The sequence below is a fragment of the Nocardia arizonensis genome (assembly GCF_001310275.1).
In the GTDB taxonomy this organism is placed as follows: Bacteria; Actinomycetota; Actinomycetes; order Mycobacteriales; family Mycobacteriaceae; genus Nocardia; species Nocardia arizonensis.
Window position 1 is genome coordinate 1 of sequence record NZ_LGYZ01000083.1, and the last position, 113,919, is coordinate 113,919.

A 113,919-nucleotide genomic window follows, 5' to 3' on the forward strand; every position below is an offset into this window, starting at 1 on the left:
ACACCGGTTCGGTGGGGGCGGTGGCGTGTGCCGAGATCGGCGGTCGCCCGATCGCGTTCGGCGGCACCGGTGGCGACGTGCGGGTGTGGGATTTGACCACGAGCACTCAACTCGGCGAACTCACCGGCCACACCCGTTCGGTGGGGGCGGTGGCGTGTGCCGAGATCGACGGCCGTCCGGTCGCGGTCACCGGCAGCGACGACGACACCGTGCGGGTGTGGGATTTGACCACGAGCACTCAACTCGACGTCCTCACCGGCGACCCTGATTGGGGGCGGGTGATGGCGTGCGTCGAGATCGACGGCCGTCCGATCGCGGTCACCGGCGACATCGCCAGCACCGCCGGCACCGTGCGGGTCTGGGATATGGCCACGAGGACTCGACTTGCCGAATTCACCGGCCACCAACCCCTTTCGGTGCGGGCGGTGGCGTGCGTCGAGATCGACGGCCGTCCGGTCGCGGTCATCGGCGGCACCGGTGGCGACGTGCGGGTGTGGGATTTGACCACGAGCACTCAACTCGCCATCCTCACCGGCCACACCGGTTTGGTGGACGCGGTGGCGTGTGCCGAGATCGACGGCCGTCCGGTCGCGGTTACCGGCAGCATCGACCACACCGTGCGGGTCTGGGACCTTGATGTACCAGAAGGCCCAACGCTCGCCACTCGTCGTGACATGCGATCCGGCTCCTCGTCGACCAACGCTACGTCGCCCCGGAACGACGTCACACCGGGTCGGGCGGAGGATGATCGCACGACAACGATCCAGGCGGTGGCGTGTGCCGAACTCGGCGGCCGTCCGGTCGCGGTCACCGGCGGCGACGACTGCACCGTGCGGGTGTGGGACTTGACCACGAGCACTCAACTCGACGTCCTCACCGGCCACACCGACCGGGTGTGGGCGGTGGCGTGTGCCGAGATCGACGGCCGTCCGATCGCAGTCACCGGCGGCGACGACGACACCGTGCGGGTGTGGGACTTGACCACGAGCACTCAACTCGCCGTCCTCACCGGCGACCTCCCGCCCGACTTCCGTTCGGTGTGGGGGGTGGCGTGTGCTGAGCTCGACGGCCGTCCGGTCGCGGTCACCGGCGGCACCGACCACACCGTGCGGGTATGGGACTTGACCACCAGCACTCAACTCGACGTCCTCACCGGCCACACTCGTCCGGTGGGGGCGGTGGCGTGTGCCGAGCTTGACGGCCGTCCGGTCGCGGTCACCGGCAGCCTCGACGACACCGTGCGGGTGTGGGATTTGACCACGAGCACTCAACTCGCCGTCCTCACCGGCGACCCCTACTGGATGAGGGTGGTGGCGTGTGCCGAGATCGGTGGCCGTCCGGTCGTGGTCACCGGCGGCACCGGCGGCGACGTGCGGGTGTGGGATTTGACCACGAGCACTCAACTCGGCGAACTCGCCGGTCACACCGGTTCGGTGCGCGCGGTGGCGTGTGCCGAGCTTGACGGCCGTCCGGTCGCGGTTACCGGCAGCACCGACCACACCGTGCGGGTATGGGACCTTGAGACGCTGTCGGCCGTCTCGGTACTTGATTGCCCCCTGGAAGCCACGTTAGTGGCCATCGCTCCGACCGGCGACGAAATCGTCATCAGTCTCGATAGCGACATCGCCGTCCTTGTCCGTCGGTCCGCCGGAGACGAACCGCTGACCCGGCGAATACGCAAATAAGCCTCCATATTCCCCTGGCGACCTGCCACGATCACGGCTGCATCCCGCATGTGAGTCCCACGCGCTGCGGGCCTGGCCCTGGCCAGGCCACCGGCCCCTCACAGGGTTCCCGTAGTATCGGCGGAAAATACAACGTATATGCTGGTCAAGTCATATTTCTGGTGTGCGATACTATCCTCCGGGGTGCCACTGCCGAGTGAGGCGCGACCACGGTCGACGCTGGTCGGTTCACGCGGGATCTTCAAATGCGCCCGAAATTCGGCGAGTTCTACCGGTACCCCAGGTCCTGGTCGAAGGTCTCGGCTGACCGCCGAAATGGCCCGCTTATCGGAGCCCAGAGCACCCCGAGCTTCTGCTGTCGACCGGGCGAACAGGTTTCCGAACACCCGCTCCTGGGAGACCTCCGGCCGTGTGACTCGCAGCAGTATGTGGCGGTGATCTTGTGTTGTTTGTTGGCGTACAAGAGCGCGTGTCGCGGTCACTGTCGGTGTGGTATTGATCTGGCGTCTGATGTCGGCTCCACGTCGTCTTTGGCGGCTTGGACTGCGGCGGGCACTCGTTGCAAGTAGAGCCGGAATCCTTCGGCTTCCGGCTCGAACCCCAGGGATGTGTAGAGACGGTGCGCGCCGTCGGTGGCGTGGCGCTTATGGGAGAGGAGCTGGATCTTGTTGCATCCGGCTGTGTGCGCGTCCTCAAGCAGCCGTCGCATCATCGCGGTGGCGATTCCCCTGCGGCGATATCTGTGGTCGACGACGACGGCCTCGATGAACGCGGTCGGCGCGCAGTCATAGGTCACATGGGGCATCAGCAGTTGGGTCGCCGTCCCTATCGGTATGTCGTCGACCTCGGCGAGATAGACCGTCAGATCGTCGGTCCGCATCATGCGCGCCCAGGTCCGCTGCTGAAGATCCGTAGCGGATCGGGCCCTGTCGCCGCGGGTCCCACGCTGATCATGGATTGTCAGAACGGTTGACAGATCTCCGGGGCCCGCTGTGCGGATGACGAGAGTCTTCATGCGGACAGTCTGACTCTGACATGCGCCGGGGCTCCGCATCGGATGTGCGCTCGGACCCGCCCGCCTGCATTCTGTCGACGAAGGTGTCTCGTGAACGATCGTTCACGAGACGCCCTCGGCCGCAGTAGGTTTCCGCAGGCCAGAACTGTAACGGTTACCGTGTACGCGCCAACGTCAACCTGTCGGGGGTTCGCAATACACTCCGCGCCATGCGAATCGGCTACGGACGCGTCTCCACCCGCGACCAACACCCCGAAGCCCAGCACGACGCACTCACCGCGGCCGGATGCGAACAGATCTTCATCGACAAGGCCTCCGGCAAACTGGCTTCCAGACCCGAACTGAGCAAAGCGCTGCTGGTAGCCAACCGGCCCAAAGACCAACTGGTGGTCACCAAGCTCGACCGGCTCGGCCGCTCCCTCGAGCACCTGATCGAACTGTCGAAAACGCTCCAGGACCGTGGTGTAGACGGCATGTGGGGTCCAGTCGAACGGAAACTGGCGTTAGCAGGGCTTGTTAGGTTGGCCCGAGTGGCTCATGCCACCGGGGCCGTTGGGCGCCAATCGATTAGGAGGCAGGGAGGGGATCCGATGACGTTGTCTGTCACGCCCGGTATGCCGTGCGGGCTGCTTCGACTTCGTCCATGTGTTGTTCGGCCCAGTCCTTGATGGCCCGCATGACTGGTAGTAGCGAGTGCCCGAGTGGTGTGAGTTCGTAGTCGACTCGCTGCGGTACGGTCGGCCACACGGTGCGGGTGACCAGACCGTCGCGTTCCAGGTTGCGCAGCGTCTGGGTGAGCATCTTCTGGCTGACGCTGGCCAGTCGCCGGCGGAGGTCGCTATAGCGCTGCGGCCCATCGGCCAGTGCGTTGACCGCCAGACTCACCCACTTGTCGGATAGTCGGTCCAGGAGTCTGCGGGCGGGGCATTCGGCCAGGTAGGCGTCGTATGCGGCGCCGTGTTCGGCGCGTAGTTGCGTCGCGGTCCGGGTGGACATAGAGGTTACCTCCGGGTGCGGTGGGCACTTTGAAGTGCCGACTTCCTATTGAAGAGTAGCTCTCTGATAGTTGTGTTTATGAGCAGGCGAGAGATGATGCGAGCGGTGGTGGCTCGCGGCTACGGCGGACCCGAGGTCTTGCAGATCGTCGACGTGGATATTCCGGAGCCGGGCGTGGGCCAAGTCCGGATCAAGGTGGAGGCCGCGACCGTCAACCCAGTCGATCTGGCGACCCGCTCGGGCGCGCTGGTCGAAGCGGGGTTGATGGTGCCGCGTGAGATCACCGGTGTCGGTTGGGATGTCGCAGGTGAGATCGAACAGCTCGGTCCAGACGTCGACGGGTTCATTGTGGGGCAGAAGGTGATCGGTCTGCGTGACCTGCTCGATGTGTCACTCGGTGCGTACGCAGACTATGTCGTGCTCGACGCGGCTGCTGTTGCTGCGGCCCCGACAGGGTTGTCAGCCGTCGAGGCGGCCACCTTGCCGCTCAACGGCCTCACCGCCGCCCAGTCGCTCGATCTGCTGGAACTATCCGAGGACGACACACTCCTGGTAACCGGTGCGACCGGCGCCGTCGGCGGCTTCGCCGTCCAGTTCGCAGCGCAGCAGGGTGCTCGGGTGATCGCCCAGGGGAGCGACGCGGACTTCCTGCGCTCTGTCGGTGCGCGTTGGACACTTCCGCGCGATGCCGACCTCGCGGTCGAAGTGCGCCGGCTCGTCCCCGGCGGTGCACACGCCGCGCTGGACACCTCCGGCGCTGGTATCCGCGCTCTCGCCGCGATCCGCAACCGTGGTCGGTTCGTCACTGTCGTCGGCGGCCCGGACCCGACCCCCCTGCGCGGCATCACCGTCCACCACGAATGGATCCACGCCGACGGGAACGCTCTGGCCGGTCTCGCCGGACAGAAGCTCACCGCCCGCGTCGCCGACACCCTCCCATTGCACGCAGCCGCCGAAGCTCACACCCGCCTCGCCACCGGCCGATTTTCCGGGCGCCTCGTTCTGACACCGTGAACAGCACCGCCAGGTGATGGTGCTTGGCATTGGTTTCTGTCGTCGACAACTTTTGCGAAATCTGGCGCTTACAGCGTCGGCCGCTCCACCATCCACCGCATCGTCAGCGGCACCGCCCCGCGCGTGTAGCCCTATCAATTCACAACCGGAAACCTGCCATCGCTGCTGGTCAAGCCATATGTGTTGTTTTTTGCGCCGAGACTACTGGAACCCGCGCACGCGTGAGATTCGGGGGCATACGAGCACGTCGAATATGGGATGGCACCGGTCGTAACTCTTATGCCGAACTGGGGAAACCCGCCTTCCCGGGGTGCGCCGACTCCGGAAACTATGTGCGGTAAGGCTTACCGCCGGATCTGACGGACTTGGACCCCACGGGCCGACACGAAAAGCGCTTTCTCCGTTGGCAACTGCCTCTCTCGCCTCCGCGAGGCCGCGCGATCCCGTCAGCGTCTCTGCGGGGCGTGGAGTCGGCACCCGAGCGCATCCTGTACCCATGAGCGACTACGTCTCCGTGAACGACGCCAACGCCGAAGCAGCGAAGACGGCGGGCTGGCCCGACCTCACCGGTACCCCCAAACAGATCGCGTGGGGCATCACCTGCCGCGCGAACAAAGTACGCGAGCTGGAAGCCGCGAACCTACCCGAGGCGGAGAAGGCCCGGTGGCGTGAGGCGATGCTGCGCGAGACCCGCGCCAGCGAATGGATCGACTACCGCAACCAGCCCTGGGCCGCGGTGGGCCTGGCCAACCTCACCGACACCGAACGCAACGCCCTCTTCGGTTTCTGACCTTCCAGATCGGAGTCGGTGCGGGCGGGATCGCGGGCTGGGGGATGTTACCGAGGCTGTCGCGCTGAAGTTCTAACGTTGTAATCCATGAGTAGCAAGGCAAAGCCGCTCCCCGCCGCTGTTCAGACCGAGGTGCTGAACGCGGTGTGGGCCGCTTTCTACTACCGCGACGACCTGAAGTCGCTCATGCTGGGCGCCGGTGTTCCGCCTGCGATCTACCAGCGCTACGACCACCCGGACACTGCCAAGGTGAGAATCGCTCGCCATGTTCTCGATGAGCTGCACCAGTTGGGTGCCCCCGGCTGGACCGTCCAGCGCAAGATCGCAGTCGAGCTCTGTGCGATGCAACGCCCAGCGAACGGCGTCGAGGACGTGAAAGCAGGACAGGCCGCGCTCGAACAGCTGCGCCGGGTGGCGGCCAGCGCCAATATCATCGTCGACACCGAGCAGGCCGCCATCGATGAGCGTCGGGCCAAGGCGGAAAGACGGCAGCGACAGATCGACGAGCGATTGCGCGTGATGAACGAGCTGTCCAGCCGATTCGCGACCCTCGCCGCAGACAGGACCCGCACTCCCGCCGAGATCCAAGCTCGCGGCTATGAACTCGAGAAGCTTCTCGTCGGCCTGTTCAAGGCACACGACATCGACTACACCGGGTCACGGCGCCAGCCTCACGAGCAGGTGGATGGCTCGTTCTTCTTCCGCGGGTTCACCTACCTCGTCGAGGCACGCTGGAAGAAGGACCAGCCCACCATCGGTGATCTCGCCGACTTCAAGTTCAAGGTGGACGGCAAGCTCGAAAGCACCCGGGGTCTGTTCGTCTCTATGGCCGGCTTCAACGACGAGATCCTCGGCCACGCACGCCCGAAAACCGTTGTTCCCGGCTAGGCCGCCACGTCGCTCAGCCGTCGATACCCCACGCCTACACACCCACATGCGGACCGGCTGTCGGTATCCGGGCGTAGCCTGCCCGCAGGAGAGTTCAGGCCGAGACACTGTCACAGGAGGAACCGATGGAGCAGCATTCGTTCAAACTAGAGTTGCCCTCCTCGACCTCCTTCGCCGCCGCGCAGGCCGCTGCCCTGGAACAGATCGTGATCCCCCACATGGTCCAGACCGGACGCAACAGTTACGCCGACCTCTCGATGCTCGGCAGCCGCCCCACCACGGGCGGAATGAGCGCCTTCACCGGCACCTACAAGCTCTAGCGGATACCGAAGGCGCAGCGGCCCCCGCGCTGCCGTTCGAGCCGCTGACTCGTAACGGAAAGGTCGGGTGTTCAATGTCAGAACCGGTCGCATCGCACGGCCTCCGAGTAGTGGACCGGCTGCTGTCCTTTCGAGATCTCGTCGGTGACACCCCGAAGGCCAATACGATTACAGGACAAACCGGCGACTTCATGAATCACCTGATGGAAGCGTCATAGGCTGCTCATAGCGGCTGTACAGCAGCCTCACCGCTGCCGTGTACAAGATCACATGTCGATTACATCGGAACTACACGAGCACGACACCATGCTAACGTGGCTGCATTGCCGCTCCATCGAGGTGGAGTTGGAAGTGAGCCGTAGGATTACTCGCCGGACGACGAGGCCTGCGGCTTGCGTCGTATCTGGGTTCAGATCTCATGGATCTCAACCATCGAGCGGAGCAGATCGAGGTAGGCCGGGTTCCCTACCCGGTGCTGCACCACAGCTCCACATACGACGTCGGGAACCGACAAGACCGGCTCGGTCCGACCAATCTGAAACCGCATCCGCAGGCGATCATCGATCACCTTGCGTGCACGGAACTTCTGCACAATATCGAGATCGCTGTTGTCCTTCGGTCCTCGCGATTCCATGGTGATCCCACTGCACTCCAGGTGCGAAAGGTGGGGAAGGATGTATTCCAGACACTTGCGGCGCCCGCGTCGGTCTTTCGCGCCCTGCGAGTGATGCACCACGGTGATGCTGCAGATCGGCAGCTCGGCGACGGCCTGGATCAACTCGAAGCGCCGCACCTCACTGCTGCCGTGCCAGTGGACCTTCTTCTCAGTCGGCAGCAGAAGACCACTCATCGTTTTCCGAACGAGTTCGACGTCGTCTTCTTCGATGAGCGCAGCGGCCACGATGTAGGTGTCCGGATCAGCGTCGGGCTGCGACCCGCTCTCATCCCCCCAGGCGGTCAGCATGTCGCGCCGACCTCCGAAACGGCGGCGTCCCCGGCCCCACGGCAGCCCCTGTGGACATCCGCGACCGAATCGTTCACCGACTGGTAGTTCTCCCACCAGCGGCAAAGAGTGACAGCAAGTAGGCAGGTCAGGGATACGAGAGCCAGTGTGAATATGCCACTGGCGGTGACGATCCCGAAGAGGTCTATTCCGAACACGGCGGGGCCTTACCTGATCTGGGGGTAGCCTCACCAAGCAGTACGAGCAGGGCGCACGACGCCGGTTCGGCCATCCCGTTGGTTGCGGATGTACAAACCAGGCGTGGTGGAGCAACCGCAACCCGGGGCAGAACAAGTTGAGCGTTTCCTTCTCGAAGTCTGCGTCCACGAGCCGAGAAGGCCCGACCCGGAAGGTAGCCGCTCCGGATCGCTGGTTGTGTCCGTTGAAATCGTTCGCGCTTCGGCCAACCAGGTTCTTTTTCGTGCGTCCGAACCTTTTGCTCCCCACCGACCTTCGTGATTACAGGCCCCGAAACCTCTGAAGGGACGGTCAAGTCAGAACGCGGTGTCGATCATACTCGACCCCCCGCATGAGCTTGTGCGGCACGCCGACGTCGACCTGCTAACGCTTCGGGTAGAGCACCCTGCGCGAGGTCCTGGGGTCTCAGTAGTAACCGCCGAAAAACAACGGATATCGCATAGTTACTGGTCAAGCGAGCTGGGCTGGTTCGCCTTGGGCTATGTCCGTGCCTCGATCAGTCGGCATGCTTCTCGCCAGTAGGCGGAGTTGTCCCAGTGCGTGCCGTCCGGTCCGCTGGTCCGCCAGTGCGTGATCTGGCCGCCGTGGTGGAATACCGGCTGCACTGCCGCGACGAGGGTTCCCTCCACCGGCTGCGAGGCGTAGATCCGCAGCAGTCCCTGCTCGGCGTCGGTCGACACCGCGAACGATCTCCCGTCCTGGCTGCTGAATCCTGCGCCTGCGATCGCGAGGCCGAAGTCGGTTGCGCCGGGCGCTCGGTCGGCGGGATCGACGAGCAGGAGCACTTCGGCGAGCAGGCGTGAGCGGTCGAGGGAGCGGTCGAGTCCGGGGCCGCCGTAGGGTGTGAGCCGTTCGCCGCCGGGGTCGTCGGGGTCGGTGGTGAAGTACCAGAGGTTCTCACCGAATGGTTTGTGGATCGTGTACACCCGACCTCGATAGGCACACCCGTAGCCGTCGGCCATCTTGTGCCACTTCAGAACTCGACCGAACCACGGTGTCTTTCTCACGACCATGGGCGAAGTATCCGACGGCGCACCGACAGGTGATCTCCGGCGGCGCGCTCGCATTGCGTTCGAATGGCAGCGCGAAGGCGGGTTCGGCCCGCAGTGTCGTCATCGTCGCGCTCCTCGTGCTCGGCGGGTGGGCGGCCGAAGGCCGCGCGGGCCATCGGCGTTCATCGGATCTCTCCGACGGCGAAGTCGCCCGCGGTGTACCGGGCGCTCGCGGGTCGCTGTTCGAGCAGCCGCAACAGGGCGGGCACCACCGATTCCGGCGGCGGACGATCGGAGATGTCCTCGGTCGGGAAGGCCGCCTGATGCATCTCGGTGCGCATGTCGCCCGGATCGAAGGCGTAGATCGAGAGTTCCGGGTTCTCGGCCGCGAGTGTCGCCGTGAGGTGATCCAGCGCCGCCTTGGCCGAGCCGTACCCACCCCACTCCGGGTACGGCTCGACCGCGGCGTCGGAACTGATGTTCACCACCGCGCCGCCTGCCCGCAGCGACGGCAGCACCGCTTGCAGAACCGCCAGCGGCGCGACGACATCGGTGCGCAGGACCCGCTCGTATTCCTCCAGCGGATAATCCAGCAGTCTCGGCAACGGACTCGGCCCCAACCGACTGGCGTTGTTGACGATCAGATCCAGCGGCCCCGCCGCGCGCACCCGCTCGACCAGCCGCGCCCGGTGCTCGGGATCGGTGACATCCCCGGGCACCGCGACGAATGCCGGACCCAATTCGGCCCCCGCGGCCGCGAGCCGATCCTCCCGGCGACCCGTTCCGATCACCCGGCCGCCGCGCCGCACCACCTCGCGGGCGAGCGCCAGACCGAATCCGGCCGATGCGCCGGTGACCAAAGCGGTGACTGCATACGACATGGCGAGCTCCTGACGTCGTCCCTCGACTGCGCGGCCGCCACACGGTGCGCGCCGCCTACCACTCGATCGTGTTACCTCGAGTGAGGTTGAGGTCAAGGAGAGTCGCGGCGACAATGTCGGATATGCGTTCGGACAACGACCAGCCCCCACCGATCGTGGTGATGATGTGCGGCGTCGCCGGTTCCGGCAAGACGACCCACGCCCGCGGCCTGGAGGCCGAGGGCTACATTCGGCTCTCGATCGACGAGGAGATCTGGCGTCGCTACGGCGCGGGCGACATCGACTGCGACGCGGCGGAATACGAACGCAGGCAGGCCGAGGCCGAGAACGCCCTCCTCGACCGGCTGCGGTCGCTTCTCGCACGACGGCGAAATGTCGTGCTCGACTACAGCTTCCACAGCCGCGCCCGGCGCGAGTATTACCGACGAATCATCGAGGAGGCGGGGGCGCGCCGCAGGCTGGTCTACCTCGAGGTGGACCCGGAGACGCTGTCCGAGCGCCTCCGCCGACGCGATGGCGAAAGCGGCCCGAATTCGGTGGTCGTCGCGCCGGGGCTACTGGCGCGATACCTACTAGATTTCGAGGTCCCCGTCGACGAAGGCCAGACCACCATCCGGTCCGGCGCTACTCCTCCGACGCCGGAGTGACCGCCCCCGGGCCGCCCTCGAGCAACCGCCGGAAGCCGTCCTCGTCGAGGATCGGCACGCCCAATTCCTCGGCCTTGGCGGCCTTGGAACCGGGTGCGTCGCCGACCACGACGAAGGCCGTCTTCTTCGACACCGAACCCGACGCCTTGCCGCCGCGGACCAGGATCGCCTCCTTGGCCCCGTCGCGGGTGAAATCCCGGAGCGAGCCGGTGACCACGATCGACAGGCCCGCGAGATTGCGTTCGATGGATTCGTCGCGTTCGTCCGCCATGCGCACGCCCGCGGCCCGCCACTTGTCCACGATGTCGCGATGCCAGTCGGCGGTGAACCATTCGGCCACCGCTGCGGCGATGGTGGGGCCGACACCGTCGGCGGCGCTCAATTCCTCGGCCGTCGCCGCGCGAATGCGATCCATACTGCCGAATTCGGCCGCCAATGCCCGGGCCGCCGTCGGCCCGACGTGCCGGATCGACAGTCCGACCAGCACCCGCCACAGCGGGCGGTCCTTGGCCGTGCGCAGATTCTCCAGCAGGCGCTTGCCATTGGCCGACAGCTCGCCGTTCTTGTTCGCATACAGCGAGGTGGTGAGCAGACGGGCCTCGTCAAGGTCGAATAGATCGCCCTCGTCGACGATCGCGCCGGATTTCAGCAGGTCGACCGCGCCCTCGTAGCCGAGCGCCTCGATATCGAAGGCCCCGCGACCGGCCACGTGGTACACCCGCTCACGCAACTGCGCGCGGCAGTACCGGTGGTTCGGACAGCGGATGTCGACATCGCCCTCCTTCTCGAAAGCCAGTTCGGTGCCGCATTCGGGACAGTGTGTCGGCATGACGAATGCGTGTTCGGCGCCGGTGCGCGCGTCGACCACCGGCCCGAGTACCTCCGGTATGACATCGCCCGCCTTGCGAATGGTGACCGTGTCACCGATGAGGACGCCCTTGCGCACGACCTCCGAGGCATTGTGCAGCGTGGCCATGGCGACCGTGGACCCGGCGATGGAGACCGGCTCCATCACCGCGAACGGGGTGACCCGGCCGGTGCGGCCCACATTGACCTCGATATCGAGCAGTTTCGTCGTCGCCTCTTCCGGCGGGTACTTGTAGGCGACGGCCCAGCGCGGGGCGCGCGAGGTGGAGCCCAGCCTGCGTTGCAGGGCGATCTCGTCGATCTTGATGACCTGACCGTCGATCTCGTGGTCGATATCGTGACGGTGTTCGCCCCAGTAGGCGACCCGCTCGATCACCGCGTCGACGCCTCGGACCAGCCGGGTGTACTCCGAGACCGGCAACCCCCACGTCGCCAGCGCCCGGTATGCCTCGTGTTGACTCGCGGGCGCGTACCCCTCGATGCGGCCGAAACCGTGGCAGATCATGCGTAGCTTGCGCCGCGCCGTGACCGCCGGATCCTTCTGGCGTAGCGATCCGGCCGCGGTGTTGCGCGGATTGGCGTACGGTGGTTTGCCCTCGGCGACGATGGCGGCATTGAGCGTCTCGAAATCCTCCAGCCGGAAATAGACCTCGCCGCGCACCTCGAGCAATGCCGGGATCGGGAATTCCGCGGTGCCGCTCAATTCGCCGGGAATATCGTCGATGGTGCGGGCATTGAGGGTGACATCCTCGCCGGTGCGTCCGTCGCCCCTGGTCGCGCCGCGCACCAGTCTGCCGTTCTCATAGACCAGGTTCAGCGCGACGCCGTCGATCTTGACCTCGCACAGATAGTGCAGATCCGATCCGGCCTCGCTCTCCACCCGGCTCGCCCAGGCGCGCAGCTCGCCGTCGTCGAAGACATTGTCGAGCGAGAGCATGCGCTCCAGATGGTCGACCGCGGTGAAATCGGTGGCGAATCCCCCGCCGACCAGCTGGGTCGGCGAATCCGGGGTGAGCAGATCCGGGAACCGCTGCTCCATCTCCTGCAATCGACGCACCAGCGCGTCGAATTCGCCGTCGGAGATGATCGGGGCATCTCGCACGTAGTAGCGGAACTGGTGCTCGCGAACCTCGTCCGCGAGCCGCTGCCACTGCAAGCGCTGCTCCGCCGTCGCCGGAACCGCCGCGCTCTCGTTCTCACTCACATCACGAACACTAGTCGAGGCCGCCGACACATCCGCGCACGTCGCGACCTGATTCCGCACCCGGAGGGCAGGCCCGCGGACATCGCTTCGCGACCGGGACCCGGGGCTCGCGGCGGCACTCCGACGACGTCCGCGGTGCGCGAGAAACTCGTTCCCGGCGTCGACCGACTCCCTTTCCGACGACTCGGCGCGGTGCCCGCTATCTCACAGCAATACGGTCCACCGCTGATGAGAGACGTTCAGTCGAAGTGCAGCGACTCGGGTTCGTCGGCATAGGCACGCGCGACCTCATCGACCAACGCCAACGCCCGGCGCGCCCACGACAGCGGTGCGCCCGCCAATCCGCAGGCGGGCGCGACGATCACCGAACGGCCGAGAGTGGCGCGCGCGAAACCCAGCCGATCCACCAGCCGCACACCGGGTTCGGCGATCTCACGCCAGGTGACCGGAATCGCGGGCTCGCTCGTCGGCACCAGACCGAGCACGAGATATTTTCCCGCGTCGACGATTTCACCGATGTGATCGAGATCCCGGGTGCCGACCGCCGCCATGTCGAAACCGATGGCTGCCGCGGATGTGCGGCGTAGGAATTCCAGTGCGGGCGGCGCGGCGCAACTGTGCACCACGACCGGCGCGGACTGGGCCTCGATCACCGCCTCCAAAACCGCCAGCGCCTCGGGAGCGGGGACCGCGGGCACGGTGTCCAGCACGCTGACCCCGCGCAGCGAACCCGCGAGCACATCGTTGACCGACGGCTCGTCCACCTGTACCACGACCCGCGCGCCGAGGCGTTTGCCGATCTCCTCCACGTGCCGGGCCAGACCTTCGGCCAGCGACTCCGAGATATCGCGCACCGCACCGTGATCGGTGAGCGCGCGATGTCCGCCGGGCAGTTCGACCCGGGCGGCCAGGGTCAGCGGACCGCACGCCTGCACCTTCAGCACCCGATCGGTACCGACCGAACCGGAGGTCTCCCACACCTCCTCGAGCACGTCGAGATCGGCGCGCAGCAGGTCGCGCGCGCGGCGCGAGAGCGCACCCGGGCGCGCGGCCAGCCGATAGCCGCGCGGTGTCGTCTCGAAGAGCAGGTCGACCAGCACCGCCGACATGCGCCCGACCATATCCGCGCCCGCGCCCCGATCGGGCAGTTCCACCAGATGGGTCAGATCGGTGAGTTCACCCACCACGGTCGTCGCGGCCTCGCGCGGATCGGTCCCCGGCCAGGAACCGACGCCCGTCGCGATGCCGCCGCGCAACAGCGCGGACGGTGTGGTGTCGACTTCCGTCGCGGATTCGCTCGCCACTTCCTCACCTCTGTCATCGCCTCGCCCGGTCCGGCGCTCCGGGCGTCCGGTGGGTAGCACGGAAACGGACCGCCGCCGCGGCGAAATACTACTCGGCCGCGTTCGCGGCCACGCTATCGCCGACCGGGCCCTCGGCCCCGGTGGCTCCGCTGATCGTGCCGCTGCCGATCACCTCGTCGCCCGCCTCGTCGGGCCGGTAGAGCACCACCGCCTGACCGCGCGCGACACCTGTCAGCGGCGCGCGCAGCCGCACCACGAGTCCGTCGCCCGCCGCCGTGGCGATCGCGGGCGCGGTGCCGCCGTGCGCGCGGACCTGCGCCACGCAGTCGATCGGGCCGTCCGGCGCCTCGCCGGAGGTCCACACCGCCCGATCGGCGGTCACGGTCCACACCCGCAGGTCCTCGGCGGAACCGACCCGCACGGTGCCCGACTCCGGGTCGATCGCGGTCACGTAGCGCGGCTTGCCGTCCGCGGCCGGACCCGGCAGACCGAGGCCCTTGCGCTGGCCGACGGTGAATCCGTGCACACCGTCGTGGCGCGCCAGCTCCCGGCCGTCGGAGTCGACCACCGCGCCCGGCCGGATGCCGATCTTCGCGCCGAGGAAGGCACGCGTGTCACCGGAGGGTATGAAGCAGATGTCGTGGCTGTCGGGCTTGTCCGCCACCGCCAGCCCGCGCTCGGCGGCCTCGGCGCGGATCCGCGGCTTGGGTGTGTCACCCACCGGGAACATCGCGCGCGAAAGCTGCTCGGCGGTCAGCACCGCGAGCACATAGGACTGATCCTTGTCGGCGTCGACCGCGCGGCGCAGCACACCGTCCTCGAGCCGGGCGTAGTGCCCGGTGGCCACGGCGTCGAAACCGAGCGCGACCGCCCGATCCGCCAGTGCCGAGAACTTGATCTTCTCGTTGCAGCGCAGGCACGGGTTGGGCGTCTCACCGGCGGCGTAGGAGGCGACGAAATCGTCGATCACGTCCTCCTTGAACCGGTCGGCGAAATCCCACACGTAGAAGGGGATGCCGAGGACGTCGGCCGCGCGGCGGGCGTCGCCCGCGTCCTCCTTGGAACAGCAGCCGCGCGATCCGGTGCGCAGCGTGCCCGGCGTCGCCGAGAGTGCCAGATGGACGCCGACCACGTCGTGCCCGGCGTCGACGGCGCGCGCCGCCGCGACGGCCGAATCCACACCACCGCTCATCGCCGCGAGAACCCGCATCACACACCGCCTTTCGCTCCGGCAAGACCAGCTGCCCTGGCTCGCTCCACCACCTGCGGGAGTACGTCGGTCAGGGCGTCGACGTCGGCGAGCGTCGAGGTGTGCCCCAGGGAGAAGCGCAGCGAACCCCGCGCCTGCCACGGCTGCACGCCCATGGCGATCAGTACGTGACTGGGCGAGGCCACACCCGCGTTGCAGGCCGAGCCCGTCGAACACTCGATACCGGCGGCATCGAGCAGCATGAGCAGCGAATCGCCCTCGCAGCCCGGGAACGTGAAGTGCGCGTTGCCCGGCAGCCGCCGTGCGCCACGCGGTCCGTTGAGCTGTGCGTCCGGCACAGTCGCCTCGATCCGGGCGATCATCTCGTCCCGCAGCGTACTCAATTCGGCACTGCGCGTGGACAGTTCGACGACCCCTTGGCGCAGCGCCACCGCGAGCCCGACCGCGCCCGCGATATCGGAGGTGCCCGACCGCAGATCCCGCTCGTGCCCGCCGCCGTGCAGCAGCGGCACGCACGGCACTTGCCGACCGAGCAGCAATACCCCGATACCGTGCGGACCGCCGAGCTTGTGCCCGGTCACACTGGCCGCCGACAGTCCGCTCGCACCGAAATCCACCGGCACCTGCGCGGCCGCCTGGATCGCGTCACTGTGCATCGGCACGCCGAATTCCGCCGCCACCGCGGCCAATTCGGCGATCGGCGCGATCGTCCCGACCTCGTTGTTGGCCCACATGACGGTGACGAGCGCCACCTCGTCGGCGCACTCACTCAGCACCGCGCGCAACGTCTGCGGCGACACCGTGCCCTCCGCGTCGACCGGCAGCCAGCTCACCTGCGCGCCCTCGTGCCGCTCGAGCCACTCCACGGCATCGATCACCGCGTGGTGTTCCACCGAACTCGCGACGATCCTGGTCCGGCGCGGCTCGGCGTCCCGGCGCGCCCAGAAGATCCCCTTGACCGCCAGATTGTCGCTCTCGGTCCCGCCCGAGGTGAAGATCACTTCCGAGGGCCGCGCCCCCAGATCCGCCGCGATCGACTCCCTGGCCTCCTCTAGCGCCCGCCGCGCCGCCCGCCCCGACCCGTGCAGCGAGGACGCGTTACCCGGCCGCGCGTACGCGGCCGTCATCGCCTCGACGGCGGCGCCCAGCACGGGTGTGGTGGCCGCATGATCGAGGTAGACCGTCTGGGGCGCACCACCGGTGACCGAGCCCGAAAAAGCCGACTTCATGACATATAAACCCTATCCCACCATGACCTGCGCATCCGTGGGGCATCCCCCGCTGTCCACGATTCGTCCACCACATGCAAGCCGATACGGTCCCGACGGTATTCCCGTCCACCGCGCGCACAGCTCATCCGCGGCCGCTGCCCGCTGTGCGGGCGGCCGAGCGATGTCCTCGTCCGCGGTGACCCGCTGGACGGAGGCCACGGCGCGGACCGTCCGAGCGCCAGGTCAGCGTTATGACGCAGCGGCGGCCGTGGTCTGCTACCGCCCTTCGCGGGCCATCTCCTGCAATGTGGCGAAACGTGATTCGAGGTATTCGTATTCGGCTTCATCGAGCACGGTCCGCCGGATACCCGCCTCGACCAGGAAAGCTCCCTGCCGATGGTCGTCGATCACCTCGATATCGATGGCGACCGCGACGTAATCCTCGGCGTCGGGCATCGGGTCGGCCAGCACGCGCGCGGAGCCGCGCGCCGACAGCGCCACATTGCCACCGCCGAGGATCACCAGCGCGACCTCGGCGCGTTGCCGCAGGCGCTCGAGCGAGCCGCGATTGTTGCGCAGGCTCAACAGGATTCGGCGGTCACCGGCCCGAACCGGCCACGACACGGGAATCGCGTGCGGCGCGGGATCGGAGGTCACAAGCACCGCGATGGTGTCACGCGGCCACTCCGGCAACACCCCCAACTCAGGATGTCCGCCGGCCGCCGTCGGCGCGACCGCGCAATCCTGCTGACGTTCCCGAGCTTCAGCCACCATGTCCCTACTACCTCACGCTCACCCCGACACGGACCAGCTCCCCCGAACATCAGTGTAGCCCCGACGAACCGCCACCCTCGTGGAAAACCCAACCGCGTCATCGGAATACCGGGACGCACCGAATGCGTTCCCCGCCTTCACCGAATACGCCACCGCGCCGCGCACGGTCACGATGGACCGTGCGCGGCGCGTGCGGGTGTGGACTAGGCGGTTTCGGGGATGGTGCGGGTGGCGTCGCGGCCACGGCCCCGGAAGAGGGCCACGGCCCGGCGGCGCATGCCGGGACTGCGGCGCGGGATGGCCGGGGCCGGGTCCTTGACCCGAGTGGCGCTTGCCTCGATCCACTCGGTTGAGCTGCGGCTGTGACCGGGCCGTTCGGCGCCGCGAACGGCCGCCTCACAGCGACGAGCCAGGTCACGGCGGTCCAGGCCGGGATATTCGAGCGGTTCGAGGCGGACCTCCGCGACCATGCCGCGCGAGCGCAGGATGCGCGCGGCGGAGGTGGCGAAGGTGTCCTCGCCGACGAATCCGCAGACCGAGCACCGGACGCCGCTTCGATCCAGGTAGCGCAGGCGCACCGGCTGGACGTAGGTCCCGGCGTCGACGGCGGCCTGGAACAGGGCCGGTCGCATGCGTCCGTACGCGCGGCCGCACCAGGTGGTGCCCTCGGGGAAGGCCGCGATCCGCTCGCCCGCCGACAAGCGCGCGGCGATGGTGTCGACCACGCCGGGCAGCGCACGCAGCTTCTCGCGCTCGATCGGGATGATCCGCATGAGCTTGGCCAGCCCGCCGAGCAGCGGCCAGTCGATCAGATCCGCGCGGGCCACGAATCCCAGCGGCTGCACCGCGGCCAATACGACCACGTCGCTCCAACCGATGTGTCCGGTGACCACGAGCACACCGGTGTCGTCGGGAGCGAAGCGCACGCGTTCGGAGTCCTCGGTGGCGCCGCGATCGTCACGGCGCAACGCGGCCCCGAGCTGGGTGACCAGATCGGGGCGGTCGGGTTCGCTGACCGCGGCCGCCGCGACGCGATTGTCGACGACCCGAAGTCGCATGCCGAGGCAGCCGAGCAGCGCGTGGGCGTACCCGCGCTGCACGGACTGACGGCGGGCCCGCGGGGTCGCCGCGTTCACCAGGGGGAAGCTGATCAACAGCCCCGCCACCTGAGCCAGGCGGGCGATCACCCGCGCGGTGCCGACCTGATCGACGGTGTCGATGCAGCCGGGCCCACAGGAGCTCGACGGCATCCACGCGTGGACGGCCTGTGCGGGCGGAGCGTCGAACACCACGGGCCTCACCGCCCCCCGTCGAAGGTCGCGGCCGCGTCCTGTAGCCGGTTGAGGTAGCGGGTGTTGATCGTGTCGAGCCCGAGCAGCACGACGAAATCGGCGACGGCGAAATCGGGATCGTGCGCGGGCTCACCGCAGATCTCGGCGCCCAAGCGCAGGTAGCCACGCAACAGCGGGGGCAGCTTCGGCCGCGAGGGCGGGGTCAGCTCATCGAGGGTCTTACCGTCGACGATGACCGGATTGTACGGGTGCACGCGCTTTTCCGGGTCGGACCCGTGCCTGCCGAGCACCAGGTCGCGCACGCCGCGCACGTTCACGCCGACCGGATCGTTCGGGGTGTTCTGCATGGGCACCGAGGCGCAGCCCATGACCCAGTCGTAACCGGTGAGCTGGATGTAGTGCAGGATGCCCGCCCACATGAGGGTGAGCACCGAGCCGTTGCGGTGATCGGGAACCACGCAGGCGCGGCCCATCTCGACGATCCGGTGGCCTGTCGGATCCAGCTGTTCCAGATCGAATTCGGTGGCCGTGTAGTAACCGCCCGCCGCGGCAACCCGGTCCGGGGGCAGCATGCGGTAGCAGCCGACGAATTTGTCGCTGACATCGTCACGGACCAGCATGTGGTCGCAGTGCAGGTCGAACCGGTCGGCGTCGAGGCCGGTGCCGGTGTCGGGCAGGTGGAAGCCGGGCTCGTTGGCGAAGACGCTGTAGCGCAGCCGCTGCGCGGCCTCACGATGTTCGGCGTCGGACGCGACGACCAGCGAGTACCGGGACCGTTCCACCCCTGAGTCCGTCGGCCTACCCGGGGCTGTCAACACGGACGAAATAGTCATATCCGTGATGAAGCCGGCCTCAGAATGCGATGGAGCAACCTCGAAGTGTCGCTTCGATGCAACTTCGGTGAACGCGACGACCGTCACACCGAGCGTTCACCGGCCCTTAGTGTCATGTTCGCGTCTTCGCGACACGAACGCCGCCTTCGCCCTGATAGGAGACCTTTCCGCGACGCGCGGCCGCAGCCGGGAACGCGCCGGCGCCGCCCCGGTGAGAGGCGGCGCGCATAGCCGCGCTCGGTCAGGCGGCCAATCTGTCGGTCGCGGACCGGACCTGCTCGCGGGTGCGATCCACCTCGTCGAAACCGGGTCGGCCGCTGCCGATGAAGGCGATCAGCCACGAGGCCACCGCGGCGAACCGATTGCGGAAGCCGACCAGATAGAACAGGTGCACCGCCAACCACATGCCCCAGGCGACCACACCGCGGAAGCTGATGTGCTCGTTGAGTTTCGCCACCGCGCTGAAGCGGCTGATAACGGCCATGCTGCCCTTGTCCCAGTAGACGAACGGGGTGCCGGGACGCTTCTTACGGCGGATGATGTCGGCGGCGTGCCTGCCTTCCTGCATCGCCACCGGCGACTGGCCGGGGTAGCGGTTGAGCGAGGTCATGTCGCCGATGGCGTATATATCGGCGTGACCGCCCACCGTGAGGTCGGGATTGACGAGAAGCCTTCCGGCGCGGTCGGTTTCGCATCCCGTGGCCTCGGCGAGGATTTTCGCGAATCCGCCCGCCTGCACACCGGCCGACCACACCACCGTCTCGGCGGCGATGCGCCGCTCCACGCCCGCCTTGTCCTTGACGGTCACCTTGCCGGGTTCGATATCGGTGACGAACGTGTCGACGAGCACTTCGACGCCGCCCTTGGTGAGCGAGTCCTTCGCGTACTCCGACAGTCCGCCGCCGAAGGGCGGCAGCACCTCGGCCGCACCCTCCACCAAGGTCACCGAAACCTCTTGGCGGTAGTAGCGTTTCGACAGTTCCTTCAACTGGCCCGCGACCTCGACGCCGGTCGCGCCCGCACCGACGACAACGAAGCTCAACAGCCGCCGCCTGCTCTGCTCGTCCGCGCCCGCCGCCTCGGCGAAGACGCGCTCGATCTGCGCGCGCAGGGTCCTCGCGTCCTCGATGGTCTTGAGCGAGAACGTCTTCTCCGCGAAATCGTCACGGCCGAAATAGGATTGCGACGCGCCGGTGGCGGCGATCAACGAGCCGTAGCGGATTCGGCTCTGTCGGCCGTCGTGTTCGTAGGTCAGTTCCGCGCGGTCGGCGTCGATCGCGACGACCTTGCCGAGCCGCACGTCGGCGCCGCGATGCTTGCGCAGGATCGACGCGATCGGCGGGGCGATCTCCTCCGAGCCGAGCACACCGGTCGCGACCTGGTAGAGCAACGGCTGGAACAGGTGCTCGGGGGTGGCCGAGATCAGCACATAGTCGACACCCGACTTCGACAGTTGTTTGGCAGCGGCGAGCCCCCCGAATCCCGATCCGACGATGACTACGTCCGCAAAGTCCACTTGTTCCATGACAGCCTCCTTCACTCATTATCAACCGTCATTCGGAACGCAGATATTTCGGGCGTTCAGGCGCATAATGGAGATGACTCTTATCTAGATCATTCATGAATGGGAGCTTGTCGTGGAGCTTCGACAACTGGCATACTTCGTCGCCGTCTGCGAGGAGCTGAGCTTCAGCAAGGCCGCGGCGCGCTGTTTCATCTCGCAGTCGGCGATCAGCCACCAGATCGCCCGACTCGAACGCGACCTCGGCGTGTCGCTTTTCGAACGCTCGACCAGGGCCGTTGTCCCCACCGAAGCGACCAATCGGCTACTCCCGCTGGCAAAACAGATGCTCAGCCTGGAAACCGCGATCCGCGCGGCCGTCCGCAACACCGGACACCGTATCCGATTGGCCGCCAACATGTCCTTTGCGACCCGGTCGCTGTCGGCCATCGCCGCCGCCCGCGCCGCCCACCCGGACGCCGAGATCGAATTCGTCATCAAACCGTTCCGTCAGCGGGTCACCGCGGTCGCCGACGGTGATTGTGACCTTGCTCTCATCCGCGGCAGCGTCGCCCAACCCGGGCTCACCGTGGAACAACTGTGGGTCGAGGATCTTGTGATCGCCACCACATCCGGCCACCCCCTCGCGGGCCGCGACACCGTCACCCTCGCCGATCTCAGCCCCTACCCCCTGCTGCTGCCCCCCGAACAGGAACAGGTGCTGCTGCACACCGTGATCCGCACCGCCTTCGCCGATCTGCCCACCGGCCCCACCTTCGGACCCCCCATCCCTCCCGACCACACCGCTCCCATGGAACTCATCAACCGCCCCGACGCCTGGACGGTCCTCTACGCCGACAGCCCCACCGAGGGCCTGGTGGTCCTGCACCTCACCGAACACCGCCTCCGAATCCCCGTGTCCGCCATAGTCCGAGACGACGCCCGCCCCTCCCCCATCCTCACCACCCTCCTGCGCACCCTCCACCGCACCTGAACGCGTTCGGCGAATCAGCTCGGATTTCGTGCCGCGAGGGCTCCTCTCGACGCAGCAGACGTTCATGCACACGAGGAAGGCCCGCCATGGCGTTGCGATCCAGCACGATTCGCGAGGCGCTGACGCCGGGCGGAGGTTCGGTGGCGGCCCAGTCGAACGACAGATCCAGCACGCGAACCTGCGCCGGCTGCGTCAACTCCAGCACCGATTCCACCAAACTCGCGCTCAACCCCAATTCGGCAATGCGGTCGAGGGCCGACTCGTCCCAGTCCAAGGCCAGTTTTCGGGTCGAAGCGAGGCCCGTCGCCAGCGTCGTCATCACCCGACGGGGAAACGGCACCGCGGACCCACCGAAGTCGCCGAGACGGGCGACAACGGTGAACACGAAACCACCGCGTTTGGTATGCCCCAGCCGCATGTCGTCTTCCAGAAAGTTCGTGACGGTCGCCGACCGGGTTCCTCGGTGCGAACAAGTGGGATCATCGGCGGTGGTCGCGGCGGCCTTCATCATGGTGAACAGCGCCCGCAAGGTAGCCTCGGCCTGGCGAAACGGAATGGTGGCGTCGATCATCTCCTGATCGAGACCCACGAAGAATAGATCCGCCGGAGATTCGCTGATCCGCTCGGCGAGGTGTGCTGGATCCCAGTCGTACACGGCCGCCAACATTTGCAGAGTTTCGCGAAATCGCCGGGGGAAGTCGGCGTAGTCGGTGGCCAACGGCACCATGATCCGCCCGCGAACACCGTCCCGCCCCGGGAGACGCCACACCTCCCTGACATCCCGATCACGACTTTCCAGCTGCCAACCGTGGGTCGCGAGATACCGCGAGACGGCAGGTGGCGAAAGTGTCGATGCGACCTCCCGCAGGGAGTCCAGCGGCAGATCCTTCACCATCCCCTCCTTTGCCGATCGTGGGCTTGATGTCGAGCAGAGCGTCTACGAACAGGCTGCCTCTTAGTATTCGGATCGTCTTGCCGGCCTTGTCATCCTCGATCTGGCCCGGATCAGTCGGCCGGACATCGGTCGACCGCCGTCCGGGTGCCCTGCGCGAATATGGCTGTCCGACTTGGTATCTGCCACTGAATACTCCCCCTTACACTCTCACGCATCGCGGGTACGCCATCCCACCGTAACCGAAACCTATTGCGGCGACCAGCTTTACGGTCCGGGCAGGAACCCGGATACGAGAACGGCCCCGGACTCAGGTCCGGGGCCGTTCTTCGCGGGGTGAGGGGGATCAGCCCTTGTGGTTCTTCACCGCTTCGGTCAACTGGGGGGCGACGTTGAACAGGTCGCCCACGATGCCGTAGTCGGCGATCTCGAAGATGGGGGCCTCTTCGTCCTTGTTTACCGCGACGATGGTCTTCGAGGTCTGCATGCCCGCGCGGTGCTGGATGGCGCCGGAGATGCCAAGGGCGACATAGAGCTGCGGGGAGACCGTCTTACCGGTCTGGCCGACCTGGAACTGACCCGGGTAGTAGCCGGAGTCGACCGCGGCGCGAGAGGCGCCGACGGCCGCACCGAGGGAATCGGCGAGCGCCTCGACCACCGAGAAGTTGTCGGCGGAACCGACACCGCGGCCACCGGAGACGACAATGCTCGCCTCGGTGAGTTCGGGACGGTCACCGGCGACGACCGGTTCGCGCGAGACGACCTTGACCACGCCCTCTTCCTGGGCGGGGACGTCGACGGTCACCTTCTCGCCCGCGCCCGCCGAGGCCGTGGCCTCGATCGCGCCGGGGCGCACCGAGATCACCGGCACATCGCCGGTGGCCTTGGCGTCGACGGTGAACGCGCCACCGAAGATGGAGTGCACGGCCGAGCCGTCCTCCTTGACGTCGATGACGTCGATGAGCAGACCGGAGCCGATGCGCGCGGCGAGGCGACCCGACACCTCCTTGCCCTCGGCGGTGGCGGCGACGATGACCGCGGCCGGGGAGACCGACTCCACCAGACCGGCGAGCACGTCGACCTTCGGGGTGACCAGGTAGTTCTCCACATCGTCGGATTCGGCGATATAGATCTTGTCGGCGCCCGCGGCGGCCAGGGCGTCGGCCAGCTTCTCCCCGGTGCCCGCGGCGCCGAGCACGACGGCGGCGGGCGAACCGAGGGTCTTCGCGGCGGTGAGCAGTTCGGTGCTGACCTTCTTGATCGCACCGTCGGCGTGCTCGACGAGCACGAGTACTTCTGCCATGTGTGTTCTCTCCTAAGCAGTCTCGGTCGCGGCGATCAGATGATCTTCTGGCCGATGAGGTACTGGGCGATCTTCGTGCCGCCGTCACCCTCGTCCGCGATCTTCTCGCCCGCGGTGCGCGGCGGCTTCGGCGTGGCGGCGGTGACCGCGGTGCCGGCGTTGGCGACGCCGACGGTCGACGGGTCGACACCGAGGTCGGCGAGGGTGAAGGTCTGCACTTCCTTCTTCTTCGCGGCCATGATGCCCTTGAAGGACGGGAAGCGCGGCTCGTTGATCTTCTCGGTGACCGAGACGATCGCGGGGAGGGTCGCCTCGAGCTTGAAGACACCCTCGTCGGTCTCGCGCTCGCCGGTGACCCGGTCGCCGTCGACGGTGAGCTTGCGCAGGTGGGTCAACTGCGGCAGGCCGAGGTACTCGGCGATGATGGCGGGCACCGCACCCGCGCGGCCGTCGGTGGCCTCGTTGCCCGCGATGACCAGCTCGACGCCTTCGACCTGTCCGAGGGCCGAAGCGAGCACCCACGCGGTCTGCACCGCGTCGGAGCCGTGGATGGCCGGGTCGTTGATGTGGATGGCCTTGTCCGCGCCCATGGAAAGGGCCTTGCGGATGGCTTCGGTGGCCCGGTCGGGCCCGGCGGCCAGCACGGTGACCTCGCCGCCCTGGGCTTCCTTGATCAGCAGCGCTTCCTCGACGGCGCGCTCGTTGATCTCGTCGAGGACGGCGTCGGCCGCTTCGCGATCGAGCGTGTAGTCACCATCGGTGAGCTTGCGCTCGGACCAGGTATCGGGGACCTGCTTGATGAGTACGACGATGTTCGGCATCGGTCTTCGTCGACCTCCTGTTCTGGGGGCGTGTATCCGGTGGTCGCACGAGCTTGGCCGTACGTCCGTGTGAGTAGCTCGGCCGTGACACTACCCTACGTTAAGTTACTCGTGGGTAACTTAGCTTCTGCTCTCTCACAACACCGGTCCGGCCGATATCGTGCGCGGGCGCTACCAGTAACGTCGGACGGATGAGCGAGGCTGTGATCCCTGCCGCAGTAACCGACCCGGCCATCGGCATCGAACCGCTGCCGCTGACCGGTGAGCGAACCGTGCCCGGCATCGCCGAGGAGAACTACTGGTTCCGCAGGCACGAGATCGTCTACGCCCGACTGCTCGACCGCTGCGCGGGCAGGACCGTGCTCGAGGCCGGTTCCGGCGAAGGATACGGCGCGGACATGATCGCCTCCGTCGCCCGCAGGGTCATCGGACTCGACTACGACGCGAGCGCGGTCGCGCACGTGCGCGCGCGGTACCCGCGCGTGGAAATGATCCAGGGCAACCTCGCCGAGCTGCCGCTCGATGACGAATCCGTCGACGTGGTGGTGAATTTCCAAGTGATCGAACACCTCTGGGATCAGGGCCAGTTCCTGCGCGAATGCCTACGGGTGCTGCGCCCGGGCGGTGAACTGCTCATCAGCACGCCGAACCGGATCACGTTCTCCCCCGGACGCGATACCCCGCTCAATCCGTTCCACACCCGGGAACTGAACGCGGCCGAACTCACCGAACTGCTCGTCGAGGCCGGATTCGACATGCCGACCATGACCGGCGTGCACCACGGCCCGACGCTCGAGGCGCTCGACGTCAAGCACGGCGGCTCCTTCATCGACGCCCAGATCGAGCGGGCGCTGGCCGGTCGGCCGTGGCCCGCCGACCTCACCGCGGATGTCGCCGCGGTCACCATCGATGATTTCACCCTTCGCACCGAAGACATCGACGCGAGCCTCGACCTGGTCGCCATCGCGGTGAAGCCTTGAGCGAGGAAGTACCCGGCCAGTTCACCCTGGTCCTGCATTCCCATCTGCCCTGGCTGGCCCACCACGGGCGCTGGCCGGTCGGCGAGGAGTGGCTCTACCAGTCCTGGGCGGCGTCGTATCTTCCCCTCGTCGAGGTGCTGAGAACCCTTGCGGCCGAAGGCCGTACACATCTGCTCAGCCTCGGTATCACCCCGGTGCTCGCGGCCCAGCTCGATGATCCGCACTGCCTGTCCGGTATGCACCACTGGCTCGGCAACTGGCAGCTGCGCGCCGACGAGGCCGCGATGGCGGGCAATCTCACGCTCGGACGGCACGAACACCGCCTCGCCGCCGCCGCGCTCGCCGATTTCGAGCGCACCTGGCGCCACGGCGCCTCGCCGGTCTGGCGGCAGCTGATCGACGCCGAGGCCATCGAACTGCTCGGTGGGCCGCTGGCACACCCCTTCCAGCCGCTGCTCGATGCCCGGCTGCGCCGATTCCAGCTGGTCGAGGGTCTGGCGGACGCCCATCAGCGCTGGGGTCGCACCCCGCGCGGCATCTGGGCTCCCGAATGCGGCTACACCCCCGGTATGGAGGCCGAATACGACGCCGCCGGTGTGACGCATTTCATGGTCGACGGACCCGCACTGCGCGGCGACAGCAGCCTCGGGCGGCCGGTGCGCGATGCCGAGGTCGTCGCGTTCGGCCGCGATCTCCAGGTGAGCTACCGGGTCTGGTCACCCAAGTCCGGCTATCCGGGCCATGCCGCCTACCGTGATTTTCATCACTACGATCACGCGACCGGTCTCAAACCGTCGCGGGTCACCGGCAAGACCGTCGCCGGTTCGGACAAGGCTCCCTACGATCCCGAACTCGCCGCCGCCGCCGTGCACCGCGACGTCGAGGATTTCGTGCGCACCGTGCGCGACCGGCTGCGTGCGGAATCGGCGCGCATCGGCCGACCCGCGCTGGTCGTGGCCGCATTCGACACCGAACTGTTCGGCCATTGGTGGCACGAAGGACCGCAGTGGTTGGCCGAGGTGTTGCGCGCCCTGCCCGAAGCCGGCGTAACCGTCGGCACGCTGGCCGACGCCAGGGCTCGCGGCTATGTGGGCGAACCGGTGCCGCTGGCCGACTCGTCCTGGGGCTCAGGTAAGGACTGGCGCGTCTGGGCGGGCGATCAGGTGCGTGACCTGGTCGAACTCAATGACGATATCGTCCGGCTCGCACTGGACACCATCGACAAGATGCGTGAGAGCGGCGGCGAATCCGAGGACCGCGGCGCATCCGCCCTGCGCGACCCCGTCGCCGACCAATTGCTCCGCGAAGCCATCCTCGCCGTGTCGAGCGACTGGGCCTTCATGGTCAGCAAGGACTCCGCGGCCGAGTACGCTCGCGGCCGCGCCCACCGCCACGCGCACGCCGTGCGCGAGATCGCGGCCGCGGCCGGGGCGGGACAGGTCGCCAAAACCCGGCAGTTGGCGGCAGGATGGGGAACGGACGACGGACTCTTCCCCGGCCTGGACGCCAGAAGACTCGGAGCGCGACACGAGGCGAACACGACGGCCCCGACGTGCGCCGCCGGGGCGCACGCCACGGCAGCGGAAGCGGAAGCCGCCAACGAAGGCCCGGCTGGAGAAAGACGCGCATGAAGATTCTGATGGTGTCATGGGAGTACCCGCCGGTCGTCGTGGGCGGGCTCGGCCGCCACGTCCACCACCTCGCCACCGAACTCGCCGCGGCGGAACACGAGGTCGTCGTGCTGGCCCGACGGCCCTCCGGCACCGACCCAAGCACCCACCCCACCCACTCCTTCGTCGCCGAGGGCGTGCTGGTCGTCGCGGTCGCCGAGGATCCGCCCTGCTTCGACTTCGGCGCGGACATGCTCGCGTGGACGCTGGCCATGGGCCACGCGATGGTGCGCGCGGGCGTCGGACTCGGCAAACCCGGCATCGGCGACGGTTGGGTCCCCGACGTGGTGCACGCGCACGACTGGCTCGTCGCCCATCCGGCCATCGCCCTGGCCGAGTACTACGACGTGCCGCTGGTCTCCACCATCCACGCCACCGAGGCGGGCAGGCACAGTGGCTGGGTCGCGGGCAAGGTCAACAAACAGGTCCACTCGGTGGAGTGGTGGCTGGCCAACGAATCCGACGCGCTCATCACCTGCTCGGCCTCCATGCGCGACGAGGTGGAACGGCTGTACGGGCCCGAACGCATCCCCATGACCGTCATCCGCAACGGAATCGACGTGGGCGCGTGGACCTTCCGGCCCCGCGCACCCCGCAGCGGACCGCCGCGTCTGCTCTACGTGGGCCGCCTGGAGTACGAGAAGGGCGTACAGGACGCCATCGCCGCGCTGCCGCGCATCCGTCGCGCGCACCCCGGCACCACACTCACCGTCGCGGGCATCGGCACCCAATTCGAATGGCTGCGCGAACGCGCCCGCATCCACCGCGTCGCCCGCGCCGTCACCTTCGCCGGACAACTCGACCACCAGGCTCTGCTCGGCTGGCTGCACGGCGCCGACGCCATACTGCTGCCCAGCCGCTACGAACCCTTCGGCATCGTCGCGCTCGAGGCCGCCGCCGCGGGCACCCCACTCATCACCTCCACCGCGGGCGGACTCGGCGAAGCCGTCATCGACGGCGTCACCGGCGCCTCCTTCGAACCCGCCGACGTGGACGGACTGGTCGAGGCCGTACGCGCGACCCTCGACGATCCCGCCGCCACCCAGCAACGCGCCTACGCCGCGCGCGAGCGGCTCACCGCCGACTTCGCCTGGGATGTGGTCGCCGCCGAGACCGCACTGGTCTACTCGGCCGCGAAACGCCGGGTCCGCAATCCGCTCGGCCGCCCCAACATCGTGGAACGGCCACTGCCGGAACGGGATCCGGGCAATCCCTGCTGAACTACTTCTCCGGTTCGAAGGCGAAGACCTCGCCGATCCAGGTCGCAACGACAACCTGGCCATCGGCGCCGACCGCGGTACCGGTGGTGCCGCCCGTCGCATCCGGCAGCACATCGGAGTCGATGGTCTCGCCGGTCTCGGTGTCGAAGGTGATCAGACTCAGCCCCTTACCGATCGCGGCCACCGTGTAACCGGTACCGCCCGCGGTCTGCACCGGATTGCCGCGCAACGCCAGATCCTTACGCTCCCAGACGATCTCGGACCGCTCGCCATTGTCGCGCACCGCCAGCAGATAGCCCTCGTCGCCCGCGGGCATGATCACGCCATCCGCCGACACCGACAGCCCGCCACGCGGCGTGAAGCCCAACTGCCGCACCCACTTGGTCCGGCCGTCGGCGGTGTCGAGGGCGAGCAGCCGATTGGTGTTGTCGCCCACATACAGCGTGGAGCCGTCCGCCGACACCGTCGGACTCGTCGCGCTGCCCTCGGCCAGAACGTCCGCGCTCCACTGCTGGGTCACCGCGCCGCCGCGGTAACTCAACGCCACCAGCGAGGCGACCGGCTTACCCGGCTTCCACACCGTCACGAAGAAACGACCCGACTCCGCGTCCACCGCAGCGATATTCGCAACCGCACACTGCGGACCGCCGGTCACACAATCATCGAGACCCGCGCCCGCGGCCGGACGGGTCAGATCCGGATACGCCAGGAAATCGGCCTCGCCCAGCAGTTGTAGCGTCGGCACCTCGCGCGCGCCCGTCTGCCTGCTCAGCACGTCCACCTGACCCGACTGCGTCACCGTCAGCACCCGGCCGTCGCCGGTGAACTGCACCGACACCGGCACTCCCGCCACCGGCGTACGCCAGCGCGGCTGCCCCAGATAGTTGAACGAATTCACCGCGCCGTCGTCGCCGACATAGACATTGCCCATACCGTCCACCACCGACGGCGAGGACACGGCGTTCGGGCCCAACTGATTACAGAAACGCTTACGGCCGGTCGGCATCTGGAACGACAGGATCGCGCAGCCGTTGGGAGTCCGGGTCGTCAGATAGATCTGGCCCTCCGCGCCGATCGACACCGGACGCTCCACCGGCCCGCCCACCGGACGCGACCAACTCAACGCCATCCGCCGCGAACCCGTCACCGACGTCACCCCGCCGTTGCGGCCATCGTGATAGGCGGCGGGCCAACCCTTCCCCGAACCCACCGTGATGTCGTCGACATCGGTGCCGCAGCCCGCCACCGCGACCGACACGGCCAGCAACGCCAGTACGGACACAGGGAAACGCGGGCGGCTGTATTCAGCCCGCATATTGCCGGTTCGCACCTGCTCTACTCCCCTCGGGGTCGATGGCCGCACGTCACACTACTGTGTTGGTTTTGCCGCGACTTCGTCGCGGCGGGTTCGCGGCCCCTTTGGTCTCGCGTCCGAGGGACCGCGACTCGCGACTGCGTCGCATTGTCACGGCCCCTCGGACGCGAGACGGCCGCGAACGGTCGCTCGTAAGACTCGCTCCGTGCGGGGTTGGGTTGGGTGTGGATGTGACGGGGTTGGGGTGAACCTGGTGGGAGGGTTGGAGAACGGTGGTGGTTTGGGTGTGTCCTGGACTGAGGTGGGGGTCTTGGGATCTTGCGGTTCGGGGGGCCGGGCTTTTGCCGGGGGCTGCGATCTTGCGGCGGGCGTCCTTGGGGAGTTGGGTCCGGGGGCCTTCGGCGGGGGGTGGAAAGTACGCTGTGTAACCGAATGGCAGACCACTCGGGTGCGGGCCCGGGCGTACGACGGGAGACGGATCGTGACTAGCATGTGGGGCGCGCCGTTGCGCTCACGGTGGCGGGGGTCGCGTCGCCGGGATCCGCAGCAGGCGCGATTTCTGACGGCGGCCTCGCTGCGGTGGGTGCTCGCGAATCGGGCGTATACGCCTTGGTACCTCGTCCGCTACTTCCGGCTGTTCAAATTCCGGCTGGCCAATCCGCATATCGTGCTGCGGGGGATGGTGTTCCTCGGGCGCAATGTCGAGATCCACGCGACCCCGGAACTGAGCCGCATGGAGATCGGGCGGTGGGTGCACATCGGGGACGGCAATGCCATCCGCTGTCACGAGGGGTCGCTGCGCATCGGCGACAAAGTCGTCTTCGGCAAGGACAACGTGGTCAACACCTATCTCGATATCGAGATCGGGGAATCCACGCTGGTCGCGGACTGGTGCTACATCTGCGACTTCGACCATCGGATGGACGACATCAATATGCCCATCAAGGATCAGGGCATCGTGAAGAGTCCGGTGCGGATCGGGCCCGACACCTGGATCGCCGCCAAGGTCACCGTGCTGCGCGAGACCCGGATCGGGCGCGGCTGCGTACTCGGCGCGCACGCGGTGGTCAAGGGTGAGATCCCGGACTACTCCATCGCGGTCGGCGCACCGGCGAAGGTGGTCAAGAACCGCAAGGCCGCGTGGGAGGCGGGTGCCGCGGAACGCGCCGAATACATCGCCGCGCTGGAGGACATCGAGCGCAAGAAGAACGGGGTCGCCCAGCAGGCGTGAGGTCATCGCGGCGACCTCACGAACCTGTCGCCGCGATGGGCTACGGTCGCGCTATGAACAGGTACGCGGCGCTGCTGCGCGGGATCATGCCGAGCAATCCGAATATGCGCAACGAGAAGTTGCGCGGCGTATTCGAAGGGCTCGGATTCGACCGGGTGGCGACGCTGCTGTCCAGCGGCAATGTGGTGTTCCGATGCTCGGAGTCCGACGAAGCCGACCTCGAGAATCGCATCCAGGAGGCGCTGAACCGGGAACTCGGCATACCGGGCGGCACCATCGTGCGCAGCTACGAGAATCTGCGCACGCTGGTCGACAGCGACCCGTTCGCCGGGCTCACCCACGAGCGCGGCTCCTATCTCACGGTGACCTTCTTCAAGCATCAGAACCCGGAGGTGTCGCCGCCGCGGACCGTCGACGAGTTGATCCGCGTCGTCGGCTACGACAGCGCGGCCCGCGCATTCCTCACGGTCATCGACAACACGAATCCCAGGACCACCGATTTCATGGCCTGGCTCGACCGCACATACGGCAAGGACATCACCACCCGCACCTTCCTGACGGTGCAGAAGGTCGTCAAGAAACTCGACGCCTAGGGCACGGCCACGGCCTCGATCCAGCCGCCGAGCATATCGGCGCGCACCAGTTCCTCGCGGTCGCCGACCGCTTCCAAGATCGCGTACATGCCGGCCGCCACCGCGTCACGCGGGGACCGGGTGAGTCCGGCGAGGACCGCGGCGGCGAAACGCTCCTCCAGATCGGCCGGCAATCGCGCACGCAGGACCCCGGCGATCTCGTCCTTGTCGCCGAAGTACCGGTAGAGCGATCCGATGCTCATGCCCGCGTGCGCGGCGATGCGATTGGTCGAGGTGTCGGAGACACCGCGCGCGGCGAACAGGTCGGCGGCGGCGGCGAGTATCCGCTCCCGCGACTCCCTGGCGCGGGCCTGCGTCGGATTACGCCGTCGTCCCGGTGATCGCTCGGGCATCAGCGCGCCCGCGCCGAAGAAGTGAGCATTCGCTCATCTCAGGTCGCCGCCGATCGCACGGCCTCGCAGAGGAAGACCGTGGCGGTGCGGCCGATGCGGGTGATCACCAGCGTGTGCGGGACCTCACCGCGCGGTTTGAGACGTTTGCGCAGGGCATCGGGGTCGATATCGACACCGCGCACGAGGATCTCCAGTGCCCCGCAGTCACGACGGGCCAGTTCCTGGCGCAGCGCCTTCTCCCGCAGCTCCATGCGATCGAGGACGCGGAAGCCGCGCATGCCGCCGGGCACCCGGTCGCCGGTGAGATAGGCGATGCGCGGATCGAGCTGCCAGAGTCCGTGCACGGCGGCGTAGTGGCGGACCAGTCCGGCCCGCACGACCGCGCCGTCGGGATCGATGATCCACGTTCCGGGTTCGCGCTCGGGTACCTCGGCCGGATCGGCGTCGGTCAACTCGAAATGCGCGCCCGTCGAGGTGAGAACGCTCGCCCGGCGGGTGATACCCGGTTCGCCGAGTCCCGGCGACCACAGACACGCCTCGCGAACCGCGCCGTCCAGGGAGACGACCTCGATCTCCCCGGGCCAGTCCAGTCGGTCGAAATCCAATCCGGGAGCGCATTTCACGGCGATATCGCGACCCCGGTAGGCGGCGAGCAGATCCGGCAGCGGTGGTTGCAGACGGGACGGATCGTGGGTGCGCTTGCCGTCGGCGCGGCGCGCGGGATCGGCGATGACCGTCACGCCCACGCTGACCGGCCGAAGGGCGTCCGCTCTCATCAGCAGCGATCGTCCGCGACCGTCCGCGACCGGGTCGTGCGCGGCGAGATTGTGCGCGGCCATGTCCAAGCGCACCGGGTCGAGATCACTGCCGAGAACAGTCGGGCAGACCCGGGTCAATTCCGCCAGTTCCGCACCTATCGAACAGGTGACATCGTGGACGGCGCGACCCGCCAACCTGCGCGCCCGGTGCCGGGCGACAAGCGTCGGGGTCGCCTGTTGCAGCGCGTCGTCGGTGAACAGCCAGTTCCGGGCATCGTGGAGTTTGCCCGCGGCACGGCGGCGCAACCGCACGGTTTCGACCACGGCGGGCGCGTGGACGCCGAAGGCCCGGCGCGCCCGATCCAGATCGCGCAGATGTGTCGCCGGGGTGAGCTCCAGCCCGTCCGCCTCGGCGAGTGCGGCGCGCCCGTCCGCACCGCCGAGGAAGGCGACATCCGCGCGGCTGAAGCCGTAGCCCACCTACTTCGCGGCCACGCCCGGTTTCACACCGGTGATCATGGCGTTGTAGAAGAACTGGCGCGGCACCACGCGACGCATGATGTTCTCGTCCACCCAGCTCAGCCCGAGCCACGCGCGGTACATCGCCATGCGGTAGCCCATACCGAGCTTCTCCGCGGGCACGGCGGCCTCGAAGGTCCGAACCGGCCAACCCCACAGGGCGGCGGCGAACTCCTCGGTGGTGGCCTTGACCTCGGTCGCGCCGGCCGACCGCGCCATCGCCTCGAGGCGACGCGGATCGAAGGTGTGCAGATCCACGACCGCCTCCAGCGCCGCGGCGCGCGAGGACTCGTCCAACTCCTCCTGCGGACGACGCCAGTCCGCCAGCGGCCCCAACTTGGTGACGGTGGTGGTGGCCTTCCAGGTGATACGCCCCAGCCAACGGGCATAGAAATTGCCCGCGGTGGTGGGCTCGCCCGCGAAGACGAAACGCCCACCCGGTTTGAGCACCCGCAGGCACTCCTTCAGCGCCAGTTCCACATCCGGGATGTGGTGCAGCACCGCGTGGCCGACGACCAGATCGAAGGTGTCGTCGTCGTAGGGGATGGTCTCGGCGTCGGCGACCCGGCCGTCCACATCCAGACCGAGGTTGACGGCATTGCGCAGCGCCACCTTCACCATGCCCGGCGACAGATCCGTCACCGAACCCGACTTCGCCACGCCGCCCTGCATGAGGTTCAGCAGGAAGAATCCCGTACCGCAGCCCAGCTCCAGCGCACGCTCGTACGGCAACGGGGCCGAACCTACCGCGGCGTCGAAGCGACCTCGCGCGTACTCGATACAGCGCTCGTCATAGGAGATCGACCACTTGTCGTCGTAGGTCTCCGCTTCCCAGTCGTGGTAGAGAACCTGAGCGAGCTTCGTATCCTTGAGCGCGGCTTCGACCTCTGCCTCGGTGGCATGCGGGTTCGGCGCGGGGTCGTCGGGGTGGACCGTCATGGATGCGTAGCCTATCTTCTCCCGCGCTCCGGCGAACCGGTCGGGGGTGGCGGGAACGCGTGCTGTCGCCGGGACGGGACGGTAGTCGTTTTCCCGATCAGCGGCCGGTGAAGACCGCGGAGCCGGGGCCGTTGGCCAGGGCGGATTCGAGTCCGGCGCGGAGGTCCTCGGTTTCGAACAGCCCCGACCATTCGCCGCGGGCTCGGTCCGTACCGTGTGAGCCCGCTTCGAAGACCGCTTTGGCGGCCGCGAGGGCTCGGGCGGGGGCGTTGACAAAGCGGGTGGCCCAGCTCAGAGCGGCCGAATAGACATCGTCGGGTGCCACGACCTCGTCGACCAGGCCGAGTGCGCGGGCTTCGGCGTGCTCTACGAAGCGGCCGGTGTAGACGAGATCCTTGGCAGCGCCGGGGCCTATCAGGGTGGTCAGCCTGCGAATGCCCGCCAGGGGGATCGAACCCGTGGTGATCTGCGGAAAGCCGAGTTTGGCGTTGTCTCCGACGATGCGGCGGTCCGCGCCGAGCGCCAACTCCAGGCCGCCGCCGAGAGCGTAGCCGCTGATGGCGGCGACGGTGGGCTGCGGGACACGGGCCAGGCAGCCGAGGGCCGCTTGGATGTCGGCAGCCATCGCCTCGGCTTCGCGGTGGCTCCACGTCGCCAGTTCCGCGAGATCGTCACCGGCGCAGAAGACCCGTTCGTCGCCGTAGACGACCAGCGCCGCGATCGCGCGATCCGCGGCGACCCGGTCGGCGGCCTCGGCCACCTCGCGCAGTACCTGGGCGCTGAGCAGGTTCATCGGCGGGCGATCGATCCTGAGCACCGCCACACCGCGCGCGGTATCGCCCTCGACGAGATCCAGGGTCACGAATTCGGCCATGCGGGAACGCTACCGCGCGGGCGAACGCGCTCAGCCGCGGGCGGAACCCTTCAGGCGGGTGTGATCGGGGAGTTCGGCGAAATAGCGTTCGTCGAACGGGAAACTCAACCCGGTCACGGTGTCGCCCCCGACTACCGGCATGATCGGATCGATGACGGGTTCGGCGGCGAATATCTCCGCGGCCGACCCGAAACGCGCCAGCGCGTCCAATTGCGACCAGGTGGGCGGGAGCAGGACGTCCTCGCCCGCGCGCCAGCGGTCGAGTGCGGCGGCGGGGGTGCGCCACTGGACGTGCGCGGCCTCGGAGGTGGCCCCGTCGGCGCGCTGACCGCTGGGCAGGATCGCCACGAAGAACCGCGTGTCGTAGCGGCGCGGTTCGATGACGGGGGTGATCCAATTCGCCCACGGGCGCAGCAGATCCGCGCGCAGTACGAGCTTCTCCGCCGCCAGGAAACCGGCCAGCGACATCTCGCGCCGTTCCATGCGACCGCGGGCGTCCCGGTATCCGGCGGTGTCGGAGACGACGGTGTCGGCGGTGGGACCCGCGAGCAGGACTCCGCATTCTTCGAAGGTCTCCCGCACCGCCGCGCACACCAGGGCCTTGGCGCGCACCTCGGTGGTCGCGAACTTCTCGGCCCACCACCGAGGTCCGGGACCGGCCCAGGCGATATCCGCGGTGCCGTCGGAAGGATCGACGCCGCCGCCGGGAAACACCGTCATGCCCGCGGCGAAGGACATCGCGCCGACACGGCGCTGAAGGAATACCTCGGGGCCGTCGGCGCCATCGCGGACCAGCATGACGGTGGAGGCGTCACGGAGGGGCGGAACCTGCGGCTGAGAGTCGGCAATCGGGTCTGTCTCACTCACCACGCCACCATACGCTGTACGAACGTGCGACGCCGGGCGGTGTCGGACCTATCGCGATCGGTGTTTGCCCGCCCTGCGGCTGCGGCGCGCGAAGTAGCGGCCGTCCACGCGGTTCAGCGTGATCGACTGGCGGAAGGCGTCGCTGAGGTTCTCGGCGGTGAGCACATCGCTGAGCAGACCCTGCGCGACGACCGCGCCCTCGTTGAGAAGCAGACCGTGGGTGAAGCCGGGCGGGATCTCCTCCACGTGGTGGGTGACGAGCACCATGGCGGGGGCGTCGGGATCGGCGGCGAGGTCACCGAGGCGTTCCACCAGTTCCTCGCGGCCGCCGAGATCCAGTCCGGCCGCGGGTTCATCGAGCAACAACAGTTCGGGATCGGTCATGAGCGCTCTGGCGATGAGCACCCGCTTGCGCTCGCCCTCGGACAGGGTCCCGTAGGTTCTGTCGGAGAGATGTTCGGCGCCAAGGCTTTCCAGCATGTCGATGGCGCGGTCGGTGTCGACTTCGTCGTAGCGCTCGCGCCAGCGGCCGAGCACGGCGTAACCGGCGGAGACCACGAGGTCGCTGACCTTCTCCTCGCGCGGCACGCGGGCGGCCACGGCCGCGGAGGACAGTCCGATGCGCGGACGCAATTCGCTGACATCGGTCTTGCCTAGTACTTCGCCGAGCAGATGCGCGATGCCCGAGGTCGGATGCACCTCGGCGGCGGCCATGCGGAGTAGCGAGGTCTTGCCCGCGCCGTTGGGTCCTAGCACGACCCAGCGTTCGTCGAGCTCGACCTGCCAGGTGACCGGACCGACGAGGGTGTGCCCCGAGCGTCGGATGGTCACATCGGTGAAATCAATGAGCAGATCGGGATCCGGTTGCGCCACGCGCTCCATCTTGGCCCACGTGGGCCGCCGGTGCCCGACCGACCCTCGCGGGTCGCGGCATTCTGTCCCGCGACCACGAACGGGCGCGGCGCGGGGTGCGCGCGGGATCGGCGGGCGGGTCGTCGTGGGATCGGAACATCCTGGCGACGAGCAGAGCGAACGGGAAAGACAGCGCCAACCAACCGACCAGAATCAGCAACACAGTGGACATGACGTGACGTCCTCCGCAACAGTCTGGGGCAGTCCTGAATGGACGGGTACCCGAATGTCCCCGCGGCCACACGCCGCGGGATGAAACGGACAAATCGCCTGCGAAGCTCCTTCCTCTTCCGATCGTCGGATCTCTTCCGTTATCGCGCGGACGGCCGAACCCGCATCGGCCGTCCGCCGTTCGCCTCACCGATCGCGCGCGGGTTCCGCGATCACCGTCAACGATCCGGGCGCGATCTCGGTGAATCCGGCATCGCGCACGGCCACCGCGGCCCCAGCCGAAACCCGATCGACCAGCGACCGCCACGACCGCGGATCGGCATCGCGCACCGAACACGCGTATCCGCGCCGCGCCCACCGCCACGCCTGTTCCGGGGTCAACGCGCCCGCAAGCAGCATGCTCGCGTGCCCGACCTGCGCCGCCGCCTTGCCGACGGTCATGCCCAGTTCCTTGTGCACCCACAGCACCGGCAGGTCGGGGTCCGGCTCGCCGGGATCGTCGTGTTCGAGATCGGTGCCGCCGATCTGGAGGCGACGAATCCGCGGATCGACCGAGCCGACCGGCCCCGGCACCAAGGCGCGCGCCCGCGCGCCCGCGACCTCGACCGTCACACCGTCGACCTCGTTCGCCGCGAGCCACTGCGCACCGCGGGCCCGCCGCGCGACCTTACGGATCCGCGAACGCCTCCAACCGAGATACCGCTGCTCCCACGGCCCTCCCGGACCGACCCGCTCGTCCAGACACAGCGCGACCGCCGCACTCGCCGCGGCGGCCAGCAGCGCGCTGCGCGTCGGCGGATCGAGCTTCGGCAGATGCAGCACCATCTGCATGGCCTGCACCTGCTCCGTGTCGTGCGGATCGGGCGCGCCGCCGTACCCGCGCGCCAGTTCCGCGTGCCGGACCCGGAAGCCCTCCGACGGCAGCGCCGCCTGTTCGGCGGACGAATCCACCGGGGGCACCGGCGAATCCATCATCGCCGCGGCACCACCTCGGTATTCGGCCGCACTGTCCTCGCCGCTCACATCAGCTCACCTCGATCGTCACCGTGAATATCCGCGCGGGCTCGACGCTGTGCTCCCACGGCCGCGCGTACTCCATCACAAGCGGGCTGCTACCCGCCGCATTCCCGGTGAAGGTCCATGTCTGCCCGCCCTCGCCACCGAACGGCTCCGGCACCGCGGAATCCTCCCCGACCTCCGCCTCCCTCCCCTGTCCGACGACCGCGCGGTCGAGTTGTCCGAGCCGCCACGTGTATCCGGTGCTCGGATTCCACGGGAGTGACACCGTCAGTCGCTGACCGATTGCCAGCCTGCGCATCCCGCCATTGTCGGCCTCGGTGACCGCGACCGCCGCCCCGCCGCCGCGCGCCTGCGCCACCCGCGCCGCCGCCGCGTCGTCCACCTCGTAACGGGTATCGCCCTTGGCGGCGCAGCCGGTGAGACCCGCGGTGAGCAATACCGCGACCGATACGGAACTACGCACGTCACCCTCCGCTCCGCCGAATGGTCAACCGGCCCGGCGCAACCTGTCCGAACCAGTGGTAATCATGGAGCAACTCGGGCCGGCGCGCGGCACTTTCGAGCCGACCGGCGCGAAAACCCAGCGAGAGTCGACTATCCAGCGAGTCTTCGGAACAGAACTCCTCTATCGAGCCGCCGATCCCTCATCTCCGTCCGGCCGAGGAATTGGCCGGCAAACCCGTGAGCGATCAGCGGACCCGATCCGACGGAATCGCGGCGCCACCGGCCGCATCGGAACCGCGACAGCACCGCGGAGCCGCGCCCCGGGCAGGCACGAGCGATCCGGGCGGACGATCCCGGGCACCGGACGGCTCGACGTGCCGCTACCGAGCCTCGGCTGGATCAGCAATGACAGCGGGGAATCCCGGATCGCCGGACATTTGCCTCAACGGTTCGAATGTCGCGCGGAACCGGATTCAGCTGCCGACCAAGGGAACCCGGCGCACCCCGCCGTCACGGGCATCGGCGGCCTCGACCTCGTCGCGGGTCACGCCGAGGATGAACAGCACCGCGTCGAGATAGGGATGCGACAGCGCCGTATCGGCGACCTCGCGCAGCGCGGGTTTGGCATTGAAGGCCACCCCGAGTCCGGCGGCGTTGAGCATGTCGATGTCATTGGCGCCGTCGCCGACCGCGACGGTCTGCGCCATCGGCACACCCGCCTCGGCGGCGAATTTGCGCAGGGCGGTGGCCTTGTAGGCACGGTCGACGATCTCGCCCACCACGCGGCCGGTGAGCTTGCCGTTCTCGACCTCGAGGGTATTGGCCTGGACGAAATCCAATTCCAGTTCGTGTGCGAGCGGTTCGATGACCTGACGGAACCCGCCGGAGACAACACCGCAGCGGAATCCGATCCGACGCAGCGTGCGGATCGTGGTGCGCGCGCCCGGGGTGAGTTCGATGCGATCGGCGACCTCCTCGATCACCGATTCGTCGAGCCCCGCCAGGGTCGCGACCCGCTGGCGCAGCGATTCGGCGAAATCCAACTCGCCGCGCATCGCCGCCTCGGTGACCTCCCTGACCTGATCCTCCACCCCGGCGTGGGCGGCCAGCATCTCGATGACCTCGCCCTGAATGAGGGTCGAGTCGACGTCGAAGACGATGAGCCGCTTGGCCCGGCGGGCGAGACCGGCGCGCTCCACCGCGACATCGACCTGTTCGGCCACCGCGACCTCGGCCAGCGCCGTGCGCAGCCGCGAATCGGTGTCGGCGCCGGTGTCGGTGGCCGAGACCAGCAACTCCATACCGGTCACCGGATAGTCGGCGATACCGCGAATGGTGTCGATATTGGCGCCGAGGGCCGCCAGCTGGCGTGAGATGGCACTGAACGCGCGTGCGGTGACCGGACTGCCCAGCACCACCACGGCGTGCGTCGAGAGGGGCGGACGGCCGATCTTCGCGTCGACCTCGACCTCGACGCTCATGCCGACGGTGCTCATGGCCTCTTCGAGTTCGTCCTGCAACACCTCCGGGTCGCCGGGACAGGTGACCAGCACTCCGAGTGTCAGATGCCCGCGGATCACCACCTGTTCCACGTCGAGCAGGCTGACGTGGCGGCGCGACATGGCCGCGAGCAGCACCGACGTCACGCCGGGGCGGTCGGGTCCGGTCACGGTGACGAGAACGATGGTGTCGGCCAAGTCGATGTGCTCCAAGTCTGTCCGCCCTCCTGTGCCGCGTCGCCGTTGCCGCTACCGTTCGGGGCTGCTACCTCGTCAAACGAGTGTGCACCCGCTGGATGACCAGCGGGTGCACACTCGTCGCTTGAATATTAGTGCGCTACCGCACCGATACCACTACTTCGCGGCGACCGCGGTGGGCTCCTCGTGTACCTGCTTGCTCGAGCCCCAGCCCACGTGCGCCTCGGCGCGCATGCGCTCGACCATGTGCGGGTAGTGCAACTCGAACGCGGGGCGCTCGGAACGGATGCGCGGCAGCTCGTAGAAGTTGTGCCGCGGCGGCGGGCAGGTGGTGGCCCATTCCAGCGAGTTGCCGTAGCCCCACGGATCGTCCACGGTGACCACCTCGCCGTAGCGGTAACTCTTGAAGATGTTCCAGATGAACGGGAGCATCGAGGCGCCGAGGACGAAGGCGCCGATCGTGGAGATAGTGTTCAGGGTGGTGAAACCGTCGGAGGGCAGGTAGTCGGCGTAGCGACGCGGCATACCCTCGGCGCCGAGCCAGTGCTGCACCAAGAAGGTGGTGTGGAAGCCGATGAAGGTGGTCCAGAAGTGCCACTTCGCCAAGCGCTCGTCCACCATGCGGCCGGTTATCTTCGGGAACCAGAAGTAGATACCCGCGAAGGTCGCGAACACGATGGTGCCGAAGAGCACGTAGTGGAAGTGCGCGACGACGAAGTACGAGTCGGTGACGTGGAAGTCCAGCGGCGGCGAGGCCAGGATGACGCCGGACAGACCGCCGAAGAGGAAGGTCACCAGGAAGCCGAGCGACCACAGCATCGGCGACTCGAAGGTCAGCTGACCCCGCCACATGGTGCCGATCCAGTTGAAGAACTTCACGCCGGTCGGCACCGCGATGAGGAAGGTCATGAACGAGAAGTACGGCAGCAGCACCGCGCCGGTGGCGTACATGTGGTGTGCCCACACCGCGATGGACAGCGCCGCGATACCGAGGGTCGCGTAGACCAGCGTGGTGTAACCGAAGATCGGCTTACGCGAGAAGACCGGGAAGATCTCCGAGACGATGCCGAAGAACGGCAGCGCGATGATGTAGACCTCGGGATGGCCGAAGAACCAGAACAGGTGCTGGTAGAGCAGGATGCCGCCGGTGGCCGGATCGTAGATGTGCCCGCCGAGGTGACGATCGTAGGCCAGACCGAACAGCGCCGCGGTCAGCAGCGGGAACGCCAGCAGCACCAGCACGCTGGTGACGGCGATGTTCCAGGTGAAGATCGGCATGCGGAACATGGTGAGACCCGGTGCGCGCAGGCAGACCACCGTGGTCAGCATGTTGACAGCGCCCAGGATGGTGCCGAGACCGGAGACCGCCAGGCCCAGGATCCACAGGTCGGTGCCGACGCCGGGCGAGTGCAGGATATCGGTGAGCGGCACGTACGCCGTCCAGCCGAAGTCCGCGGCGCCGCCCGGGGTGACGAAGCCCGCGGTCGCCATCGAGGCGCCGAACAGGTACAGCCAGTAGCTGAAGGCGTTCAGGCGCGGAAAGGCGACGTCGGGCGCGCCGATCTGCAACGGCAGCACGATATTGGCGAAGCCGAACACGATCGCGGTCGCGTAGAACAGCAGCATGATCGTGCCGTGCATGGTGAACAGCTGGTTGAACTGCTCCGTCGACAGGAATTGCAGACCTGGCCGCGCCAGCTCGGCGCGCATCAGCAGCGCCATGAGGCCACCGATGAGGAAGAAGCTCGTCGCGGTCACCAGGTACATGACCCCGAGGACCTTGGGGTCGGTGGTGGTCACCATCTTGTAGAGGAACGAACCCTTCGGCCCGGTTCTGGCCGGATACGGTCGAGTCGCTTCCAACTGAGGGACTGGTCTGGGCTCTACCGCAGTCACTGATCCTCCTGAAGATGCCTGTAGGTCGCTCCGCAGGCTCCGCTGTTTGGATCCATTCCGTGACCGGAACAGACGACAGTTAGCTTGCGCTCTTGTGATCGTAAACCGTGCGGCCTCGGCCGTCCGCACTGGTCCTACTCTCTGTCGTATTTCGTTGGTTCGACGGCCACCGATGAGTTTCCGGGCTCGCGCACGTCTGTACCGATACCCGTTGCTCACGACCTGCAAAGGAGAGATTCGACATGACGCAGCCCAAACCCGGCGACCCGGTATGGATCGACCTGTTCACGGCCGATCCCGAACGCAGCATCGCCTTCTATACCGACCTGTTCGGCTGGACCGCCGAGCGCGGCGGACCCGAATTCGGCGGCTACATCACCTTCCGCAAGAACGGCAAGGCGGTCGCGGGCGGTATGGCCAAGCAGCCCGACAGCCCGGAGGGACCGGATCAGTGGACGGTGTACCTGTCGTCCACCGACGCGCGGGCTACCGCGGCGGCGGCCGCCGACAAGGGCGGCGCGATCTGCGTGGCGCCGATGCCGGTCGGTGATCTCGGCGTCATGGCGATACTCGGCGATCCGGGGAATTCGGGCGTCGGCGTATGGCAGGCGGGCAGTTTCGCCGGCATCGAGACCAACGCGCTCGTCGAGGACGGCAAGTGGCGCGATCACGACGGCGCGCCGTCGTGGTTCGAACTGCACACCCACGCCTACGACGCCGCACTGGACTTCTACCGCGACGTCTTCGGCTGGAACGACACCTTCGCCGTCCCCATGCCCGAGGAGGCCGGATTCCGCTACTCCACCATCCATTCGACGAGTCCCATGCGCGGCGGCGTCATGGACGCCTCGGTGTTGCCCCCGGACGCGCCCGGCGGCTGGACGGTCTATTTCGGCGCGGACGACGTGGACAAGGCCGTGGCCAAGGTGGTGGAACTCGGCGGCACGGTCCTCTCGCCGCCGCAGGACACCCCCTACGGCCGCATGGCCGCCGTCACCGACAGCACCGGCGCGCGCTTCAGCCTGGGCGGCGACGTCGGCTGATCGGCGCGACGGTACCCTCTCCGGCATGTCGGTGAGCGCACGCGTCCGCATCCGAAACCGTACGGCCGTCTCGCGATACGGCACGGCCGTACTGACCGCGGCCTGCGCCATGGTTCTGGTCACCGGCTGCGGCGACCGGCGCGACGACGCGAGTTCCATCGTGCGCACCACGACGAATATCGCGGGCGCGGGCGTGGTCGGCCTGGAACGCGACACGTCCCGGGCATGCCCGCTGCCGAGCGCGCCCGATCAGACCGGCGGCGCCCGCAGCGTCACCCACGCCGCGGGCGTCACCGACGTTCCCGCCGACCCGCGCCGCATCGTCGTCCTCACCAACTCCGCCTTGGACGCCGCGTGCGCGCTCGGTCTGTGGGAGCGAGTCGTCGGCGCGACGGTCTCGGAAGGTCCGCGCCCGCATCCGGTGTATCTCGGCTACGGCGTCACCGCGATTCCGAATCTCGGCTCGCCGGAGCAGCCCGATCTCGCCCGCATCGCCGACCTGCACCCGGATCTGATCCTCGGCGAAGTACCCGCGGGCGCGGCGACTTTCGGTGCCTTGCAAGCCATCGCGCCGACGGTGCTGGTCGGACGGTCCCCGAGCTGGCAGGCCGTGTTCACCGCCTTCGCGGCGGGCATGAACCGCCGCGACGCGGCCGCGGCCGCGCTCGAGTCCTATCGCACCCAGGCCCGCGAGACCGGCGTGGCGTTGGCCGCGAGCCAGAGTCAGGCGTCGGTGCTGCGGTTCACCCCCGATGTCATCAGGATTCAGGGCAACGACAGCTTCGCCGGTCAGGTGCTCGCCGACACCGGCGTGCAGCGTCCCGCCGCGCAGCGCGGCGCCTCGGCCGACATCACCACCGAGGAACTGGCGAAGAAGGCCGAAGGCGACATCATCTATGTCGATTTCGCGGGCGAGGGCGGCAAGGCGTACGGCGAGAAAGTGCTGCGTGGCGCCGCCTGGAAAGAGCTCGGCGCCGCCACCGACCACCGCGTCTTCGCCGTGGACGACTCGGTCTGGCACGGCAACGGACTCACCGCGGCCCGTGCCCTGCTGGTCGATCTCCAGGGCACGCTCAACGGCTACGTCACCGACTAGGTCACCGACCAGCCCCGTCCTAGACCGAGGAGGTCACCCGCTCCTCGGACTGCGGATCGGGACGCGCGGTGTCGGCATTGGGGCGCGCGAGCGCGCTCGGCCACCAGATCCGGTCGCCGACATCCAGGGTCAGCGCGGTCACCAGGACCGCGCGCACGATGATGGTGTCCAGCAGGACGCCGACCGCGATCAGGATGCCCATCTCGGCGAAGGTGACCACGGGCAGGGTCGCGAAGACCGCGAAGGTGCCTGCCAGCACGAGTCCGGCCGAGGTGATCACGCCGCCGGTGGCCGCGAGACCGATGAGCGCACCGGCCTTGGTGCGGTGTTTGACCGCCTCCTCGTGCACCCGCGACATCAGGAAGATGTTGTAGTCGATGCCGAGGGCGACCAGGAAGACGAAGGCCAGCAAGGGAAGTCCCGCGTCGGCCCCGGTGAATCCCACGGCGTCGAATATCCAGCGGCTCGCGCCGAGCGCCGCGAAATACGACAGCACGACGGTCGCGGTCAGCAGGACCGGGGCGAGGATCGAGCGTAGCAGCACCATCAGGATCACCATGACGATCGCCAGCACGACCGGCACGATGACTCGGTTGTCCCGGGCGACCGCGCGTTCGACGTCGAGCACCACGGCGGTCTGGCCGCCGACCCGCGCCTGCTCGTCGACCTGGTGCACCGCGGCGCGCACCCGGTCGATGGTGGCGTCGGCGGCGTCGCTGTCCGGCGGGTCCGACAGCGTGCCCTCGACATAGATCAGCCCGTCGCGGGTGACCGGCGAGTTCGTCGCGGTGATGCCCGGGGTCGAGCGCAGGGCGGCGACGACGGCGTCGGCGCGGTCGGCGCGGCCGATCACGATGACCGGATTGCCGGTGCCCGCGTCGAAATGCCGTTCCAGTACCTCGGTTCCGTCGACGGCCTCCGACGAGCCGACGAAGGCGTCCTTGTTCGCGATGCCGCTGGTGTCGAGTCCGTTGGCACCGAAGGCCAGCGCGCCGAGTACGACCGCGGTAGCGATCCAGACCGTGCGCGGCCTGCGCGCGACGGCGAAGCCGACCCGCGCCCAGATCCCGGATTCGGTGTGGTCGGCGGTGCCGACCTCGGGGTGGCGCGGCCAGAAGATCCACCGGCCGACGATCACCAGCAGGGCGGGCAGCAGGGTCAGCATGGCCAGCAGCGCCACGGCGATGCCGATCGCGCATACCGGACCGATGCCCTTGGTCGAGTTCATCTCGGCGACCAGCAAGGCGAGCATGGCCACGATGACCGTCGCGCCACTGGCCAGCACCGCGGGTCCGGCCCGGTGCAGCGCCACCGCCATGGCTTCGTGTTTGTCCTCGTGGCGGCGCAGTTCCTCGCGATAACGGGCCACGAGCAGCAGCGCGTAGTCGGTGCCTGCGCCGAAGACGAGCACGGTGAGAATGGCCTGACTTTGGGCGTTCATCGTCAGACCGAGTTTCGTGGCGCCGTAGACCGCGCTCTGGGCCACGATCAGCGCGAATCCCGCCGACAGCAGCGGCAGTATCCACAGCATCGGCCCGTAGGTGAGGACCAGGATCACCACGACGACCGCGGCCGCGGCGTAGAGCAGCAGGCCGTCGATGCCCTCGAACGCCTCGCCGAATTCCGCGGCGTATCCGGCGGGACCGGTGGCGTGGAAGGACAGCCCGTCGGGGCGTTCGCCCGCCGCGGCACGAATGTCCTTCACCACGGCGGTCAGCCGACTCCAGCCCTCCGAACCCATCTCGACGGGCGCGAGGATCTCCACCGCCTCGCCGTCGCGGGACTCGATGGGCCCGAGCACCTGGTCGGCTACCACGTGGTCGACCTTTCCGAAGCGCGCCGCGTCGGCGGCCACCGCGGCGCGGTCGGCGTCGGTGATACCGCCCGGTCGTTCGTAGACCAGCACCACCGGAACGTGCTCGCTGTTGCCGAAGGATTCGGCGAGTTTGAACGCCTGGGTGGATTCGGCACTGTCGGGCAGCCAGTTGACGTTGTCGTTCTCCTGCGCGCCGGTCAGTTTGCCCGCGAAGGAGCCGAGGGCGATCAGCGCGATGATCCAGACCCCGAGGACCACCCATTTGCCGCGGCGCCCGCTCGGGATCCGGGCGAGCCTGCCGAGCAGGTCGGTCATATCGGGATCGGTTGGTACGGACATCGACGGTCCCCCTCGGTAACTCGGTACGGCGGTATCGTACGACCGTGAGCGGCCGATCGGTCCTGTGATCTTGTCGCCCGCGCGCTCATTTCGATCCCGCAAATCCTCCGCGCCGACCGCTACGTCGCCAGAATCGCGGATGAACCGTTCCAGCAAATACTGCGCCATCCGAACGGTGCGGGGACCCGGCTACCGGCTCGCGACCCGGTGCCGCACAATGGTGTGCCGCGAGCGATCCCCGCCGTACCCTTGCCATTCCGCGACGCCGTGCCACGACGCCGTGCCGCGACACGCAACATCGTCCACAAGGTGTTGTGCTGCACGGACTTGTCACCCACTACGGGTAGTGTTCGGTATGAGATCGGCGACGGCGGTGTCCGCGACGAAACGAGCGCACGGCGACGAACGAGCGTCCTCGGCGAAAGGGTGTGGAGGCAGGATGAAACTGATCGATCGGGTATCGGCCATCAACTGGAATCGGGTTCCCGACGAGAAGGATGCCGAGGTCTGGGACAGACTGACCGGCAACTTCTGGCTGCCCGAGAAGGTCCCGGTCTCCAACGACATTCCGTCGTGGAACACCCTCACCCCCGACGAGAAGCAGCTCACCATGCGCGTGTTCACCGGCCTCACGCTGCTGGACACCATTCAGGGCACCGTCGGCGCGGTGAGCCTGATTCCTGATGCGCTGACCCCGCACGAGGAAGCGGTGCTGACCAATATCGCGTTCATGGAGTCCGTGCACGCGAAGAGCTACAGCTCGATCTTCTCCACGCTCTGCTCCACCCGCGAGATCGATGACGCCTTCCGCTGGTCGGAGGAGAACCGCAACCTCCAGCGCAAGGCCGAGATCGTGCTCGGCTACTACAACGGGGAGGATCCGCTCAAGCGCAAGGTCGCCTCCACGCTGCTCGAGAGCTTCCTGTTCTACTCCGGTTTCTACCTGCCGATGCACTGGTCCTCGCGGGCAAAGCTCACCAACACCGCCGACATGATCCGCCTGATCATTCGTGACGAGGCAGTGCACGGGTACTACATCGGCTACAAGTACCAGCGCGGACTGGAACTGGTGACCGAGGCCGAACAAGACGAGCTGAAGAACTACACCTTCGAGTTGCTCTTCGAGCTCTACGACAACGAGGTCGAATACACCCAGGATCTCTACGACGAAGTCGGACTCACCGAGGACGTCAAGAAATTCCTGCGCTACAACGCCAACAAGGCGCTGATGAACCTCGGCTACGAGGGTCTGTTCCCCAAGGACGAGACCGAGGTCAACCCCGCTATCCTGTCGGCGCTCTCTCCGAACGCCGACGAGAACCACGACTTCTTCTCCGGCTCGGGCAGTTCCTATGTCATAGGCAAGGCCGTGAACACGGAGGATGACGACTGGGACTTCTAGAGTGAGCGGTTGATCACAACTAGCCGGTGGCAGTCTTGCGACTGTTCGAACAGAGCGGCAGGGGCTCACCCCCATCGGCGAAGTCAAACCGACGGTCACCCTGGAATCTCCCGGTGTCCGAGCATCGCCCGCGAAGCTGTGTTTTCGACGACGCGCTGCCCGGACGCCGCGCAGGATCTTGAAAGTCGATGGTGCGAGGTCCGTGTCGCCACGATACGGACCTCGAGCCCGACACACGTTCGAGCCGCTTCGCGAACTCCTCGACGGTCAGGTATGTGGGGTCAGAAGATCTCGTCGAGCCGCCCCGCGGTCAGAACCTCGACAGTCCACCGTTGAAGCTGCTCGATACTCCCCGCCCGCACGGCCGCTACCACCCGATCGGGCAACGACCCGAACTTCAAGGTCAATTGCTCGAGAAGCACATCCGCGCGACCCTCGATCTTGCCTTCGATCTTGCCTTCGATCTTGCCTTCGATCTTGCCTTCGATCTTGCCCTCGATCTTGCCTTCGATCTTGCCCTCGCGACGGCCCCGCGCTTCGAGCATCTCAGCGGTTGTCACAAAAGCCTCCTTGGCGACTGGACCGAGCTGGTCGGTGAAAGCCTCGAGTTCAGCGGGGTCGATATCACCCACACGAATAATGTAAGCGAGCGCCACCTGGAAGTCACGAAGACCACCCGGCGCCCCGAGCACCGCACCGACCACATCCACCAACCCACCCAGACCCGCAGCAAGATCCACATTCGCGGGCACGATCTTGATCAACGCCAACATCAACAACGCCTGCGGAGTCAGACCACGAGCCGACAAACGATCGACATCGACACCACTGATGTCATCGAGAACATAACGAAACCGCGGCAGATACGGCTCGGCCACCGCACGCGCTCCCGGAGACAGATCGATCAGATCGAAGATATCCATCGCCGCGGTCCACCGACGACCAGCAGGATTACAGTGCACAACCAACGGCAGAACCGCGGGCACCGACCGCGCCGCCGGCACATCGGTGAGGTAATGGTTCCAGATACGGACCACATACTCGAGGATCCGCAACGCCATCAACGGGTCACTACGACTCTGATGCTCGATCAACAGATAGATGAACCCGTCGTGACCATCCAGACGAGTACGGAAAAGCACATCACTATAACGAGACTGCAGCTCAGCCGACACGAAACTAGCCGACTGCGGCTCCAGCACCCCCCAATCCACCAACGCCACCACCGACTCCGGCAACACCGCACGCAACTCCGAAGCCGCATTCACAGGACTCCGCATCACCTCACGGAAGTAAGCATCATGATTGTTCGTGGGATCAACGGGCACACCCACCACCGTATAGGCCACCACCGACACAGGTCCAAACCCACCCTCGCAGAACACAACTCGTCACATCCCCGCATCGGAGACGCGGACGATACTCGCCGACGTACGGGCCGTTCACAGCGGCGGCAGCGCCTTGGCTCTCGAAAGACGACCTGACAGTCCGAACCGGTGAGCTCCGCCGGGATGGCCGGGAATTCACCGTGACCGGCGCACCGCTCAGATGCCGAGCACGAGCTTGGCCGTGGTGAAGTAGATGATCAGGCCGGTGGCGTCCACCAGGGTGGTCACCATCGGCGCCGACACCACGGCCGGGTCGATGCGAAACTTCTTGGCCAACAACGGCATCGTGCCGCCGATGGTCGCGGCCCACCCGCAGATCAGGATGAGGGTGATACCGACCACCGCGGCGATCTTGGCGCCGACGAAGATCGCGCCGATCACAACGCCCGCGGTCGCCAGCATCGCGCCGAGCACCAGACCGACCCGACATTCCCGCCAGATCACCCGGAACAGGTCCGACCCGCGTACTTCGCCGACTGCCACCGCGCGCACGCAGGCCGTGGCGGCCTGTGCCCCCGCATTGCCGCCCGCGCCGATGAGCAGCGGTATGAACAGCGCCAGATGCGCCGCCTGTTCGAGAGTGCCCTGGAAGAAATCGGTCACGCTCACCGTCAGGGTGGCCGCGAGCAACAGCAACAGCAGCCACAGCGCCCGGTAGCGCGCCAGCTGGAACACCCCGGCGGCCATGTAGTGACCGGCCCATGGCGCGGAACCGGCCTGCTTGGCCACATCCTCGCTGTCGGCGGCCTCGATGACCTCGACCGCGTCATCGATGGTGAGCAGCCCGACCAAGCGGTCCTCGCTGTCCACGACCGGCAGATTGAGATCGTTGGTCTCCCGCATGAGTCGCGCGGCCCGCTCGGCCGAATCGGTCGCCCGCACGAAGGCCGGTTCGGTGACCACGAGTGCGGATACTTCGGTCTCGGGTCCGCCGAGCACGAGTTCGCGCAATTCGACGATGCCGATGAGCCTGCGGCCCGCGTCGACCACCGGCAACGTGTACACGGTCTCGGCATTGCCGCCCTTGGCGCGCACCAGGGTCAGCGCCTCGGCCACGGTCAGATTGCGCGGCAGCGCAACGACTTCCGGGGTCATGTAGAGCCCGACCGAACCCTCAGGGTAGCCGAGCAGCGCCGCGGTCATCCGGCGCTCGCGCGGACTCAGGCCGGCCAGCACCTTCTTGGCGACCTTCGCGGGCGCCTCGTGCAGCATGCGGGCCCGGTCGTCGGGGGCCATGCTCTCCACCAGGTCGCGGTAGCTCTGATCGCGCAGACCTTCCAGGATCTGCTGCTGATCGATCGGCTCGAGTTCCTCGAAGACCGCGAGCGCCTGGTCCTTGGCAAGCAACCGGAAGGCGACGCCCGCCTGCACGGCGTCCATGCGGGCGAGCTGATCGGCGATGACGTGCGGCGGATGGTGGCCGAGCCAGTCCAGCGCGTCGTCGACCCGGTGGGTCTCGACGATGTCACGCAGGGATTCGGACAGCGTCGGCGGCGTGTCGACGCGTGGCGAACGTACTTCGATGAGGTCGGTCTGCGACATGGGTGATCCTCAGCACGGAGCGAGTGAACGGGTGAATCGATGACGTCGAGATCACACCGCGAGGCGCCTGCTCACGACCGCGCACAGCGAAAGCGCTGAGGACTGGGAATACGGTCAGTTCGAAGGAGCGGCGCCGCGCGGCCTTCGACTGGGAGGTTCGCTGCACATGAGCACCCACCTCCTCGTCGTCGCCGCGTGGTGATCCCTTCGCGGACTTCCCGAACGCGCCCGAACCGGGTTCGGCGCACTGCTTCCGTTGGAAGGATACATGCGTCGGGCGTGGGAGCCACACGCGCGACCGGATCGCCGCCGACCCGAGTCCCGAATTTCGTCTCGGCGACACCGCCCGTGCACCGCGCCGATATCGCGAATCACCCGATCGCGGACGGCGGTCCGAAGGTAGCCATTACCGCGGCCTCGACGTCGGCCCAGGTGCGGGTGTGCACGACCCAGTCGGGCGCGAGTTCGGTCTGCACCCCGAACAGGTATCGGTGCGGGACGAGGTCGCGCACCGCGGCGTGCACGTCGAGCCGGTCATCGATCATGTGGGTGATGGACAGTTCGACGCAGTGGCCCGCCTTGTCGGCGCGCGGAGCGCGGTTCACCGGCGCGTGAACGGTCGGGGCCCGTGGCCGGAAACGGTCACCGGCCCCGTGTCCACGGATCGCTAGGCTCGAAGCCGGACGACCTACCGGCCGCATGAATCAGCCCGCGTCGAATCCTTGACCGGTATTCGCCGAACCACCACTGTATTCGGCGGCTCAGCACGGCCGCGGCGGGCGCTCCGTCGCGGCCACGGGTCACTTACGGGGCTCGGGCACAGCCACGCCCGGGCCGATGACAAGGAGATATCTGTGCGTTTCGGCATTTTCGTCCCGCAGGGTTGGCGACTCGACCTGATCGGCATCGAGCCCGCGTCGCAGTGGACGGTCATGCGCGATCTGGCCCAGCGCGCCGATGCGGGGCAGGTCTGGGAGTCGTTGTGGGTCTACGACCACTTCCACACCGTGCCGGTACCCACCGATGAGGCGACCCACGAGGCGTGGACGCTGATGGCCGCCTTCGCCGCCACCACCTCGCGCATCCGTCTCGGCCAGATGTGTACCGCGATGAGCTACCGCAACCCGGCCTACCTGGCGAAGGTGGCGGCGACGACCGACCTGATCTCGGGCGGTCGCGTGGAGATGGGCATCGGCGCCGGCTGGTACGAACACGAGTGGCGCGCCTACGGATACGGCTTCCCTTCGGCGGGTGAGCGGCTGCGCCGTCTGGAAGAGGGTGTGCAGATCTTCCAGCAGGCGTGGACCAAGGGCGTGGCGAGCCTGGACGGCACGCACTATCAGGTCGACGGCGCGATCGTGCGGCCGCTGCCATTGCAGGACGGCGGGATTCCGCTGTGGGTCGCGGGCGGCGGCGAGAAGGTCACCCTGCGCATCGCGGCCGAGTACGCGCGCTACACCAATTTCAGCGGCGCGCCCGAGGAATTCGCGCACAAGTCGGATCTGCTGCGCGCGCACTGCGCCGATGTCGGCACCGACTTCGACGCCATCGTGCGCTCGTCGAACTTCAACGCCGCCATCGGCGCGACCGAGGCGGAGGTCGAACAGCGCCTGCGCGATATCGCGGTGCGCGTGACCCCGGTCCTCGGCGAGGCCGCCGCGACCGCTTACGTCGACAACGCCTTCCGCGGTTCCGCCGCGGTGGGTACGCCCGAGCAGGTGATCGAGAACCTCACCCGTGTCAAGGACCTCGGCCTCGAGTACGCCATCTTCAACTTCCCCGAGGCCGCCTACGACACGGCGGGCATCGAACTGTTCGAACGCGAGATCGCGCCTGCCCTAGCCTGAGTCGCCGGATCGTACCGTGGTCCGTCGCCGGCGGACCACGGTGCGGTCAGCGCCAGGCCGGTCTCTTGCGCCAGCGGTCGGCAGTGTCGTCGGTGATGCGCTCGTTGGAGCGGACCATCACCCGCTCCAGCACCGCCATTCGCTGACGTTGCACCAGGACCTCGCGCAGCGCCGTACGCACCGTATCCTCCGGTGTATCGGTGCCGAGCAGCGCGCCGACCACCGCCAGCACCGCGTCGTCCACCTCGACTGTCACCTCGGACATTTCAGCACCTCCCGAACACCGCCCCCCTTGAATCGTAAGTGGTCCTGCACTCGCGCAGAACCCGACGGCCCTTCCGAACGGCAGGATTATCGGTGCGCTGCCCGCGCGCGGCCCGGTCCGATACGCTCGCCACGATGATCACCGGGGAATTGCGGAACAGGATCGACCGGCTGTGGTACGCCTTCTGGTCGGGTGGGATCTCCAACCCGCTTGAGGTCGTGGATCAGATCACCTACCTCATGTTCCTGCGCCGACTCGACGAGTTCGGCGGCGCGGTGGCGCGCACCCCGGACTTCGAGCGGCTGCGGTGGTCGACGCTGCCGCGGTCGAATCCGGCGCAGTTGTTCGCGATCGTGCGCGAGGAAGTGTTTCCGTGGCTGCGCGGACTCGGCGGCGCCGACTCCGCCTACGCCGAGTACATGCGGGCGGCCCGGTGCACCATTCCGACCCCGGCCCTGCTGGCCAAGGCGGTCGATCTGCTCGACGGCATCCCCTTGGCGGGCGACACCGAGGGCGACCTCTACGAGTACATGCTGTCCAAGATCGCGACGGCCGGTCAGAACGGCCAGTTCCGCACTCCGCGTCATATCGTCGAACTCATGGTCGCCATGCTGGCCCCCGGACCCGACGAGCGGCTGTGCGATCCCGCATGCGGCACGGCGGGTTTCCTCGTCGCAGCCGCCGACCACGTACGCGCGCATCACGGTGCCGCGCTGCTGGACCCGAGGCGACGCGAGCACTTCCACGCCGAGATGTTCCACGGGTTCGACATCGACACCACGATGTTGCGCATCGCCGGGATGAACATGCTCGCCCACGGGGTCGAGCGCCCGCACATCCGCTACCGCGACGCCGTGGCCGACGGCGTCCCGGCCGAGGCGTATTCGATGATCCTGGCCAACCCGCCCTTCGCGGGCAGCATCGACGCCGCGACGGTATCTGGCGAACTGTCGCGTATGGCGCCCACCCGCCGATCCGAACTGCTGTTCCTGGCCCAGGTGCTGCGGTCGTTGCGGACCGGCGGGAAGGCCGCGGTCATCGTGCCCGACGGCGTGCTGTTCGGCGCGAGCCGCGCCCATCGCGCGCTGCGAAGCGCGCTGGTGGAGGAAAACCGGCTCGACGGTGTGGTGAAGCTGCCCGCCGGGGTCTTCAAACCCTACGCGGGGGTGTCGACGGCGATCCTGCTGTTCACCAAGGGCGGCCGGACCGATCGGGTGTGGTTCTACGATGTCGCGGCCGACGGCTACAGCCTCGACGACCGGCGCGCGCCGCTGCTGCCCGCCGACGCGCTCGGCGCGCACCCGCGCGTGCCGCTCACCGCGGCCGAACACGCCGCGAACAATATCCCCGATGTGCTGGCGCGCTGGTCGCGACGCGAGGACACCGAAGGTGACCGCACCCGCGAAGACCGCAGTTTCCGGGTGCCCAAGGCCGATATCGCGGTTCGCGATTACGACCTGTCATTGCACCGCTACCGCGAGATCCCCAGGGCAGCTGTCGAATTCCGCGCATCCGCGGTGATCGTCGCGGAGATCGAAGAACTGGAAACACGGATACAGCAGGGCATTTCACGAATGAAGGAACTGCTGGGATGAGCGGGTGGCCGAGGGTCGCCGTCCTCGACGCCGTCCTCGACGTGACGCCGGGCGGGCGCGGCATTCCCCGGTCGCGCTATCTCGACTCCGGTGCGGTGCCCGTCGTCGACCAGGGCCGGGCACGGATCGCGGGTTACACCGACGATCTCGACCGCGCCTATACCGGACCGCTGCCGGTGCTCGTCTTCGGCGATCACACCCGACTCGTGGACTACGTCGACTTCCGCTTCGCACCCGGCGCCGAAGGGGTCCGGGTGCTGTGCGCCCGGCCCGGTTTCGACACCCGCTACCTGTGCCACGCGCTCGGTGCGCTGCCGCTGCCCGAGGCGGGCTACGCGCGGTACTACAAGTTCCTGAAGGAAGCCGAGCTGCCCGCGCCGCCGCTGCCGACCCAGCGGCGGATCGCCGAACTCCTCGACAGTGTGGAGACTCTCAGGGCAGAGCGGACCACCTCGCTGGAACTCGCCGAAGAGCTCGTCCGGTCGGTGTTCTACGAGACCTTCGGTCCCGAGCTCGAATGGCCGCTCGTGAGCCTCGAGTCGGTCGCCCGATTCCATTCCGGCACAACCCTTCCGGTCGGCGCGGCGTTCACCGGACAACCCTCCGGTCATCTGCTGCTCAAGGTCGCGGACCTGACCGCCGAGGGCAACGACCTCGAAATCGCCACCGCCCGAAGCTGGTCGGCGACCCCCGGCACCCGTGCCGCGAGTTGTCCCGCGGGATGCGTCGTGTTCCCCAAGCGAGGCGGCGCCATCGCTACCAACAAGAAGCGCCTGACCGTGCGACCGGCCGTCCTCGATCCCAACCTCATGGCGATCCGGCCGCACGGCGTCGAATTGCGGTATCTGTTCGAATGGTTGCGCGGACTCGACCTGCTGACCCTGGCCACCGGCAGTTCGGTCCCGCAGATCAACAAGAAGGATCTCGCCCCGCTCCTGGTTCCCATTCCGCCGCGCGAACTCCAGCGCGCCTTCGCGCGGCGCGCGGAGATCCTCTACGCCCGATGCCGGACGCTGCGGGCTCAGCTGAGCGAATTCGACGCACTGGCCGCGACCCTTCGGCACCGCTTCTTCGGGGCCGAGCGAAGTTCGCCCTCGCGACCCGAACCGGCCGATCGGTACAGCAGCGGGTGATGTCGATCGTGATGCGCACGGCCCTCGATGCGAGGATCACAAGGTGAACGGACCCAAGTTGTGGCGCGGCCGGACTCTGCACGACAGATCGGCCGGCCGGCGCGAACAACTGCTCGCCGTGGCACTGGACCTGCTCGGAACCGAGGGTTCGGCCGCGGTGACGATGCGCGCGGTGATCCGGCTCGCGAACCTGAGCCCGCGCTACTTCTACGAGAGTTTCGACAACCGGGACGCGCTGGTCACCGCCGTCTACGACCGGGTCGAAGCGGATCTGCTCGATCGACTGCACACTGTCGCCGCCACCGGCGACCCGCGCGACACCGCGCGCGCGGCGCTCAATATCTGCGCCGACTACTTCGAGGAGGACCCCCGACGGGCCCGGGTGTTGCTGCGCGAACCGCTCACCGACGAGACCTTGCGCGGGCACAGCGCACCGCGCGGCCCCGCCTTCCTGCGCGCGCTCACCCCGCTTCTCGGGCCAGACGCCGAAACTCTGTTCTCCGGCGGTCAGGAACGCCTCGCGCTCGTCGGGACCGCGGTCGCGGGCGCGCTCATCGCCCTCTATCTCGATTGGGTCGACGGACGGCTCACCGTGAGCCGAGACCGCCTGGTCGACACGGCCGTCGACGTGGTGCTGTCACTGCTCAACACCCGTCCGTGAACGACCCGGCGCTCGGCTCGCCTCACAGCATGCAGCTGACGCAGCCCTCGACCTCCGTGCCCTCCAGCGCCATCTGGCGCAGGCGAATGTAGTAGAGGGTCTTGATGCCCTTGCGCCAGGCGTAGATCTGGGCCTTGTTCAGATCGCGGGTGGTGGCGGTGTCCTTGAAGAACAGCGTCAGCGACAGACCCTGATCGACGTGCTGGGTGGCCGCGGCGTACGTGTCGACTATCTTCTCGTAGCCGATCTCGTAGGCGTCCTGGTAGAACTCCAGATTGTCGTTGGTCATATAGGGCGCCGGATAGTAGACGCGACCGATCTTGCCTTCCTTGCGGATCTCGATCTTCGACGCCACCGGGTGGATGGAACTGGTGGAGTGGTTGATGTAGGAGATCGATCCGGTCGGCGGCACCGCCTGGAGGTTCTGGTTGTAGATGCCGTGCTCCATGACCGACGCCTTCAGCTCGCGCCAGTCGTCCTGAGTCGGGATGCGCACTCCCGCGTCGGCGAACAGCTGCCGCACCCGCTCGGTCTCGGGCTCCCACACCTGTTCGGTGTACTTGTCGAAGTACTCACCGCTGGCGTACTTCGACTCCGGGAATCCGCCGAACCAGGCGCCGCGCTCGATCGCGATCCGGTTGGAGGCCCGAAGTGCGTGGTAGACAACGGTATAGAAATAGATGTTGGTGAAGTCGACGCCCTCGGCTGACCCGTAGTGCACCCGTTCACGGGCCAGATACCCGTGCAGATTCATCTGGCCGAGGCCGATCGCGTGCGACTGGTTGTTGCCCTGCTCGATGGAGGGCACCGAATAGATGTGGGTCTGGTCCGACACCGCGGTCAGCGCGCGGATGGCCACCTCGATGGTGCCCGCGAAATCCGGCGAGTCCATCGTCTTGGCGATATTGAGCGAGCCGAGATTGCACGAGATGTCCTTGCCCACTTTGGCGTAGGACAGGTCGTCGTTGAACTCCGAGGGCGTGGAGACCTGGAGGATCTCCGAGCACAGATTCGAATGGGTGATCTTGCCCGCTATCGGATTCGCCCGATTCACGGTGTCCTCGAACATGATGTACGGATAGCCCGATTCGAACTGCAATTCGGCGATGGTCTGGAAGAACTCGCGCGCCTTGATCTTCGACTTGCGAATCCGCTTGTCGTCGACCATCTCGTGGTACTTCTCGGTGACATCGATATCGGCGAACGGCTTGCCGTAGATGCGCTCCACGTCGTAGGGCGAGAACAGGTACATGTCCTCGTTCTTCTTCGCCAGTTCGAAGGTGATGTCGGGAATCACCACGCCGAGCGAGAGGGTCTTGATGCGGATCTTCTCGTCGGCGTTCTCGCGCTTGGTGTCGAGGAAGCGGTAGATGTCCGGGTGGTGGGCGTGCAGGTACACCGCGCCCGCGCCCTGGCGCGCGCCGAGCTGATTGGCGTAGGAGAACGAGTCCTCGAGCAGCTTCATGATCGGGATGACGCCGGAGGACTGGTTCTCGATGCGCTTGATCGGCGCGCCGTGTTCGCGAATGTTGCTGAGCAGCAACGCTACTCCACCACCGCGCTTGGACAACTGCAACGCCGAATTGATCGACCGCCCGATGGACTCCATATTGTCCTCGATGCGCAGGAGGAAACAATTGTGCACCACGGTCCCACGAATGGTGTAGGTATGCGTCCCCTCGACGTGCAGGTTGTAGACCGTCTCCGGTGTCTGGTCGGTACGTGCGATTTCGCGGATGCCATAGACATGACGACCGTGTACCACCTGGTATGTGGCGCGCGTCGTCCCCTTGCGGCCCACATAGTTGTGCAGATTCGTGCCGACATCGAAGATGAACTCTTCGTTCGTACCGGGCAAGCCCGGGACGAACAGTTGGCCTGTCGGGTTCCCCGCCTGGTTCATGTACCGGCGCACTGTCGAAACGACGCCCAGGCGTCGGAGAATCAACTGCACCTGGTCCACCAGATCCGGATTCACCAGATCCAGGGCCAACCCGCCGGTGGTGCAGCAGCCGGCCCCCCGGAAGAGTCCGGCCAGTAGCCCACGCTGAAACTCCGCATCGGCGGTCAGCACATCGGGGGCCAGCCGCTTCGTGCTGTAGCCGGTACCCGCCAACGAGAGCATCAGCGACGACACGCTCTCGCTGTCGCAGACCATGCGCACGGAGTTGTCCGACTGGTTCGAACGCACCGAGAGTTCCGTCGCGAATACTCGCTTGAACGCGGCGGAAAGTTCTTCCTGTAAAGCGAACTCGTGCGCGCCGAGAGTGAAATTGACAACTTTCGGAGTCACCGCGCCCTCGGTGGTCGAACGTTCGGATACGTGCCCCTCGGCGACGTACCGGCCGACGACGAGACCGAGATCGTAGGACTCCTCCACGTGGCGATCGACCGAGACGCCTTCCCCGACGTACTCCGTCAAGTCGTGTATACGGCGGTCGCGGGCGGCCAGCGGCGCGACGGTGACGATGAAATCAGAGGGGTGGACATCCCGAGCGGCCAGCCACACGAATCCGTTGAACGGATCGGCGCCATCGCCGTCGATCAGCGTATCCACATCGCGGGTCGTCCACACGAGAATCGGGTGCTCGGGGGTGCACCGAATGGGCTCCATGTGCCCGAAGTGCGAAATCGACACCAGGGCCTGGTCGTTCGGATTCTCTACGATGGCTTCCACCGCCGCGTACGAACCGTCGTGCGAGAGCACCCTGTCGCCGGGGCGCAATGTCTCGATCGCCCGCGGACCCGTCTCGGTATCCACCGGAGTCCCCGCCGGGAAGCAGGACACCGGCTCGCCGCGCTGCTTCTTGCCCGAGTTGAGGAAGGTCGGGGTCGCGGGCTGGAACCGTCCGTCGATGATCTCCTCGACCAGGCGAGTCGCCAGGGTCTCGTCGCCCGCGGCCAGGGTCAGCGCGACCATGACCACGCGATCCTCGAACCGCTCCAGATAGCGCTTACCGTCGAAGGTCTTGAGCGTGTAGGAGGTGTAGTACTTGAACGCGCCGAGGAAGGTGGGGAACCGGAACTTCTTGGCGTAGGCATGCTTGAACAGCCGCTTGATGAACGACCGGTCGTAGCGCTCGAGTACCTCGGCCTCGTAGTAGTTCTCCTCGACCAGATAGTCCAGCTTCTCCTCCAGGTTGTGGAAGAAGACGGTGTTCTGGTTGACGTGCTGGAGGAAGTACTGGTGCGCGGCCTCGCGGTCCTTGTCGAACTGGATCTCGCCGTTGGGCCCGTACAGGTTCAACATCGCGTTGAGGGCGTGGTAATCGAGTACCTCGCCGGACTCGGCGGCCCGGCCCGCGGGCTGCTCTAGACGAGCTGACTTTCCCGTCGGCGCTGTTGTTGCTGTTGCCAAAACAATCCCAATCCCTCTCGGACGCGCTCGACGTCCTGCGCGGTTCCCATCAGTTCGAAGCGGTACAGGTACGGCACCCCGCATTTGCGCGAGATGACCTCTCCCGCAAAGCAATAGGTATCACCGAAGTTCGTGTTGCCCGCGGCGATGACCCCGCGCAGGAGTGCGCGGTTGTGCGGGTCGTTGAGGAACTTGGCGACCTGGCGCGGTACGAAATCCTTATCGGATCGATCTCCCCCGAGCACGTGCCGACCGCCGCCGTAGGTGGGCACGATCAGCACGTACGGTTCGTCCACACGCAGCGAATCGGCGGTGTGCAGCGGTATGCGAGCGGCCGGGACTCCCAGCTTCTCCACGAAACGGTGCGTGTTCCGCGAGGCGCTGGAGAAGTAGACCAGCGATTCGGTCATACGCGCTACCTCCCCTCCCCCGTTCGGCGGACGATACGGGCGATCAGGCCGCCGCGGTCGCGAGGGACTTGATGCGGTCGGGCCGGAAGCCGGACCAGTGCTGCTCACCGGCGACTACCACCGGAGCCTGGAGATAACCCAGCGCCATGACATAGTCGCGCGCCTCGTCGTCGACGGAGATGTCGACGACTTCGTAGTCCACCCCGACCTTGTCGAGCGCCTTGTAGGTGGCATTGCACTGGACGCAAGCGGGCTTGGTGTACACGGTGACGGTCATTGATCCCTCTCTCCTATGCCTGATCCACAGCCTGTGGTCCGTATGCCGATCGTTCCGAGCGGCCTCGGGGCCGCTGGCGATACATGCTCCGACGTACGCTGCGCAAACTCCTGGATCCGGTGCGGAAACCCCTGATCAGCCCTGCGGGGCCGGCTCCTCTGAGCGATGACTCCGTGCCGTCTTCCAGTGAGCAAGACACTACACCTAGTGGCCGACAGATTCCTACAACACGAGATGTTGCGAGTCACATGGGTGAAATTCCGGCGCGGTAAGTACCAGGACACTCGACTCGCAACCGACCACGGCCGTGTCGGAGATCACAATTTCGCACCGTAGCGTCTTCCCAGCAAACACAGGTGTCACATCCGCAACGCCAATCCCTTCCGCAGTACTTCGGAACAGCGGGCACACGAGACCGCCCCCGTACCGAATCGGCCTTGGGTTCACGCGGTCGTCGCAACACTCTCGATTCTGAGAGGTTGCGGCGACCGTGTCGTTTTCGGAGAGCGTGGCGTCAGGCGGATACCAGCGACTGACCCGCGGCGCGCACGAGTTCGGCGACCGCGCCGGACAGCTGGTTCAGCACCTCGGCGTCCTCGCGCGGATGCACCTGCGCGAAGCGCTCGCCGACCGCGCCGAAGTGCACATGCGCGGCCTCGATGACATTCGCGCCCGCGATGCCGACCGCCTTGACCGTGTCGCCGTGCGCCCACTTGGCGGCGTTCGGGCTGAGCGACGCACTGAGCACCGCGACCGGACGGCCGCCGAGCGCGCCGGCGCCATAGGGACGCGACGCCCAGTCGATGGCGTTCTTCAGCACCGCGGTGGTGGTGCCGTTGTACTCGGGGGTGACCAGCAACAGGCCGTCGGCCGCGGCGATCGCGTCGCGCAGGGCCTCGGCCGCGGCGGGCACCGCGCCGGGCACATCGAGGTCCTCGTTGTAGAAGGGGATCTCACCGAGACCCTCGTAAATGGAGATCCGCGCGCCCTCCGGGGCGGCCTCTACCGCGGCCTCGGCCAATTTGCGATTGATGGACGCGGCACGCAGGCTTCCGACGAGGACGAGGATGCGAGGCTGGCTCATGACGACTCCTGATGTACTGATGCGGTATCCGACCTTTCATCAGCACTAACCGGACCGCGGTCCGATTACATTCCTCGGAAAGTCAGAGAGAACTGTGACGTACAGCACACCACCGTCGAGCGGACCCGAGCCCGAGCGCCCGCTACTCGGGGTCGGCATGTCGCCGGGGACCGCCGGAACACTCGGGATCGGCGAGACGGCGGAGACCGGCAAGACGACGCGACCCGGCAAGACGCCCGGGACGGGGCGCAAGACACTGCCGGGCACGGAGGAACACGTCGAGCGCGCCGATGCCGCGCGCAACCGCCGCATCCTGCTCGACGCCGCCCAGCAGCTGGTGCGCGAACAGGGTGTCGAGGGTCTGACCATGGACGAGCTCGCCAAACGGGCGGGCGTCGGCAAGGGCACCGTCTTCCGGCGTTTCGGCAATCGCTCCGGCCTGATGCGGGCACTGCTCGACCACTCCGAGCGGAAGTTCCAAGAAGCCTTCATCTTCGGACCGCCCCCACTCGGTCCGGGAGCGCCGCCGCTCGCGCGGCTGATCGCCTTCGGACGGGCGCGGCTGCTCGACATCGAGGTCGAGGGCGAACTGCACCAGGCGGCCGAGATCAGCGAGGCGGGCACGCGATACACCAGCGCGCCCTACAACCTGCTCAAGTCGCACATCGCGATGCTGTTACGCGCCGCCGACACCGACGGTGAACCGGCGCTGATCGCCGACGTGCTGCTGGCCGCGCTCGGCGCACCGCTGGTCATGTACCAGATGCGGCAACTCGGCTACGAGCGCACGCAGATCAGCGACAACTGGGAGAGATTCGTCGCGCTGATCGTCGGGGCCGGTTCGCCAGTAGAGTGAGCTGCCATGGCCAGCGCTACCTCACCTTCCCCGGCATCCGGTGTCCGCGAACAGATCATCGCCGAATTGGGCGTCCAGCCGACGATCGAACCGAAGGTCGAGGTGCGCCGCCGCGTCGAATTCCTCAAGGACTACCTGTGTGCCACGCCCGCACGGGGTTTCGTCCTCGGCGTCAGCGGCGGACAGGACAGCGCGCTGACCGGGCGGCTGTGCCAGCTGGCCGCCGAGGAACTGCGCGCCGACGGTGTCGATGCCACCTTCTTCGCGGTCCGGCTGCCCTACGGCGTGCAGGCCGACGAGATGGACGCCCGCGTCGCGATGAAGTTCATCCAACCCGATCGCTCGGTGGTGGTGAACGTGCGCCCCAGCGCCAACGCGGTCGCAGGCGAGGTCGCCTCGGCGCTGTCGGTCGACAAACTCCGCGATTTCGTGCGCGGCAACGTCAAGGCCCGTGAACGGATGGTGATCCAGTACGCCATCGCCGGACAGGAGAATCTGCTCGTGGTCGGCACCGATCACGCCGCCGAGGCGATCACCGGATTCTTCACCAAATACGGCGACGGCGGTGTGGATCTCACCCCGCTCACCGGACTCACGAAGCGGCAGGGCGCGGCCCTGCTCCAGGAACTCGGCGCGCCGGAGAGCATCTGGTCCAAGGTGCCCACCGCCGATCTCGAGGACGACCGGCCCGCGCTGCCCGACGAGGAGGCGATGGGCCTGCGCTACAGCGAGATCGATGACTATCTCGAGGGCGAGGAGGTCACCGCGGAAGTGGCCGAGCGGCTCGAGACGATCTTCCGCAACACCCGCCACAAGCGCACCGTGCCGGTCACTCCGCTCGACACCTGGTGGCGCTGAGCCACGCCGGGCTCGACGCCGGCGGGTCGCTCCCGGCCCGTGTCACCCGCCGGCGAACGGCGGCAGCACGTCGACACGGCCGGTCAGCGCCGCCGACGGATCGCGGGTCAGCTCGTCGCCGATGAGATAGGCGCACACGCCGAGCATGGTGTCCAGGTCCGGCCCGTAGGTCCCGGCGAGCCTGACCCGCAGATCGGCGACGGTGGCGCCGCTCGGCAGGTCGAGTATCTCGCTGTCCTTGCCAACCGCGTCGGCGATCGCGGCGAAATAGCGGATCTCAACCACCGATGGCTCCCATCGTGCGTTCGGGCGGGACGAAATTCTCGGCATCGATACCGTGCCCCGCCCATTTGTGCCACATCGCGCCGCGCCAGATGGCGGCAAGTTCCTCATCGTCCGCGCCGCCGCGCAGGGCGGCGCGCACATCGAATTCCTCGTCGCTGAACAGGCAGGAGCGCAGCATGCCATCGGCGGTGAGCCGGGTGCGATCGCAGGTGTCGCAGAATTTTCGGGTCACGGTGGCGATCACGCCTACGGTGGCCGGACCTCCGTCGACCGACCAGCGCTCGGCCGGTGCCGAGGGATCGGGCCGTCCCACCTCGGTGAGCTCGAATCGCGCGCCGAGCACCTCGAGCAGTTCGGCGGCGGTCACCATATTGGCGCGCGCCCACTCGTGATCGGCGTCGAGCGGCATCTCCTCGATGAATCGCAGCTCGCAGCCCTCGTCGAGACACCAGCGCAGCAGATCCGCCGCACCCGACAGGGTCTCGCGCATGAGCACCGCGTTCACCTTGACCGGGGCCAGACCGGCCGCGTGCGCGGACTTGATACCCGCCAGCACCGAGTCGAGCCGGTCGCGCCGGGTCAGGCGGGCGAAGCCGAGACGGTCGACGGTGTCGAGGGAGACATTGACCCGGCTCAGACCGGCCCGCGCCAGATCGTGAGCGCGATGCGCCAAACCGACGCCATTGGTCGTCATGGCCAACGGGGTCTGCGGCACCCGCTCGTGACAGCCTGCGACGATCCGTTCCAGCTCCCGCCGCACCAGCGGCTCGCCGCCGGTGAACCTGACCTCGCGCACCCCGAGTTCACGCACCGCGAGCGCGACCAGCCGCACGATCTCATCGACGGTCAGCAGCTCGTGTTTCGGGATCGGCGCGAGACCCTCCTCGGGCATGCAATAGGTGCAGCGCAGCGAGCACTTCTCGGTGATCGACACACGCAGGTCACGGGCGACCCGGCCGTACCGGTCCACAAGGAGCGGCGTATCGGGCCGTCCGTCGAGCGAGGGCATGCCGGATCGGACGGTAGGCATCCCCATATCGACCAGCGTCACAGTCCCATTATGTACACCCCTCGGCCTCGCGATACGAGCACACCGCCGGCGTCGCGTCACACCGGATCTCACATATCGCCATGTCAGGCGGTGAGTTCCAGCCGACACCGCGATGCCGGATCGGCGCGTCGTGCGGGCGATAGGCTGGCCGACATGAACGCTCGGCCCGCCCGCATCTCGGCACGGTCCGTCGACGAGTACCGCGATACCGTCGAGGGGCTGCTGCGGCCATTGGCAGCGCGTCCCCTCGAGGATGTCGCGGTGCCGGCCGCACTGGACCGGCTGCTCGCCGCGGATATGCGATCCCCGGTGGAACTGCCGGTCTTCCGCAATTCCGCCATGGACGGCTACGCGGTGGACGCGGCCTCGGTGCTGGTCACGCCGGTCACGCTGCCGGTGGCGGGCGTGGTCGCCGCGGGCGACGCGGGTCGCGCGCCGCTGCCCCCGGGCGCCGCGGTGAAGATCATGACCGGCGCGCCGCTGCCCCCGGGCGCGGACTGCGTGGTCCCGGTGGAGGACACCGAATCCGACGGCGCGACCGTCACCGTGCGGCGCGGGCGATCCACGGGCGAATTCGTGCGCGAACCGGGTACCGACGTGCGGGCGGGCGATTTGCTCGTGCCCGCGGGCACGGCGCTGGCGCCGCGCCACATCGCCGCCCTCGCGGCCGTCGGGCTGGCCGAGGTTCCGGTGTTCGTGCCGGTGCGCGCCGCGGTGATCACCACCGGCGACGAACTCGTGCCTGCCGGAAAACCGTTGCGCCCCGGTCAGATCTACAACTCCAACGGCATAGCGCTCGCGGCGGCGTTGCGCGCCAACGGCGTTGCCGTCACCACGGTCGAGCACAGCACCGACGACCCCGCGGTTCTGCGTGAACTGCTCACCGCCGCGACGCGATCCGCCGATCTGGTGATCACCTCCGGCGGGGTGTCCAAGGGAGATTTCGAAGTGGTCAAGGATGTGCTCGCCCCGCTCGGCGGCGTCTTCGGCTCGGTCGCGATGCAACCGGGCGGTCCACAGGGGCTCACGGTCGTCGACGGGGTGCCGGTGCTGAGTTTCCCGGGCAATCCGGTGAGCACGATGGTCTCCTTCGAGGTGTTCGCCCGGCCGATTCTGCGCGCGCTGAGCGGTTTGGCGCCGGTACCCGACCGGGAGGCGCGCCTGGCCGAACCGGTGCGCTCGCCCGCCGGTCGGCGGCAGTTCCTGCGCGGGCGGCTCACCGACGCGGGCGTGGTCGAATTAGTCTCGGGTCCGGGTTCGCATCTCGTGGCGGGCATGGCCTGGGCCGACGTACTCGTCGACATTCCGGCCGAGGCCACCGAACTGCCCGCGGGCGCCGCCGTCCGTGTGCGCGCGCTGTGACTTCTTCGCGCCGCGGGTACCGACTGTGCCAGGGTGGAAGGTATGAGTGAGTTGTCGCATCTCGACCGCGAGGGCCGGGCCCGGATGGTCGACGTGAGCGCGAAGTCCGACACCACCCGCGTCGCCGTTGCCGCCGGGGAACTACGTACCACCGCCGAGGTGGTGGCCCTGGTCCGCGCCGACGACATGCCCAAGGCCGATGTGCTGTCCACCGCGCGCATCGCGGGCATCGCCGGTGCGAAGAAGACCTCCGAACTCATCCCGCTATGCCATCAGCTCGCGCTGTCGTCGGTGCGGGTGGAATTCGGCTTCACCGCGGACGCCATCACGATCGAGGCGACCGCGAAGACCAAGGGGCCCACCGGTGTCGAGATGGAGGCGCTGACCGCGGTGGCGGTCGCCGGACTCACCCTGCACGACATGGTCAAGGCCGTCGATCCCGCGGCGACGCTCAACGGAGTCAGGCTGCTCGCCAAGGATGGCGGCAAGCACGGACACTGGACCCGCCCCGATACCGCCGACATCCCGCCCGAGCAGAGCCCGCCGGAGGACGATTCCGTCGATCTCGTCGCCGATGGCGACACCGTCCCGGAGATGAGGACGGCGGCCGTCGTGGTCGCCTCCACCGGCGCCGCGGCGGGCATCCGCGCGGACACGACCGGACCGGTTCTCGTGGAATGGCTTACCGGACTGGGCTATTCGGTCCGCGGTCCGCTCGTCTACGCCGATGCCGACATCACCGTCGGAATCGCCGACGCCCTGCATCTGTCGCCCGCGCTGGTCGTCACCACCGGCGGCACCGGCGCCTCCCCCACCGACGCGACCCCCGAGGCGACCCTCGCGGTGCTCGACCGCGAACTCCCCGGCGTCGCCGAGGCGATCCGGCAGCGCGGCACCGCGAAATTCCCGCTCGCCGCGCTCAGCCGCGGGGTGGCCGGATTGGCGGGCGCCTCGGTCGTGGTCAACCTGCCCGGATCACCGGGTGGGGTCGAGGACGGCATGGCCGTCCTCGAGCCACTGTTGGATCACCTGATAGCGCAAGTAGCCGGAGGCGGCAGACATGACAACCCGTGAGGACGCGCTGGTCCGCGTCGCCCGCATCAGCGACCGTCCACTCGACCCCGCCGAAGCGGAGGCCGCGGTCACCGGTCCCGAACACGGCGCGGTGGTCGTCTTCACCGGCAAGGTGCGCGACCACGACGGCGGACAGGCGGTGTCGGCGCTGGAGTACTCCGCCCATCCCCGGGCGGACCGGTTCCTGCGGACCTGCTGCTCCGAGGTCGCCGCGGCCTCGGGTCTGCCGGTTGCGGCCGTGCACCGGGTGGGCCCGTTGACCATCGGCGATCTTGCCATTGTGGTCGCGGTGGCCGCGCCGCATCGGGCCGAGGCATTCGGCGTCTGCGCCGAATTGGTCGATCGCATCAAACTCGAGGTGCCGATCTGGAAACGCCAGTTGTTCGCCGATGGACTGTCCGAATGGGTCAATGCCTGTGGGCATTAACCATTCCGTGACGTGATTCCAATGACGAATCAAAACGACCGGGCTAGCGTTCTCGCCCGAAGTGTTCATCCGGTTGTGCTGCAGGAGGACGCGTGGGAACCGATCAAGTGCTGCTGCATCGTTTCGTCATCTCGCAGCTCAGCGCGGCCGGGCTGGATCGGGACACGTTGATTCGGGAGACCGGTCTACCGGAATGGACGATGTCGGGCGACGACGTGCACCTGCCGTCGGAGACCTTCTCGCGGCTGTGGGAATTGGGCGAACACGGTCTGGGCGACCCGAATGTCGCGCTGGAAGTGGCCCGTCGCTACGAATTGCCCAGTCTCGGACTCTACGACTATCTGTTCTCCACCGCGCCCACTCTCGGCGCGGGCTTGGCGACCTGCGGGCCCTATGTCGCCGCCGTCACCACCAATCACCGCTTCGACCTGGTCACCGACAACGAATACGAGACCAGTCTGCGCCTCGAGATGATCGAGGGCGAGGGGCGCGGTCGGGATCTGACCCAGCTGTGGGGACTGTCGGCCGTGCTGAGCCGCGCGCGCCGAGCGCTCGAGGGTCCGCTCGCGCCGGTGCGGGTCTCGCTGCGCCAACACGCACCGCGGTGCTATGACACCTTCGTGGACGTCTTCGGCACCGCCGACATCACCTTCGAGGCCGATCTGGACGCCATGACCTTCCGCAGTAGCGATCTGGATCGCCCGCTGACCACCGCCGATCCCGTACTCGCCGCCATTCTGCGCCCGCTCGCCGATGCGCTGCCGCCACCGCCGCCGCTGGCCACCGCCTGGCCCCGGCGGGTCGCGGACGCCCTCGCCGACACCCTCGCCACCGGTGACGCCTCGCTGGAACGGGTCGCGCGCGGTCTTGCGACCAGCCCGCGCACGCTGCAACGCAGGCTCATGGAGGCGGGCACCACCTGGCGCAAGGAATTGGACCGGGCGCGCGACGCGAGATTGCGCCAGGCGGCGGCGACCGGCCCGCTCAGCCGCGCCCGCCAGGCCCAGCTGCTCGGCTATTCGGATGCGGGGGCGATGCGGCGGGCGGCCAGACGATGGGCCGCCCCCGACAACGCGCACCGCGCCGACCGCTTCGACTGAACGGTTCGGCGGCACGCTCAGACCTTGAGGAAGGTGGCCGCGATCCGCCAGAAGGTCGCGTCCTCGATCGTGCGGAAATCCCAGCTGTCGGCGATATCCCTGGTGGCGGCGACGATCGCGGGTACGTCGAAGTCCTCGCGCGTCGCTGTTCCCTTGGCTTCGAGTGCGGCGATCACATAGGCGGTGGCGCTCTCACAGGTTTCGGTTTCGTACACGGAAACGCTCCCATCGGTCGCAGAACAGCACGGCGATCTCACCTCTCGGGCCCCGACCCGGACTCGACGCGCGGCGCGTGCGCTACCGCGCGGACGCCGACGCGGCGGACCTGCTGTCAGTCTTGTTGTCCGCCTCTGACAGGCAAAGCACCGAACGCGCCGGCTTCGCGCAAACGCGCCAATCTGACATATCTGACGCCTGGTCAGTGCGGGGTGTAGCGCCAGACCCCGAGCATGGTCTGCGGATCGAGGCGCTCGGCGGCGGTGTGCACCGTCTCGCGCAGCCGCCGCAGCGTGGATTCGGGTTCGAGTCCGGCGCCGATGAGCACCAGGCTGGTGGTGCGCGCCTCTCGGCGCGCCCAGCCGCTCGGCTCGAAGACGATATGGCGGCCGACCATGTGGAACAAGAACTTTCGGCGTTCCTCGGCCACCCCGAACGCGGCGAAGCCCTTGGCGCGGAATAGTCCGGCGGGCGGGTCCTCGAGGAAGCCGATGAAGCGGCGCGGATCGAGTTCGCGCTCGCTGGTGAACGACACGCTCGTGTAGTCGTCGTGCAGGTGCCGGTGGCCGTCGTCCTCGTGCTGGTGTTCGGACAGCAACTCGTCGAAGCTCAACTGCTCGGCGACGGTCGGCGCGCTGCGCCGCGGCCGGTCGAACAAGAGACCGGGGTCCATGCGGCCGAAAGCGGTCGCGTACACCGGCACTGTTCCGACGACATCGCCGATCTCGGTTCGCAGCCGGTCCAGATCCTCGGGCGGCAACCGATCGGCCTTGTTGACGACGACCAGGTCGGCCAGGCGCAGATGGGTCACCAGTTCGGGGTGGCGGCGGCGGCTTTCGCGAAACTGCTCCGCGTCGACGACTTCCAGCAGACCGCCGTAGCGGATGCGCGGATTTTCGCTGCTCAGCACCATTCTGATGAGATTGCGCGGTTCGGCAAGACCACTGGCCTCCACCACGATGACGTCGATGCGGGATGTCGGATGCGCGAGACGGTCGAACATCTCGTCGAGTTCGCCGATGTCCACCGCGCAGCAGACGCAGCCGTTGCTCAGCGACACCGTGGCGTCGACCTGACCGGCGACCAACATGGCGTCGATGTTGACGGCGCCGAAATCATTGACCACCACGCCGATCCGGGTGCCGCGGTTGTCCCGGAGCAGATGGTTGAGCAGCGTCGTCTTCCCGGATCCCAGGAATCCGGCGACGATCAGAACAGGTATCCGCTCGGCCACCCGGACCACCCTAGTCGGCGGCCCGGGCGGCGCTCGGCGGCCTACTTGCCGGGTGCGACGAAGGTCGCGGCGAGGGTGTACGCCAGGTTGATCAGTTCGGTGGTGAGCGCGGATCCGTCGCCGCCGAGCACCTTGGCCAGCGGGGCGAGCAGTTCGATGACGCGCGCGGTCGGTGCGCCGGTGCCCCCGGGTACGGACGGTGTGGCGGGCACGGCCTTGCCCGGAACTGCCCGGTAACGCGGCGCCTCGGTCGCGGGCGCAACCTTGCCCGGCGCAGCCTGGTAACGCGGCGCCTCGGTGGCGGGCTCGGTCGCGGGACGGTCACCCGCCGATCCCGAGGTGCCCGCCGGTGTCGCCGAGAGCAGGTAACCGACCAGGCCGGTGGTGATGGCGACCGCGTGCTTCAGCTTGCCGTCGGACGATTCGAGCACCGCGGCGTCTTCGGGATTGGCGCCGTTGCCCATTTCGACGAAGACATTGGGCACCCGGGTCAGCGCGGGCCCGGCGATATCGGCCCGGGTCTGCAAGCCGTCCTGGACGCCCGCGTAGTTCGCGGGCTGGAATCCGGCCTGTACATAGGCGTCGCGCACGGCCTTGGAGGCCGCCAGCCCCGAAGTGGATTGCACCCGGTCGGCCTCGGCGTCGGGGATGGGCAGTTGCGGCACGATGAGGTGGAAACCGTGCGCGGTGGCGGGCGCGCTGTCGGCGTGGATGCTGACGGCGACCGCCGCGCCCGAGGCATTCGCGGCGCGGGCCCGCTCATCGACGCAGGGACCCGAGCCGGTGTCGTCGGGACGGCTCAGCACGACGCGCGCGCCGAGGCTCTCCAGGGCGGTCTTGACCAGCTGGGCCACATCCCAGTTGATGGTGTGTTCGGGGATTCCGTTGAGCGAGGTCATCCCGGTGGTCTGGCAGTCCTTGGTGCCGCCGCGGCCGTTGTCGACCTGCTTGGACAGGTTCTCCGGCGCAATGACCGCCTGATGGCCGGGGTCGACGAAGACGGTGCGGCCCGCGAGGGAATTGGCGGGCGGGTCCGGCGCGGCGAAGGCTACGGCGGGCACGGCGGAGGCGCCGAGCACGACCGCGGCCGCGATGGCGGTGCGAATTCCGGTTCGAATGACGGTTGGCTTCATGTGCGGTGTCGGCGCCCCGGGACGGGGCGCCCCTCCCTTCCCACTAGTAACACCAAACCCAGTGGTTTACTCTCGCAACACCTACACCACGAGGCAAGCCACGTTGCCGAAATGTTACGCCCCCCTCGCGGGTCCATCGTGGCTGATCAGGGCCGATGTCGGCGTGTCGGGACGACTCACGCACCGCGCGGCAGTCTGCGCAGCGACCGCAGGGCATAGTGCACCCGGGTCTTCACCGTGCCGACCGGCACGCCGAGATCGTCGGCGACCTCCTGATAGGCGCGGTCACGCATGATCACCTCGACCACGGCCGCGCGCTGGACCTCCGGCAGCCGCGCGAGCAGGTCGGCGACCAGCAGTCCGTCGACCAGACCGTCGGCGAAATCCGGACTCACACAGCGCGGCTCGGCGCCCTCGCGAATATCGTCCCAACCGGTCTCGCCGGGCCGGACCGCCCGGGCGCGGGACAGGTCGATCAGGACGTTGCGCTCGATGCCGAGCAGCCAGGTCCGCACCGAACCCTTGCTCGCGTCGAAGCGGGCGCAGGACCGCCACGCCCGCAGCAGTGTCTCCTGCACCACCTGTTCGGACGCGCCGCTGTCGCCGAGGCTGCGCATGGCCCGCCAGTACAGCAGCGCCCGATCCTCGGCGAGTACCGCGGCGATGCCGCCGTCGGTACAGAGCCCGGCACAGGACACCCCGCATGGCCGGCGCGGATGCGCGGCGATCGCCCGATGACACCTCACACAGAGATATCGCGGCGGGACCCGTGAATGACATCCTCGCCGCCGAACTTCCCGACGAAAGCCGACGAAACGTTACCCGCGCGTATTGACTCGCGTTCAACAGTCGCTAGGGTCGGTCCATGACGAGGAGCAGGATTCTGATCACCGGCGCCAGCGCCGGACTCGGCGCGCAGATGGCGCGGGATTTCGCGAGTATGGGCCGCGACCTGGCACTGTGCGCGCGGCGACTGGACGCCTTGACCGAGCTGCGCGCCGAGTTGATCGCGAAACATCCGGGGATCGAGGTCGCGGTGCGCGCGCTCGATGTCGATGACCACGCGGCGGTGCCGGGCGTCTTCGGCGAACTGCGCGACGAACTCGGCGGAATCGACCGGGTGATCGTCAACGCGGGCATCGGCAAGGGCGCGCGCATCGGCACCGGCCGCGCCGAGGCCAACCTGGCCACCGCCACCACCAATTTCGTGAGCGCGCTCGCCCAGGTCGAGGCGGCCATGCAGATCTTCCGCGAGCAGAACGCCGGACATCTGGTGCTGATCTCGTCCATGAGCGCGGTGCGCGGCCTGCCCGGCAAGAAGGCCGCCTATTCGGCGAGCAAGGCGGGCCTTGCGACCCTCGGCGAGGCGCTGTCGGTGGAGACCGCGCGCACGCCGATCGCGGTGACCACCCTGCTGCCCGGTTTCATCGCCACCGATATGGCGGCGCGCGCGGGTGACGCGAAACTGGTCGCGCCGTTGGACAAGGGCGTCGCCTCGATGGTGCGGGCCATCGAGAAGGAGCGCGACCGGGCCTGTGTACCGGCCTGGCCGTGGCGGCTGCTCGATATCGTCCTGCCGCGCCTGCCGGGCGCGGTCATCGCCAGAATCAGCTGACGGTAATTCTCGAAGATCCGGTTCGGCGTAACGGAACGCGGTCTACGGCGCCTGATCCGGCACCGCCGAACCGATGCCCGGTGCGTGACTGGTCACGCACCGGGCATCGTCGCATCAGGCGCGCGCCCGGCCGCGCCTACTTGGTGAGGGTGAACTGCATGACGTCGAGCATGCCGCGGCGGAAGCGCTCGGCGCACCCGGTCAGATACCGCATATAGCGGTCGTAGACCTCCTCGGAGGTCAGCCGCACCGCCTCCTCACGCCGCGCCTCGAGCGCCTGCGCCCACAGATCGAGGGTGCGGGCATAGTGCGGTTGCAGCGACTGGATGCGTTCGGTGCCGAGTCCCGCGCAGCCTGCCAACCGGGTCACCTCCGCGGGTCGCGGCAACTGGCCGCCGGGGAATATCTCCCGTCGCACGAAGGTGTGGAAGCGGGCGTCCTCGCGGGTCACCGGAATATTCATGCGGCGCAGGTCGTTGAGCGAATTGCCGATGATGGTGTGCAACAGCATCCGGCCGTCGGACGGCAGGATGCGGAAGCAGCGCTCGAAGAACTCCGTATAGCGCTCGTGCCGGAAATGTTCGAACGCGCCGATGCTGACGATCGCGTCGGCGTGGCCGTCGAACTCCTCCCAGCCCTGGAGTCGCACCTGCGCGTCGTCCAGGCCGCGACGCCGGCTCTCGGCGGTGACGTGATCGTGCTGATTCCGGCTCAGCGTGAGACCGACCGCCCGCACACCGTAACGCTCGACCGCACGGAAGATCGTTGAACCCCAACCACATCCGATATCGAGCAGCACCATGCCGGGCCGCAGGTCGAGTTTGCCAAGCGCCAGATCGATCTTGGCCGCCTGTGCCTGCTCGAGCGACATCTCCGTATGGTCGAAATAGGCGCAGCTGTAGGTCATCGACGGGTCGAGGAACAGCCGGTAGAACTCGTCGGACAGATCGTAATGCGATTGCACATCCTCGTAGAACGGTTTGAGCGCAGCCATGAATGACCTCCTGGTTTGTGACTGGCCACACAGTGATACGAGCGAACGAACTAGCCGGTTCACCATTGCGATGGAAATGCTCGGGCGCTAACCTTGGCCTATCCGGGCATCTGCGGACGCAGTGCCGCCGCGGGCACCGTCCTGAATCGGACACTGTCCCGAATCCGATCCGGTTCCGAAAATCCGATCCGGTCCGAATCCGAAGCGGCCGCAATCCACGCGATCCCGACTGGCGATCCGGGTCCCGTTTCCCGCAGACGCCACATTCTCGCAGGTCACGGTTCTCCGCCGAGCACAGACCCCCGGGCACGGTCGAATCCGCGCCTCGTCGGGTCCGCGCCGCCCGCGACCCTCCGCGCCCCGGCTCGACGCCGGGCAGTTCATCCCGGAATCCACGGACACCTCAGAAAGAAAAGCCATGAAAGACAACACATCCCAGCACGCGATCCACGAGAACCGAGCCACCGGAACGTTTCCGGTGCGCGGGGTGCTCGATACCGCGGGGGCCAACGCGCGGCTACTCGTCGACGGATACCTCCCTGGTCCGCGGGACCTGCACGTGCCGCCTCGCGTCCTACGCGAATATGGTTTGCGTCGAGGCGATTTCGTCGTTGGCATCGCGGGCGCCGCGGCGCGCGGCGATCGTCTCGATCCACTCGTCGCGGTGGAATCGATCAACGGGCAGGCGCCCGACCGGGCCGCGATCCGGCCCAAGTACCTGGATCTGACCCCCGTCCATCCGCGTCATCGTCTGCTCCTGGAGACCGAGGCGCAGGAACTCACCACCCGGGTCACGGATCTGATCATGCCGATCGGCAAGGGACAGCGCGCACTCGTCGTCGCGCCGCCCAAGGCGGGCAAGACATCCGTACTAGCGGCCATCGCGCACGGTGTCGCCAAGAACCACCCGGAATGCGAACTCGTGCTGGTCCTGGTCGGCGAACGACCCGAGGAGGTCACCGATCTCGCGCGCTCCGTGCCCGCCGACGTCGCCGCGGCCACCTTCGACCAACCTCCGAGCGAGCACATCGCCGTCGCCGAACTCGCCCTCGAACGGGCGCAGCGGCTGGTCGAATCCGGGCGCGACGTCGTGGTGCTGCTCGATTCGCTGACCCGACTCGCCCGCGCCTACAACCTGGCCGGATCCGGCTCAGGACGCATCCTCTCCGGCGGTGTGGACGCCGCCGCCCTGCCCCCGCTCAAGCGTTTCCTCGGCGCGGCCCGCGCCATCGAGAACGGCGGGTCCCTCACCCTGGTCGCCACCGCCCTGGTGGAAACCGGATCGCTGGCCGACACGGTGATCTTCGAGGAATGCAAGGGCACCGGCAACGCCGAACTCAAACTCGACCGCGCCACGGCCGCCCGCCGCGTCTTTCCGGCGGTCGACATCGCCCGATCGAGCACCCGCCGCGACGACCTGCTGTGCACTCCCGACGAACTGGCGGCCACCGACCTGCTGCGACGCACGCTCGCGGCAACCGACGCGGCACAGTCCACCGACCTGCTGATCCAGGGTCTGCGGCGCACCCAGACCAACGCCGAATTCCTCGCCCAGCTCTCCCGCCCCCGTCCACCCGCTCTTTAAGCCCTCCTTAAGGGTGTGTCAAGGCCCCCCAGGCATGGTTTGTCTCAGCCCCGGCGGGGCCTGCTCCAGGAGGGGGGAACAGGATCGCCGGGGCGTCCTCATCTCGGACCCGGCCATACGGACTCCCATCCGCGGTCCGCCGCGGGTCGCTGGTACCCGGCTGCGCCGCACGGCGGCCCGACGCGCGCTGCCCGACACGGCGACCGACGCCGCCGACGATCCGTGGACGGTCACCAGGGCTATGATCGCTACCGTTCAGTTCGGCTGAGCCGCGTGAATTCCAGGCCGTTTGTCGGCGGTCACGAAATTCGACGCATCCGCACACCGGCGCACCTCATCGGTGATAGGCAAGGCCCAGCGAAAGGGGCAGTATGACCGTGCACGCCTATCCGACCGACGCGACGACGCCGGTCGACCTCGCCCAGGCCCACCGCATCACCGAGCGGCTCCTGTCCGATCCCGACGACCTCGCGGCCGGAATCACCCGCGTGGTCACCGAATTCGACACCGGGTTCACCGTGGTCGCCGTACGCGGCGCCGCGCCCACCGAGCCCGGCGCGCCCGCACCGCCCACGGTCGGCGGCTCGGTCTGCGTCATCGACAAGGCCACCGGCGCGGTCTCCTACTGGCCCACCTATCCGCCCGCGCTCGTCGCCGAACAGTATTCGGCCATGCTGCGCGCCGGCGGGCTGGTCGTGGCCGAGAACTGGCCCGATCCCGACGAACTCGATACCGGGGAAACCGCCGAGCCCGACCCGGCGACCGATGAGGTCGTCATCGACTATGGGACGCGCGAAGGTCGGTGATCAGCGACGGCCACGGTGCTCGCATTGTGGTCGGATTCGTGTTCGCGCTGCTCAGCGACGTGACACCGTCGCTCACCGGTAACGAAAGTAGTTGACGATCATGCGGGTGAGGCTGTCGATGAAGGTTTCCCGCGGGATATCGGGCCGGTCGAGAATGTACCGGACGGTGAGGTGTTCGGCGATGCGCACGAGCAGCCAGGCCGCGGTCTCGGTATCGGCGTCGCCCGGACGGGTCACCTTGCGCAATGTCAATGCGGTGCGGGTCAACTCGACCATCTGGTGTTCGAAATCGACCACGGTGTCGCCGACGCTGAGTCTCGGGGTCTGCTCGATGACCGCGCGCAGCAGTCCCGGATGGTCACCGAGCGCCTCCAGCAGGACCGAGATGGATTGCCGGACAGCGACTTCCGGTGATGCGGTGAAATTGTCGAGCACATGCGCGCGCACCCGCTCGGCGACCTCGCTCTGATAGCGGTCGATGACCGCGCCGATGATGGCGTCCTTGTTCGGGAAGTACTGATACAACGAGCCGGGGCTGATGCCCGCCGCCTCGGCGATCCGGTTGGTGGACGCGCCGTCGTAGCCGTGGGCGATGAGTACGCGCTGGCCGGCGTCGATGATGCGGCGGACCATCTCGCGGGAGCGTTGCTGGCGAGGAGCCTTGCGCAGTTCGGGGCGGGATTTCGAGGACATGGTCACGCTCGGAACGCGAATTGAATGCGAGTAAATATTCGTGTCACCATGCGATTCATGGTGACACACGAACCGGCCGCGTCCATATCGCCGCAGCCCACACAGGTTTCGGCCGAGGTCGACCCACCCGCGCACGTTCGGGTACACCCCTTCGACTACTACTTCCGTCCGCATATGCCGCTGCGCCCGCCGCCGCCGCGCGCGGTCCCGTCGCGGCTGTGGTTCCCCACCCGGCGCGCCATGTTGTCGCCGTGGCTCGACGTGCGCGAGTCACCCGCGCCGACCCCGCAATCGCGGCTCATGGCCGACCACCTGTGGCAGGGCGACGAACCGATGGACGCGGTGGTCGCGGCCTTCGACCGGGTGGGAACCGCCGCCGGGCGCGCGATGCTCGACCTGGCGCTCGCCCACGGCATCGAATCGGTACCCGACGCACCGCCCGAACTGCGCGCACTGTTCGCCCATCTCGACAACCCGCCGCAGTGGTACGACCCGGACCTGTGGGAACGCGGCCGCCGATGCTGGATCGGCGCCTCCACCTCCGGCAAACTCGCCATGCTCGTCCAGGACTTCATGGGCACCTTCGTCGGCGCCGAGGTCGCCTCGGCGACCGGCGCGACCGGACGTTTCGTCTACGACCCGTACCGTCGGAATCTGGAGACCACCAACTGGTTCCGCACCATGACGGTCACCGGAGCGCTCGAGCGCTTCTCGCCCACCTTCGCCGACACCGTGCGCGTGCGTCTCATGCACTCCCAGGTCCGTGCGGGCCTGCGGAAGTCTTGGGGCACAGAGCATTTCACCGAAAACGGCAATCCCATCTCCAATGCGACCATGATGGGCGCCGCGGTGACCTTCGGCCTGACCCCGCTGCTGTTCGACCACGCGCACGGCCGACGCACGAGCACCGAGGATCTCGACGCGGTCATGCACTACTGGAGTTACATCGCCTATGTCTTCGGCGTCGCCGAGGAGCTGATTCCGCGCACCGCGCTGGAGGGCATGCGCATGGTCGACTACATGGTCGCCACCGCCGGGGTCGCGCCGGAATGGACCGGCAAGATGGCGCGGGCGGCCACCTCGGGTTTCCGGGGCCGCGGTCCGGTGCGGTGGTTCAAAGTCGCCGCCATCGCACCCGCGTTGGGCATGATGGCCTATTTCAGCAGTCCGGGCCTGGTGCGTGAACTCCTGCGCGCCACGCCGCTGCGCCGGGTGCCGCTGCAACCGTGGATCACCCTGGTCGGGCTGGTCGCCGCCGTCGAGGTCCGGTTGCACGCGCTGGTCGACCGGCTGCCCGGCCGCGAACGCCGACTCGCCCGCCGGGCGCGCGGCGACGATCCGGTGTGGCGCCGGCAGGCGCGCATCGCGCGACTGTCGGCGGCGCGCGCGGGAATCCACGGCACCCCCTACGACCACCACGACGGTTCGGCCGTCGGCGGGCTCACCGGGTGCCCGGTCCGATGAGGTGGCGACGCCGTCGGCGGCCGCCGCCCGCGCGGCGGCCCGACCGCCCGCTGATCCTCGAATTGCGCGCCTCCGGCGTGGAACTCGTGGTGCCGCCGCGCTTCACCGCGCTGGAGGCGCTGGAGCGCAACGGCATCGACGTGCCATCCATGTGCCGGGCCGGAATCTGCGGCACCTGCGAAATCGAGCCGCTGGCAGTGGAATTCGCACCCGGTGTGCGCCCGGCCGCACCCGACGAACGGATCGCGCCGGTGCGATTGTGCGTCACCGTCCGCGGGACGATCGCGCGAATGGCACTGGATCTGTGAACGCCGGACGTCAGTCGACGGGCAGATGTTTGATGGAGTCGCCGCCCTTGGTGTGGTGCAACCGCCCGAACCGGCTGTCGAGCAGATTCGCCATGCTCTCGGCCGCACCGGTGTACGCGGCCTGCACCGTGTCGGCGCGATGGGCCACCGCGACCGGCGGCTGACCGGTCGGACGAGCCTCGAGCACGCACTGCTTGTCCTCCACGCCGCCCTTGTGGGCGGTCTGATCGCTCGACGATACGGCCGAGACCCTGGTACGGCGGCGACCTAGGTCGCGGCCTGCGCGGGCGGCGTCGGTGCGTCGGCCTCCGCGGCGGGCACCTCGACGCCGCGCAGCGAGGTGCCCGCGGTCTCGCGCAGGAAGGTCCACGCGATCAGGCCGATCACGGCCGCGCCGACCATGTAGAAGGCCGGGAACAGCGACCAGCCCGTCGCCTCGATGACGGCTTCGTTGACAAGGGGCGCGGTGCCGCCGAAGGCCGCGGTGGACACGTTGTAGGCCAGGGCGAAACCCGCGTAGCGCACATGGGTCGGGAAGATCGCCGGGAAGGTCGAGCTGATGGTGGACAGCTGCGGGACATAGAGCAGCCCGAGTATCACGAATCCGGCGATCGCCCAGAAAGTGCCCTGCCCCATGAGCCAGTACATCGGTACCGCGAGCACCGCGAGGCCGACCAGCGAGATCAGCCACATCGGACGGCGGCCGATCCGGTCGGAACCGGCGCCGAAGAAGGGCAGCACCAGCATCATGACGACCTGGCCGATGAGCATCATGGCCGTGGTGGCCGACTCGCCGAGGCCGATGGTCTTCTCCAGATAGGTCGGCTGATAGGTGAGCAATGTGTAGTTGACGACATTGAGCGCCACGACCAGACCGGCGAGGGTCAGGGTTTCGCGGCGGTAGGTGGTGAGCACCTCGCGCAGACCACTGTTGGGGTGCGGTTGGTCGGCGATCTCCTCGAAGACCGGGGATTCGTTCAGTCGCGACCGCAGGTACCAGCCGATCAGGCCGAGCGGGACGGCCAACAGGAACGGAATGCGCCACCCCCAATCGTGCATGGCCTGCGAGCCGAACAGCAACTGGCAGAGCAGCACCACCGCCGAGCCGCCGACGAAGCCCGACAGGGTGCCGAATTCCAGGAAACTGCCGAAGAATCCGCGTTTGCGGTCGGTCGCGCATTCGGCCAGATAGGTCGCGGCGCCGCCGTATTCGCCGCCGGTCGAGAAGCCCTGCACCACCCGGAGCAGGATCAGCAGAATGGGCGCCGCCACGCCGATGACCGAATGCGTCGGCAGGATGCCGATGGCGCCGGTAGCCGCGGCCATGAGCAGAATCGTGGTGGCCAGCACCGCTTTTCGGCCGATCCGGTCGCCGAGCGGGCCCCACACCATGCCGCCGAGCGGGCGCAGCACGAACGACACCGCGAAACCGAGCATGGTACCGAGGGTGCCTAGTTCGCCGGGGAAGAAGGCGTCGGTCAGATAGGTCGCGGTGGCGGCGTAGACGCCGTAGTCGAACCACTCGGTGGCATTGCCCATGGCCGAGGCGGCGATCGAACGGCGGAGCACCGCGGACTCGACGGTGTTGGCGGCCATGGATTCTCCTCTTCCGGCCCGTTCCCACGGACCTCGATCGGTACGGCCGCCGCCCCGGGAACCGCGGAATCCGGGAGGACAGCACGAAACGGACCGTTACCCATGACTCGCGGAGCACAAACCCCCCGACCGCCGCACATCACCCACGCACGACCTCGGCTACCTGGCAATTTTCACGGCGATATGATTTACATCACCGTAGATCGCAAATGGTGTGTCCCCCCACGATCGGCGGCGAACCACGCCACCGTCAGATCGGCGTCACATACGCTCCCGAGATACCGCCGTCGACAAGGAATTGCGAAGCGGTGACGAACGAGGAATCGTCACTGGCGAGAAAGGCCACCGCCGCGGCGATCTCCTCGGGCTCGGCGAAGCGGCCCAGCGGAATGTGCACCAGCCGCCGAGCCGCCCGCTCGGGGTCCTTGGCGAACAGCTCCCGCAACAGCGGGGTGTTCACGGGTCCGGGGCACAGCGCGTTGACCCGGATGCCCTGGCGGGCGAACTGCACGCCGAGTTCGCGACTCATCGCCAGCACGCCGCCCTTGGAGGCCGTGTAGGAGATCTGCGAGGTCGCCGCGCCCATGACCGCGACGAAGGATGCGGTGTTGATCACCGATCCGCGTCCGCGCTCCAGCATCCGCTCGATGGCGTACTTGCTGCACAGATAGACCGAGGTCAGATTCACCTCCTGCACCCGCCGCCACGCCTCGATGCCGGTGGTCAGGATCGAATCGTCCTCCGGCGGTGAGATTCCCGCGTTGTTGAAGGCGATGTCGACACCGCCGTAGGTCCGCGCGGCGGTCTCGAACAGTCCGCGCACCTGCTCCTCGTCGGTGACGTCCACCGCGACGAAGGTGCCGTCCACCTCGGCCGCCGCGGCCGCGCCGGTGCCTGCGTCGACATCGGCGACCACCACCTTGGCCCCCTCGGCCGCGAACCGCCGCACGGTCGCCAGTCCGATGCCGCTGCCGCCCCCGGTGACGACGGCGACCCGATCCTCTAAGCGCTGCAACACATCTCCTTTTCGACAGGCGGAAACTAGGTGGCGAGGAAGACGTTCTTGGTCTCGGTGAAGGCCAGCGCCGCGTCGGGACCGAGTTCGCGTCCGAGACCCGACTGTTTGTAGCCGCCGAACGGCGTCCAGTACCGCACCGACGAATGCGAGTTCACCGACAGGTTGCCCGCCTCCACCGCGCGCGAGACCCGTAGCGCCCGACCGAGATCGGTGGTCCAGATCGACCCGGACAGACCGTATTCGGTGTCGTTGGCGATGCGCACGGCATCGGCCTCGTCCTCGAACGGAAGCACCGCCACGACCGGGCCGAACACCTCCTCGGTCAGTACCAGATCCGAAGGTCCCGACGGCAGCACCACCGTGGGCGGATACCAGAACCCCGGACCGTCGGGACACGCCCCGGTGTAGGCGACGGTCCCCGGATCGACGAACTCGGCCACCCGCTGCCGGTGTTCACCCGAGATCAACGGCCCCATTTCGGTGGCCTCGTCGGCGGGATCACCCACGCGCACCCCGCGCACCGCGGGTTCGAGCAGTTCGAGGAAGCGGTCGAAGACGCCGCGCTGCACCAGAATCCGCGACCGCGCACAGCAGTCCTGTCCGGCGTTGTCGAACACACCGTATGGCGCCGTCGCCGCCGCCCGATCCAGATCCGCGTCGGCGAAGACGATATTGGCGCTCTTGCCGCCGAGTTCCAGTGTCACCCGCTTCACCTGCGCCGCACAGCCCGCCATGATCTGTCTACCGACGGTGGTGGAGCCGGTGAACACGACCTTGCGCACCGCGGGATGGGTCACGAACCGCTGCCCCACCAACGAACCCTTGCCCGGCACGACCTGGAAGACACCCTCCGGCAGCCCCGCGGCGAGGGCGAGTTCGCCCAGGCGTATCGCGGTCAGCGGGGTCAGTTCCGCGGGTTTGAGCACGACGGTGTTGCCCGCGGCCAGCGCGGGCCCGAACCCCCATGCCGCGATGGGCATCGGGAAATTCCACGGCACGATGATCCCGACCACCCCGAGAGGTTCGTGGAAGGTGATGTCCACCCCGCCGCCGACCGGAATCTGTTGTCCCAGTAAACGTTCCGGCATACCGGCGGCGAAGTTCAGCACGTCGCGCACATTGCCCGCCTCCCAGCGCGCATTGCCGACGGTGTGCCCGCTGTTGGCGACCTCGAGGCGCGCCAGATGCTCGAGGTCCGCGTCCACCTCCGCGGCGAAACGGCGCAGCAGCGCGGCCCGGTCGCCCGGGGCCACCGCGCGCCAGGCGGGCGCGGCGGCGCGGGCGCGCTCGATGGCGGCATCGGCCGCGGCCTCGTCGGCGAGCTCGACGCGCGCGATAACCTCCTCGGTCGCCGGATTGACCACCGTGCTCGCATTCACGCGACCCGCTCCTGTCTCCGGGCGGCCGCCGCGGCGACCACCGCTCGCATCAATCGGTCGTCGGAAGTGTCGGCCTCGGGATGCCATTGCACGCCGAGCAGGAAGGGACCGTCGACCGTCTCGGCGGCCTCGATCGCCCCGTCCGCGGCGTGCGCGGTGGCGACCAGTCCGTGTCCGAGTTCGGCCAGGGCCTGATGGTGGTGGCAGCGCACCGACACCCGCGGACCCGTGATCGCCGCGACCGCGCTGCCGGGCGCCGTGGTCACCTCGGTCCGCGAGAACGTACCGGGACCGCCGGAATGGCCTTCGTGTCCGACCACGTCGGGCAGATGTTCGATCAGGGTGCCGCCCAGCGCGACATTGACCAGTTGCAGTCCCCGGCAAATCGCCAGTACCGGCATATCTATCGCGCGGGCCAGCGCGAACAGCTCGAATTCGGACTCGTCTCGGTCGGGTCGGGTGTAGCCCGTCGATGGCGTCCGTTCTCCGCCGTAGCGCGCGGGCTCGATGTCCGCTCCGCCGGTGAGCACCAGTCCGTCCAACCGGTTCACCAGTTCCGGGCGGGCTACACCCGCGGGCGGCAGCAGCACCGGGATACCGCCCGCCCGCAGCACCATCTCGACGTAGTCGTAATGCAGGACCGCGCTGCGCACATCCCACGAACCGAAGACCGCCCGCTCCACGTAGGTGGGCAGGCCGATGACCGGCCGCGAATCAGAGTCGCTCGAAGCCACGGATTCGCTCCCAATCGGTGACGGCGGCGTCGAATGCCTCGAGTTCGATGCGCGCCGCGTTGCGGTAGTGGTCCACCACGTCATCGCCGAACGCGGCGCGGGCCGCCCCGGACTCGCCGAACAGCCGCGCGGCCTCGCGCAGCGTCGCAGGCACCCGCGGACGGTCGGAGCGGTAGGCATTGCCGTGGAATTCCGGTTCCAGGGGCAGTTCGTTGTCGATGCCGTGCAGTCCGGCCGCGATGGTCGCGGCCACCGCGAGATACGGATTCACGTCGCCGCCCGGTATCCGGTTCTCCATCCGCAACGACGGGCCCTCGCCGACCACCCGCAGCGCGCAGGTGCGATTGTCCACACCCCAAGCCAATGCGGTGGGCGCGAAGCTGCCCTCGACGAATCGCTTGTAGGAGTTGATGTTCGGAGCGAGCAGGTAGGTGAATTCGCGCAGGCAGGCCAACTGCCCGGCCAGGAAGTGGCGCATGAGCGGCGAGCTGCCCGCCTGCCCGTCACCCGCGAAGACCGGCGTGCCGTCCCCGGCGCGCAAACTGAGATGGATGTGGCACGAATTACCTTCGCGCTCATTGTATTTCGCCATGAAGGTGAGGCTGCGCCCCTCCTGGGCGGCGATCTCCTTTGCCCCGGTCTTGTAGATGCTGTGGTTGTCGCAGGTCACCAGCGCCTCGTCGTAGCGGAAGGCGATCTCGTGCTGACCAGGACTGCATTCGCCCTTGGCCGACTCCACGTACATCCCCGCACCGGTCATATCGTTGCGGATTCGCCGCAGCAGGGGTTCCAGCCGGGCGGTGCCCAGCATCGAATAGTCGACGTTGTACTGATTCGCGGGCGTCAGACCGCGGTAGCCGCTGCTCCAGGCCGCTTCATAGCTGTCATCGAACACCAGGAACTCCAGTTCGGTGCCCACGTAGGCGCGCAGACCGCGTTCGGCGAGGCGACCGAGTTGCGCCCGCAGCACCTGCCGCGGCGAGACCCGCACCGGTTCGCGGGCCGGCCGCACCTGTTCGACGTCGCAGAGCACCAGTGCGGTGCCAGGCCACCACGGCACCGCGCGCAGGGTCGCGAGGTCGGGTCGCAGCACCACGTCGCCGTAGCCGCCCTCCCAGGACGCGTTGCGGTATCCGTCGACGGTGTTCATCTCCACATCGACCGCGAGCAGGTAGTCACACGCCTCGGTGGCGTGGTCGAGCACCTCGTCGAGGAAGTAGCGCGCCGCGCAGCGTTTGCCCTGAAGTCGCCCCTGCATATCGGTCATGGCGACCAGAACCGTGTCGAGTTCGCCCGACTCGATCCGTTCCCGCAACTCGGCGGGCCCCAGCATCCCCGATCGCATCCACGGCCCCTCTCGGCGTCACAACCTCGCCAACGCTAGAGCAAAACCCGACCGTGTGCCCCTCGACGCGACGAACCCGCCGATACCGGGCGCCGTGAGGTGCGCGGTATCGACGGGTTCGTGGCGAACGTCGTCGTTCGGAGGACTGCCGGCCGACAGTCGGTCTCACTCCTCGCGGCCGCGGCGACACTGGCGCGAACCGGCCGCCCGAACGACGTCGCGGGGGCGGCGACACTGACGCCCCGGACGCCCCGTCATCCGATCCGTAGCCCGGCCGCCGTGGCCGCGCTCTGACCGTGATAGTGGGCGGTATATTCCGATATTGAATCGGATGGATGATCCCGACTAATCGGACGCAATACCAATTTTATATTACCAATAAATAGCTCGACGCCCACCGCAAGAATTAACGGTGGGCGTCGCATTAAGCCCGGCTACCTCAGAGGTAGGCGCCGCATACCGGCCACGCGCCGGGGCCCTGACCCGCGAGCACGTTCTCGGCGACGCGGATCTGCTCCTCACGGCTGGCGTTCTCCGGCGAGCCGGTGCCACCGTAGGCGGCCCAGGTGCTCGGGGTGAACTGGAGGCCACCGGAGAAGCCGTTACCGGTGTTGGTGTTCCAGTTTCCGCTGCTCTCACACTGGGCGACAGCGTCCCAGTTGTGGTACTCGGCCGATGCGGTACCGGCGGAAAGGCCCAGCGGGAGGGCAACGAGGGCGCCCACGATCGAGACGAGGCCGAGTGTACGGTTGCTGATCTTACGGTTAAGCGACATTCGAAGTTCCTGCCTGCGCCCGTCCGCCCCGGCGCCATACGGTCGGGACCCTGCCCCCAGGAATTTCTCGGGGATTCTCGAATCGTGGGGCAGGATTACGGTGTTCGGCGATTCGAGGTCGTGCCCGGCTCGATGTTTCCGGGCCTGCAAACGAAGGTAACCAAAAGATCGCAGAAGATCACGCCCCGATAACGAGCGACCACTCTTGACCACTACTTCAGGTTTTCGGCGTTCACGCAGTTCGACGCGAAGATTCCTCGAATTACATTTCTGTCGTTATAGCACCGTTATGTGGCGGAGATCACTGCGAAATAGTGACACCGGTCGCGTTCGAGCGCACCCCACCTCGGGCGAACGTCCCCCTTGCGCCCGCCGCCCGCCCCCTGATCCCATGGACAGATCATTCCCAGCCCCGGAGGCGCCCGTGCTGTCGCTCCAAGAGATCTCCGACCGTATGGAGATCCAGGACCTCATGGTCCGCTACTCCCACGCCGTCGACACCCGGCAGTGGGATCTGCTCGACGAGGTCTTCACCCCCGACGCCCACATCGACTACTCGGCCATGGGCGGCTCGGCGGGCGACCTGACCACGACCAAGAAGTTCCTGGCCCAGGTCATGCCCGCCTTCCCGGCCTTCCAGCACCTCATCGCCAATTCGGCGATCACCGTCGATGGCGACACCGCAACCGCGCGCACCATCTGCCAGAACCCCATGCTCGCCCCCGGTCAGGACGGTGCGCAGACCCTCATGATGTGCGGTTTGTGGTACCACGACACCTTCGTCAGGGTCGACGGCGCATGGCGGATCTCGCGGCGGGTCGAGGAGAAAAGTTACATGTTCCTCGCCACCGGCGTCTCCGCCTGATCCCGGGCCGTGTCCTACCCGCGCGGGCGCAGGACGATCGGGACACCGTCCTTCGGGAAGGGCAGGGCGCTCATCTGCCACGGCATCTCGTAGCCGTCCGCGAAGTCCCAGTCGTAGCGGCACAGCATGGTGTGCAGCATGGCCTTGACCTCGTACATGGCGAAATACATGCCGATGCACTTGTGCACACCCGCCCCGAAGGGCATCCACGCGTAACGGTGCGACCGGTCCTCGCGGCGTTCCGGGCCGAAACGGGACGGATCGAACTTCCACGGATCGGTCCAGTACTCGGGCAGGAAATGGTTGGCGACCGCGCCGAGCATCACATTCGTGCCCGCGGGCACGTAGTAGCCGTCGATCTCGGTGTCCTTGACCGCCTTGCGCAGGATGAACGGCACCGGCGCGATGATCCGCATGGACTCCTTGATCACCAGATCCAGCGTGGTCAGCGAGTCCAGTGCGGCGACATCGAGCGCGTCCGCGCCGAGCGCGAGGGATTCCTCGCGGGCGCGGCGCTGCCACTCCGGGTGTTTGCCCAGGAAGTAGGCCGATACCGTGGTGGTGATCGTGGCGGTGTCGTGCGCGGCGAGCAACAGGAAGATCATGTGATCGATCACCTTGCTGTCGCTGAAGCGCTGTCCGTCCTGACTCTCGATGTGACAGAGCACCGAGAAGAAGTCCGACCCGTCGTCGACCCGCTTGGCGGGCAACATGCGCGCGAAATACTCTTCGAGTTCCCGTCGACCGCGCAGCCCGGCCTTCCACCGCCCGCCCGGCACGGGTATCCGCACGGGTGTCTCACAGGCCAGCAGCATCGCCTCGAAAGCCTTGGTGAGCCGATCGGCCTCGGGGCCGAGTCGCACGCCCATGAACACATCCGCGGCGATATCCATCGACAGCTGTTTGATCGAGGGATACAGCTTCATCGATGACGACCCCCAGCGCCCGATCCGTTCCTCGACCAGTTCCGAGACCCGGGAGAAGTACGTGCGCAGACGCTCGGGGGTGAATGCCTGCTGCATGATGCGCCGGTCCATGCGGTGCTCCTCGAAGTCGAGCAGCAGCAGTCCGCCGTGGAAGAACGGATCGATGAGATCCTTCTGCCCGGTCACGAAGGCGCGATCGCGATTGCCGAGCACCGATTCGATGGCCTCACCACCCGTGGCGATCACCATGTCGCGGCCGAAGCCGCGGATCCACACCATCTTGCCGAAGCGGTCGACCAAGTCGAGGGTGTGGGCGGAACCGTAGCGTAACGCCTGAATCGTATCGCCGAGCCACGGCAGGCCCGCGCGGCCGGGCACGGCTGCGAGTCCGCTGCCGGGCGGCGGCGGTGCGAGCACACCGCGGCGCTGGGGTATCAACCGGGCGGCGCGCTCGACGAGTCCGTTCGGCATCTCGATGAATTGCCCGTTCTCGGGGACGGGTGTGGGATGGGCGTGGAGTGCCGTCATGGCATCTCTCCTCTATCGATCGATCGCGACGCTCATCGTCGAACGCGGCGACATGATGTGAAAGTCGTTGCGGCGCACGGGAACCGGAGAGTCATCGGTCGCCCCCGGCTCGGGTGGCGGTGTGGTCGAGCAGCAGCGGCACGAGATGGCGGCGCGCGAAGACGCGGGCCTGTTCGGGGCTCGCGAGCTCGATGCTGCGCGACGGGGTCAGCAGGAAGGACAGCACGATGCGGACGGCGAGTTCGGCGACGACTTGGAGTTCCGCGCCGGATCGATCCTCATGAGCGTCACGTGACAGTTGCACCGCAAGGAACGCGGCACCGGTGTCGACGAGACTGCCCGCGTCGGTGGTGAGATACGGCAGCAGCGAATCGGGCTCGATCTCCAGTAGCCGGTTCAGCAGCACGTTCGCGCCCAGATAGGCCGTGGAGAAGACGAAGCCCTCGACGAGTTTGTCCTCGGTCGCGGCGAATTCGGCCATCTCGTCTTCCAGCGCGGTGAGGAATCGACCCATCTCGCGCAGGATCACGGCCTCGACGATGTCGTCCTTGCCGGGGAAGTGTCGATAAAGGGTGACTCGTGCCAGCCGGGCGCGCCGGGTGATGTCCTCCACGGTGGTGCGTTTGATGCCGACGGTCTCGAATTGGGTGAGCGCGGCATCGAGGATGCGCTCCGCGGTGCCGGCGGACTCCTGCGCACCCGCCGATATCACCGCTCTCGCGAGCATTCCGCTTTGCCTCATCACCATCTCCGCAACTCGTCTACCAGTGGAATGGAACAAACATACGCTCATTGTCTCTCCATACTCAAGCGCTGGATGAAAATCGTTGTGAGGCAAGCCACGCCAACTCTGATTGTGCACAATTTAATTGCTGGCTACCGTTACCGGTGCAAGCGAATTCCGCAGAGCCGAAGGAGTCAGACCATGAAGGTCCTGTACACCGCCGAGGCCCTCGCGACCGGCGACGGTCGCAACGGTCACGCCCGCAGCACCGACGGCCGGGTCGATGTCGACCTGGCCGCACCGCCGGAACTGGGCGGCAGCGGCCAGGGCACCAATCCCGAACAGCTCTTCGCCGCGGGCTACGCCGCCTGCTTCCACTCGGCGCTGCGCCTGGTCGCCAAGTCCGCCGACGCCGACGTCACCGATTCGGCGGTCGGCGCGAAGGTCAGCCTCGGCCCGAACGACGACGGCGGCTTCGGGCTCGCCGTCACCCTGGAGATATCCCTGCCCAACGTCCCGCGCGACCGGGCACGGGAACTGGCCGACAAGGCGCACGCGGTCTGTCCGTACTCCAATGCCACGCGCGGCAATATCGACGTCGACGTGATCGTCGCCGAAGACTGAGCGTGATCGTCGCCGGAGACTGAGCGTTTCCACCCGACCTCCCGGTAGACTTCCTCCGACCAAGCAATTGCTTGGTATCTGGCGGACCGGAGGGTCGGGCTCCCGCGCGGGGCCGAACGGCGGAGGTGTGGATGAACGATTTCGGTCAGCGCGAGGGCGCCGCGCTGGTCCTCGGCGCCAGCGGCGGACTCGGCCGCGCCATCGCGCGCCTGCTGCTCGAACGCGGCAGCCATCTCGGCCTCACCTACCACCGCGACCCCACACGACTCGATCCGCTGACCGAACGCGCCGCCGAACTCGGCCGCACCGCGCGCACCTGGCAACTCGACCTGATCGACGCCGACCGCACGGCACAGGTGGTAGCGCAGGTCGCGGCCGATCTCGGGGGCATTCACACCCTCATCTACGCGGCCGGACCGCATGTGCCTATGGTGCACCTGAGCCGGATCGCGCCCGCCGATCTCGCCCGGCAACTACACGTCGACACCGCGGGGTTCTTCGCCGCGGCGCACGCGGCATTGCCGCATCTACGTGCGAGCGGCGGCAGCATCGTCGCCGTCACCAGCGCCGCGACCGCGCGCTACCCGGTCCGCGACGGACTCTCGGCCACCCCGAAGGCGGCGGTGGAGGCGCTGGTGCGCGGCATCGCGGCCGAGGAGGGCCGCTTCGGGGTGCGCGCCAACTGCGTCGGCCCCGGCATGACCCTCGACGGTATGGCCGAACGCCTCGTCGACTCCGGCGATCTCGATGGCCGTGCCCTCGACGTCGCCCGCGGCAATATCCCGCTGCGCCGTTTCGGCGACGCCGAGGACATCGCCGAAGCGGTCTGTTTTCTCGCCTCCGACCGGGCCGATTTCATCACCGGCCAGAAACTCGACGTGGACGGCGGCTACGGCGTGTGACACGCGGGCGGCGCGCGGGGATCGCCCGACGCGGCGGGGCGTTCGCGGACGCGAACCGGTATCGTCACGAACCGGTACGACACCGTACTCCCGCACGGCGGCCCGGGGCATCGCCGAGGTCGCGCACGACATCTGAGAAGGAGACCGGTTTGGAGGTCCTCGAGTCCCCGCGCAGCGACGTCGACCCGATCGCCCATATCCACTCTCTCGTCGGGCAGCGGTTCCGCATTCTCGCGCCCTACCGGGTGGGCCGGGAGAAGGTCAGGGAGCACGCGCGGGCGGTCCAGAATTTCCATCCCACGCACTGGGACGAGGACACGGCCGCCGCATACGGTTACCCGTCACTGCTCGCGCCGCCGACCTTCACCAGTCTGCTGGCCGGTTCGGTCCAGCGGGCCATGGCCGATATCCTCGTCGGCCTCAATCTCACCACCACGGTTCAGACCGACCAGATGCTCGACTTCCACCGCCCGATCCTGGTCGGCGACGAGATCACCAGCAATGTCTCGCTGCACTCCTTCCGGCAGGCATTCGGCGGCGACATGCTGGTGATCGAGAACGCGATCACCAATCAGCACGACGAACTCGTACTCACCGCGTATACCTCGGTGATCTCGCGTTCGGAGGCCGAGGAGGAAAACGAGCCGATACTGGCCAAGGTGGCCAGAATCGGACGCCAGGACTTCGCGCGCCCCGAGGAGGTGGTGCCGTGGCCGAATCCACTGCGCACGGCCGAGACCCCACCGCCCGGACCCCGCGTCCGCACCTTCGACAGCGTCACGGTGGGTGCGGAACTTCCCGTGGATACCGTTCGCCTCACCCTCGGCGACCTGGTGAACTACGCGGGCGTCGCGGGCGACCCGAACCCTATCCATTTCCATTCCGACACAGCCCAACTCGTCGGTCTCGAACGCGGGGTGGTCGCGCACGGCATGTTGACGATGGCGCTGGGCGCGGGCTATGTCACCGCGTGGCTCGACGATCCCGGTGCGCTGGTGCAGTATTCGGTGCGTATGACGAGTCCGGTGTACGTCGGCGTGGGCGGCCGCAGCAATATCGAGTTCAGCGGCAAGGTCCGCTCGGTCGATCCCGAGGCGCGCACCGCCTCCATCGCGCTGACCGCGACCTATGAGGGCAAGAAGATCTTCGGCCGCGCCACCGCGGTCGTGCGTTTGGCCTGATCGGCGAATTCCCTTCCGTTCGAGCCGATTCCACCGACGACGCCCTGGCTACGCCGGGGGTCACGCCGGCCCGGTGCGCGTGCCATCGCCGTGGACCGCGCCCCGGATGGGGGTCAGGCGATCCGGCGGGCGGCGGGTTCGGCCAGAGCCTGTTCCCTGAGGTTCTTCAGTGTCCGGGTGAGAATCCGCGACACCTGCATCTGGGATACACCGAGCCGTTCGGCGATCTGGGCCTGGGTCCGGTTCTCGAAGAATCGCATGACCAGCACCTGCCGCTCCCGGTCGGGCAGCGCGGCCAGTAACGGGCGCACCGCGAGCGCGTCCTCGAGCAGGCGGTAGGAAGGCTCCTCCCGGCCAAGGGTGTCGGCGATCGACGGCCGGGTCTGTTCGTCGGAGGGTCCGGCGACGGCGTCGAGCGAATTGGTCTGATAAGCGTTGGAGGCCATGAGTGCCTGGGTGACCTCGACGACCTCGAGGTCGAGTTCGGCCGCGATCTCACGCGCGGTCGGCATGCGGCCGAGTCGCTGCGAGAGCGTCTCGATGGCGGGTCGGATCTGCGCCTGTATCTCCTTGGCGCGCCGCGGCACCCGCAACGCCCAGGTGCCGTCGCGGAAATGTCGGCGCACCGAACCCATCACGGTCGGCACCGCGAAGGACAGGAACGACGCGCCGCGCGAGACGTCGAAGCGGTCGACGGCCTGGACGAGTCCGAGGCGGGCCACCTGGAGCAGATCATCGAAATCTTCCCCGCGGCCGGCGAATTTGCGGGCGATGTGTTCGGCCAATGGCAGGCAGCGCTCCACGATCTCGGTGCGCAGTTTCGAGCGGTGCGGGTCGTCGGCGGCCAGAGCGGCCAGCTTCTCGAACCACGGCTCGATATTGTCGTAGGTGTCCGGCCCGAACACGTCCTGTGACACCTCGGCGGCGCCTGTCGTCCTGCTCATCCGACATCCTCGTTCCATCTCGAGCGCTTGGGCGTTGGCCCGGATACCCGCGCGCACGCCCTCGACACCCGTGAATCCGGGAAAATCTCCGAAGTCGAGACGGGCGCCGCCGCTCAGGAGGGTGCGGCGATCTTGGTTATGGCGATCACGCCGCCGGTCTCGGTCACCGTCACGAATTGGCGATAGGTGCGCACCGCGGCATCGGGACGCGCCTCGGTGATGACGACGTCGAAGCGCCCATCGGCCAACGGCGTGATGAGTACGCAGTGCTGTGTGCCCGCGGGCACCGAGGCGATGCCCGCGCCGATCACCTCGGCCGTCGGCACCGCGGCGTCGGCGGTGGTGAGGGTGCGCGCCGCCGTACCGGATCGGCTGACGTAGTAGGCGTGCTGGAAGGCCAGGATGACATCCGGTCCGTTCGCGGTGGAGCCGACCCCATTACCGCGAACCAGCTGGTCGGTACGGGTTGGCTCACATCCCGGACCGCCGCCGAGCACCGGGTCGGCCGCCGTCGCCGCCTGCTGCGGCGCGGTCATCGCGGTGGTGTAGACCAGTACGACCGCGGCCGCGGCCAGCGAACCGACCACCGCCGCCGAACCGACCACCACCGATCGGGTGCGTGAACGACGCGGTGGCCTGCGCTTACGTTTGCGCTTGTGCAGCGGCGGAAGTGTGCGCGGGGCGGGCAGCGCGCCAGACGACGGCAGCATTCCCGGCCACAGCGGCGCCGCCGCCGCGCGGCTCGCGGCGCCGGTGCGTAACACGCCGACGCTTCTCTTGGGTTCGGACGTGTTCGACGACATCATGATTTCGCCGCACCCCCTTTTACCGGCGCCTTCGTGGCGACCTCGGGCCCTCATCAATGCTGTTGGGCTCTAACAACATTGCATACCTCATCGGATTATGGCGGGCGAACGGCCCGGGAGCCACCGTTCGGGTGCGCGAATATGGCGTCGCGGCGTGTCTTTCGCGCACCACGCGGACGAGATCAGGTGGTACGACGAGCCCTCGCCCGGCGTTTGCCCTCGTGCATGGCCTGCACCCGGGCGACGGGAATGGTGTGCCCCTCCGCGATCAGATCGGCGGGCAGCGACTGCGGTGCGGGCATGTCCTCGGCCCACGGATCGGCACCGGCCAAACGCTCGGGCGCGGTGCGCACGGTGAAATCGGCCGGCACGACGGCGTCGAGATCGTCCCAGGACACCGGGAAGGACACCGTGGCCCCGGGCCGGATGCGGGGACTGTAGGCGGCGACGACCGTGGCCCCGCCCGCGCGAGTGGAGTCGAGGAACACCTTGCCGCCGCGATCCTCGACGATGAAGGCGGTGGTCGCGGCGGCCGGATCGAGGCATTCGGCCCGCGCGGCGATGGCCCGGGTGGCCGCGGCGGCGTCCTCGACAGAGATGCCGGCCACCACCGGAACGAAGATGTGAACACCTTTCGCCCCACTGGTTTTCACCGCACCCGCGAGTCCGTCGGCGGCCAGCGCCGACCGCACAAGTCGCGCCGCGTGCACCGCGCGAGCGAAGTCCGCGCCGGGCGGCGGATCGATATCGAGCACCAGATGCGTCGGACCGGCCGTGTGATCGGCGAGCAGCAGTGTGGTGTGGTACTCGACCGCGCGCTGATTGCCGAACCACAACAGCGTGCGCACGTCCTCGCACAGCGCGTAGGAGATCTCGCGACGCGAGGTCTCGGCCCACAGATTCACCCGTCGCACCCACTCCGGCGTGTACTTGGGCAGGTTCTTCTGCATGAACGCATCCTGACCGGGTCGGATGCGCACCACCGAGAGCGGGCGTTGCCGCAGTGCCCGCACCATGCGCTCGCCGACCGCCCCGAGGTAGTCGATCAGGTCGCGTTTGGTCGTCTGTGCGCCGTCGAACAGCGGCTGGTCGAGGTTGGTCAGTTCGACTCCGTCTCGAACCTCCGCATTGCCCATTCCCCCACCCTGCCCGGACGGGAACGGACGGTCAACCGAACGGATGGCGCGTTTCTTCGCGCGGGTCATCCGTCCGGGCGCTCGGTCCGAATCAGAGGAGTAGGCATCTACCTCCCGGAAAGAGAGCACATGGTCACATCGAAGACCGTCTCCCACCGCCGTATGCCCCGGCGCACCGCGTATTTCCTGGTGGCGGGTGCGCTTCCATTGGCCGTCGCCGTCGCGGCCGCACCCGCACCGGCCGCACCGCCCGGTGGGCCGTCGGCGGTCGCCGACGAGGAACCGGCCGCGCCCGCCGATCCGGCGACGGACGCACCCGTCAACACCATCCGAATCGGTGACATCGAGGTCGGCAGACCCGAATTCGTTCCCCCGGACCTCGCCGAGCAGATCAACGACGGCGCGCAGGGTATGGAGGATTCCCTGTCCGACGGCCTCGACTCCGTTGGTGTCGAGCACGGCCGATCGGACAAGATCGCGGAGGATGTCGTCGGCGCGAGCGTGGTCGGCGCGAGCGTCGGCGCCACCGTGGCCGGCCCGCTGGCCGCGACCAGCGCCATGATCGGCGCGGCGACCGGCCTGATCGTTGGCATTCCCTTCCTGCCCGCGGGCCTCGTGGTCATGCCTATCGTGTGCGGCGCGCTCGGTTACGCGATCATCGCCGCGCCGGCGGCGGCGATCGGCGCCGGCATCGGCGCGATGGTCGGCGCGGTCGAGGGCTCGGTGGCCCCGCTGCCCGAGCCGAACGCACCCGCCGCGCCGGCCGATTCCGTCCCCGCTACGTGACCGCCGCCGGGACCTGGTGGTGGTTCAGCGGCGGGTGACGGCGGTGGGCAGCCGGGCGAATCCGCGGTTGTCGGACGAGTGGACGCGCACCGCACGCTCGGGCCGCGGATCGGTCGACGTTCCGTGATACCGGAGCCTGCTCGCGCAGCCTGGCATAGTACGGATACCGATCGCGGTGGACATCGAAGTCATAGGGCTGTATAGCAACGACACGATGCGGTCTTCCGTAGCGCGGGACTCGGGCGGACACGATGACAGTAGTCGAGATGAATTGAGGCGGTTACGATCTGGTCCGGCCAGGTCACGTCGGTGGTCAACTGGCGACCCGATTCCCGGCATCCGCATCCGCATCCGCGTCCGAGGCGCTCTCGATGCTGGGTGGCGGGACCCTCCTTCCCTGACCCGAAATCGGCCGGTGATCAACGGATTCCGGGAGTACGGGGGTCAGGGCCGAGGCAGCCGAGGATGAAGCAGCCCGGCGGCCAGTCCGCGATCGGCGTGCCGAGCGGCTGCCCGAGGCAGGTCACCGGACCGCAGCCGGGATAGGCGTCGGGGCCTATCCCGAACGCCGCCAGCGCCGCTTCCGGATTGGAGATCATCGGATCGGCCACACTGACATCGGGTCGCGGCACGTACGGTCCGGGATCGGGCAGTCGCGGCTCACGGAAGGCGGCAACGGTAGCGCGCAGCATATCGTGCGGGAAGCTCACCGAACCGCCCGGAACGGTGATTCCGGTCCAGCTGATCAGCAGTCCGAGACTCGGCACGATGAAGTTGTCCTGGCGCATCATGCCCGACATCTGCACCGCGTCGGCGGGCAGACCCGGGAACAGCACCTCGCAGCCGGGCCCGTTGACGACGAACAGGAATCCGTAGCATGGATTGACCGCCGTCGGCTCGGTGGCTCGGGCGAGGTAGTCCGCCGAGATGACCCGCCGCTCGCCCCAGGTGCCCCCGTTGAGCACGAGCAGGCCGAGTTTGACGAAATCGTCGGGCGGCATGATGAGATGCGCGTAGCCGTAGGTATTCCCGCTGCGATCCCTTCCCCAGTGATAGTCCGAATTCCGGATCCCCAACGGGTCGAACAGCTTTCGCTGGGCATAGACCTGGAAGTCCACGCCGACGGCGCGCTGTGCCACGTAGGCCAGCAGATCCACCGCGCGCTGACTGTACTGCCAGAGCTCACCCTGCGGATGGTCGATCGGCATCGCCAGCGCCTGGGCAACCACATTCGGGTCGAGCTGCACGAGTCCGGTCACGCCCTCCGAGGCCACCGCGACCCGCATGCCCGAGGATTCGGTGAGCAGACTGCGCACCGTGATCGCCCGGTGCGCGTCGTCGCCGAGTCCGGGCGGCAGATACGCGCCGATGGGGTCGTCGAGGCGCAGTCTGCCCTCGTCGATGGCGATGCCGACGACCATGGACACCACGCTCTTGGTGGAGCTCCACAGATTCCACGCCTGACCGCCGGTCTCGGCCACCCGCGGCCCGCTGGCGATCAGACAGTTGTTGCGGAACACCCGCACCGTGCGGCGGGTCGGATCCGAGGCGAAGTCAACCGCGTAATCCAGTGCCGCGGCGTCGATTCCGACCTCATCCGGTGCCGCTGTCTCGGGCATTCGCCCGCTGCTCACCGCGCAGACCCGACCACGGTCCGGTTGTGCCCGCGCCATCCCGGGGGTCGCGCACACGACCGACAACCCGACGGCGACGAACACGAGAAGGGTCGACCGCCACCGAATCACCGCATCCTCCGCTCTCGACGTGAACATCTGCCACATCGAGCCGGAGCGACAACCGGTTACGTCCTACGACGCCCCCATTTGCCTGGGCAAAGGTCCCGGGGGGAGGACGCGGCAGGGTCAGTCCCGGTGCGCCATGTCGTACCACAGGTGCGGAACCGACCAATCCCAGTGCACCTCGCCCCCGATCTGCGTTGAATCGTCGCGCGCGACATCCTCTTTCGCGGCGGACTGTTCGCGAATGGATTCCTGATAGCAGTACACGGAACCACCGACGCCTGCGCCGTACAGAAGTAGGCCGCGGCGAAGGTGCTGCCACAGTGCGCGAACCGAGATGCGTCGTCGCATCGGAACCTCCTCGAACCTCGGTTCGACAACAATACCGGCGTCGCCCCCGCCGCGTACCGGAATCGCAACGATTCAGCCCTGAAGAGAAACTATTTCTGCGAAAAACCGACCGGTCCGACCGACCCGGCCGATAAAGTCAACACACGATGCGCACACTAAATTGTCCCGAGTTCGATCCCAAGGGATCGCTCGACCACCGAGAAAATCCGATGCGTTCGGTGATGGCGTAGACGCATTGCCCTGCGCAGCGACATACGTCGTGGAAAAGGGGTCGCGATGAGCATCGAGAATTCACGCACACGGGTCGCCCGGTACGCACTGCTGGCCGGTATCGCGGCGGCCGGACTCACACTGACGGCGACAGCGCAGGCCGAACCGCTGTGGCCCGGCGGACCGGATGTCCCCGGTGTCCCCGCCATCGTGCCACCGCCGCCGCCCGCGCCGGTCTACGCTCCATGTTCGCCCGACGCCCGGCTCTGCCTGCAACTGTCCACCAACAAGGCGTGGCTACAGGACGACGGGCGGGTCACCTACGGTCCGACGCCGATATCGCACGGTCGACCCGGCTACGAGACACCGCCGGGACGCTTCCGGGTGGCCTTCAAGAAGGAGGACCACTGGAGCACGATGCACAATGCCCCGATGAAGTGGGCGGTGTTCTTCAACGGCGATATCGCCACGCATATCGGCCCGGTGGAAGAACAGTCGCACGGCTGTATCCGTATGACGCCGGAGGGCGCCGAAGCGACCTATAATCACCTGTCGCCCGGCGACATCGTCGAAGTCGTGGAATGAGTTCCGAGGAATAACGCGGCACCTTGTGACCGAATCGACTCCAGAGCTGTACCCGAAATTAACCGACCGGAACAACGGTCGGAAAAATTTCGCCGCGCAATTCTTCGATCGCAATTCCGCGAGAGGGCGGGCGATCGCCGTGTCGAAATCCGCGCGCCGGGCGGCGGCCGGAATACTGTTGCTCGCGGTCGCGGGCTGCGGCCACGGCGGCGGTGACGAGGTCGTGGTCGCCGGCCCGCCCGGACCGGCGCCGATCTCGGCGGCCACCATCGTCATCGAACACAACGCGTACAGCGGACTGCCGCCCATCACGCCCGGCGCGGCGATCACGGTCGTCAACCGCGATCTGATCCGCCACAGCGTCACCAGCAAGCGCCCGGGACTATTCGACCACGAGGTGGAACCCGGGCACAGCATCCATTTCAACGCCCCGACCGAAATCGGCTCCTTCGAGTACTACTGCCATTACCACGCGTTGATGGACGGCTGGCTCAGCATCCGCGCCTGACCCGCGGGCCCGGGACTATCGTGGAGTCGTGGGCGTGATCGGAGAGATGTTTCCCGGCAAGAAGCTGACCGACGAGAGCGGACAGACCGGCGACGGCGAACAACACCGGCCCCGAGTCGAACTCGATCTCGACGCCGGTGTCATCCGCCTGTCCGGCCCGGCCGAACAGCGACACGACACCGACCGGACGGACTAGCGGGACGGACCCGGCTCGAGCGCGTCGAATTTGCGTTCGAGCACGGCCCGTTCCCGCTCGTTGCCGCACAATTCGATGGCCCGCTGGAACTCCGCGCGTGCCTGAGCCGACCTACCCATCCGGGCGAGCAGTTCACCGCGCACGGTCGGTAGCAGATGCGAATTCGCCAGCGCCGCACCGGCGACCAGCTCGTCCACGATCGGCAGCGCCGCCGCGGGCCCCTGCGCCATCGACACCGCAACCGCCCGGTTCAGCTCCACCACCGGCGATGGCGCGAGCCTGCCAAGCGCCTCGTAGATCAGCACGATGCGCTCCCAATCGGTCTCGCGCACCGACGCCGCCACCGCGTGACATTCCGCGATCGCCGCCTGCAATCCGTACACGCCCAATCCGCGGCCGAGCTTTTCGGCGCGGGCCAGCGCGGCACGGCCGCGGACGATGGCGGAGCGGTCCCAGCGGCGCCGATCCTGATCCTCCAGCAGCACCGGCTCCCCATCCGTGTCGGTGCGAGCCGGAAAACGGGCCGCGGTCAGTTCCAGCAGCGCGAGCAGACCGTGCACCTCGGCTTCGTTCGGGACCAGCCGGGCCAGCACCCGCGCCAGGCGCTGCGCCTCCCCCGCCAGATCGAAACGGATGAGATCACCGCCCGAACTGGCCGAGGACCCCTCGGTGAAGATCAGATACACCACGCTGAGCACCGATCCGAGACGCGCACCGCGCTCCCGCGCCCGCGGCGGCTCGAACGGCACCCGGGCCGCCGCCAGCGTCTTCTTCGCCCGGGTGATGCGGGCCTGCACGGTGGCCGTCGGCACCAGGAAGGCCCGAGCGATCTCGTCACTGGTCAGACCGCCCACCACGCGCAGCGTCAACGCGACCCGCGCCTCCCGCGACAGCACCGGATGACATGAGATGAACATCAGAGTCAGCACGTCGTCATCGATGCGATCGGGATCCCACAGCACGTCCGAATCGTCCGGCTCGCCCGAAGGTTCGCCGCCTGCGAGCACGCCGCCCTCGCCCAGATCGCGGGCGAGCGCGGCGTAGCGGTCGTCGAGCGCGGAGCGACGGCGGAACAGATCGATGGCGCGACGGCGGCCGACGGTCAGCAGCCACCCCGCCGGATTGCGGGGCACGCCCTCGCGCGGCCAGGTCACCAGCGCCTCGGCCAACGCCTCTTGGGCGAGGTCCTCGGCCAGGGCGAAATCGTTCGTATAGCGCGCCAGCGCACCGACGATCCGAGCGGACTCGATCCGCCAGACAGCCGAGACATGCTCGACAGCGACGATTCCGCCCTCTTCGGTCAGAGTTGACCGGTGGCCTCGCGCCACGCGCGTTCCTTCTTGACCCATTCGTTGTCCTGGGGGAATTCATCGATGCCGGCGACGCGGCGGATCTCGGTCTTGAGTCCGGGGGCGCTCAGCGGGGCGCGTTTGGCCCATTCGATGGCCTCCTCCTTGGAGGCGACATTGATGATGTAGAAGCCGCCGAACAGTTCCTTGGTCTCACCGTAGGGGCCGTCGGTGACCACCGGCGTCTCGCTGGAGTGGTCTACCACGACGCCCTCGGCGGCGTCGTCGAGCCCTTCGGCCGCGACGAGCACGCCCGCGCGGATCAATTCCTCGTTGTATCGGCCCATGGTCTCGAGCATCCGGTCGAAATCGATCTCGCCCATCTTCGCCCATGCTTCGTCGGTGGCGCGCATGATCAGCATGTACTTCATCGGCTGTCTCTCCCTGGTTGTCCGGGCCCCTCTCGGACCCTCTCACATCAGGGTCGAACGGGCGGGTGCGCGGATCGACACACGCGCCGATCTTTTTCGGGATTATTTTTCCCGACCCGAATCCCGCTGTCCGACTCGCGCGTCCGGGCGGAGGGTGCACGGTCGGCCCGGTCGCCCTGCGCGGCGCTTACGCGGGTCTGTCCGGTGCGGGGCGGGTGACGCGACCGCCGGTGCCGCGCTCCGCCGAGGCGGTTGCGATCTCGCCGACCGTGCACCCGCCGGTCGAATCGTCCGCACCGGATGATCGCTCAGTCGAAGACCTGGGGCAGCCCGTCGGAGACCACGTCGGGGAAACGCGGTTCGCGCTTGTCTAGGAATGCCTGCACGCCTTCGCGGACATCGGCGGAGGCGCCGCGCAGATAGATGGCGCGGGATTCGGCGCGGTGGGCGACCTCGGGGCCTTCGGCGCCGAGCATGGTCCACAGCATGCGGCGGGTCAACGCGACCGAGACCGGGGCACTGTCGGTGACCAGGGTGAGCGCGAGTTCGACGGCGCGGCCGAGCAATTCGTCGACGGGGACCACCTCGCGGACCAGCCCGCGCGCCAATGCCTCGGCGGGTTCGATCATCCGTCCGCTCATCGCCCATTCCACCGCGGTCGCGATCCCGACGATCCGGGGCAGGAACCACGAGGAGCACGCCTCGGGCACGAGTCCGCGGCGGGTGAACACGAAACCGAAACGTGCCTTGTCGGAGGCGATGCGGATATCGGCGGGCAGCGTACTGGTCACGCCGACGCCGACCGCCGGGCCGTTGATGGCGGCGACCACCGGTTTGAGCGACCGGAAGACGCGCAGGGCCACCTCACCGCCGGAATCCGGCGGGGCTTCACCGGATTTCGCGTCCGCCTCGGCGCGGAAGGTCTCGGCCCCGCCGGAAAGATCCGCGCCCGCGCAGTAGGCCCGGCCCGATCCGGTGATGACGACCGCGCGCACGCTGTCGTCGGCATCGGTGCTGTCGAATGCCTCGATCAGTTCGTCCCGCATACGCAGGGTGAAGGCGTTGAGCCGATCGGGACGGTGCAGGCGCAGGATCGCCACCGGCCCGGCGCGTTCGATCAGTACCACGCGCTCGGCGGCGGTTCCGGCGTCGACGCTGGTCATCGGCATACCCCACGGTCATCCGGCGACGCCGCCGCGAGACGAACGCCTGTAACGAAGAGAGACATACTGCGACACTCTATCGCTCATCCGCCGCGGCGGAACCCACGATCGCGGCGGCCGGCCGCCCCGAGTTGTGTCAGCGCACGGTGACCGATTTGGCCAGCGAGCGAGGCTGATCGATTTCCCGGCCCAGATCGAGGGCGCAATAGTAGGCCAGGAGCTGACCCGCGACGAGTTGGATGACCAGATCGGCGATTTCGTCGCCGTGGTAGGGCAGCGGCAGGTATTCGACGAAGGTACTGAGGTCATCGGCGGGTACGTCGGCGGGACCGATCCCGATCACGGGCCCTTTGCGGGCCGCGATCTCGCTCACCGCGGCCAGCGTCGCCGCGTAGCGGTCGGGATCGTCGGTGTGGGACGGCAGCAGTGCCACGGTGTAGAAATGTTCGTCGATCAACGAGATCGTGCCGTGTTTGAAGAATCCGGATGCCATGCCTTCGGCGTGGTGGTAGTTCACTTCCTTGAATTTCAGCGCGCTTTCGCAGGCGGCGGGATACAGGATGCCGCGGCCGAGGAAGAACCAGTCGCCGACGTGGCTGTACTTGGCGGCCAATGCCTGCACTGACGTCGAGGCGGTGGCGATGAAATCGGTGAGCGTTTCCGACAGACGCGCCAGCGACGCCTGATGTGTCGCGTAACGCTCCGCGGTGAGCGTGCCATTGGAGCGCCCGGTTTCCAGCGCGAGTCGAGCGAGCAGCACGACCTGGCTGACGATGCTCTTCGTGGACAGCACGCAGATCTCCGGGCCCGATCCCTGCGGCAGCCGGTGCGTGGCCAGCCGTTCCTGGGTGGAACTGGGCACATTGCAGATGCTGGTGAGAACAGCACCCGCGTCCAGTGCGTTGCGGCAGACCTCGAGGGTGTCGAAAGTCTCACCCGACTGCGAGACCGCGACCAGCGGGTCTCCGGGACCGAGCACGGCCAGGTATTCGGCCTCGTCGGACGGAAGCGCGGTGGCCCGAATCCCGGCGAGGCTCTTGAGCAGGTACTGGCCCATCGAGGCGACGTAGAACGCGCTACCCGCGCCGACGAGCGTGACCGCGCGGTCCGGCGGCAGCACCGAGGCGAATCGCTCGGCGGGCAGGCTCAACGCGGCGGTCACGGCCGTCGGGGTTTCGTGGATCTCTTTGATCATCCAGTGGGGGTACTGGCCCTTGTCGGCGCGTTCCTGTCGACCGGCCAGGCGGGTGAACGCTCGCGTCACCGGCTGCACGGACCCGTCGGTCGACGCGTACACCCGCGCGGAATCGGCGCGACAGGCGACGATGTCGCCGTCATCGAGGAACAGGACATCGCTGCTGACGCCGTCGAGCGCCATCTGGTCGGAGGCCAGAATGCCTCGCTGTCCGTTGAAGGCGACGACGAGGGGGCTCTTGTGTTTCGCCCCCCACACGGTGTCCGGTTCGGTGACGCTGATCACCGCGAGCGCGTACTCGCCCGACAGCGCGGCGGTGGTGGCGGCGATGGCATCGCGCATCGAGGCGCCGCGTTCGAGGTGGCGGGCGATGAGGTGCGCGGCGACCTCGGAGTCGGTGTCGCTGGCGAATGTCACGCCGTCGGCTTCCAGATCGCGGCGCAGTTGCAGATGGTTCTCGATGACGCCGTTGTGCACGACGGCCACCGTACGGTCGTAGGACAGGTGCGGATGTGCGTTGGCGGCGGTGACGCCGCCGTGGGTGGCCCATCGGGTGTGCCCCAACGCCAGGGAAGCGTCGGGAAGCCCGCTCAACCGTCCCTCTCGCAGCGCTTTGCCGATAGATCCGGTGTCCTTGACCACGGCAAGGGTGTCGTCGGTGAGGCAGGCCAGGCCCCACGAGTCGTAGCCGCGGTACTCCAGCACCGCCAGTTGGTCGGCGGTCTGCCCGGTCACGGTGTTCTCGGGTGAGGTCATCCCCACGATGCCACACATATTTGGTAGGTTCCTCCGTCGGTCTTACGAACAAGAATCAGTCTGCGGAGCCGGCCGCGACAATGCGGCCACAGTAGCCCCGCACGGGCGTGCGCGGTATCCGAGCCGCCGCGCACCGGGCGCGCCGGGTTCGACAGAACTCTCCCAGCCGTACCCGGACCTGCGCGCAGCGGGTTATGCCGTGCCGTCCACCGAAACAGCCGGATCCTCCCGAACAGGCTGCACAGCCGGGACGCGGACCGGTGTGCGCGCGATCGTGAACGCTTCCTCGAACGAGGTTGCCTCATGGCGAGGACGGCCGCAGCCGAGTTCGAAATCGATGAGCACAACTTGCGGCCGGTCGGTGACGACACCGTTACCCGCCCGGCGGTCTCCGGCCACGATACCGTGATCGTCGGCTCGGATCACCAGCCCGTAGTGCCGCGGTGCCGACCCCATCGGTGTGGCCGGGCTCGTCATGGCGAACACGCATCACTCCGTCGCTGACCTCCGGTATCCCTCGGCGCAGTTTCGCCTTCAAATCCGGCCGTTTCCGGTTCGCACCCTCTTCGGCGCGTTCCATACCCACACTCCGAGGCTCGTACCGCCGGCCGTCGCAATGCCCGACACCGCCTTGCGCCACTGAACTCCGAGTCCTGTCTCTTCGATGAACGCCTCGGACGATTTCGGCCGCGGCTCGGGGCGTACGCCGGATCCGTCGCGAGCGACCGCGGCCGCTTCGAAGCGTCGCCCGCCGCGTGCCGAAAGAGCCTGTGCGCCGGGAACTCCGCGCGCCGGATTGAGTGTCGAAGCGTTGGGTAGAGCGACCGAGGCACCCGCCGATGAGCACAGCGAGGAGATTCCATGGCCGCCGCGCAAGTCTCGGATCATATTCTGCAACGCCTGCGTGAATGGGGAGTGCGGGAGGTGTTCGGCTATCCGGGCGACGGCATCAACGGCCTCGTCGCCGCCTTCGGCCGAGCCGACACTTGCCCGCGGTTCGTCCAGGCACGCCACGAGGAGATGGCCGCCTTCCAAGCGACCGGCTACGCGAAGTTCAGCGGGCGCGTCGGCGTGTGCACGGCGACATCGGGCCCCGGCGCGATCCACCTGCTCAACGGGCTCTACGACGCCAAACTCGACCACGTGCCGGTGGTCGCGATCGTCGGTCAGACCGCGCGCAGCGCCATGGGCGGCAGCTACCAGCAGGAGGTCGACCTGCAATCGCTGTACAAGGACGTCGCCGCGGACTACCTGGTGGAGGTCAACGTCTCCAGCCAACTACCCAACGCCATCGATCGCGCGTTCCGCACCGCGATATCACGGCGCTCACCCACCGCGGTGATCATTCCCGCCGATCTCCAGGAAGAGAAGTACGAGCCGCCGCGGCACGAGTTCAAGCAGATGCCCTCGAGTCCACCCTCGCTTCCCGAGACCGTCACCGTCGCGCCCGACGATGGCATCCGCCACGCCGCCGAAGTGCTCAACGCCGGGTCGAAGGTGGCGGTGCTCATCGGTCAGGGCGCTCGAACGGCCGCCGCCGAGGTCGTGGAGATCGCCGAACTGACCGGCGCGGGTGTCGCCAAGGCGCTATTGGGCAAGGACGTGCTCTCCGACGAACTCCCCTTCGTCACAGGCCCGATCGGATTACTCGGCAGCCGACCAAGCTACGAGATGATGCGCGACTGCGACACTCTGCTCATCGTCGGCTCCAACTTCCCCTACACCCAGTTCCTGCCCGATCTCGACCAGGCACGGGCGGTGCAGATCGATATCGACGGAACACGGATCGGCATGCGTTATCCCACCGAGGTCAATCTCGTGGGAGACGCCGAGGCGACCCTGCGGGCGATGATCCCGATGGTGAACCACAAGCAGGACCGATCCTGGCGGCACGGTATCGAGAAGAACGTCGAACGCTGGTGGAAGACCGTCGAACGGCAGTCGATGCTCGACGCCGACCCCATCAACCCGATGCGGATCGTCTGGGAGCTGTCCCAGCGGATTCCCGACAATGCCATCGTCACCGCCGACTCCGGGTCGTCCACCAACTGGTATGCCCGCTGCCTGCGCATGCGCGGCGAGATGCGAGGGTCGCTGTCGGGCACGCTGGCGACCATGGGCCCCGGCGTGCCGTATGCCATCGGCGCGAAATTCGCCCACCCCGACCTGCCCGTAGTCGCTCTCGTCGGTGACGGCGCCATGCAGATGAACGGCTTGGCCGAACTCATGACGATCGCGCGCTACCAGCACCTGTGGGACGATCGCAGGCTCATCGTCTGCGTCTTCCACAACAACGACCTCAACCAGGTCACCTGGGAACTGCGCGCGATGGGCGGCGCACCGAAATTCGAGGAATCGCAGAGCCTGCCCGATGTCTCCTACGCCGACCTCGCTCGTGACATGGGCCTGGAATCGGTGGCCGTCGCGGATGCGGGAGCGATCGGTCCCGCCTGGGACTACGCGTTGACCGCCGACGGGCCGGTGTTGCTCGATATCCGCTGTGATCCCGAGGTGCCGCCGATTCCACCGCACGCCAGCTACGAACAGATGAAGGACATGGCCGCCGCGGTTGTGCGTGGCGACCCCAACGCCTGGCATCTGATGGTGCAAGGGGCCAAGACCAAAGCCCAGGAGTTCCGGTCGTGATGCGCGACGGGCGAAGCGCTGCAATTTTCGCTCCGCGGAATAGAATCACCATTTCGCGTGAATTCGCGAAACAATTACTCGGCAACAATAGATAAATCGCGACAACTCGCTCGCGGCGATAAGATGATACGATGTCCGAATGATCGATCTATTCGCGATTGACGACGAAGAGCTCGCGTACTCGTGGGAGGATCGCGAGCAGAAGTACCGGGCGAACAATTACTACGGTGCGCAATCGCCGTCCGCGATAGACGTCCTGAATGGTTCGAGGGACATTATTGTCACCGCACCGCACGCGCTGCACCATTTCCGTGACGGGCGCAAGAAACCCGCCGATCGCTGGACCGGAGCCTGCGCCGAACTCCTGCACCTCGGCCTCGACGCCACGGCGATCATCCCCACCGGCCCCATCCCGGACTGGACCACCTGGGACGAACGCGACGACCCCTTCCGGCAGGCGCTGGATCGCCTGTGCACGCCCGAGACCTTGGTGATCGACCTGCACGGCATGTCGAACGCGCACGGGGTCGACGTATGCGTCGGTTTGGGCCCCGAACCCGCCGCCGACACCGGCGAATTCGCCGAATGGCTGGTCGACAGCCTCCGCCCCTACGAGGTCTCCCTCAATGAACCGTTCTCGGCGGCGCCGCACTACACCGTGACCTCCCACGTGCAGACGCGCACGCCCGCCGACGCGATCCAGGTCGAAATGGCACTGCGGGTGCGCGATCCCGCAGACCATCCACAGCGGTCCGCGGACTTCCTGCGCCGCCTCGCGAGCAGTATCCGCAAGTTCGCCGACTGCCGGACCCCGCCTACCGCCGCGGGGTGAAGACCTCGGCGGTGTCGGCGCCGATGATGCGCAGTACCGCGCCCGAATAGGTGACGGTGCCGACCACGAGGACGGTGCCCGTTCGCAGCACCTCGGGCAGCGCGTCGTCATCGATCCACTCCCACGGCCACTCGGTGCGGTCGGGATACGGCAGATGCGACCCACGCATGTTCACGAAATATCTCGCGGCCTCGACACCGCCGAGTTCGTGGACGAAACCGTCGAAATCCTTGTTGCTCGGCACCGAGACCAGGATTTTGTCCGGAATCTTCCCGAAACGCGACCGCGCGAAGATCAGCGCGGACACCAGGCCGTCCCGTGAGATCGCCGAATCGATGATCACCGTGGCGTCACCGTAGGTGTGCTCGGACAATCGCCCCGGATAGTTCACGGTCTTCAGCGTTCGTTCCAGTACGGTGCGATCGATTTCCTGACCGTCGATGATCGAGCACAGCTCCACCCCGGCGCGCACGCCCGCCACCGCGTTGCGGCGGCTGAATCCCGGCGGATAGAAGTCGAAGGAATCGCTGTCGGCGCCCGGATCGATCCAGATCAATTCCGCGTCGACCCGCGCGACCGCCGTCTCGACCTCCCGACGCACGACCTCGACCTGCGGCAGGCTGATCACGCATTTCGTCCGTGCCGAGACGACGCCGAGTTTGTCGCGCGCGATATCGATCAGCGTGGGGCCGAGTACTTCGGTGTGCTCGGAGAACACCTGCGTGAGCAGGACCGCGTCCAGGTCGAGCAGCGACAGCTCATCGCTCTTGCCGCCGATGCCCGCCTCCGCCACCACGACGTCGCAGCCCCGGTCGACCAGGGTGCGCAGACCGGCGAGCAGGTACAGCCCGCTTGGCGACAGATATCCGGTGTCCGGCCGCGCCCTCGGCAATTTCCGGCGCGCCGCCAGTACCGTCTCCAGCATTTCCCGGTATACCACCGGATCGAGAATTCTGCCGTCGATGCGCACCCGGTCGATATTGTCGGTGACCCCCGGACTCGTTATCGTCCCCACCGTATGCCCGCCCGCGGCCGCCGTCGCGGACGCATAGATCGCGGCTGTTCCTTTTCCTTTCGACCCGACAACGCCGAGCACGGCCACCGACCGCAGTTTCTTCTCCAGTTCCAGCGCATCCGCGAGCGCAGCCGCGCGTTCCAGACTTCTGGCGACCTTCCCCCGCAGCCGCGACCATTCCTCGAATATGGCGCGATGTTCGAGATCCGCCGTGCGTCGATCCATAATGCGGAATATTACAAGACTACGGCCACGCACGCCACGACGGGGAACTCATCCTTTCGCCGATGAGCGTGCAGAACAATACCGCCGCGACAATTCCGGCCGCGATCACGGGGTCGAGATCGAGTTTCAGTATACTCAGCGTGACGGCCAGCACCGGAATGGTCAGTGCGATGAGTTTGCGCCGTAATCGGGAATTCAGCGAGCGCCGCAGGACGACGACGCCGTTGCGCGGCGCTCCCAAACGGGTGCGGAATTTGGCGGGTAGCGCGATGCGGCTGGCGAATTCCACGCGCGCGCTTCGAGCCGTCGGCGTCCAGTCGATGATGCGCGTGTCCGGCAGATGGTCCGACGCCTCCTTGTCGTAGCTGCATGCGCGAACCAGCACCCTTCGCCTGCCCCAGTACACGAAAACCTTGTCACCGCTTTCGATTCCGAGCAGGTCCAAGGCATCCTTGGGAATTCTGGCGAGCCCGTGCGGGTCGTCGCTCGTGCCGGATTCCTCGATGGCCAGCGCCACCCGCGGCGCACCGAGCAGTGCCCGCGCCACGTACTCGAGCACCAGCAGCGGCAGCCGCGGAACCGCGGCCACCGCCCGACGTATCATCCGGCGGATCGACACCGGTGCACCGACCGGTCGATACGGCGACATCTGGACGTATTGCCGATCGGTGACCGCCCCCGGCACGATCCCGAGCAGCATCCTCGCGTGGAAGTTCAGCCGGATACGACCGACGGCCTGCCGCCGCGACCGACGACGCCCCACCGGACGCACGATCATCGTCCGCGATTCCGACACCAACAGCACCCGGCGCGTCATCCGCTTCCTGGCCGCGGCATCCAAGACTATCTGGTCGGTCTCGAGGAAGTTGTCGATGCGCGCGGGCTGCACCCGCGCCGTGGCGGCCTCGACGCACAGCCGCACCTCGACGCCGGTATCGGCGGGTTCGATCCCCATCCGCTCGGCGAGTCCGATGGAAATCCACACGCTGCCAGACCAACTCACCCGCTCCCACGCGCAGAGCAGATCCGCCGACGCCGGAACCAGCCAGGCTCGACGCCGCTTCTTCCCGAACTCGAGCGTGGCAATGGTCCACGGCCGAATGCGGTGCGCCACGAAGAACGCGGGGTGGACGATGACCGCGGGCGCCTGGCGTAACAGAGACCGATGGGTGAACCCCTCCAAGATCAGTTCGACATCCATCGTTCCCACCCGAATTCCGCACTGCCGCGCCGCATTCAAACACGAAGAGCCCCCACCGCGCAGGCTTTCGCGCCCACCCCGGCCCGCCGGAGGGTTACTTTATGTGCACACGTGCGCACATAAAGTGTATAGTCGAGCCGGGCCGTCGAGGTGAGGAGTTCGGGTCGTGCTCGAGGTGCTGAGGCAACGGGAATTCCGACGATTGTTCACCGCTCAGGTGGTGGCACTGCTCGGGACCGGTCTGCTGACCGTCGCACTGGGCCTGCTGGCCTACGACCTGGCGGGCGCGGACGCTGGCGTGGTCCTGGGGACGGCGCTGGCGATCAAGATGGTCGCCTATGTCGCGGTGGCGCCGGTGGTCGCGGCGGTCACCGACCGAGTCCCGCGCCGCGCGGTGCTGATCACCGCCGACGCCGTGCGCGCCTGCGTCGCGCTCGCGCTGCCGTTCGTCGGGCACGCCTGGCAGATATACGCGCTCGTCTTCGTGCTCCAGGCCGCCTCGGCCACCTTCACCCCCGCCTTCCAGTCGGTGATCCCCTCGCTGCTGCCCGAGCGGGACCGCTACACCCGCGCACTATCGCTGTCGCGCCTGGCCTACGACCTGGAGGCCGTGCTATCACCGCTGGCCGCGGCGGTGCTGCTCACCGTGATCAGCTATCACGGACTCTTCCTCGGCACCGTCGCCGGATTCCTTGGCTCGGCGCTGCTGGTCACCGCGACACCGCTGCCCGCCGTCCCGTCGCCGAGCTCAGGGGCGCTCACCGACCGGATTCTGGCGGGCGCCAAGGCGATGACCGCGCGACCGGAGTTGCGCGCGCTGCTCGCGATGAATCTCGTGGTCGCGGCGGGCACCGCGCCGGTGTTGGTGAATACCGTCGTCTACGTGCATGATCTGCTCGGCGCCGCCGATATCGGGGTGGCGGCGGCCCTCGGCTGTTTCGGCGCGGGATCGATGCTGGTCGCCCTCCTGGTGCCGCATCTGCTGACGATGGTCTCCGACCGGAGCCTGCTGCTCGCCGGATGCGCGGTCGTCCCATCGGCCTTGACAGCGACCACCGCGCTGCTGGCCGTCGCTCCCGCACCGGCGACGAGCCGGGTGGTGCTCGGACTGACGTGGACGGCACTCGGCGCGGGCACGTCGATGATCAACACCCCTTCGGCGCGCCTGCTGCGCGAGGCCACCGACGAATCCGAGCGGCGCGCGGTGTTCACCGCCCAGTTCTCGCTCTCGCACGCCTGTTTCCTGATCACCTACCCCATTGCCGGATGGATAGGCGCGCATATCGGTCACCCGGTCGCCACGGCGACCCTCACCGGGTTGGCTACACTGGCCGCACTGACCGCCGCGCGGCTGTGGCCCGCGCACCGACCAGCCGCGGCGGCCATCGCGGTTCGATGACGACACCGTCGCGTGACCGTGACGACGGCCCGAGGAAAGTGGTGTCGAACATGGCCCAGCGCGCCGACGAGTCCGCGCCCACCGCGGCCAGCCTCACCCACCGTGTCTCCCCCGATCCGGCGCACCTGGACGCGGCGACCGGCATGTTCCAGATGCTCGCCGACCCCACCCGCCTGCACATCCTGTGGCTGCTGACCCACGGCGAAGCCGACGTGACCGCGCTCGTGGACGCCTGCGGCGCCTCGCGCACGGCAGTGAGCCAGCATCTGGCCAAGTTGCGCTTCACCGGTCTGGTCGACACCCGCCGCGAGGGTCGCCGGATCATCTACCGCCTGCACGGCGGCCATGTCACCCGGCTCGTCCGCGAGGGGCTCGCGCACGCCGATCACATGATCACCGGCGAGCCCCCGCACGAATGAGCGGCGCGGTCAGTCCGCGAACAGCGTCGAACCCCAGAAGTCCTGCTGCCGCAACCCCGGCGGCACCGCGAACACCGCCGATCCGACGTGTTTGATGTATTCGTTGAGTGCGTCGTTGCGGGCGAGGTTGGTTTGCATGGGCACGAACTGGGTCTGCGGATTGCGGCAGTAGGCGATGAAGAACAGACCCGCGTCCAGATGGCCGAATCCGTCGGAACCATCGGTGAAGTTGTAGCCGCGGCGCAGGATCTGGACACCGCCGAGTTCCTCGCGCGAGGCGAGCCGCACATGCGCGTCACGGTCGACCAGCGGACCGGACGGCCCCGCGGATTGCAGGTCGAGATCGTCGAATTCGTCGCGCCCGCCCAGCGGAGCGCCGCTGCCCTTGGCCCGTCCGATCACCCGCTCCTGTTCGTGCAGGGTGGTGCGGTCCCATGGTTCGATGAGCATCCGAATACGGCGGGTCACCAGATAGGACCCACCCGCCATCCACGGCTGGTCGTCCCCCGGTGCGACCCACACGAATTCGTCGACCGCCGAGCGGTCCTCGGCTTTGATATTGCGCGTTCCGTCCTTGAACCCGAGCAGATTCCGCGGTGTGACCTGACTCGTGGAGGTGGAAGAGGTGCGGCCGAATCCGAGTTGGGACCAGCGCACCGACACCGCCCCGAACCCGACCCGGGCCAGGTTGCGAACCGCGTGCACCGCCACCTGCGGATCGTCGGCGCAGGCTTGGATGGCGATATCGCCGCCGCTGCGCGCGGGTTCGAGCGCGTCGCCGGTGAATTTCGGCAGATCGGCCAGGGCGGTGGGTTTGCGGGCCGCGATCCCGAACCGGTCACGACCGTCCGCCGTGGTGAACAGCGATGGCCCGAAACCGATCGTCAACGTCAACCGCGACGGCGAAAGGTCCAGTGCCTCACCGGTATCGGTCGGCGGTGTGTACGCACCCGCACCGATCGCACCGTCGGCGACCGCCTCGTGCCCCGCGGTCATGCGTTCGGCCATCGCGGTCCACGTCCTCAACAACTCGACCAGTTCGGCGCGGGATTCGGTGTGCACGTCGAAGGCCGCGAAGTGCAGCCGATCCTGAACCGGGGTGAGTATGCCCGCTTGATGGTCCGCGCGGAAGGGCACCACCTGCGACACGGCGGCCGCGTTCGCCGTCACCCGTCCGGCGAGCACACCCGCGCCCGCCGCCACGACACCTACTCCGGCCGACCCGATCAGTCCGCGTCGCGAGATGCCGCCACGGACCGAACGGTCGGAATCATTACGCTCCTGCGACAACGCCCTGCACCTGACTCACGACGGCCGACAACGCGTCGATACGACGCGACAACGCGACCCGCTGATCCGCGGTGACGGTGTCGTACGCGACATGCCCGTCACCCTGCCGGTATTTCGCCAATTCGGTGTCGAGTTCGGCGAAGCGCCGGTCGATCTGGGTCCCGAGATCGGCATTGCGTTCATCCAGAATCGGACGCAGACTCGCGATCGCCGCCTGCGAACCATCCACATTGGCCTGGAAATCCCACAGATCGGTATGCGAGAAGATGTCCTCCTCACCGGTGATCTTCGTGCGCGCGATCTCGTCCAACAACGTCTGCGCGCCACCGGCCATCTGCACCGGGTCCACCGTGTAATCCGCGGCGCTCACCCCTGTCACCAATTCCGCGATATCGGCGAGCAGTTGATCGGCGATGCGGTTGGTGTCCGGCTGCAAACCCTGGACCCACAGGTCCTTCTCCAAGCGGTGGAACCCGGTCCAGGCGTCGCCAGGGGCGAGGTCGGCCTCACGGAGATCCAGCCGCGGATCCAGGTTGTCGGGGAAGCTCTCGGCCACCGGTTCGATGCGTTCGTAATAGGTACGGGTCATCGGGTACTGCTTCTTCGCCGACTCGACATCCCCGGACTTGATCGACGAGACGAACGTCTTCGCGGTCTCCTGCAACGCGGTCACCTGACTCACCAGATACCGCTTATAGCCCGCGCCCGCCTCGGCGAGCTTGCCGGACTCGTCACGCGTGCGCGCCTGACCGGAGACGGTGAAATCGTGGCGGATACCGTCACCGACCATGCCCGGTTTGCACGCGGTCTGGTACGTGCCGGGATCGGGCACGGACACGATCAACTGGCGGGTGAGGCCCGGTCCGATGTTCTCGATCTCCCCGAGGACCCGATCGCCGCCACCGTAGAAGTAGAACTCGGTGACCTTGGTGCCGTTGTTGGTGATACGGAAGGTCACCGTACCGGTCTCGGCCGAATCGGCGGCGACCGTGCAGGTGGAGTCGTCGGCGGTCACCGCGATCTCACCGGTCGCCTCGGATTTGCTGGTACATGCCATCAGCGCCAACGGCAGCGACACCGCTGCGGCTAACGGGACAAGTGGAGTACGCACGGACAGTGGACCTTTCGATGACTACGACGCCGACGCGATATTCGTCGACGCTGGATTTCCCTTGGCCGATCGCGCGGCGACGGGACGGAGGAACAGCGTCAGCACCACCACGACGTATACGGCCCAGGCGGTCGCCTGAAGCACGGTCGGGTCGGCGCGGAAGTTGAAGATGCCCTGTGCGACGGTGCCGTACCAACTCGACATCGAGAACCACGACGAGATGTCGAACGCGTGGCGTGACAGGCCGGGCAGCCAGTCCGCGGTCTGCAAAGCCCTGATGCCGTAGGCCAGGATGCCTGCCGCCACCACGATCAACAGCACGCCCGTGTAGCGGAAGAAGACCGAGAAATCGACGCGCACCGCACCGAAATACATCGCCACGGTCAGCGCCGCGGCAACCGCGATTCCGCCCAACAGGCCGATCAGCGGCCACTGACTCCCCGAAGCGTTCTCCGCGTACCCGACCATGAGCAGCGCGGTTTCCACACCCTCGCGCCCCACGGCCAGGAAAGACAGGCTCAGCACCGCCAGCGGACCGATATCGAGCGCCCGGGTCAGCCCCGCCTTCAACTCGCCGGAGATCGACCGCGACGCCGTGCGCATCCACAGCACCATCCACGTCACGATCACCACCGCGGC

110 protein-coding genes and 3 pseudogenes (1 of these 113 only partly in view) are annotated in these 113,919 nt (G+C 67.6%); 43 read left to right on the forward strand and 70 right to left on the reverse strand.

All coding sequences use genetic code 11. The annotated features are described in order from the left end of the window. A partial coding sequence (locus APZ21_RS18065; RefSeq protein WP_204249113.1) for a WD40 repeat domain-containing protein occupies positions 1 to 1,685 on the forward strand: 1,685 nt, incomplete at its 5' end. Between the two features lie 478 nt (positions 1,686 to 2,163). On the opposite strand, the gene APZ21_RS18070 is transcribed toward APZ21_RS18065, so the two are convergent. After that, positions 2,164 to 2,700, reverse strand: a complete 537-nt coding sequence (locus tag APZ21_RS18070) for a GNAT family N-acetyltransferase (RefSeq protein ID WP_156371161.1) — start codon at positions 2,698 to 2,700, stop codon at positions 2,164 to 2,166. Positions 2,701 to 2,909: 209 nt separating this feature from the next. On the opposite strand from APZ21_RS18070, the gene APZ21_RS35150 reads away from it, so the two are divergent. Further along, a complete protein-coding gene (locus APZ21_RS35150; protein ID WP_082393219.1) occupies positions 2,910 to 3,368 on the forward strand; it encodes a recombinase family protein in 459 nt (152 codons plus the stop codon). Here APZ21_RS35150 and APZ21_RS18075 read toward each other — a convergent pair. Beyond that, positions 3,304 to 3,696, reverse strand: a complete 393-nt coding sequence (locus tag APZ21_RS18075; RefSeq protein ID WP_054814512.1) for a winged helix-turn-helix transcriptional regulator — start codon at positions 3,694 to 3,696, stop codon at positions 3,304 to 3,306. The genes APZ21_RS35150 and APZ21_RS18075 overlap by 65 nt on opposite strands. Positions 3,697 to 3,774: 78 nt before the next feature. On the opposite strand from APZ21_RS18075, the gene APZ21_RS18080 reads away from it, so the two are divergent. The 4 genes from APZ21_RS18080 (at position 3,775) to APZ21_RS18095 (ending at position 6,708) form a co-directional block, all read left to right on the forward strand. Beyond that, complete coding sequence (locus tag APZ21_RS18080; RefSeq protein ID WP_054814513.1) at positions 3,775 to 4,710, forward strand: NADP-dependent oxidoreductase; 936 nt, start codon at positions 3,775 to 3,777, stop codon at positions 4,708 to 4,710. A 496-nt stretch (positions 4,711 to 5,206) separates the two neighbouring features. After that, positions 5,207 to 5,500: a hypothetical protein gene (locus tag APZ21_RS18085; RefSeq protein WP_054814514.1), complete on the forward strand. Its 294-nt coding sequence runs from the start codon at positions 5,207 to 5,209 to the stop codon at positions 5,498 to 5,500. Between the two features lie 87 nt (positions 5,501 to 5,587). Then, positions 5,588 to 6,388, forward strand: a complete 801-nt coding sequence (locus APZ21_RS18090; RefSeq protein WP_156371162.1) for a hypothetical protein — start codon at positions 5,588 to 5,590, stop codon at positions 6,386 to 6,388. A gap of 125 nt (positions 6,389 to 6,513) precedes the next feature. Next, the gene (locus APZ21_RS18095; RefSeq protein ID WP_054814516.1) at positions 6,514 to 6,708 is read left to right on the forward strand and encodes a hypothetical protein; all 195 of its coding nucleotides are present in this window, start codon (positions 6,514 to 6,516) and stop codon (positions 6,706 to 6,708) included. 409 nt (positions 6,709 to 7,117) lie between these two features. Here APZ21_RS18095 and APZ21_RS18100 read toward each other — a convergent pair whose 3' ends face one another. The 3 genes from APZ21_RS18100 to APZ21_RS18110 all read right to left on the reverse strand — a co-directional run bounded on the left by APZ21_RS18100 (position 7,118) and on the right by APZ21_RS18110 (position 9,782). Beyond that, complete coding sequence (locus APZ21_RS18100; protein WP_054814517.1) at positions 7,118 to 7,672, reverse strand: hypothetical protein; 555 nt, start codon at positions 7,670 to 7,672, stop codon at positions 7,118 to 7,120. Between the two features lie 716 nt (positions 7,673 to 8,388). After that, on the reverse strand, positions 8,389 to 8,835 hold the full coding sequence (locus APZ21_RS18105; protein WP_156371163.1) for a hypothetical protein: 447 nt from the start codon (positions 8,833 to 8,835) through the stop codon (positions 8,389 to 8,391). 248 nt (positions 8,836 to 9,083) lie between these two features. Continuing rightward, on the reverse strand, positions 9,084 to 9,782 hold the full coding sequence (locus tag APZ21_RS18110; protein ID WP_054814519.1) for an SDR family NAD(P)-dependent oxidoreductase: 699 nt from the start codon (positions 9,780 to 9,782) through the stop codon (positions 9,084 to 9,086). A gap of 122 nt (positions 9,783 to 9,904) precedes the next feature. Between APZ21_RS18110 and APZ21_RS18115 the strand changes: the two genes are divergently transcribed. Continuing rightward, on the forward strand, positions 9,905 to 10,429 hold the full coding sequence (locus tag APZ21_RS18115; protein WP_162240350.1) for a P-loop nucleotide/nucleoside kinase family protein: 525 nt from the start codon (positions 9,905 to 9,907) through the stop codon (positions 10,427 to 10,429). On the opposite strand, the gene ligA is transcribed toward APZ21_RS18115, so the two are convergent. The 8 genes from ligA to APZ21_RS18155 all read right to left on the reverse strand — a co-directional run bounded on the left by ligA (position 10,407) and on the right by APZ21_RS18155 (position 20,649). Beyond that, positions 10,407 to 12,500 (reverse strand): NAD-dependent DNA ligase LigA, encoded by a 2,094-nt coding sequence (gene ligA / locus APZ21_RS18120; RefSeq protein ID WP_054814521.1) that lies wholly within the window; start codon positions 12,498 to 12,500, stop codon positions 10,407 to 10,409. The genes APZ21_RS18115 and ligA overlap by 23 nt on opposite strands. 239 nt (positions 12,501 to 12,739) lie before the next feature. Continuing rightward, on the reverse strand, positions 12,740 to 13,804 hold the full coding sequence (locus tag APZ21_RS18125) for a methionine synthase (RefSeq protein ID WP_239476698.1): 1,065 nt from the start codon (positions 13,802 to 13,804) through the stop codon (positions 12,740 to 12,742). A gap of 88 nt (positions 13,805 to 13,892) precedes the next feature. Beyond that, positions 13,893 to 15,014, reverse strand: a complete 1,122-nt coding sequence (gene mnmA, locus APZ21_RS18130) for a tRNA 2-thiouridine(34) synthase MnmA (protein WP_054814522.1) — start codon at positions 15,012 to 15,014, stop codon at positions 13,893 to 13,895. After that, a complete protein-coding gene (locus APZ21_RS18135) occupies positions 15,014 to 16,243 on the reverse strand; it encodes a cysteine desulfurase family protein (protein ID WP_054814523.1) in 1,230 nt (409 codons plus the stop codon). The genes mnmA and APZ21_RS18135 overlap by 1 nt, the downstream gene beginning before the upstream one ends. Before the next feature lie 258 nt (positions 16,244 to 16,501). Beyond that, positions 16,502 to 16,999 (reverse strand): hypothetical protein, encoded by a 498-nt coding sequence (locus tag APZ21_RS18140; protein ID WP_239476699.1) that lies wholly within the window; start codon positions 16,997 to 16,999, stop codon positions 16,502 to 16,504. A 203-nt stretch (positions 17,000 to 17,202) separates the two neighbouring features. Beyond that, a complete protein-coding gene (locus APZ21_RS18145) occupies positions 17,203 to 18,300 on the reverse strand; it encodes a lysophospholipid acyltransferase family protein (RefSeq protein WP_239476700.1) in 1,098 nt (365 codons plus the stop codon). After that, entirely contained in the window at positions 18,297 to 19,124 is an 828-nt protein-coding gene (locus APZ21_RS18150; RefSeq protein ID WP_054814638.1) for a GNAT family N-acetyltransferase, read from the reverse strand. The genes APZ21_RS18145 and APZ21_RS18150 overlap by 4 nt, the downstream gene beginning before the upstream one ends. A gap of 241 nt (positions 19,125 to 19,365) precedes the next feature. Continuing rightward, a complete protein-coding gene (locus APZ21_RS18155) occupies positions 19,366 to 20,649 on the reverse strand; it encodes an NAD(P)/FAD-dependent oxidoreductase (protein ID WP_054814524.1) in 1,284 nt (427 codons plus the stop codon). A 112-nt stretch (positions 20,650 to 20,761) separates the two neighbouring features. On the opposite strand from APZ21_RS18155, the gene APZ21_RS18160 reads away from it, so the two are divergent. Next, positions 20,762 to 21,619, forward strand: a complete 858-nt coding sequence (locus APZ21_RS18160) for a LysR family transcriptional regulator (RefSeq protein WP_054814525.1) — start codon at positions 20,762 to 20,764, stop codon at positions 21,617 to 21,619. Here the strand turns inward: APZ21_RS18160 and APZ21_RS18165 are convergent. From APZ21_RS18165 to APZ21_RS18175, 3 genes are all read right to left on the reverse strand, one after another. Continuing rightward, positions 21,585 to 22,514, reverse strand: coding sequence for a hypothetical protein (locus APZ21_RS18165; RefSeq protein WP_054814526.1), 930 nt, complete (start codon positions 22,512 to 22,514; stop codon positions 21,585 to 21,587). The two genes, APZ21_RS18160 and APZ21_RS18165, sit on opposite strands and share 35 nt — an antisense overlap. Before the next feature lie 343 nt (positions 22,515 to 22,857). Next, positions 22,858 to 23,814 (reverse strand): electron transfer flavoprotein subunit alpha/FixB family protein, encoded by a 957-nt coding sequence (locus tag APZ21_RS18170; RefSeq protein WP_054814527.1) that lies wholly within the window; start codon positions 23,812 to 23,814, stop codon positions 22,858 to 22,860. Between the two features lie 35 nt (positions 23,815 to 23,849). Then, positions 23,850 to 24,635, reverse strand: a complete 786-nt coding sequence (locus APZ21_RS18175; RefSeq protein WP_054814528.1) for an electron transfer flavoprotein subunit beta/FixA family protein — start codon at positions 24,633 to 24,635, stop codon at positions 23,850 to 23,852. 191 nt (positions 24,636 to 24,826) lie between these two features. Here APZ21_RS18175 and APZ21_RS18180 point away from each other — a divergent pair, with 191 nt between their 5' ends. Genes APZ21_RS18180 through APZ21_RS18190 form a run of 3 tightly spaced genes read left to right on the forward strand, consistent with a single transcriptional unit; the run spans position 24,827 to position 28,505 of the window. Next, the gene (locus APZ21_RS18180) at positions 24,827 to 25,615 is read left to right on the forward strand and encodes a class I SAM-dependent methyltransferase (RefSeq protein ID WP_054814529.1); all 789 of its coding nucleotides are present in this window, start codon (positions 24,827 to 24,829) and stop codon (positions 25,613 to 25,615) included. Beyond that, positions 25,612 to 27,246 (forward strand): 1,4-alpha-glucan branching protein domain-containing protein, encoded by a 1,635-nt coding sequence (locus APZ21_RS18185; protein ID WP_082393220.1) that lies wholly within the window; start codon positions 25,612 to 25,614, stop codon positions 27,244 to 27,246. The genes APZ21_RS18180 and APZ21_RS18185 overlap by 4 nt, the downstream gene beginning before the upstream one ends. Beyond that, on the forward strand, positions 27,243 to 28,505 hold the full coding sequence (locus APZ21_RS18190; RefSeq protein ID WP_054814530.1) for a glycosyltransferase family 4 protein: 1,263 nt from the start codon (positions 27,243 to 27,245) through the stop codon (positions 28,503 to 28,505). Before APZ21_RS18185 ends, APZ21_RS18190 begins: the two co-directional genes overlap by 4 nt. 1 nt (position 28,506) lies before the next feature. On the opposite strand, the gene APZ21_RS18195 is transcribed toward APZ21_RS18190, so the two are convergent. Beyond that, complete coding sequence (locus APZ21_RS18195; RefSeq protein WP_239476701.1) at positions 28,507 to 29,787, reverse strand: outer membrane protein assembly factor BamB family protein; 1,281 nt, start codon at positions 29,785 to 29,787, stop codon at positions 28,507 to 28,509. A gap of 514 nt (positions 29,788 to 30,301) precedes the next feature. Here APZ21_RS18195 and APZ21_RS18200 point away from each other — a divergent pair. Both APZ21_RS18200 and APZ21_RS18205 read left to right on the forward strand, forming a co-directional pair. Then, positions 30,302 to 31,051, forward strand: coding sequence for an acyltransferase (locus APZ21_RS18200; RefSeq protein ID WP_054814640.1), 750 nt, complete (start codon positions 30,302 to 30,304; stop codon positions 31,049 to 31,051). A gap of 53 nt (positions 31,052 to 31,104) precedes the next feature. Beyond that, on the forward strand, positions 31,105 to 31,644 hold the full coding sequence (locus APZ21_RS18205; RefSeq protein WP_054814531.1) for a DUF1697 domain-containing protein: 540 nt from the start codon (positions 31,105 to 31,107) through the stop codon (positions 31,642 to 31,644). On the opposite strand, the gene APZ21_RS18210 is transcribed toward APZ21_RS18205, so the two are convergent. The 10 genes from APZ21_RS18210 to ctaD form a co-directional block, all read right to left on the reverse strand. Beyond that, on the reverse strand, positions 31,641 to 32,036 hold the full coding sequence (locus APZ21_RS18210; protein WP_054814532.1) for a TetR/AcrR family transcriptional regulator: 396 nt from the start codon (positions 32,034 to 32,036) through the stop codon (positions 31,641 to 31,643). The two genes, APZ21_RS18205 and APZ21_RS18210, sit on opposite strands and share 4 nt — an antisense overlap. Positions 32,037 to 32,074: 38 nt before the next feature. Then, positions 32,075 to 33,274 carry a THUMP-like domain-containing protein gene (locus APZ21_RS18215; protein ID WP_054814533.1) on the reverse strand — a complete coding sequence of 400 codons (1,200 nt, stop codon included), beginning with the start codon at positions 33,272 to 33,274 and terminating at the stop codon, positions 32,075 to 32,077. Beyond that, positions 33,275 to 34,252, reverse strand: coding sequence for a class I SAM-dependent methyltransferase (locus tag APZ21_RS18220; protein ID WP_054814534.1), 978 nt, complete (start codon positions 34,250 to 34,252; stop codon positions 33,275 to 33,277). 97 nt (positions 34,253 to 34,349) lie between these two features. Then, positions 34,350 to 35,126, reverse strand: a complete 777-nt coding sequence (locus APZ21_RS18225) for an enoyl-CoA hydratase-related protein (protein ID WP_054814535.1) — start codon at positions 35,124 to 35,126, stop codon at positions 34,350 to 34,352. A gap of 30 nt (positions 35,127 to 35,156) precedes the next feature. Further along, positions 35,157 to 35,924, reverse strand: coding sequence for an NUDIX hydrolase (locus APZ21_RS18230; protein WP_156371180.1), 768 nt, complete (start codon positions 35,922 to 35,924; stop codon positions 35,157 to 35,159). Between the two features lie 117 nt (positions 35,925 to 36,041). Next, positions 36,042 to 36,875 (reverse strand): ABC transporter ATP-binding protein, encoded by an 834-nt coding sequence (locus APZ21_RS18235; protein ID WP_054814537.1) that lies wholly within the window; start codon positions 36,873 to 36,875, stop codon positions 36,042 to 36,044. Between the two features lie 387 nt (positions 36,876 to 37,262). Continuing rightward, positions 37,263 to 38,048, reverse strand: a complete 786-nt coding sequence (locus APZ21_RS18240) for a peptidyl-tRNA hydrolase (RefSeq protein ID WP_156371181.1) — start codon at positions 38,046 to 38,048, stop codon at positions 37,263 to 37,265. A 52-nt stretch (positions 38,049 to 38,100) separates the two neighbouring features. Beyond that, entirely contained in the window at positions 38,101 to 38,559 is a 459-nt protein-coding gene (locus APZ21_RS18245) for a protease inhibitor I42 family protein (RefSeq protein ID WP_054814538.1), read from the reverse strand. Between the two features lie 454 nt (positions 38,560 to 39,013). Further along, a complete protein-coding gene (gene serB, locus APZ21_RS18250; protein WP_156371182.1) occupies positions 39,014 to 40,243 on the reverse strand; it encodes a phosphoserine phosphatase SerB in 1,230 nt (409 codons plus the stop codon). Positions 40,244 to 40,393: 150 nt separating this feature from the next. Then, positions 40,394 to 42,133: an aa3-type cytochrome oxidase subunit I gene (ctaD, locus tag APZ21_RS18255; protein WP_054814540.1), complete on the reverse strand. Its 1,740-nt coding sequence runs from the start codon at positions 42,131 to 42,133 to the stop codon at positions 40,394 to 40,396. Between the two features lie 242 nt (positions 42,134 to 42,375). Here ctaD and APZ21_RS18260 point away from each other — a divergent pair, with 242 nt between their 5' ends. Together APZ21_RS18260 and APZ21_RS18265 are read left to right on the forward strand one after the other, a co-directional pair. Further along, positions 42,376 to 43,176 (forward strand): VOC family protein, encoded by an 801-nt coding sequence (locus APZ21_RS18260; RefSeq protein ID WP_054814541.1) that lies wholly within the window; start codon positions 42,376 to 42,378, stop codon positions 43,174 to 43,176. Between the two features lie 25 nt (positions 43,177 to 43,201). Beyond that, positions 43,202 to 44,272: an ABC transporter substrate-binding protein gene (locus APZ21_RS18265; RefSeq protein ID WP_054814542.1), complete on the forward strand. Its 1,071-nt coding sequence runs from the start codon at positions 43,202 to 43,204 to the stop codon at positions 44,270 to 44,272. A gap of 19 nt (positions 44,273 to 44,291) precedes the next feature. Here the strand turns inward: APZ21_RS18265 and APZ21_RS18270 are convergent, their stop codons facing one another. After that, complete coding sequence (locus tag APZ21_RS18270) at positions 44,292 to 46,427, reverse strand: MMPL family transporter (protein WP_082393249.1); 2,136 nt, start codon at positions 46,425 to 46,427, stop codon at positions 44,292 to 44,294. A gap of 439 nt (positions 46,428 to 46,866) precedes the next feature. Between APZ21_RS18270 and nrdF the strand changes: the two genes are divergently transcribed. Further along, positions 46,867 to 47,829: a class 1b ribonucleoside-diphosphate reductase subunit beta gene (gene nrdF / locus APZ21_RS18275; RefSeq protein WP_054814543.1), complete on the forward strand. Its 963-nt coding sequence runs from the start codon at positions 46,867 to 46,869 to the stop codon at positions 47,827 to 47,829. Positions 47,830 to 48,110: 281 nt separating this feature from the next. Here nrdF and APZ21_RS18280 read toward each other — a convergent pair whose 3' ends face one another. The 3 genes from APZ21_RS18280 to APZ21_RS18290 all read right to left on the reverse strand — a co-directional run bounded on the left by APZ21_RS18280 (position 48,111) and on the right by APZ21_RS18290 (position 51,364). Continuing rightward, a complete protein-coding gene (locus APZ21_RS18280; protein ID WP_082393221.1) occupies positions 48,111 to 49,187 on the reverse strand; it encodes an Rpn family recombination-promoting nuclease/putative transposase in 1,077 nt (358 codons plus the stop codon). Between the two features lie 186 nt (positions 49,188 to 49,373). After that, the gene (mgtE, locus tag APZ21_RS18285) at positions 49,374 to 50,759 is read right to left on the reverse strand and encodes a magnesium transporter (protein ID WP_054814545.1); all 1,386 of its coding nucleotides are present in this window, start codon (positions 50,757 to 50,759) and stop codon (positions 49,374 to 49,376) included. 371 nt (positions 50,760 to 51,130) lie between these two features. Continuing rightward, positions 51,131 to 51,364 (reverse strand): hypothetical protein, encoded by a 234-nt coding sequence (locus APZ21_RS18290; protein ID WP_204249114.1) that lies wholly within the window; start codon positions 51,362 to 51,364, stop codon positions 51,131 to 51,133. A gap of 249 nt (positions 51,365 to 51,613) precedes the next feature. On the opposite strand from APZ21_RS18290, the gene APZ21_RS18295 reads away from it, so the two are divergent. Continuing rightward, a complete protein-coding gene (locus APZ21_RS18295) occupies positions 51,614 to 52,606 on the forward strand; it encodes an LLM class F420-dependent oxidoreductase (protein ID WP_054814546.1) in 993 nt (330 codons plus the stop codon). A gap of 46 nt (positions 52,607 to 52,652) precedes the next feature. On the opposite strand, the gene APZ21_RS18300 is transcribed toward APZ21_RS18295, so the two are convergent. Beyond that, positions 52,653 to 52,871: a type II toxin-antitoxin system VapB family antitoxin gene (locus tag APZ21_RS18300; protein ID WP_054814547.1), complete on the reverse strand. Its 219-nt coding sequence runs from the start codon at positions 52,869 to 52,871 to the stop codon at positions 52,653 to 52,655. 134 nt (positions 52,872 to 53,005) lie between these two features. Here APZ21_RS18300 and APZ21_RS18305 point away from each other — a divergent pair, with 134 nt between their 5' ends. From APZ21_RS18305 to APZ21_RS18315, 3 genes are read left to right on the forward strand one after another with little or no spacing between them, the layout of a single operon-like run. Further along, positions 53,006 to 54,466, forward strand: coding sequence for a class I SAM-dependent DNA methyltransferase (locus APZ21_RS18305; RefSeq protein ID WP_054814643.1), 1,461 nt, complete (start codon positions 53,006 to 53,008; stop codon positions 54,464 to 54,466). Continuing rightward, positions 54,463 to 55,599: a restriction endonuclease subunit S domain-containing protein gene (locus tag APZ21_RS18310; RefSeq protein WP_054814548.1), complete on the forward strand. Its 1,137-nt coding sequence runs from the start codon at positions 54,463 to 54,465 to the stop codon at positions 55,597 to 55,599. The genes APZ21_RS18305 and APZ21_RS18310 overlap by 4 nt, the downstream gene beginning before the upstream one ends. Positions 55,600 to 55,642: 43 nt before the next feature. After that, positions 55,643 to 56,260 carry a TetR/AcrR family transcriptional regulator gene (locus tag APZ21_RS18315; RefSeq protein ID WP_054814549.1) on the forward strand — a complete coding sequence of 206 codons (618 nt, stop codon included), beginning with the start codon at positions 55,643 to 55,645 and terminating at the stop codon, positions 56,258 to 56,260. 22 nt (positions 56,261 to 56,282) lie between these two features. Here the strand turns inward: APZ21_RS18315 and nrdE are convergent. The 6 genes and pseudogenes from nrdE to APZ21_RS18335 all read right to left on the reverse strand — a co-directional run. Continuing rightward, positions 56,283 to 57,899: pseudogene (gene nrdE, locus APZ21_RS36365) on the reverse strand (class 1b ribonucleoside-diphosphate reductase subunit alpha); the annotation flags it as partial. Positions 57,900 to 57,923: 24 nt separating this feature from the next. Then, positions 57,924 to 59,048 (reverse strand): annotated as a pseudogene (locus APZ21_RS36370) (Hint domain-containing protein); the annotation flags it as partial. Further along, positions 59,037 to 59,618, reverse strand: a pseudogene (locus APZ21_RS36375) (ribonucleotide reductase N-terminal alpha domain-containing protein); the annotation flags it as partial. The pseudogenes APZ21_RS36375 and APZ21_RS36370, both read right to left, overlap by 12 nt. Continuing rightward, on the reverse strand, positions 59,573 to 60,028 hold the full coding sequence (gene nrdI / locus APZ21_RS18325; protein WP_054814551.1) for a class Ib ribonucleoside-diphosphate reductase assembly flavoprotein NrdI: 456 nt from the start codon (positions 60,026 to 60,028) through the stop codon (positions 59,573 to 59,575). The pseudogene APZ21_RS36375 and the gene nrdI, both read right to left, overlap by 46 nt. A gap of 43 nt (positions 60,029 to 60,071) precedes the next feature. Continuing rightward, positions 60,072 to 60,305, reverse strand: a complete 234-nt coding sequence (gene nrdH / locus APZ21_RS18330) for a glutaredoxin-like protein NrdH (protein WP_054814552.1) — start codon at positions 60,303 to 60,305, stop codon at positions 60,072 to 60,074. Between the two features lie 514 nt (positions 60,306 to 60,819). Beyond that, the gene (locus APZ21_RS18335; RefSeq protein ID WP_054814553.1) at positions 60,820 to 61,389 is read right to left on the reverse strand and encodes an NAD(P)H-dependent oxidoreductase; all 570 of its coding nucleotides are present in this window, start codon (positions 61,387 to 61,389) and stop codon (positions 60,820 to 60,822) included. A gap of 94 nt (positions 61,390 to 61,483) precedes the next feature. Between APZ21_RS18335 and APZ21_RS18340 the strand changes: the two genes are divergently transcribed. Beyond that, positions 61,484 to 62,245: a TetR/AcrR family transcriptional regulator gene (locus APZ21_RS18340; protein ID WP_239476702.1), complete on the forward strand. Its 762-nt coding sequence runs from the start codon at positions 61,484 to 61,486 to the stop codon at positions 62,243 to 62,245. Positions 62,246 to 62,251: 6 nt separating this feature from the next. Beyond that, the gene (gene nadE, locus APZ21_RS18345; RefSeq protein WP_054814554.1) at positions 62,252 to 63,103 is read left to right on the forward strand and encodes an ammonia-dependent NAD(+) synthetase; all 852 of its coding nucleotides are present in this window, start codon (positions 62,252 to 62,254) and stop codon (positions 63,101 to 63,103) included. A 42-nt stretch (positions 63,104 to 63,145) separates the two neighbouring features. On the opposite strand, the gene APZ21_RS18350 is transcribed toward nadE, so the two are convergent. Both APZ21_RS18350 and moaA read right to left on the reverse strand, forming a co-directional pair. Further along, positions 63,146 to 63,388, reverse strand: coding sequence for a MoaD/ThiS family protein (locus APZ21_RS18350; protein ID WP_054814555.1), 243 nt, complete (start codon positions 63,386 to 63,388; stop codon positions 63,146 to 63,148). After that, entirely contained in the window at positions 63,381 to 64,439 is a 1,059-nt protein-coding gene (gene moaA / locus APZ21_RS18355; RefSeq protein WP_054814556.1) for a GTP 3',8-cyclase MoaA, read from the reverse strand. Before moaA ends, APZ21_RS18350 begins: the two co-directional genes overlap by 8 nt. A gap of 153 nt (positions 64,440 to 64,592) precedes the next feature. Between moaA and APZ21_RS18360 the strand changes: the two genes are divergently transcribed. From APZ21_RS18360 to APZ21_RS18375, 4 genes are all read left to right on the forward strand, one after another. After that, complete coding sequence (locus APZ21_RS18360) at positions 64,593 to 65,801, forward strand: molybdopterin molybdotransferase MoeA (protein ID WP_082393223.1); 1,209 nt, start codon at positions 64,593 to 64,595, stop codon at positions 65,799 to 65,801. A 42-nt stretch (positions 65,802 to 65,843) separates the two neighbouring features. Then, positions 65,844 to 66,875, forward strand: coding sequence for a bifunctional molybdenum cofactor biosynthesis protein MoaC/MoaB (moaCB, locus tag APZ21_RS18365; protein WP_054814557.1), 1,032 nt, complete (start codon positions 65,844 to 65,846; stop codon positions 66,873 to 66,875). Continuing rightward, complete coding sequence (locus tag APZ21_RS18370) at positions 66,862 to 67,302, forward strand: molybdenum cofactor biosynthesis protein MoaE (RefSeq protein ID WP_054814558.1); 441 nt, start codon at positions 66,862 to 66,864, stop codon at positions 67,300 to 67,302. The genes moaCB and APZ21_RS18370 overlap by 14 nt, the downstream gene beginning before the upstream one ends. Before the next feature lie 92 nt (positions 67,303 to 67,394). Then, positions 67,395 to 68,402, forward strand: a complete 1,008-nt coding sequence (locus APZ21_RS18375; RefSeq protein ID WP_054814559.1) for an AraC family transcriptional regulator ligand-binding domain-containing protein — start codon at positions 67,395 to 67,397, stop codon at positions 68,400 to 68,402. A 17-nt stretch (positions 68,403 to 68,419) separates the two neighbouring features. On the opposite strand, the gene APZ21_RS18380 is transcribed toward APZ21_RS18375, so the two are convergent. The 4 genes from APZ21_RS18380 to APZ21_RS18395 all read right to left on the reverse strand — a co-directional run bounded on the left by APZ21_RS18380 (position 68,420) and on the right by APZ21_RS18395 (position 71,683). Beyond that, the gene (locus tag APZ21_RS18380) at positions 68,420 to 68,617 is read right to left on the reverse strand and encodes a hypothetical protein (RefSeq protein ID WP_054814560.1); all 198 of its coding nucleotides are present in this window, start codon (positions 68,615 to 68,617) and stop codon (positions 68,420 to 68,422) included. 203 nt (positions 68,618 to 68,820) lie between these two features. Then, positions 68,821 to 69,852: a CobW family GTP-binding protein gene (locus APZ21_RS18385; RefSeq protein WP_054814646.1), complete on the reverse strand. Its 1,032-nt coding sequence runs from the start codon at positions 69,850 to 69,852 to the stop codon at positions 68,821 to 68,823. 41 nt (positions 69,853 to 69,893) lie between these two features. Then, the gene (locus APZ21_RS18390; RefSeq protein ID WP_054814561.1) at positions 69,894 to 70,985 is read right to left on the reverse strand and encodes an N-acetylmuramoyl-L-alanine amidase; all 1,092 of its coding nucleotides are present in this window, start codon (positions 70,983 to 70,985) and stop codon (positions 69,894 to 69,896) included. Positions 70,986 to 71,161: 176 nt separating this feature from the next. Next, positions 71,162 to 71,683 (reverse strand): sigma-70 family RNA polymerase sigma factor, encoded by a 522-nt coding sequence (locus APZ21_RS18395; protein ID WP_239476703.1) that lies wholly within the window; start codon positions 71,681 to 71,683, stop codon positions 71,162 to 71,164. A 167-nt stretch (positions 71,684 to 71,850) separates the two neighbouring features. On the opposite strand from APZ21_RS18395, the gene APZ21_RS18400 reads away from it, so the two are divergent. Next, positions 71,851 to 72,600: an SDR family oxidoreductase gene (locus APZ21_RS18400; RefSeq protein ID WP_054814562.1), complete on the forward strand. Its 750-nt coding sequence runs from the start codon at positions 71,851 to 71,853 to the stop codon at positions 72,598 to 72,600. 136 nt (positions 72,601 to 72,736) lie between these two features. Here the strand turns inward: APZ21_RS18400 and APZ21_RS18405 are convergent, their stop codons facing one another. Continuing rightward, positions 72,737 to 73,594 carry a cyclopropane mycolic acid synthase family methyltransferase gene (locus APZ21_RS18405; RefSeq protein WP_054814563.1) on the reverse strand — a complete coding sequence of 286 codons (858 nt, stop codon included), beginning with the start codon at positions 73,592 to 73,594 and terminating at the stop codon, positions 72,737 to 72,739. 418 nt (positions 73,595 to 74,012) lie between these two features. Between APZ21_RS18405 and rho the strand changes: the two genes are divergently transcribed. Further along, a complete protein-coding gene (gene rho, locus APZ21_RS18410; protein WP_054814564.1) occupies positions 74,013 to 75,179 on the forward strand; it encodes a transcription termination factor Rho in 1,167 nt (388 codons plus the stop codon). Between the two features lie 371 nt (positions 75,180 to 75,550). After that, positions 75,551 to 75,985, forward strand: a complete 435-nt coding sequence (locus APZ21_RS18415) for a hypothetical protein (RefSeq protein WP_054814565.1) — start codon at positions 75,551 to 75,553, stop codon at positions 75,983 to 75,985. 72 nt (positions 75,986 to 76,057) lie between these two features. On the opposite strand, the gene APZ21_RS18420 is transcribed toward APZ21_RS18415, so the two are convergent. After that, entirely contained in the window at positions 76,058 to 76,678 is a 621-nt protein-coding gene (locus tag APZ21_RS18420; protein ID WP_054814648.1) for a TetR/AcrR family transcriptional regulator, read from the reverse strand. Between the two features lie 174 nt (positions 76,679 to 76,852). Here APZ21_RS18420 and APZ21_RS18425 point away from each other — a divergent pair, with 174 nt between their 5' ends. Beyond that, the gene (locus tag APZ21_RS18425; RefSeq protein ID WP_371852389.1) at positions 76,853 to 78,142 is read left to right on the forward strand and encodes an oxygenase MpaB family protein; all 1,290 of its coding nucleotides are present in this window, start codon (positions 76,853 to 76,855) and stop codon (positions 78,140 to 78,142) included. Continuing rightward, positions 78,139 to 78,450, forward strand: coding sequence for a 2Fe-2S iron-sulfur cluster binding domain-containing protein (locus APZ21_RS18430; RefSeq protein WP_156371166.1), 312 nt, complete (start codon positions 78,139 to 78,141; stop codon positions 78,448 to 78,450). The genes APZ21_RS18425 and APZ21_RS18430 overlap by 4 nt, the downstream gene beginning before the upstream one ends. 10 nt (positions 78,451 to 78,460) lie before the next feature. On the opposite strand, the gene APZ21_RS18435 is transcribed toward APZ21_RS18430, so the two are convergent. The 7 genes from APZ21_RS18435 to APZ21_RS18470 all read right to left on the reverse strand — a co-directional run bounded on the left by APZ21_RS18435 (position 78,461) and on the right by APZ21_RS18470 (position 85,297). Further along, on the reverse strand, positions 78,461 to 78,655 hold the full coding sequence (locus APZ21_RS18435) for a hypothetical protein (RefSeq protein ID WP_174553657.1): 195 nt from the start codon (positions 78,653 to 78,655) through the stop codon (positions 78,461 to 78,463). 62 nt (positions 78,656 to 78,717) lie between these two features. Continuing rightward, a complete protein-coding gene (locus APZ21_RS18440; protein WP_082393224.1) occupies positions 78,718 to 80,046 on the reverse strand; it encodes an MFS transporter in 1,329 nt (442 codons plus the stop codon). A gap of 250 nt (positions 80,047 to 80,296) precedes the next feature. Continuing rightward, complete coding sequence (locus APZ21_RS18445; protein WP_054814567.1) at positions 80,297 to 81,064, reverse strand: 3-oxoacyl-ACP reductase; 768 nt, start codon at positions 81,062 to 81,064, stop codon at positions 80,297 to 80,299. Positions 81,065 to 81,087: 23 nt separating this feature from the next. Beyond that, positions 81,088 to 82,443 carry an aldehyde dehydrogenase family protein gene (locus APZ21_RS18450; protein ID WP_054814568.1) on the reverse strand — a complete coding sequence of 452 codons (1,356 nt, stop codon included), beginning with the start codon at positions 82,441 to 82,443 and terminating at the stop codon, positions 81,088 to 81,090. Further along, positions 82,440 to 83,177 (reverse strand): gamma-glutamyl-gamma-aminobutyrate hydrolase family protein, encoded by a 738-nt coding sequence (locus tag APZ21_RS18455; protein ID WP_054814569.1) that lies wholly within the window; start codon positions 83,175 to 83,177, stop codon positions 82,440 to 82,442. Before APZ21_RS18455 ends, APZ21_RS18450 begins: the two co-directional genes overlap by 4 nt. Beyond that, positions 83,158 to 84,522 carry a glutamine synthetase family protein gene (locus APZ21_RS18460; protein ID WP_082393227.1) on the reverse strand — a complete coding sequence of 455 codons (1,365 nt, stop codon included), beginning with the start codon at positions 84,520 to 84,522 and terminating at the stop codon, positions 83,158 to 83,160. The genes APZ21_RS18455 and APZ21_RS18460 overlap by 20 nt, the downstream gene beginning before the upstream one ends. 439 nt (positions 84,523 to 84,961) lie before the next feature. Further along, complete coding sequence (locus tag APZ21_RS18470; protein ID WP_054814572.1) at positions 84,962 to 85,297, reverse strand: transglycosylase family protein; 336 nt, start codon at positions 85,295 to 85,297, stop codon at positions 84,962 to 84,964. Between the two features lie 424 nt (positions 85,298 to 85,721). Here APZ21_RS18470 and APZ21_RS18475 point away from each other — a divergent pair, with 424 nt between their 5' ends. Then, positions 85,722 to 86,162, forward strand: coding sequence for a nuclear transport factor 2 family protein (locus tag APZ21_RS18475; RefSeq protein ID WP_054814573.1), 441 nt, complete (start codon positions 85,722 to 85,724; stop codon positions 86,160 to 86,162). A 14-nt stretch (positions 86,163 to 86,176) separates the two neighbouring features. Here APZ21_RS18475 and APZ21_RS18480 read toward each other — a convergent pair whose 3' ends face one another. Together APZ21_RS18480 and APZ21_RS18485 are read right to left on the reverse strand one after the other, a co-directional pair. After that, positions 86,177 to 87,616, reverse strand: a complete 1,440-nt coding sequence (locus APZ21_RS18480; RefSeq protein WP_054814574.1) for a cytochrome P450 — start codon at positions 87,614 to 87,616, stop codon at positions 86,177 to 86,179. Positions 87,617 to 87,707: 91 nt separating this feature from the next. Beyond that, positions 87,708 to 88,358, reverse strand: coding sequence for a TetR/AcrR family transcriptional regulator (locus tag APZ21_RS18485; RefSeq protein WP_054814651.1), 651 nt, complete (start codon positions 88,356 to 88,358; stop codon positions 87,708 to 87,710). Between the two features lie 183 nt (positions 88,359 to 88,541). Between APZ21_RS18485 and APZ21_RS18490 the strand changes: the two genes are divergently transcribed. From APZ21_RS18490 to APZ21_RS18500, 3 genes are all read left to right on the forward strand, one after another. Continuing rightward, entirely contained in the window at positions 88,542 to 88,964 is a 423-nt protein-coding gene (locus APZ21_RS18490) for an organic hydroperoxide resistance protein (RefSeq protein ID WP_054814575.1), read from the forward strand. A gap of 131 nt (positions 88,965 to 89,095) precedes the next feature. Then, on the forward strand, positions 89,096 to 89,866 hold the full coding sequence (locus tag APZ21_RS18495; RefSeq protein ID WP_054814576.1) for an SDR family NAD(P)-dependent oxidoreductase: 771 nt from the start codon (positions 89,096 to 89,098) through the stop codon (positions 89,864 to 89,866). A 149-nt stretch (positions 89,867 to 90,015) separates the two neighbouring features. Next, complete coding sequence (locus APZ21_RS18500; RefSeq protein WP_054814577.1) at positions 90,016 to 91,047, forward strand: fused (3R)-hydroxyacyl-ACP dehydratase subunits HadA/HadB; 1,032 nt, start codon at positions 90,016 to 90,018, stop codon at positions 91,045 to 91,047. A 113-nt stretch (positions 91,048 to 91,160) separates the two neighbouring features. Here the strand turns inward: APZ21_RS18500 and APZ21_RS18505 are convergent, their stop codons facing one another. The 3 genes from APZ21_RS18505 to ligD form a co-directional block, all read right to left on the reverse strand. Continuing rightward, positions 91,161 to 91,991: an RNA polymerase sigma factor SigF gene (locus tag APZ21_RS18505; RefSeq protein WP_054814652.1), complete on the reverse strand. Its 831-nt coding sequence runs from the start codon at positions 91,989 to 91,991 to the stop codon at positions 91,161 to 91,163. 113 nt (positions 91,992 to 92,104) lie between these two features. Further along, positions 92,105 to 92,755, reverse strand: coding sequence for a DUF8176 domain-containing protein (locus tag APZ21_RS18510; RefSeq protein ID WP_156371167.1), 651 nt, complete (start codon positions 92,753 to 92,755; stop codon positions 92,105 to 92,107). A 224-nt stretch (positions 92,756 to 92,979) separates the two neighbouring features. Beyond that, entirely contained in the window at positions 92,980 to 93,933 is a 954-nt protein-coding gene (gene ligD, locus APZ21_RS18515) for a non-homologous end-joining DNA ligase (RefSeq protein ID WP_054814654.1), read from the reverse strand. A 129-nt stretch (positions 93,934 to 94,062) separates the two neighbouring features. Here ligD and APZ21_RS34150 point away from each other — a divergent pair, with 129 nt between their 5' ends. Next, positions 94,063 to 94,719 (forward strand): hypothetical protein, encoded by a 657-nt coding sequence (locus APZ21_RS34150; protein ID WP_156371168.1) that lies wholly within the window; start codon positions 94,063 to 94,065, stop codon positions 94,717 to 94,719. A gap of 419 nt (positions 94,720 to 95,138) precedes the next feature. Here APZ21_RS34150 and APZ21_RS18525 read toward each other — a convergent pair whose 3' ends face one another. Then, a complete protein-coding gene (locus APZ21_RS18525) occupies positions 95,139 to 96,338 on the reverse strand; it encodes a serine hydrolase domain-containing protein (protein WP_239476704.1) in 1,200 nt (399 codons plus the stop codon). Between the two features lie 243 nt (positions 96,339 to 96,581). Continuing rightward, entirely contained in the window at positions 96,582 to 96,809 is a 228-nt protein-coding gene (locus APZ21_RS18530) for a hypothetical protein (protein ID WP_054814579.1), read from the reverse strand. Between the two features lie 276 nt (positions 96,810 to 97,085). On the opposite strand from APZ21_RS18530, the gene APZ21_RS18535 reads away from it, so the two are divergent. The 3 genes from APZ21_RS18535 (at position 97,086) to APZ21_RS35155 (ending at position 98,308) form a co-directional block, all read left to right on the forward strand. Further along, positions 97,086 to 97,604, forward strand: coding sequence for a L,D-transpeptidase (locus APZ21_RS18535; protein WP_054814580.1), 519 nt, complete (start codon positions 97,086 to 97,088; stop codon positions 97,602 to 97,604). A gap of 139 nt (positions 97,605 to 97,743) precedes the next feature. Then, positions 97,744 to 98,112 carry a cupredoxin domain-containing protein gene (locus tag APZ21_RS18540; RefSeq protein WP_156371169.1) on the forward strand — a complete coding sequence of 123 codons (369 nt, stop codon included), beginning with the start codon at positions 97,744 to 97,746 and terminating at the stop codon, positions 98,110 to 98,112. Positions 98,113 to 98,140: 28 nt separating this feature from the next. Continuing rightward, entirely contained in the window at positions 98,141 to 98,308 is a 168-nt protein-coding gene (locus APZ21_RS35155) for a hypothetical protein (RefSeq protein WP_169812124.1), read from the forward strand. On the opposite strand, the gene APZ21_RS18545 is transcribed toward APZ21_RS35155, so the two are convergent. The 5 genes from APZ21_RS18545 to APZ21_RS18565 form a co-directional block, all read right to left on the reverse strand. Continuing rightward, positions 98,305 to 99,636 (reverse strand): RNA polymerase sigma factor, encoded by a 1,332-nt coding sequence (locus APZ21_RS18545; RefSeq protein ID WP_054814582.1) that lies wholly within the window; start codon positions 99,634 to 99,636, stop codon positions 98,305 to 98,307. The genes APZ21_RS35155 and APZ21_RS18545 overlap by 4 nt on opposite strands. Continuing rightward, complete coding sequence (locus APZ21_RS18550) at positions 99,609 to 100,028, reverse strand: YciI family protein (RefSeq protein WP_054814583.1); 420 nt, start codon at positions 100,026 to 100,028, stop codon at positions 99,609 to 99,611. Before APZ21_RS18550 ends, APZ21_RS18545 begins: the two co-directional genes overlap by 28 nt. 308 nt (positions 100,029 to 100,336) lie before the next feature. After that, the gene (locus APZ21_RS18555; RefSeq protein WP_156371170.1) at positions 100,337 to 101,191 is read right to left on the reverse strand and encodes an enoyl-CoA hydratase-related protein; all 855 of its coding nucleotides are present in this window, start codon (positions 101,189 to 101,191) and stop codon (positions 100,337 to 100,339) included. 136 nt (positions 101,192 to 101,327) lie between these two features. Next, positions 101,328 to 103,160 carry a glutamine--fructose-6-phosphate transaminase (isomerizing) gene (glmS, locus tag APZ21_RS18560; RefSeq protein WP_082393231.1) on the reverse strand — a complete coding sequence of 611 codons (1,833 nt, stop codon included), beginning with the start codon at positions 103,158 to 103,160 and terminating at the stop codon, positions 101,328 to 101,330. A 174-nt stretch (positions 103,161 to 103,334) separates the two neighbouring features. Then, the gene (locus tag APZ21_RS18565) at positions 103,335 to 103,628 is read right to left on the reverse strand and encodes a hypothetical protein (protein WP_156371171.1); all 294 of its coding nucleotides are present in this window, start codon (positions 103,626 to 103,628) and stop codon (positions 103,335 to 103,337) included. 375 nt (positions 103,629 to 104,003) lie between these two features. On the opposite strand from APZ21_RS18565, the gene APZ21_RS18575 reads away from it, so the two are divergent. Together APZ21_RS18575 and APZ21_RS18580 are read left to right on the forward strand one after the other, a co-directional pair. Beyond that, on the forward strand, positions 104,004 to 105,788 hold the full coding sequence (locus APZ21_RS18575) for a thiamine pyrophosphate-requiring protein (protein ID WP_054814588.1): 1,785 nt from the start codon (positions 104,004 to 104,006) through the stop codon (positions 105,786 to 105,788). Positions 105,789 to 105,927: 139 nt separating this feature from the next. Further along, a complete protein-coding gene (locus tag APZ21_RS18580; RefSeq protein ID WP_054814589.1) occupies positions 105,928 to 106,620 on the forward strand; it encodes an N-formylglutamate amidohydrolase in 693 nt (230 codons plus the stop codon). On the opposite strand, the gene APZ21_RS18585 is transcribed toward APZ21_RS18580, so the two are convergent. After that, complete coding sequence (locus tag APZ21_RS18585) at positions 106,604 to 107,860, reverse strand: folylpolyglutamate synthase/dihydrofolate synthase family protein (protein ID WP_054814590.1); 1,257 nt, start codon at positions 107,858 to 107,860, stop codon at positions 106,604 to 106,606. The two genes, APZ21_RS18580 and APZ21_RS18585, sit on opposite strands and share 17 nt — an antisense overlap. A 19-nt stretch (positions 107,861 to 107,879) precedes the next feature. After that, complete coding sequence (locus APZ21_RS18590; RefSeq protein WP_054814591.1) at positions 107,880 to 109,061, reverse strand: hypothetical protein; 1,182 nt, start codon at positions 109,059 to 109,061, stop codon at positions 107,880 to 107,882. A 166-nt stretch (positions 109,062 to 109,227) separates the two neighbouring features. On the opposite strand from APZ21_RS18590, the gene APZ21_RS18595 reads away from it, so the two are divergent. Together APZ21_RS18595 and APZ21_RS18600 are read left to right on the forward strand one after the other, a co-directional pair. Next, on the forward strand, positions 109,228 to 110,460 hold the full coding sequence (locus APZ21_RS18595) for an MFS transporter (protein WP_054814592.1): 1,233 nt from the start codon (positions 109,228 to 109,230) through the stop codon (positions 110,458 to 110,460). Positions 110,461 to 110,510: 50 nt separating this feature from the next. After that, positions 110,511 to 110,879 (forward strand): ArsR/SmtB family transcription factor, encoded by a 369-nt coding sequence (locus APZ21_RS18600; protein WP_054814593.1) that lies wholly within the window; start codon positions 110,511 to 110,513, stop codon positions 110,877 to 110,879. A gap of 9 nt (positions 110,880 to 110,888) precedes the next feature. Here the strand turns inward: APZ21_RS18600 and efeB are convergent, their stop codons facing one another. From efeB to efeU, 3 genes are all read right to left on the reverse strand, one after another. Beyond that, the gene (gene efeB, locus APZ21_RS18605) at positions 110,889 to 112,169 is read right to left on the reverse strand and encodes an iron uptake transporter deferrochelatase/peroxidase subunit (protein ID WP_054814594.1); all 1,281 of its coding nucleotides are present in this window, start codon (positions 112,167 to 112,169) and stop codon (positions 110,889 to 110,891) included. After that, a complete protein-coding gene (gene efeO / locus APZ21_RS18610) occupies positions 112,153 to 113,226 on the reverse strand; it encodes an iron uptake system protein EfeO (RefSeq protein WP_082393256.1) in 1,074 nt (357 codons plus the stop codon). The genes efeB and efeO overlap by 17 nt, the downstream gene beginning before the upstream one ends. A gap of 75 nt (positions 113,227 to 113,301) precedes the next feature. Then, positions 113,302 to 113,919: the 3' portion of an iron uptake transporter permease EfeU gene (gene efeU, locus APZ21_RS18615; RefSeq protein ID WP_054814656.1), read on the reverse strand. It continues 276 nt past the right edge of the window; 618 of the gene's 894 nt are visible here — the last part of the coding sequence; the start codon falls outside the window, past its right edge; the stop codon is at positions 113,302 to 113,304.

Bases quoted from the DNA above. Each gene is read 5' to 3' on its own strand.
- APZ21_RS18420 (WP_054814648.1), bottom strand. From the start codon at position 76,678: ATGTCCTCGAAATCCCGCCCCGAACTGCGCAAGGCTCCTCGCCAGCAA.
- mgtE (WP_054814545.1), bottom strand. From the start codon at position 50,759: ATGTCGCAGACCGACCTCATCGAAGTACGTTCGCCACGCGTCGACACG.
- APZ21_RS18430 (WP_156371166.1), top strand. From the start codon at position 78,139: ATGAGGTGGCGACGCCGTCGGCGGCCGCCGCCCGCGCGGCGGCCCGAC.
- APZ21_RS18090 (WP_156371162.1), top strand. From the start codon at position 5,588: ATGAGTAGCAAGGCAAAGCCGCTCCCCGCCGCTGTTCAGACCGAGGTG.
- APZ21_RS34150 (WP_156371168.1), top strand. From the start codon at position 94,063: ATGGTCACATCGAAGACCGTCTCCCACCGCCGTATGCCCCGGCGCACC.
- nrdI (WP_054814551.1), bottom strand. From the start codon at position 60,028: ATGACCGAATCGCTGGTCTACTTCTCCAGCGCCTCGCGGAACACGCAC.
- APZ21_RS18505 (WP_054814652.1), bottom strand. From the start codon at position 91,991: ATGAGCAGGACGACAGGCGCCGCCGAGGTGTCACAGGACGTGTTCGGG.
- APZ21_RS18085 (WP_054814514.1), top strand. From the start codon at position 5,207: ATGAGCGACTACGTCTCCGTGAACGACGCCAACGCCGAAGCAGCGAAG.
- APZ21_RS18575 (WP_054814588.1), top strand. From the start codon at position 104,004: ATGGCCGCCGCGCAAGTCTCGGATCATATTCTGCAACGCCTGCGTGAA.
- APZ21_RS18150 (WP_054814638.1), bottom strand. From the start codon at position 19,124: ATGACTATTTCGTCCGTGTTGACAGCCCCGGGTAGGCCGACGGACTCA.
- APZ21_RS18425 (WP_371852389.1), top strand. From the start codon at position 76,853: ATGCCGCTGCGCCCGCCGCCGCCGCGCGCGGTCCCGTCGCGGCTGTGG.
- mnmA (WP_054814522.1), bottom strand. From the start codon at position 15,014: ATGCGGGTTCTCGCGGCGATGAGCGGTGGTGTGGATTCGGCCGTCGCG.
- APZ21_RS18480 (WP_054814574.1), bottom strand. From the start codon at position 87,616: ATGACGGCACTCCACGCCCATCCCACACCCGTCCCCGAGAACGGGCAA.
- APZ21_RS18210 (WP_054814532.1), bottom strand. From the start codon at position 32,036: ATGCCCGAGCGATCACCGGGACGACGGCGTAATCCGACGCAGGCCCGC.
- APZ21_RS18525 (WP_239476704.1), bottom strand. From the start codon at position 96,338: ATGCCCGAGACAGCGGCACCGGATGAGGTCGGAATCGACGCCGCGGCA.
- APZ21_RS18075 (WP_054814512.1), bottom strand. From the start codon at position 3,696: ATGTCCACCCGGACCGCGACGCAACTACGCGCCGAACACGGCGCCGCA.
- nrdF (WP_054814543.1), top strand. From the start codon at position 46,867: ATGAAACTGATCGATCGGGTATCGGCCATCAACTGGAATCGGGTTCCC.
- rho (WP_054814564.1), top strand. From the start codon at position 74,013: ATGAAAGACAACACATCCCAGCACGCGATCCACGAGAACCGAGCCACC.
- APZ21_RS18535 (WP_054814580.1), top strand. From the start codon at position 97,086: ATGAGCATCGAGAATTCACGCACACGGGTCGCCCGGTACGCACTGCTG.
- APZ21_RS18110 (WP_054814519.1), bottom strand. From the start codon at position 9,782: ATGTCGTATGCAGTCACCGCTTTGGTCACCGGCGCATCGGCCGGATTC.
- APZ21_RS18585 (WP_054814590.1), bottom strand. From the start codon at position 107,860: ATGGATCGACGCACGGCGGATCTCGAACATCGCGCCATATTCGAGGAA.
- APZ21_RS18240 (WP_156371181.1), bottom strand. From the start codon at position 38,048: ATGGATTCGCCGGTGCCCCCGGTGGATTCGTCCGCCGAACAGGCGGCG.
- APZ21_RS18335 (WP_054814553.1), bottom strand. From the start codon at position 61,389: ATGAGCCAGCCTCGCATCCTCGTCCTCGTCGGAAGCCTGCGTGCCGCG.
- APZ21_RS18115 (WP_162240350.1), top strand. From the start codon at position 9,905: ATGCGTTCGGACAACGACCAGCCCCCACCGATCGTGGTGATGATGTGC.
- APZ21_RS18305 (WP_054814643.1), top strand. From the start codon at position 53,006: ATGATCACCGGGGAATTGCGGAACAGGATCGACCGGCTGTGGTACGCC.
- APZ21_RS18590 (WP_054814591.1), bottom strand. From the start codon at position 109,061: ATGGATGTCGAACTGATCTTGGAGGGGTTCACCCATCGGTCTCTGTTA.
- APZ21_RS18300 (WP_054814547.1), bottom strand. From the start codon at position 52,871: ATGTCCGAGGTGACAGTCGAGGTGGACGACGCGGTGCTGGCGGTGGTC.
- APZ21_RS18180 (WP_054814529.1), top strand. From the start codon at position 24,827: ATGAGCGAGGCTGTGATCCCTGCCGCAGTAACCGACCCGGCCATCGGC.
- APZ21_RS18555 (WP_156371170.1), bottom strand. From the start codon at position 101,191: ATGACCAGCGTCGACGCCGGAACCGCCGCCGAGCGCGTGGTACTGATC.
- APZ21_RS18580 (WP_054814589.1), top strand. From the start codon at position 105,928: ATGATCGATCTATTCGCGATTGACGACGAAGAGCTCGCGTACTCGTGG.
- APZ21_RS18460 (WP_082393227.1), bottom strand. From the start codon at position 84,522: ATGCGATCGGGGATGCTGGGGCCCGCCGAGTTGCGGGAACGGATCGAG.
- APZ21_RS18360 (WP_082393223.1), top strand. From the start codon at position 64,593: ATGAACGCTCGGCCCGCCCGCATCTCGGCACGGTCCGTCGACGAGTAC.
- APZ21_RS18310 (WP_054814548.1), top strand. From the start codon at position 54,463: ATGAGCGGGTGGCCGAGGGTCGCCGTCCTCGACGCCGTCCTCGACGTG.
- APZ21_RS18070 (WP_156371161.1), bottom strand. From the start codon at position 2,700: ATGAAGACTCTCGTCATCCGCACAGCGGGCCCCGGAGATCTGTCAACC.
- APZ21_RS18390 (WP_054814561.1), bottom strand. From the start codon at position 70,985: ATGAAGCCAACCGTCATTCGAACCGGAATTCGCACCGCCATCGCGGCC.
- APZ21_RS18155 (WP_054814524.1), bottom strand. From the start codon at position 20,649: ATGGAACAAGTGGACTTTGCGGACGTAGTCATCGTCGGATCGGGATTC.
- APZ21_RS18170 (WP_054814527.1), bottom strand. From the start codon at position 23,814: ATGGCAGAAGTACTCGTGCTCGTCGAGCACGCCGACGGTGCGATCAAG.
- nrdH (WP_054814552.1), bottom strand. From the start codon at position 60,305: ATGACCGTCACCGTGTACACCAAGCCCGCTTGCGTCCAGTGCAATGCC.
- APZ21_RS18260 (WP_054814541.1), top strand. From the start codon at position 42,376: ATGACGCAGCCCAAACCCGGCGACCCGGTATGGATCGACCTGTTCACG.
- APZ21_RS18230 (WP_156371180.1), bottom strand. From the start codon at position 35,924: ATGCTGGTCCGCGATGGCGCCGACGGCCCCGAGGTATTCCTTCAGCGC.
- APZ21_RS18220 (WP_054814534.1), bottom strand. From the start codon at position 34,252: ATGACGGTCCACCCCGACGACCCCGCGCCGAACCCGCATGCCACCGAG.
- efeO (WP_082393256.1), bottom strand. From the start codon at position 113,226: ATGGCATGTACCAGCAAATCCGAGGCGACCGGTGAGATCGCGGTGACC.
- APZ21_RS18080 (WP_054814513.1), top strand. From the start codon at position 3,775: ATGAGCAGGCGAGAGATGATGCGAGCGGTGGTGGCTCGCGGCTACGGC.
- APZ21_RS18095 (WP_054814516.1), top strand. From the start codon at position 6,514: ATGGAGCAGCATTCGTTCAAACTAGAGTTGCCCTCCTCGACCTCCTTC.
- APZ21_RS18485 (WP_054814651.1), bottom strand. From the start codon at position 88,358: ATGAGGCAAAGCGGAATGCTCGCGAGAGCGGTGATATCGGCGGGTGCG.
- APZ21_RS18205 (WP_054814531.1), top strand. From the start codon at position 31,105: ATGAACAGGTACGCGGCGCTGCTGCGCGGGATCATGCCGAGCAATCCG.
- APZ21_RS18265 (WP_054814542.1), top strand. From the start codon at position 43,202: ATGTCGGTGAGCGCACGCGTCCGCATCCGAAACCGTACGGCCGTCTCG.
- ligD (WP_054814654.1), bottom strand. From the start codon at position 93,933: ATGGGCAATGCGGAGGTTCGAGACGGAGTCGAACTGACCAACCTCGAC.
- APZ21_RS18235 (WP_054814537.1), bottom strand. From the start codon at position 36,875: ATGGAGCGCGTGGCGCAACCGGATCCCGATCTGCTCATTGATTTCACC.
- nadE (WP_054814554.1), top strand. From the start codon at position 62,252: ATGGCCAGCGCTACCTCACCTTCCCCGGCATCCGGTGTCCGCGAACAG.
- APZ21_RS18400 (WP_054814562.1), top strand. From the start codon at position 71,851: ATGACGAGGAGCAGGATTCTGATCACCGGCGCCAGCGCCGGACTCGGC.
- APZ21_RS18190 (WP_054814530.1), top strand. From the start codon at position 27,243: ATGAAGATTCTGATGGTGTCATGGGAGTACCCGCCGGTCGTCGTGGGC.
- APZ21_RS18225 (WP_054814535.1), bottom strand. From the start codon at position 35,126: ATGGCCGAATTCGTGACCCTGGATCTCGTCGAGGGCGATACCGCGCGC.
- APZ21_RS18135 (WP_054814523.1), bottom strand. From the start codon at position 16,243: ATGAAGTCGGCTTTTTCGGGCTCGGTCACCGGTGGTGCGCCCCAGACG.
- APZ21_RS18440 (WP_082393224.1), bottom strand. From the start codon at position 80,046: ATGGCCGCCAACACCGTCGAGTCCGCGGTGCTCCGCCGTTCGATCGCC.
- APZ21_RS18175 (WP_054814528.1), bottom strand. From the start codon at position 24,635: ATGCCGAACATCGTCGTACTCATCAAGCAGGTCCCCGATACCTGGTCC.
- APZ21_RS35150 (WP_082393219.1), top strand. From the start codon at position 2,910: ATGCGAATCGGCTACGGACGCGTCTCCACCCGCGACCAACACCCCGAA.
- APZ21_RS18405 (WP_054814563.1), bottom strand. From the start codon at position 73,594: ATGGCTGCGCTCAAACCGTTCTACGAGGATGTGCAATCGCATTACGAT.
- APZ21_RS18550 (WP_054814583.1), bottom strand. From the start codon at position 100,028: ATGAAGTACATGCTGATCATGCGCGCCACCGACGAAGCATGGGCGAAG.
- APZ21_RS18600 (WP_054814593.1), top strand. From the start codon at position 110,511: ATGGCCCAGCGCGCCGACGAGTCCGCGCCCACCGCGGCCAGCCTCACC.
- APZ21_RS18100 (WP_054814517.1), bottom strand. From the start codon at position 7,672: ATGCTGACCGCCTGGGGGGATGAGAGCGGGTCGCAGCCCGACGCTGAT.
- moaCB (WP_054814557.1), top strand. From the start codon at position 65,844: ATGAGTGAGTTGTCGCATCTCGACCGCGAGGGCCGGGCCCGGATGGTC.
- APZ21_RS18470 (WP_054814572.1), bottom strand. From the start codon at position 85,297: ATGTCGCTTAACCGTAAGATCAGCAACCGTACACTCGGCCTCGTCTCG.
- APZ21_RS18415 (WP_054814565.1), top strand. From the start codon at position 75,551: ATGACCGTGCACGCCTATCCGACCGACGCGACGACGCCGGTCGACCTC.
- APZ21_RS18495 (WP_054814576.1), top strand. From the start codon at position 89,096: ATGAACGATTTCGGTCAGCGCGAGGGCGCCGCGCTGGTCCTCGGCGCC.
- glmS (WP_082393231.1), bottom strand. From the start codon at position 103,160: ATGTGTGGCATCGTGGGGATGACCTCACCCGAGAACACCGTGACCGGG.
- APZ21_RS18530 (WP_054814579.1), bottom strand. From the start codon at position 96,809: ATGCGACGACGCATCTCGGTTCGCGCACTGTGGCAGCACCTTCGCCGC.
- APZ21_RS18270 (WP_082393249.1), bottom strand. From the start codon at position 46,427: ATGTCCGTACCAACCGATCCCGATATGACCGACCTGCTCGGCAGGCTC.
- APZ21_RS18165 (WP_054814526.1), bottom strand. From the start codon at position 22,514: ATGGTGAAGGATCTGCCGCTGGACTCCCTGCGGGAGGTCGCATCGACA.
- APZ21_RS18140 (WP_239476699.1), bottom strand. From the start codon at position 16,999: ATGGTGGCTGAAGCTCGGGAACGTCAGCAGGATTGCGCGGTCGCGCCG.
- APZ21_RS18370 (WP_054814558.1), top strand. From the start codon at position 66,862: ATGACAACCCGTGAGGACGCGCTGGTCCGCGTCGCCCGCATCAGCGAC.
- APZ21_RS18490 (WP_054814575.1), top strand. From the start codon at position 88,542: ATGAAGGTCCTGTACACCGCCGAGGCCCTCGCGACCGGCGACGGTCGC.